107 protein-coding genes, 1 tRNA gene, 1 other RNA gene and 6 pseudogenes (1 of these 115 cut by a window edge) are annotated in these 112,558 nt (G+C 60.5%); 56 read left to right on the top strand and 59 right to left on the bottom strand.

Translation table 11 applies throughout. The features are described 5' to 3' along the window. Positions 1–3: 3 nt before the first annotated feature. A pseudogene (gene tnpC / locus KHP60_RS04420) lies at positions 4–1,614 on the top strand (IS66 family transposase); the annotation flags it as partial. Positions 1,615–1,773: 159 nt separating this feature from the next. Here tnpC and KHP60_RS25015 read toward each other — a convergent pair. Further along, entirely contained in the window at positions 1,774–2,004 is a 231-nt protein-coding gene (locus KHP60_RS25015) for a DUF6429 family protein (RefSeq protein WP_249688509.1), read from the bottom strand. 555 nt (positions 2,005–2,559) lie between these two features. Between KHP60_RS25015 and KHP60_RS04425 the strand changes: the two genes are divergently transcribed. Both KHP60_RS04425 and KHP60_RS04430 read left to right on the top strand, forming a co-directional pair. Further along, positions 2,560–2,799 carry a hypothetical protein gene (locus KHP60_RS04425; RefSeq protein ID WP_213562371.1) on the top strand — a complete coding sequence of 80 codons (240 nt, stop codon included), beginning with the start codon at positions 2,560–2,562 and terminating at the stop codon, positions 2,797–2,799. Between the two features lie 171 nt (positions 2,800–2,970). Then, positions 2,971–3,363, top strand: coding sequence for a DUF2513 domain-containing protein (locus KHP60_RS04430; protein WP_213562372.1), 393 nt, complete (start codon positions 2,971–2,973; stop codon positions 3,361–3,363). Positions 3,364–3,819: 456 nt separating this feature from the next. Here the strand turns inward: KHP60_RS04430 and KHP60_RS04435 are convergent, their stop codons facing one another. The 9 genes from KHP60_RS04435 to KHP60_RS25025 all read right to left on the bottom strand — a co-directional run bounded on the left by KHP60_RS04435 (position 3,820) and on the right by KHP60_RS25025 (position 10,015). Further along, complete coding sequence (locus KHP60_RS04435; protein ID WP_213562373.1) at positions 3,820–5,244, bottom strand: phage/plasmid primase, P4 family; 1,425 nt, start codon at positions 5,242–5,244, stop codon at positions 3,820–3,822. Next, complete coding sequence (locus KHP60_RS04440) at positions 5,231–5,473, bottom strand: hypothetical protein (RefSeq protein ID WP_213562374.1); 243 nt, start codon at positions 5,471–5,473, stop codon at positions 5,231–5,233. Before KHP60_RS04440 ends, KHP60_RS04435 begins: the two co-directional genes overlap by 14 nt. Then, complete coding sequence (locus tag KHP60_RS04445) at positions 5,470–5,733, bottom strand: PC4/YdbC family ssDNA-binding protein (protein WP_213562375.1); 264 nt, start codon at positions 5,731–5,733, stop codon at positions 5,470–5,472. The genes KHP60_RS04440 and KHP60_RS04445 overlap by 4 nt, the downstream gene beginning before the upstream one ends. Further along, positions 5,723–6,070, bottom strand: a complete 348-nt coding sequence (locus tag KHP60_RS04450; RefSeq protein WP_249688510.1) for a hypothetical protein — start codon at positions 6,068–6,070, stop codon at positions 5,723–5,725. The genes KHP60_RS04445 and KHP60_RS04450 overlap by 11 nt, the downstream gene beginning before the upstream one ends. Positions 6,071–6,131: 61 nt before the next feature. Then, on the bottom strand, positions 6,132–6,341 hold the full coding sequence (locus tag KHP60_RS04455; RefSeq protein ID WP_213562376.1) for an AlpA family transcriptional regulator: 210 nt from the start codon (positions 6,339–6,341) through the stop codon (positions 6,132–6,134). Between the two features lie 97 nt (positions 6,342–6,438). Continuing rightward, the gene (locus KHP60_RS04460; RefSeq protein ID WP_213562377.1) at positions 6,439–7,053 is read right to left on the bottom strand and encodes a hypothetical protein; all 615 of its coding nucleotides are present in this window, start codon (positions 7,051–7,053) and stop codon (positions 6,439–6,441) included. Beyond that, a complete protein-coding gene (locus KHP60_RS04465; protein WP_213562378.1) occupies positions 7,053–8,258 on the bottom strand; it encodes a site-specific integrase in 1,206 nt (401 codons plus the stop codon). Before KHP60_RS04465 ends, KHP60_RS04460 begins: the two co-directional genes overlap by 1 nt. Before the next feature lie 193 nt (positions 8,259–8,451). Continuing rightward, positions 8,452–9,621, bottom strand: a complete 1,170-nt coding sequence (locus tag KHP60_RS04470; RefSeq protein WP_213562379.1) for a site-specific integrase — start codon at positions 9,619–9,621, stop codon at positions 8,452–8,454. 271 nt (positions 9,622–9,892) lie between these two features. Further along, positions 9,893–10,015, bottom strand: coding sequence for a ribbon-helix-helix protein, CopG family (locus KHP60_RS25025; protein ID WP_249688512.1), 123 nt, complete (start codon positions 10,013–10,015; stop codon positions 9,893–9,895). Between the two features lie 158 nt (positions 10,016–10,173). Here KHP60_RS25025 and KHP60_RS04475 point away from each other — a divergent pair, with 158 nt between their 5' ends. Further along, positions 10,174–10,515, top strand: coding sequence for a hypothetical protein (locus KHP60_RS04475; protein WP_213562380.1), 342 nt, complete (start codon positions 10,174–10,176; stop codon positions 10,513–10,515). A gap of 50 nt (positions 10,516–10,565) precedes the next feature. On the opposite strand, the gene KHP60_RS04480 is transcribed toward KHP60_RS04475, so the two are convergent. Continuing rightward, the gene (locus KHP60_RS04480) at positions 10,566–10,973 is read right to left on the bottom strand and encodes a hypothetical protein (protein WP_213562381.1); all 408 of its coding nucleotides are present in this window, start codon (positions 10,971–10,973) and stop codon (positions 10,566–10,568) included. Between the two features lie 143 nt (positions 10,974–11,116). On the opposite strand from KHP60_RS04480, the gene KHP60_RS04485 reads away from it, so the two are divergent. The 7 genes from KHP60_RS04485 (at position 11,117) to KHP60_RS04515 (ending at position 14,494) form a co-directional block, all read left to right on the top strand. Continuing rightward, positions 11,117–11,350, top strand: coding sequence for a helix-turn-helix transcriptional regulator (locus KHP60_RS04485; protein ID WP_213562596.1), 234 nt, complete (start codon positions 11,117–11,119; stop codon positions 11,348–11,350). Beyond that, positions 11,347–11,619 (top strand): hypothetical protein, encoded by a 273-nt coding sequence (locus KHP60_RS04490; protein ID WP_213562382.1) that lies wholly within the window; start codon positions 11,347–11,349, stop codon positions 11,617–11,619. Before KHP60_RS04485 ends, KHP60_RS04490 begins: the two co-directional genes overlap by 4 nt. Positions 11,620–11,623: 4 nt before the next feature. Beyond that, a complete protein-coding gene (locus tag KHP60_RS04495; protein WP_213562383.1) occupies positions 11,624–12,028 on the top strand; it encodes a hypothetical protein in 405 nt (134 codons plus the stop codon). A 64-nt stretch (positions 12,029–12,092) separates the two neighbouring features. Continuing rightward, positions 12,093–12,545, top strand: a complete 453-nt coding sequence (locus KHP60_RS04500) for a hypothetical protein (protein WP_213562384.1) — start codon at positions 12,093–12,095, stop codon at positions 12,543–12,545. Between the two features lie 113 nt (positions 12,546–12,658). Further along, positions 12,659–12,982 carry a hypothetical protein gene (locus KHP60_RS04505; protein ID WP_213562385.1) on the top strand — a complete coding sequence of 108 codons (324 nt, stop codon included), beginning with the start codon at positions 12,659–12,661 and terminating at the stop codon, positions 12,980–12,982. Positions 12,983–13,826: 844 nt separating this feature from the next. Then, positions 13,827–14,030 (top strand): hypothetical protein, encoded by a 204-nt coding sequence (locus KHP60_RS04510; RefSeq protein WP_213562386.1) that lies wholly within the window; start codon positions 13,827–13,829, stop codon positions 14,028–14,030. Positions 14,031–14,245: 215 nt separating this feature from the next. After that, complete coding sequence (locus tag KHP60_RS04515; protein ID WP_213562387.1) at positions 14,246–14,494, top strand: hypothetical protein; 249 nt, start codon at positions 14,246–14,248, stop codon at positions 14,492–14,494. A gap of 95 nt (positions 14,495–14,589) precedes the next feature. Here the strand turns inward: KHP60_RS04515 and KHP60_RS25800 are convergent, their stop codons facing one another. The 6 genes from KHP60_RS25800 to KHP60_RS04540 form a co-directional block, all read right to left on the bottom strand. Next, positions 14,590–14,889 carry an HGGxSTG domain-containing protein gene (locus KHP60_RS25800; protein WP_409366253.1) on the bottom strand — a complete coding sequence of 100 codons (300 nt, stop codon included), beginning with the start codon at positions 14,887–14,889 and terminating at the stop codon, positions 14,590–14,592. Positions 14,890–15,307: 418 nt separating this feature from the next. Then, the gene (locus KHP60_RS04520) at positions 15,308–16,426 is read right to left on the bottom strand and encodes a phage major capsid protein (protein WP_213562388.1); all 1,119 of its coding nucleotides are present in this window, start codon (positions 16,424–16,426) and stop codon (positions 15,308–15,310) included. Positions 16,427–16,428: 2 nt separating this feature from the next. Then, positions 16,429–17,103 carry an HK97 family phage prohead protease gene (locus KHP60_RS04525; protein WP_249688513.1) on the bottom strand — a complete coding sequence of 225 codons (675 nt, stop codon included), beginning with the start codon at positions 17,101–17,103 and terminating at the stop codon, positions 16,429–16,431. 187 nt (positions 17,104–17,290) lie between these two features. Beyond that, positions 17,291–17,719 (bottom strand): hypothetical protein, encoded by a 429-nt coding sequence (locus KHP60_RS04530; protein WP_213562390.1) that lies wholly within the window; start codon positions 17,717–17,719, stop codon positions 17,291–17,293. Positions 17,720–17,853: 134 nt separating this feature from the next. After that, on the bottom strand, positions 17,854–18,873 hold the full coding sequence (locus KHP60_RS04535; protein WP_213562391.1) for an AAA family ATPase: 1,020 nt from the start codon (positions 18,871–18,873) through the stop codon (positions 17,854–17,856). Beyond that, positions 18,863–19,093, bottom strand: coding sequence for a hypothetical protein (locus KHP60_RS04540; RefSeq protein WP_213562392.1), 231 nt, complete (start codon positions 19,091–19,093; stop codon positions 18,863–18,865). Before KHP60_RS04540 ends, KHP60_RS04535 begins: the two co-directional genes overlap by 11 nt. Before the next feature lie 720 nt (positions 19,094–19,813). Here KHP60_RS04540 and KHP60_RS04545 point away from each other — a divergent pair. Continuing rightward, a complete protein-coding gene (locus KHP60_RS04545; RefSeq protein WP_213562393.1) occupies positions 19,814–20,008 on the top strand; it encodes a hypothetical protein in 195 nt (64 codons plus the stop codon). A 201-nt stretch (positions 20,009–20,209) separates the two neighbouring features. On the opposite strand, the gene KHP60_RS04550 is transcribed toward KHP60_RS04545, so the two are convergent. From KHP60_RS04550 to KHP60_RS04585, 8 genes are all read right to left on the bottom strand, one after another. Continuing rightward, on the bottom strand, positions 20,210–20,905 hold the full coding sequence (locus tag KHP60_RS04550; RefSeq protein ID WP_213562394.1) for a DUF1236 domain-containing protein: 696 nt from the start codon (positions 20,903–20,905) through the stop codon (positions 20,210–20,212). A gap of 222 nt (positions 20,906–21,127) precedes the next feature. After that, positions 21,128–21,676 carry an RNA pyrophosphohydrolase gene (locus KHP60_RS04555; protein WP_213562597.1) on the bottom strand — a complete coding sequence of 183 codons (549 nt, stop codon included), beginning with the start codon at positions 21,674–21,676 and terminating at the stop codon, positions 21,128–21,130. A gap of 222 nt (positions 21,677–21,898) precedes the next feature. Next, a complete protein-coding gene (locus KHP60_RS04560) occupies positions 21,899–23,215 on the bottom strand; it encodes a S41 family peptidase (protein ID WP_213562395.1) in 1,317 nt (438 codons plus the stop codon). Then, entirely contained in the window at positions 23,215–24,567 is a 1,353-nt protein-coding gene (locus KHP60_RS04565; protein WP_213562396.1) for a murein hydrolase activator EnvC, read from the bottom strand. The genes KHP60_RS04560 and KHP60_RS04565 overlap by 1 nt, the downstream gene beginning before the upstream one ends. A 3-nt stretch (positions 24,568–24,570) precedes the next feature. Next, entirely contained in the window at positions 24,571–25,065 is a 495-nt protein-coding gene (gene rlmH / locus KHP60_RS04570; protein WP_213562397.1) for a 23S rRNA (pseudouridine(1915)-N(3))-methyltransferase RlmH, read from the bottom strand. A gap of 73 nt (positions 25,066–25,138) precedes the next feature. Then, positions 25,139–25,468 (bottom strand): ribosome silencing factor, encoded by a 330-nt coding sequence (gene rsfS, locus KHP60_RS04575; protein ID WP_262271441.1) that lies wholly within the window; start codon positions 25,466–25,468, stop codon positions 25,139–25,141. A gap of 149 nt (positions 25,469–25,617) precedes the next feature. Continuing rightward, complete coding sequence (locus tag KHP60_RS04580) at positions 25,618–26,274, bottom strand: nicotinate-nucleotide adenylyltransferase (protein WP_213562398.1); 657 nt, start codon at positions 26,272–26,274, stop codon at positions 25,618–25,620. Next, on the bottom strand, positions 26,271–27,512 hold the full coding sequence (locus KHP60_RS04585) for a glutamate-5-semialdehyde dehydrogenase (RefSeq protein ID WP_213562599.1): 1,242 nt from the start codon (positions 27,510–27,512) through the stop codon (positions 26,271–26,273). The genes KHP60_RS04580 and KHP60_RS04585 overlap by 4 nt, the downstream gene beginning before the upstream one ends. A gap of 195 nt (positions 27,513–27,707) precedes the next feature. On the opposite strand from KHP60_RS04585, the gene KHP60_RS04590 reads away from it, so the two are divergent. Further along, complete coding sequence (locus tag KHP60_RS04590) at positions 27,708–28,478, top strand: DUF72 domain-containing protein (protein WP_249688514.1); 771 nt, start codon at positions 27,708–27,710, stop codon at positions 28,476–28,478. Here the strand turns inward: KHP60_RS04590 and proB are convergent. The 5 genes from proB to rplU form a co-directional block, all read right to left on the bottom strand. Continuing rightward, on the bottom strand, positions 28,448–29,563 hold the full coding sequence (gene proB / locus KHP60_RS04595; RefSeq protein WP_213562399.1) for a glutamate 5-kinase: 1,116 nt from the start codon (positions 29,561–29,563) through the stop codon (positions 28,448–28,450). The genes KHP60_RS04590 and proB overlap by 31 nt on opposite strands. Then, a complete protein-coding gene (gene obgE / locus KHP60_RS04600; RefSeq protein ID WP_213562400.1) occupies positions 29,560–30,594 on the bottom strand; it encodes a GTPase ObgE in 1,035 nt (344 codons plus the stop codon). Before obgE ends, proB begins: the two co-directional genes overlap by 4 nt. Before the next feature lie 147 nt (positions 30,595–30,741). Beyond that, a complete protein-coding gene (locus tag KHP60_RS04605) occupies positions 30,742–31,392 on the bottom strand; it encodes a GNAT family N-acetyltransferase (RefSeq protein ID WP_213562401.1) in 651 nt (216 codons plus the stop codon). A 178-nt stretch (positions 31,393–31,570) separates the two neighbouring features. Further along, complete coding sequence (rpmA, locus tag KHP60_RS04610) at positions 31,571–31,837, bottom strand: 50S ribosomal protein L27 (protein WP_152710638.1); 267 nt, start codon at positions 31,835–31,837, stop codon at positions 31,571–31,573. Between the two features lie 34 nt (positions 31,838–31,871). Further along, complete coding sequence (rplU, locus tag KHP60_RS04615) at positions 31,872–32,264, bottom strand: 50S ribosomal protein L21 (RefSeq protein WP_213562402.1); 393 nt, start codon at positions 32,262–32,264, stop codon at positions 31,872–31,874. Between the two features lie 262 nt (positions 32,265–32,526). Here rplU and KHP60_RS04620 point away from each other — a divergent pair. The 6 genes from KHP60_RS04620 to KHP60_RS04645 all read left to right on the top strand — a co-directional run bounded on the left by KHP60_RS04620 (position 32,527) and on the right by KHP60_RS04645 (position 36,925). Continuing rightward, positions 32,527–32,616 (top strand) — tRNA-Ser (locus KHP60_RS04620). Positions 32,617–33,080: 464 nt separating this feature from the next. Next, a complete protein-coding gene (locus KHP60_RS25625; RefSeq protein WP_213562403.1) occupies positions 33,081–33,935 on the top strand; it encodes a hypothetical protein in 855 nt (284 codons plus the stop codon). Between the two features lie 291 nt (positions 33,936–34,226). After that, positions 34,227–34,793, top strand: a complete 567-nt coding sequence (locus KHP60_RS04630) for a hypothetical protein (protein WP_213562404.1) — start codon at positions 34,227–34,229, stop codon at positions 34,791–34,793. A gap of 117 nt (positions 34,794–34,910) precedes the next feature. After that, positions 34,911–35,348 (top strand): hypothetical protein, encoded by a 438-nt coding sequence (locus tag KHP60_RS04635; protein ID WP_213562405.1) that lies wholly within the window; start codon positions 34,911–34,913, stop codon positions 35,346–35,348. Positions 35,349–35,359: 11 nt separating this feature from the next. Then, positions 35,360–36,184, top strand: coding sequence for a hypothetical protein (locus KHP60_RS04640; RefSeq protein ID WP_213562406.1), 825 nt, complete (start codon positions 35,360–35,362; stop codon positions 36,182–36,184). Positions 36,185–36,487: 303 nt separating this feature from the next. After that, positions 36,488–36,925 carry a very short patch repair endonuclease gene (locus tag KHP60_RS04645; protein WP_311924652.1) on the top strand — a complete coding sequence of 146 codons (438 nt, stop codon included), beginning with the start codon at positions 36,488–36,490 and terminating at the stop codon, positions 36,923–36,925. Between the two features lie 34 nt (positions 36,926–36,959). Here the strand turns inward: KHP60_RS04645 and KHP60_RS04650 are convergent, their stop codons facing one another. After that, positions 36,960–38,852, bottom strand: coding sequence for a DNA cytosine methyltransferase (locus KHP60_RS04650; RefSeq protein ID WP_213562407.1), 1,893 nt, complete (start codon positions 38,850–38,852; stop codon positions 36,960–36,962). A 470-nt stretch (positions 38,853–39,322) separates the two neighbouring features. Between KHP60_RS04650 and KHP60_RS04655 the strand changes: the two genes are divergently transcribed. Both KHP60_RS04655 and KHP60_RS04660 read left to right on the top strand, forming a co-directional pair. Continuing rightward, positions 39,323–40,618: a DNA double-strand break repair nuclease NurA gene (locus KHP60_RS04655; protein WP_213562408.1), complete on the top strand. Its 1,296-nt coding sequence runs from the start codon at positions 39,323–39,325 to the stop codon at positions 40,616–40,618. A 22-nt stretch (positions 40,619–40,640) separates the two neighbouring features. Continuing rightward, on the top strand, positions 40,641–42,524 hold the full coding sequence (locus KHP60_RS04660) for an ATP-binding protein (protein WP_213562409.1): 1,884 nt from the start codon (positions 40,641–40,643) through the stop codon (positions 42,522–42,524). 387 nt (positions 42,525–42,911) lie between these two features. Here the strand turns inward: KHP60_RS04660 and KHP60_RS04665 are convergent, their stop codons facing one another. The 8 genes from KHP60_RS04665 to KHP60_RS04700 form a co-directional block, all read right to left on the bottom strand. Then, positions 42,912–44,966, bottom strand: a complete 2,055-nt coding sequence (locus KHP60_RS04665; RefSeq protein ID WP_213562410.1) for an AIPR family protein — start codon at positions 44,964–44,966, stop codon at positions 42,912–42,914. A 399-nt stretch (positions 44,967–45,365) separates the two neighbouring features. After that, complete coding sequence (locus KHP60_RS04670; RefSeq protein ID WP_213562411.1) at positions 45,366–46,175, bottom strand: hypothetical protein; 810 nt, start codon at positions 46,173–46,175, stop codon at positions 45,366–45,368. 157 nt (positions 46,176–46,332) lie between these two features. Next, the gene (locus tag KHP60_RS04675) at positions 46,333–46,671 is read right to left on the bottom strand and encodes a hypothetical protein (protein WP_213562412.1); all 339 of its coding nucleotides are present in this window, start codon (positions 46,669–46,671) and stop codon (positions 46,333–46,335) included. A gap of 751 nt (positions 46,672–47,422) precedes the next feature. Then, entirely contained in the window at positions 47,423–49,852 is a 2,430-nt protein-coding gene (locus KHP60_RS04680; protein ID WP_213562413.1) for a DUF3987 domain-containing protein, read from the bottom strand. After that, entirely contained in the window at positions 49,849–50,151 is a 303-nt protein-coding gene (locus KHP60_RS04685; protein WP_213562414.1) for a hypothetical protein, read from the bottom strand. The genes KHP60_RS04680 and KHP60_RS04685 overlap by 4 nt, the downstream gene beginning before the upstream one ends. 117 nt (positions 50,152–50,268) lie before the next feature. After that, on the bottom strand, positions 50,269–50,556 hold the full coding sequence (locus tag KHP60_RS04690) for an AlpA family transcriptional regulator (protein ID WP_213562415.1): 288 nt from the start codon (positions 50,554–50,556) through the stop codon (positions 50,269–50,271). A gap of 91 nt (positions 50,557–50,647) precedes the next feature. Further along, a complete protein-coding gene (locus KHP60_RS04695; RefSeq protein ID WP_213562416.1) occupies positions 50,648–51,445 on the bottom strand; it encodes a hypothetical protein in 798 nt (265 codons plus the stop codon). After that, positions 51,442–52,647, bottom strand: a complete 1,206-nt coding sequence (locus KHP60_RS04700) for a site-specific integrase (protein WP_213562417.1) — start codon at positions 52,645–52,647, stop codon at positions 51,442–51,444. The genes KHP60_RS04695 and KHP60_RS04700 overlap by 4 nt, the downstream gene beginning before the upstream one ends. A 259-nt stretch (positions 52,648–52,906) precedes the next feature. Between KHP60_RS04700 and KHP60_RS25805 the strand changes: the two are divergent. Both KHP60_RS25805 and KHP60_RS04705 read left to right on the top strand, forming a co-directional pair. Next, a pseudogene (locus KHP60_RS25805) lies at positions 52,907–52,993 on the top strand (hypothetical protein); the annotation flags it as partial. 19 nt (positions 52,994–53,012) lie between these two features. Next, positions 53,013–54,080, top strand: coding sequence for a hypothetical protein (locus KHP60_RS04705; protein WP_213562418.1), 1,068 nt, complete (start codon positions 53,013–53,015; stop codon positions 54,078–54,080). A gap of 7 nt (positions 54,081–54,087) precedes the next feature. On the opposite strand, the gene KHP60_RS04710 is transcribed toward KHP60_RS04705, so the two are convergent. After that, positions 54,088–55,020: a ring-cleaving dioxygenase gene (locus KHP60_RS04710; RefSeq protein ID WP_213562602.1), complete on the bottom strand. Its 933-nt coding sequence runs from the start codon at positions 55,018–55,020 to the stop codon at positions 54,088–54,090. A 189-nt stretch (positions 55,021–55,209) separates the two neighbouring features. Between KHP60_RS04710 and KHP60_RS04715 the strand changes: the two genes are divergently transcribed. The 11 genes from KHP60_RS04715 (at position 55,210) to KHP60_RS04765 (ending at position 67,604) form a co-directional block, all read left to right on the top strand. Then, a complete protein-coding gene (locus tag KHP60_RS04715; RefSeq protein WP_213562419.1) occupies positions 55,210–55,647 on the top strand; it encodes a DoxX family protein in 438 nt (145 codons plus the stop codon). 68 nt (positions 55,648–55,715) lie between these two features. After that, complete coding sequence (locus tag KHP60_RS04720) at positions 55,716–56,624, top strand: LysR family transcriptional regulator (protein WP_213562603.1); 909 nt, start codon at positions 55,716–55,718, stop codon at positions 56,622–56,624. A gap of 286 nt (positions 56,625–56,910) precedes the next feature. Then, entirely contained in the window at positions 56,911–59,718 is a 2,808-nt protein-coding gene (locus KHP60_RS04725) for a winged helix-turn-helix domain-containing protein (RefSeq protein ID WP_213562420.1), read from the top strand. A 352-nt stretch (positions 59,719–60,070) separates the two neighbouring features. After that, on the top strand, positions 60,071–60,895 hold the full coding sequence (locus tag KHP60_RS04730) for an alpha/beta fold hydrolase (RefSeq protein ID WP_213562421.1): 825 nt from the start codon (positions 60,071–60,073) through the stop codon (positions 60,893–60,895). A gap of 84 nt (positions 60,896–60,979) precedes the next feature. Next, a complete protein-coding gene (locus KHP60_RS04735) occupies positions 60,980–61,663 on the top strand; it encodes a hydrolase (protein ID WP_213562422.1) in 684 nt (227 codons plus the stop codon). A gap of 94 nt (positions 61,664–61,757) precedes the next feature. Continuing rightward, positions 61,758–62,036, top strand: coding sequence for a XapX domain-containing protein (locus KHP60_RS04740; protein ID WP_213562423.1), 279 nt, complete (start codon positions 61,758–61,760; stop codon positions 62,034–62,036). After that, the gene (locus KHP60_RS04745; protein WP_213562424.1) at positions 62,033–64,012 is read left to right on the top strand and encodes an amidohydrolase; all 1,980 of its coding nucleotides are present in this window, start codon (positions 62,033–62,035) and stop codon (positions 64,010–64,012) included. The genes KHP60_RS04740 and KHP60_RS04745 overlap by 4 nt, the downstream gene beginning before the upstream one ends. Positions 64,013–64,023: 11 nt before the next feature. After that, complete coding sequence (locus tag KHP60_RS04750) at positions 64,024–64,449, top strand: DoxX family protein (RefSeq protein ID WP_213562425.1); 426 nt, start codon at positions 64,024–64,026, stop codon at positions 64,447–64,449. Continuing rightward, positions 64,446–66,080, top strand: a complete 1,635-nt coding sequence (locus tag KHP60_RS04755) for an MFS transporter (RefSeq protein WP_213562426.1) — start codon at positions 64,446–64,448, stop codon at positions 66,078–66,080. The genes KHP60_RS04750 and KHP60_RS04755 overlap by 4 nt, the downstream gene beginning before the upstream one ends. 122 nt (positions 66,081–66,202) lie before the next feature. Then, entirely contained in the window at positions 66,203–67,024 is an 822-nt protein-coding gene (locus KHP60_RS04760; protein ID WP_213562427.1) for an alpha/beta fold hydrolase, read from the top strand. Positions 67,025–67,148: 124 nt separating this feature from the next. Further along, entirely contained in the window at positions 67,149–67,604 is a 456-nt protein-coding gene (locus tag KHP60_RS04765; RefSeq protein WP_213562428.1) for a Rid family hydrolase, read from the top strand. Between the two features lie 944 nt (positions 67,605–68,548). Here KHP60_RS04765 and KHP60_RS25630 read toward each other — a convergent pair. Then, positions 68,549–68,650 (bottom strand): annotated as a pseudogene (locus KHP60_RS25630) (IS110 family transposase); the annotation flags it as partial. 291 nt (positions 68,651–68,941) lie between these two features. Between KHP60_RS25630 and KHP60_RS04770 the strand changes: the two are divergent. The 3 genes and pseudogenes from KHP60_RS04770 to KHP60_RS25810 all read left to right on the top strand — a co-directional run. Continuing rightward, positions 68,942–71,431, top strand: coding sequence for a class I SAM-dependent methyltransferase (locus KHP60_RS04770; RefSeq protein ID WP_213562429.1), 2,490 nt, complete (start codon positions 68,942–68,944; stop codon positions 71,429–71,431). A 268-nt stretch (positions 71,432–71,699) separates the two neighbouring features. Further along, positions 71,700–71,924 (top strand): annotated as a pseudogene (locus tag KHP60_RS04775) (transposase); the annotation flags it as partial. A gap of 45 nt (positions 71,925–71,969) precedes the next feature. Next, positions 71,970–72,146 (top strand): annotated as a pseudogene (locus KHP60_RS25810) (transposase); the annotation flags it as partial. Positions 72,147–72,466: 320 nt separating this feature from the next. Here the strand turns inward: KHP60_RS25810 and KHP60_RS04785 are convergent. From KHP60_RS04785 to KHP60_RS04815, 7 genes are all read right to left on the bottom strand, one after another. After that, positions 72,467–73,297: an NAD(P)-dependent oxidoreductase gene (locus tag KHP60_RS04785; protein ID WP_213562431.1), complete on the bottom strand. Its 831-nt coding sequence runs from the start codon at positions 73,295–73,297 to the stop codon at positions 72,467–72,469. Positions 73,298–73,481: 184 nt separating this feature from the next. Then, positions 73,482–75,035 (bottom strand): alpha-N-arabinofuranosidase, encoded by a 1,554-nt coding sequence (locus KHP60_RS04790; RefSeq protein WP_213562432.1) that lies wholly within the window; start codon positions 75,033–75,035, stop codon positions 73,482–73,484. 65 nt (positions 75,036–75,100) lie between these two features. After that, the gene (locus KHP60_RS04795) at positions 75,101–75,949 is read right to left on the bottom strand and encodes an ABC transporter ATP-binding protein (RefSeq protein ID WP_213562433.1); all 849 of its coding nucleotides are present in this window, start codon (positions 75,947–75,949) and stop codon (positions 75,101–75,103) included. 12 nt (positions 75,950–75,961) lie between these two features. Then, complete coding sequence (locus KHP60_RS04800) at positions 75,962–77,023, bottom strand: ABC transporter ATP-binding protein (RefSeq protein WP_213562434.1); 1,062 nt, start codon at positions 77,021–77,023, stop codon at positions 75,962–75,964. Next, complete coding sequence (locus KHP60_RS04805; protein WP_213562435.1) at positions 77,020–77,889, bottom strand: ABC transporter permease; 870 nt, start codon at positions 77,887–77,889, stop codon at positions 77,020–77,022. Before KHP60_RS04805 ends, KHP60_RS04800 begins: the two co-directional genes overlap by 4 nt. After that, the gene (locus KHP60_RS04810) at positions 77,889–78,893 is read right to left on the bottom strand and encodes an ABC transporter permease (RefSeq protein ID WP_213562436.1); all 1,005 of its coding nucleotides are present in this window, start codon (positions 78,891–78,893) and stop codon (positions 77,889–77,891) included. The genes KHP60_RS04805 and KHP60_RS04810 overlap by 1 nt, the downstream gene beginning before the upstream one ends. A 42-nt stretch (positions 78,894–78,935) precedes the next feature. Beyond that, a complete protein-coding gene (locus KHP60_RS04815; protein ID WP_213562437.1) occupies positions 78,936–80,825 on the bottom strand; it encodes an ABC transporter substrate-binding protein in 1,890 nt (629 codons plus the stop codon). A gap of 156 nt (positions 80,826–80,981) precedes the next feature. Here KHP60_RS04815 and KHP60_RS04820 point away from each other — a divergent pair, with 156 nt between their 5' ends. The 4 genes from KHP60_RS04820 to KHP60_RS04835 all read left to right on the top strand — a co-directional run bounded on the left by KHP60_RS04820 (position 80,982) and on the right by KHP60_RS04835 (position 85,439). Next, entirely contained in the window at positions 80,982–81,938 is a 957-nt protein-coding gene (locus KHP60_RS04820; RefSeq protein WP_213562438.1) for a transcriptional regulator, read from the top strand. A gap of 612 nt (positions 81,939–82,550) precedes the next feature. Further along, positions 82,551–83,543, top strand: a complete 993-nt coding sequence (locus tag KHP60_RS04825) for a sialic acid TRAP transporter substrate-binding protein SiaP (RefSeq protein WP_213562439.1) — start codon at positions 82,551–82,553, stop codon at positions 83,541–83,543. A 115-nt stretch (positions 83,544–83,658) separates the two neighbouring features. Continuing rightward, complete coding sequence (locus KHP60_RS04830; RefSeq protein ID WP_213562440.1) at positions 83,659–84,156, top strand: TRAP transporter small permease; 498 nt, start codon at positions 83,659–83,661, stop codon at positions 84,154–84,156. Further along, complete coding sequence (locus KHP60_RS04835; RefSeq protein ID WP_213562441.1) at positions 84,153–85,439, top strand: TRAP transporter large permease; 1,287 nt, start codon at positions 84,153–84,155, stop codon at positions 85,437–85,439. Before KHP60_RS04830 ends, KHP60_RS04835 begins: the two co-directional genes overlap by 4 nt. 57 nt (positions 85,440–85,496) lie before the next feature. On the opposite strand, the gene KHP60_RS04840 is transcribed toward KHP60_RS04835, so the two are convergent. Continuing rightward, positions 85,497–86,291 (bottom strand): Gfo/Idh/MocA family oxidoreductase, encoded by a 795-nt coding sequence (locus KHP60_RS04840; protein ID WP_311924660.1) that lies wholly within the window; start codon positions 86,289–86,291, stop codon positions 85,497–85,499. Positions 86,292–86,559: 268 nt separating this feature from the next. On the opposite strand from KHP60_RS04840, the gene hydA reads away from it, so the two are divergent. From hydA to KHP60_RS04860, 4 genes are all read left to right on the top strand, one after another. Next, positions 86,560–88,020, top strand: a complete 1,461-nt coding sequence (gene hydA / locus KHP60_RS04845; RefSeq protein WP_213562606.1) for a dihydropyrimidinase — start codon at positions 86,560–86,562, stop codon at positions 88,018–88,020. A gap of 71 nt (positions 88,021–88,091) precedes the next feature. Further along, positions 88,092–89,534: an amidohydrolase family protein gene (locus KHP60_RS04850; protein WP_213562442.1), complete on the top strand. Its 1,443-nt coding sequence runs from the start codon at positions 88,092–88,094 to the stop codon at positions 89,532–89,534. Positions 89,535–89,547: 13 nt separating this feature from the next. Then, complete coding sequence (locus KHP60_RS04855; protein WP_213562443.1) at positions 89,548–90,219, top strand: aspartate/glutamate racemase family protein; 672 nt, start codon at positions 89,548–89,550, stop codon at positions 90,217–90,219. Positions 90,220–90,262: 43 nt separating this feature from the next. Further along, complete coding sequence (locus KHP60_RS04860) at positions 90,263–91,714, top strand: amidohydrolase family protein (protein WP_213562444.1); 1,452 nt, start codon at positions 90,263–90,265, stop codon at positions 91,712–91,714. 94 nt (positions 91,715–91,808) lie between these two features. On the opposite strand, the gene KHP60_RS04865 is transcribed toward KHP60_RS04860, so the two are convergent. Then, positions 91,809–93,446 carry an amidohydrolase gene (locus KHP60_RS04865; protein WP_213562445.1) on the bottom strand — a complete coding sequence of 546 codons (1,638 nt, stop codon included), beginning with the start codon at positions 93,444–93,446 and terminating at the stop codon, positions 91,809–91,811. A gap of 192 nt (positions 93,447–93,638) precedes the next feature. Here KHP60_RS04865 and KHP60_RS04870 point away from each other — a divergent pair, with 192 nt between their 5' ends. The 3 genes from KHP60_RS04870 (at position 93,639) to KHP60_RS04880 (ending at position 97,031) form a co-directional block, all read left to right on the top strand. After that, positions 93,639–94,676, top strand: coding sequence for an amino acid ABC transporter substrate-binding protein (locus tag KHP60_RS04870; RefSeq protein ID WP_409366255.1), 1,038 nt, complete (start codon positions 93,639–93,641; stop codon positions 94,674–94,676). 66 nt (positions 94,677–94,742) lie between these two features. Beyond that, on the top strand, positions 94,743–95,915 hold the full coding sequence (locus tag KHP60_RS04875; protein WP_213562447.1) for an amino acid ABC transporter permease: 1,173 nt from the start codon (positions 94,743–94,745) through the stop codon (positions 95,913–95,915). Positions 95,916–95,918: 3 nt separating this feature from the next. Beyond that, positions 95,919–97,031 carry an amino acid ABC transporter permease gene (locus tag KHP60_RS04880; RefSeq protein WP_213562448.1) on the top strand — a complete coding sequence of 371 codons (1,113 nt, stop codon included), beginning with the start codon at positions 95,919–95,921 and terminating at the stop codon, positions 97,029–97,031. Between the two features lie 20 nt (positions 97,032–97,051). Here KHP60_RS04880 and KHP60_RS04885 read toward each other — a convergent pair whose 3' ends face one another. The 4 genes from KHP60_RS04885 to KHP60_RS04900 all read right to left on the bottom strand — a co-directional run bounded on the left by KHP60_RS04885 (position 97,052) and on the right by KHP60_RS04900 (position 101,800). Next, positions 97,052–98,347 carry an FAD-binding oxidoreductase gene (locus KHP60_RS04885; RefSeq protein WP_213562449.1) on the bottom strand — a complete coding sequence of 432 codons (1,296 nt, stop codon included), beginning with the start codon at positions 98,345–98,347 and terminating at the stop codon, positions 97,052–97,054. 525 nt (positions 98,348–98,872) lie between these two features. After that, positions 98,873–99,961, bottom strand: coding sequence for a sensor histidine kinase (locus KHP60_RS04890; protein ID WP_213562450.1), 1,089 nt, complete (start codon positions 99,959–99,961; stop codon positions 98,873–98,875). 2 nt (positions 99,962–99,963) lie between these two features. Continuing rightward, positions 99,964–101,460 carry an ATPase domain-containing protein gene (locus KHP60_RS04895; protein WP_213562451.1) on the bottom strand — a complete coding sequence of 499 codons (1,497 nt, stop codon included), beginning with the start codon at positions 101,458–101,460 and terminating at the stop codon, positions 99,964–99,966. Continuing rightward, positions 101,450–101,800, bottom strand: coding sequence for a HigA family addiction module antitoxin (locus tag KHP60_RS04900; protein WP_213562452.1), 351 nt, complete (start codon positions 101,798–101,800; stop codon positions 101,450–101,452). Before KHP60_RS04900 ends, KHP60_RS04895 begins: the two co-directional genes overlap by 11 nt. Positions 101,801–102,723: 923 nt before the next feature. Here KHP60_RS04900 and KHP60_RS04905 point away from each other — a divergent pair. The 6 genes from KHP60_RS04905 (at position 102,724) to KHP60_RS04925 (ending at position 105,159) form a co-directional block, all read left to right on the top strand. After that, positions 102,724–102,933, top strand: a complete 210-nt coding sequence (locus KHP60_RS04905) for a cold-shock protein (RefSeq protein WP_152711391.1) — start codon at positions 102,724–102,726, stop codon at positions 102,931–102,933. Positions 102,934–103,041: 108 nt separating this feature from the next. Next, positions 103,042–103,239, top strand: a complete 198-nt coding sequence (locus tag KHP60_RS04910; RefSeq protein ID WP_213562453.1) for a hypothetical protein — start codon at positions 103,042–103,044, stop codon at positions 103,237–103,239. A gap of 46 nt (positions 103,240–103,285) precedes the next feature. Next, positions 103,286–103,633, top strand: coding sequence for a DUF6481 family protein (locus KHP60_RS04915; protein ID WP_213562454.1), 348 nt, complete (start codon positions 103,286–103,288; stop codon positions 103,631–103,633). 35 nt (positions 103,634–103,668) lie between these two features. Beyond that, complete coding sequence (locus KHP60_RS25035; protein WP_249688515.1) at positions 103,669–103,863, top strand: hypothetical protein; 195 nt, start codon at positions 103,669–103,671, stop codon at positions 103,861–103,863. A gap of 82 nt (positions 103,864–103,945) precedes the next feature. Continuing rightward, the gene (gene rpsU, locus KHP60_RS04920) at positions 103,946–104,248 is read left to right on the top strand and encodes a 30S ribosomal protein S21 (protein WP_213562455.1); all 303 of its coding nucleotides are present in this window, start codon (positions 103,946–103,948) and stop codon (positions 104,246–104,248) included. A gap of 191 nt (positions 104,249–104,439) precedes the next feature. After that, a complete protein-coding gene (locus KHP60_RS04925; RefSeq protein WP_213562456.1) occupies positions 104,440–105,159 on the top strand; it encodes a 1-acyl-sn-glycerol-3-phosphate acyltransferase in 720 nt (239 codons plus the stop codon). A gap of 95 nt (positions 105,160–105,254) precedes the next feature. Here the strand turns inward: KHP60_RS04925 and KHP60_RS04930 are convergent, their stop codons facing one another. The 3 genes and pseudogenes from KHP60_RS04930 to KHP60_RS25040 all read right to left on the bottom strand — a co-directional run. Further along, positions 105,255–105,980 carry a hypothetical protein gene (locus KHP60_RS04930; protein ID WP_213562457.1) on the bottom strand — a complete coding sequence of 242 codons (726 nt, stop codon included), beginning with the start codon at positions 105,978–105,980 and terminating at the stop codon, positions 105,255–105,257. A 96-nt stretch (positions 105,981–106,076) separates the two neighbouring features. Next, positions 106,077–106,453, bottom strand: a transfer-messenger RNA (tmRNA) gene (gene ssrA / locus KHP60_RS04935). Positions 106,454–107,233: 780 nt separating this feature from the next. Then, positions 107,234–107,354: pseudogene (locus tag KHP60_RS25040) on the bottom strand (manganese catalase family protein); the annotation flags it as partial. Positions 107,355–107,678: 324 nt separating this feature from the next. On the opposite strand from KHP60_RS25040, the gene rocF reads away from it, so the two are divergent. Continuing rightward, positions 107,679–108,629, top strand: a complete 951-nt coding sequence (gene rocF / locus KHP60_RS04945) for an arginase (RefSeq protein ID WP_213562458.1) — start codon at positions 107,679–107,681, stop codon at positions 108,627–108,629. A 240-nt stretch (positions 108,630–108,869) separates the two neighbouring features. Then, positions 108,870–110,231: an NAD(P)/FAD-dependent oxidoreductase gene (locus KHP60_RS04950; RefSeq protein WP_213562459.1), complete on the top strand. Its 1,362-nt coding sequence runs from the start codon at positions 108,870–108,872 to the stop codon at positions 110,229–110,231. Positions 110,232–110,304: 73 nt separating this feature from the next. Here the strand turns inward: KHP60_RS04950 and KHP60_RS04955 are convergent, their stop codons facing one another. Both KHP60_RS04955 and KHP60_RS04960 read right to left on the bottom strand, forming a co-directional pair. Then, complete coding sequence (locus tag KHP60_RS04955; protein WP_213562460.1) at positions 110,305–111,417, bottom strand: NADH:flavin oxidoreductase/NADH oxidase; 1,113 nt, start codon at positions 111,415–111,417, stop codon at positions 110,305–110,307. Positions 111,418–111,838: 421 nt separating this feature from the next. Then, positions 111,839–112,558, bottom strand: partial view of an HlyD family type I secretion periplasmic adaptor subunit gene (locus tag KHP60_RS04960; protein WP_213562461.1) — the 3' portion only. Its footprint extends 630 nt past the window's final position; the window shows 720 of its 1,350 coding nt (coding positions 631–1,350); the start codon falls outside the window, past its right edge; its stop codon occupies positions 111,839–111,841.

Below are 112,558 nucleotides of genomic sequence, written 5' to 3' on the forward strand. Positions count from 1 at the left end.
GCGATGATCCGCGCCGAGCGCGCCGCCCGTCTGGCGGCCGAAGCCCGCGCGGGGGATCTGGAGATCGCTCGCGCTGCGTTGGAAGTCGCCCGGCTTGAAGTCACGCAAGCTCACGCCGCCCGTTATGCCCTGGAGTTGGAGATCGAACGGCTTAAGCTGCAGATCGCCAAGTTGCGCCGCCAGCACTTCGGCACCTCGTCGGAACGCAGTGCCCGTCTCGAACAACTGGTGCTCGCCCTGGAGGATCTGGAGGAGAGCGCCGCCCACATGGACGCCGAGGCCGAGGCGAAGGATGCCGCCGCGGCGCCGGAGGCGCCCCAGTGGACGGTCGAAGAGTTGAAGCGGGCCAAGCCCGCCCGCAGGCCCTTGCCCGGACACCTGCCGCGTCGGCGCGTCGTCCTTCCTGCCCCGACGGCGTGCGCCTGCTGTGGCGGCGGCTTGCGCAAGCTCGGTGAGGTGGTGACTGAGACCCTCGAGCGCATCCCGGCGCGTTGGGTCGTGCTGCAGACGGTGCGCGAGAAGTTCAGCTGCGCGGCGTGCGAGACGATCACCGAGACACCCGCCCCGTTCCATGCCATTCCGCGGGGCCGCGCCGGTCCCCACCTGCTGGCCGAGATCACGGTCGGCAAGTTCGGCCTACATCTGCCGCTGACCCGCCAGAGCACGGTGTTTGCCCAGGAAGATGTCGATCTGGACGTCTCGACCCTGTGCGACTGGATCGGTGCGGTCGCGGTAGCGACCCAGCCGGTGAGCGCGCTGATCACCGAGCATGCCCTCAAAGCCGAGCGGCTGCACGCTGACGACACGCCGATGCCGGTGCTGGCCAAGGGCAAGACCAAGACCGGCCGGCTCTAGACCGTGGTGCGGGATGATCGGCCCTTCGCCGGGGCTGATCCGCCGGCTGCGGTCTACTTCTACTCGGCCGATCGCAAGGGTGAGCACCCGCAGTCTTTCCTGAAGAGCTACAGCGGGATCCTGCAGGCGGATGCCTATTCCGGCTTCGGACAACTGTATGAACCGGGTCGTGCGACCGGCCCGGCGACTGAGGCAGCGTGTTGGGCGCATGCGCGGCGCCAATTCTTTGAACTGGCTGAGTTGAAGAAGGGGCCGATCGCGATCGAGGCGGTCAAGCGCATCGATGCGCTGTTTGCGATCGAGCGCGCGATCAACGGCCGGCCGCCTGACGAGCGACGCTCTGTCGGTGTGGCTCAATCCAAGCCTCTGGTGGATGATCTGGAGAGCTGGTTGCGGGCGCAACGGGGACGGTTGTCGCCCAAGAGTGAGACCGCCAAAGCCATCAATTACATGCTGCGGCGTTGGTCTTCGTTCGCGCTCTTCCTCGACGACGGGCGGGTCTGCCTGTCGAACAATGCCGCCGAGCGGGCGATCCGCGGCATTGCCGTCGGGCGCCGGAACTGGACCTTCGCCGGCTCGGATGTGGGTGGCCATCGGGCGGCAGCCCTGTACACGTTGGTCGAGACCTGCAAGCTCAACGAGGTCGACCCGCGCGCTTGGCTGGCTGACGTGCTGGCGCGGCTGCCGGAGCATCCAGCCAAGCGCCTTGAGGAACTCCTACCTTGGAATTGGAAAGTCCTGCGGGATGAGCAGGCGGCCGCTTGGGGCTCAGGGCTTTCGCGTAAACAGCACCTTGAACAGCTCTTCGGCTNGGCTGACGTGCTGGCGCGGCTGCCGGAGCATCCAGCCAAGCGCCTTGAGGAACTCCTACCTTGGAATTGGAAAGTCCTGCGGGATGAGCAGGCGGCCGCTTGGGGCTCAGGGCTTTCGCGTAAACAGCACCTTGAACAGCTCTTCGGCTTTCTGCAGTCCCTCATCGGTGAGGACGACGGATTTGGCCTTGTTGGCCGGATCGCAGATGAAACCCTTCTGGTAGAGCCGGTCTGTTGCGCCCCAGTCAAAACTCTTCCAGGCCCGGCACCCATCGTGCAGCGTCAGCCACATTAGGGCGAGGACAGCCTCGTCAATCTTATCGTGGTCGATCTCCATGCGGCCACTTTACCACGCCGCGGNGGTAGAGCCGGTCTGTTGCGCCCCAGTCAAAACTCTTCCAGGCCCGGCACCCATCGTGCAGCGTCAGCCACATTAGGGCGAGGACAGCCTCGTCAATCTTATCGTGGTCGATCTCCATGCGGCCACTTTACCACGCCGCGGCCGAAATTCCGCGGTCCTCGGCGGATGCGTACAGACGGCCTCACGGCAGTGGAGTACGAGGCTGTATGCCTGATCGCCTATGAGGGCCGGGCAGCCTACGCTCGCGCCCGGCAGCAAGCCTTTTATTGCCGCTCTCAGGGAAGCGAACAGGGCTTTCAGTTCTGGTCAGCCGTTGCCGTCGAGATTGATCGGCGGGCAGGTGCCAGCGCCAAGAGAGCCGACGAACGGTCGAGATAGGATGAGACCACCGACACGATGGTCGCGTTCGGCTGCTTCCGTTCCCGGAAATAACCCCTCCAAGACAGCCCAGGCACTGACCTATGACCGTCATCAACACAGGCTCATTGACGGCATTAAAGCTCCCTGACCGGTCGACCCATGAGACTGTTAATGATTACAGGACGCGCATGGCGTGATTTGCCCATAATCATCATCCTGGGCCTGGTGATCGGGCTCGTGTTCGGCCAGATCGTGAAGCTGACGTCGCCTGAACCCTCGAACATTGCCAGCCAAGCGAAAGCGATAAGCTTCTGGGAGGCCCGCCCTCCCGCAGGCTCACGGATCGCGACTATTCGCAGAGAGACGGTCGAGGCGCTCGATCTGCGCCCTGGCGCACCGCGCCAGATTTAAGACCCGCGCTCCGCTCTCCCGGACAGGGAGAGGATAGATGGGGGTATTCCGGCAACTGCTGCCAGGAGTGCGATGCGGTCATTTGAATGGCTGAACAGGCCCTTCCAATGGCTCCGCTTTCCGGGCCATAAGTGTCCCAGAGAAGGACGTAAGCATGAGCGAGACCGGCCTATGAAGCGCGATATGGATCTTATTAGGAACCTACTGCTCGAAATCGAGGAATCCGAGAAGCCGGTCGTCTATATTGCCGATCTTATGGCCGCTGAGCGTCTCCAGGGCATCGAGCAGTTGGACATTGATTTTCATCTGAAGTTACTTATCGAAGCCGGCCTCATCGACGCGAACAAGAAACAAGGAATCAGCACGGTCGGAGGTTGGTACATTCGACAACTAACTTGGAATGGCCACGAGTTCATCGACAGCATTCGCGATCCCGAGATCTGGAGGAAAACAAAGGAAGGTGCCTCCACTGCCGGCAGTTGGTCAATCGGTCTGCTGAAGGATCTTGGCACAGCCTATTTGAAGCTGAAAGCAAAAGAGGTGCTCGGTTTCGATCCAGGCTAGGCCTCAACCCTCTCTTCTTCCCTTCATGCCATAACCCTCGGCATGACGCCGCCCGTCGGGCTGCTAAGGGTAGCGTTTAAACGCAAGCCGCAGGAAGCCTCCCAGGCGCGATTTCCAAGCTCCCGGCTACACGTACCGGCGGAGGGCACTTTGGCCGTCCTGGGCGCGATGCCCGCCATTTCCTGAGCCCATCGGCTGCAGAGGGATGGTCGATAGTCGGCGAACGGGATGCAACCTTCGTGAGGCTCCTCCACGGTGAGCCTTGCCACTTGCCCGACGCTTGCCCGCATCGCGACGATGGCCGAGCCCTCATGGCGCATGCTCAGCAGCCTGGACGGATCGCAGCAAAGGAATACAAACCATGACGCATGACGCTTTATGACGCTTGTTTCGGCATAAGTGCCTATACGTGTGTGCGCCCGTAGGGCGATTAACGGAAAAATGCTGCATCAAGCGTCATGCGTCATGGTCGGTCCTCTGGGCAGGCTTCAGCCGAATGCCTTTGAAGCCTCGTCCAGCGTACGATCTGTAATGCTCAAACCCTCGGCGCTTCAGGTTGTCGGCGAACGCTCTCTGGCTGCCCGCCTCTTCGCCTGCCCGCTCAGCATAGCCTCGCCAGGACTGGAACAGGATGGTGCTGCTCTCGGCCTTGTAAGAGTTGTCGGGCTCGACCTCGCATGCGTCTTGCAGCCATTGCCCGAAGAGGTCCTGCTCGCCGAAGTAGTCATCGGTTGCAGCAACCACGCTCGCCGGGCGCGTCAGCCCCTTTCTCTGCCAGTCTAGGCAGCCCTCAATCATCCAACGCAGAATGGCCGGGTATTCGGCTCTCAGCTTCTCCTCCAACTGAGGATCGGGCTGCTCGGGCTTGCGGGTGAAGGGCACGATATTGAAGCGTCGGCGCGCTGCATCGTCGACGTTCTGGAGGACCGGCCTGTGGTTACCCACGATGGTCAGCTTGAACTGCGGGGTGAAGGTGAAAAAGTCCTGCCGCATGAACCGAGCGGTGATCCTGTCTCCGCCCGTCATCTGTTTGATCCTGGCCTCCGCCCAAGCCCGGCCTTCTTCCGTCTCGGAGGCGGTCACGAGCCGCGCTCCACAAAGCATTGCAAGGTCTGTCGGGTGCTTGTCGCTTTTCGACGTGGTGAAGGTGTCCATGGCGGCCGTCGCCGCATAGGCAGCCAGGATTTCGGTTAGGACATTGAGAAAGACGGACTTGCCGTTCCCGCCGGGGCCATAGATGAACACGAGAGCCTGTGCTCGTGTTGCGCCCGTCAGGGCATAGCCGCTCCATTGCTGGAGAAACCGGATCAGGTCAGCGTCTCCGCCTGTGGCTTCATCAAGGAACAGAAGCCAGAGAGGGCAATCGGCACGCTCTGCCGGAGCAACGGCCGTCGAGCGCGTGAGGCCCTCTCTGGCTTCGCTCGGCCTGAGCCTGCCGGTGCGCAGGTCCACCGTTCCGCCAGGGCTGCCAAGTAGGTAGGGGTCTCCATCCCACGCTTCCATGGTGACGGCGAAGGTGGGATCGGATCGAGCGAACTTCTCTACGCCGCTCGCGAAGCTCGTCTTGCTGGTGACGTAGCGAACCCTGTCGGGCTCGCTCAGGCTCAGCCGACGGGCCAGTTCTCGCGCCCATTGGAACGCCAAGTCGGTGCGGTTCAGACGCCAGACCGAGCCGGTCCAATCGTACCACGCACCGGTATCATGGCAGTAGCGCAGCCGGTCGCGGTAGATGTCCGCGAACGCGCAAGCCGCCGAGTCTTCCGTGATGATGTCGGTTCGGGGCTTTGGTGCCTTGCGACGTTGGCGCGGCTGGGCAGGTTCGACTTCCACCGGGCCAAGAGCGGCCATTTCCGCCGCGAAGGGATCGTTATCGAGGGCCATGTTTGTGGCCTCCCTTGTGCGCTTTCATAGCCTTGAGGTCAGCCATCGTGGCGAGGGCACTGCGCGTATACGCAACCCAATGGCGGATGGCGTATTCGAGGCCGGTGTCGTCGCCGAGTTCGGCGTATGTCATCGCCAGCTTGACCTGGAGGGAGACCATCCCGGCCATCTCGTGAATGGCCTCGCGAAAGACATCGGGCGTGCCGTGCGATATCTGGTCCGAGTTCATGACCTCCCCTTCCGGTCCATCAGGAGACCCGTGCTGCGGGCGTGGACGAGTGCGTTGGCGAGCGCATCGGGGAGGTCAGGCAGATGCCGCACCGCAAGCGTCAGGCCGCTCTTGCCGGGCCGCAGCTCGCCATTCGCATCAGACCACCACGAGCGGCAGTCGATGATGGTCTGGCCGTTGAAGCTGTCGAGCCGTACGCGCAGCGTCTCACGGCTGTTGCGGGGCCACTCGGCCAGGGTGACGGGAAGCTCATTCCGCATGGTGTGCCTCCCCGGCCCGAAGCAGCTTCAGGACCGTGATGGACGGGCGCAAGACGTATCGCCCGTGACTGCCAGCAAACGGGCCTGAGTGACGCTCGTCTGCAGTCTCGATGTCGAGACCCTTGCGCCGCAGCTTCATCACGTAATGCGACATGCGGGCACCGGGGACCTCAATTGTCGTGACGCCTTTGTCGCCGCGCGTCTTGAGGAGATCCAGCATCCAGGCCTCGCGCCCGATGATCTGGATCTCCTGTCCCTCGTGGAGAAACATCATCGCAACAACCGGCTGGTTGTGCGCGGGTTTGCGCTGCGCGGTGGAGGTGATATGAATGGTCATTGTAAACATCTTCCTGGCCCGGTCCGAGTTGGTACCTCGGTGGGGCTTTCTCGTGAGGGGATCAGGCGGCGGTCGCGGTGCTGTCGGAAGTCGAGCAGCGCACGCGCTCGTTCATCCACGCCCTTACAGTCGGGATGTGGTAGCGGACCGATTTGCCAATCTTGGTGAAGGGTGGCGTGTCGCCGGTCAGGCGGCGTTTATTCCAGGTGCTGGCGCTGATGTCGGTAATCTCGGCCAGCTTGCGCGTATCGACGTATTCGTGATGGTCCATAACCGTCTTCCTTGATGAGGAAATGCCCGGAAACCCTGGGGACGGTTATGCAAATGAACCAATAATCACCGCTTTGATAATACAGATTAGTACGTGTCTAATCTGTACTTTCACTCTCGTCCGTGGCCGGGCGTTTAGCTCCATAGGAGAAGGCAAGAAATTCAAGCTCCTCTGCCGGGGTGAGAGCCTTGGCGACGATGCGCTCCACCATGTTTTGCGCTTCGTGGTAACGCGTTTTGATGCAGTCCGGGTGCTGATTAGCGGAAACGCCACTGGGAAGCAGGTTGTTGTCGGCGATGTACTTTGCGGCGGCGTTGATCTTCATCCCTTTATCTCGTAGCGTCTCCACCGTATCCAAAAGCTCCAGCCGCGCGCCTACCGTCCAGCAGGTCTCTTTCACGCCCGGCTTCCTGCCCTTGACGGTACGGCGGAAACCCGCCGGGAAAAGGTCCCGGCCCATCATCAGGATGAGCATGTCCTTGGCGTCGGGGTCGGAGGGCGATAGGCTGTAGTATTCGAACAGGGCGCGGTAGCGTGCCCTGCCCTGCTCCAAGATTTGCTGGCGGGCCTCCATCGCAACTTCGTCGACGAAGTTGCGACCTTTGTCATCTGCCTCAGTGACTGCGGCAATGAGCTGCATCACGGTGTACTCGATGGGCGACCGCAGCACTTCCGGCAGTTTCGGATCGTATTTCTTCTTGCCCCGCGCCATCACTCACCTCGTTTCAGCAGCACATCCTGTTCGTCAGGCTTGATGAGCGGAGCCCCCGCCAATGACAGGATGGAGCCCGCAATACGCTCCGATAGTTCGCGCACGGGATTGGTCTGCCGCGAGACGTAGCGTCCGGTCATGGCCAGCGTCTTGTGCCCGAGCGCATCGCGCAGAATGAGCGCGTTCGCCCCGAGCGATGCCCCTCGGGTGGCAAAGGCATGACGCAGATCATGAAGATGTAAATCGCCGACCTTCGCGGCCCTGCACACGGCGGCCCAGGCGTCGCGGATGTTGGACGCGGTGAGCGGGCCATTACCCTCGTCATTGGCGATGACCCACCCGCCCGGCCTGGAGGCTGAGCGCAGAAGCGCCACGACAGGCCCAGGCAGGGGCACCGTGCGAGCGCCCGCCTTGGCATTCTCTGCGCGCAGGCGGAGCACGGCGGCGTCCAGATCGACATCGGACCATTTGGCCGTCAGCCACTCGCCCCGGCGGCACCCGGTCAGCGGGAGAAGTTTGAACAGGAGGCGGGCATTGGGCCGGATCGGCGCTTCGTCGATGGCTCTCCACACGGCTCTCAGCTCGTCGTCAGTGGGCACCCGATCACGGGATTTCTTGGGATGCGGCGTGATCCCCCGCGCTGGGTTGTCGGCGATCAGCTCATCCGCGACCGCGAGCTGAAGCGCCTTGCGCAGGATGGCGAGGTCGAGATTGGCCTGCCGTGGCCGATGCGTCTGCTTGGCATGCCAGCCTCGGATCTGCGCCCTCGTGAGGTCGGACAGGCGCGTTGCTCCGAACTCGGGGATGAGCGTCCGATTGATCATCTCCTCGAATGCCTTGGCCGTGCTGGCCTTGCGCTTGGGCTTCCAATGCTGCTCCAGCGCCGTGAGCAGAATGTCTTTGACCGTGGGCTCCTTCTTGCGAGCTGTCCGGGCAGCCGCCGGATCTTCACCATGGGCGACACGGGCCAGGATTTTCTTCGCCTCGCCTCTGGCCTGATCGGGCGTCAGAGAGCCATGGCGGCCTATCGAGATCCGGCGGGTCGGAAAGCCCCTCCCCCGCCCGGCCCGGTATTCCACGAGGTAGGTTTTCGAACTGTCCGCATTCAGCCGGACAGCGAAGCCGGTCAGCTCATCGTCGCGGACGATCCGTCCGGCATCCTCTGGCTTGAGCCCATCGACAAGGCGCTTCGTAATCCTCGGCATCGCACCCTCCAGGGGGCCGTTTCCCGCCTCCGTGTCGGCACCATGTCGGCACCGAAAGGCAAACGCAGGACAACATGAGGAAACGTCGTGCTAAGGAAGAATAAAGCGCATCAGAGGCAACGAGACGCACCAAACTCAAAATCGAGTTCCGCAAGGAGTGCTGGTTCGATCCCGGCCAGGGGCACCATAGCCTTTAGATCGCATTGTTTTTCCTCGCTTTTTTCGGGGTCTTTGTCCCACCATTATCCACCGAGCCCGAAAGTGGGACAGTCTCGTTCTCGGTTTGATGCGGCACGATCAGATGCATGGCATCCTTAGTGAGCCGCTTCGGATTTGCCTTTTTGGTGTAGTGCGCGGCCATTTTCGGATCTGACCACCCGTAGATCGCCATGAGCTGGCGCTCGGTCGCTCCGTTCTCGGCAGCTATCGTCGCGCCCGCCTTGCGCAAACCATGCGGGGAGCAATGCGGCAGACCTGCTTCATTGCACCAATCCCGGAACCGGTTGCCGAAGCTGTCACCGCTCGACCAATGCCGGCCATGGTCTGAGATCAGAAACGTCAGATCGCCCTTTTCCGGAGTGGCGTCGATGATCTGCTGCAGTTCAGGGAGCACAGGGATCTCGACCTCGGTATGCTTCCGGAGGTGGTTTTTGTAGACGCGGAATTTAAGCCAGCCATCGCGCACATGCTGTCGCCCAAGCTGAACGACATCAGAGCGCCGCGCGCCGGTGTAGAGCAGCAGCGCCATGGCAAGGCGGCCCTTGGTCCCGATCGGGTGCCGCTGCTCATACTGGCGCACCTCATCGACAGACCAAGTATGCCAGCCCTCAGGATTTCGGCTCTGCAGTTTCGCCACATCAGTAGTGGGATCCACGGTGACGTATTCACGGTCGAGAGCAAATGCAAAGAGTCCGCGCAGAGCTTTTAGAAAAGTGTTTGCGGCCTCAGGCTTGTCTTTCCGCCGATCCATCGCCTTGAGCACAACCCTTTTAGTGATGCTCGTTATCGGTTCATCGCCAGCCTTCTCGTACAATGCCTCCAACTCACGGCGTCGAACCTGACGGGTTCGAGGAGATGGGCACCGATCAAAGAAAAATGCAGAGCCGAAATATTCTTCGGCTACCCCTCGGAAGCTACCTTGCTTCGCCTTTGACCTCTTGGCTGCTGCGTTAGCCTCGGTCTTTCCTTCTAGGGCGAGCCTGTACGCCTCCATAAAAGATTCGGACCAAGGAATGCCCTTCAGACGGATCTTCTTCTGTCCGGGGCGCCGGAAATAGATCCGGAGGTTTCCGTGACGGTCCTCGTCTTCAGTGCAATATCGGGGATATTTGCGGGGCATGTCAGAGCTCGATCTCGCGGCCATTGGCGGCCTCCTGCGGATCAGAGAGAAGATCGAAGGCAGCGTCTAGCTTTCGAATATCCCACATGACACATCCATCGATCGGGAACGGTGCTGGCATCCGACCGTCAGCAACAAGCGTGTCAAACTTGCTAGCGCTAACTCCGACATAGTGGGCAGCATCATCGCGCCTCAAGCCGCGGCGGGGCCTAGCATCGAACCGAGCATATGAGACGGGGGTAGGATGGCCCTCGTACAACGGCTTGGCAGTGTGTGGCGACCGTCTGGGCATGGGCTAGCTCGCGAGGGAGACGGCTTCGATACCCTTCTGGATCAGCCTGCGGATCACCTCCGCTCTGCTGGTCGCCCGAGTGGCGAAGCGCACCTCGTCGATCTTCTTCACGTCGCTTGGCGACATCAAAACCGGGACCCTTTCGGTTTTTCTCTCTGATCTGCTCTCGCTCATAGGCTCCGACTCCATGTGCAATATGCGCATATTTGCAAGGATGGGTCAGAGGCTCTTGTCCGTCAACGAAAAACATGCGCATATTGTGCATATCTGGGGATGAGGCGGTTATGGCTGACGAGAAAGAGAAAAAAACTGAGCGGGTTCACCTGCTCATGAGCCCCAAGGAAGTCGAGGCGATCGACGACTTCGGCTTCAAGAGCCGTATTCGAACACGTGGCGCCACAATCCGTGTTCTAGTTTCCATGGGCCTATCATCGTTTGAAACGATCCATGCGCTTGCCGAGGCGTCCAAGGCACTCAACGAGTATGTGGATACCGGCAAAATTCAGCAGGAAACGCTGGAAAAGTTCGCAACCGCAATAGCAGGAACAGCTGACGTACTCGAGAAATCTAGCAACAGACTCACTAAGCTACACAGTGAGCTAGAGGCGTCTAAAAAGCTGGGATAGACCTATCCCAGCTCTGACTTGAGAGCCTAGACCAAGCCAACCTAGCCGTCTCACGCTTGCGCAGACCCAATCCGCGCCAGCCTGCGGATTGTCTCACAAAGATCAGCGAAGGCCGGCTCTGAGGCACCCGAGCCGGACAGCTGGGCCTCAATCTCTTCCTGACCCGCATCCAGCTTCACGAGGAGTCCGGCCCAGGAGCGGGCTTCGGTTTGCACGATGTCATCCTCAACCGCCCAAAGCTGGCGGGTGAGGCTGTCGAGATGCTCATCGGTGAAATCAGCCGGAAGGGCTGCCAGGGACTTCTTGAGAGCCAGGCGCTGCTGGCCGAGATCGATTAGGCGGCTGTCTGCTCCCGGCGATGCTGCGGCACTTGCCGCAGCGAAGCCAGTGGGGATTGCAGCGGCGAGGCCTGCAAGGATCGAGCGGCGTGTGGTATGGCTATGCGTAGCTTGAGACATGATCTACCTCGTGTCGATAGTTAGGCTGCGCTAGGCGTGACAGCACCTAGCGTGGCCGTTTTTCCTTGTTCTGAAATCAGAACGTGGTTACGATGATGGCGTCTGATGATCCTGTCAATAAAAATCGTAACGTGGTTCTGAAAATGCTTCCAGTCCAGTGCAAGATGGCGAGAGTTGCTCTCGGGCTTGGCGTCCGAGAATTGGCCGAAGCCGCCAAGGTTTCACCCGACACTATCGCTCGGCTCGAGCGCGGCGAGGATCTCAAGCCGCGGACGATCGATGCAATTCAAGCGACCCTTGAGGCAGCTGGTGTCGAGTTCATTCCTGAGAATGGAGGGGGAGCAGGCGTAAGGCTTAAGAAGGATCCTAAATCGTGAGTGAATTCGACAACCTGTACCCACACTCTCGCACGAGAGAGGACAGGCCTGGCTGGCCTAAAGGGGTGAAAGGCATATCGATGGAAGGCGTCGACCAACTCGGAGTCGATGACGAAGGAAACCTCTATTGGGCGGGCAAGCGCCTTGAGGTCGCCCGTACGATTACCCTCAATACCTTCCAGCAAGCCATCGCCGTTATTGGGGTCCTAACCGCAGTTGCCGTGGCCCTTGTGGAGTGGCTTCGCTTCTTCGGCTACGGCGTTCGTTAGGGCCATGAACGTTTCGAATCCTCCGCTTACTCTCTCGAAAGCCGATGCAGCCCGCCGGCAGGCTGAGGCTGCCATAATTGCGTTCGAGCAAGGTCACTTTGACATTGCGATAACATTAGCTGGCGCAGCCGAAGGAATGCTCTCGCATCAAAAAGGTGAAGATCTATACTCGGTGATGATCGACCACCCAAAAGCTAAAGAACATTTCAATAAGAAAGATTGGAATTCTATCCTTAATCTTGAGCGGGATTGGTTGAAGCATCCAACATTAGAACTTCCCGACACTTGGGAGTTTGGCGCTCGTGACGCTTCTTTCATGATTGCAAGAGCGCTGTCTAAGCTAGACAGCTGGTCGCCTAAGATGGATGAATTCAAGGAATGGTATCTAAGAAATCTTGGGCTCCGATGAGCGCGCCTGTCCGCACATGAAAAGGCCGGGCAGCCTTGCGAGCTGATCTCATGAGGAAGTCTCAATGCGCTACCAATCCCCTGTTCCATCCGACCCAGAGTACATTCAGGCGCTAGGTCAGGCGGTTTACAGTTACTGCTACTTGGAATGGCAGGTCATCTGGCTCGTGGAGAGATTAACTGGCACGTTCTTTGAGGTCGATGTTCACAGAATGACGGGTGGGAAGATCGGACGTGCATTCAAAGAAGCCGTTGATGCTGCCGAAGGCAATGTGCCAGACGAGGTTCTTCAGCGCCTAAAAAGGGGCAGTAACCTGTTCTGGAATGCCGTGGAACTAAGGCAAGATCTTCTGCACGCTCATCCCTTCACGGCCGACGGGGGGGAGCAGATGCTTAGCCGTAAGAAAGAAGGGCGGTTTGATCCTTGGACTATCGAGAAGATCGACAGCGCAACTCGGTGCTTTGACGAACTGGATCATGAACTCAACGATCTCTTCCAAAACGCACTGCGGCGCTAGAAGATACTAATAGAGGGGCTGCCCGACCTCGTCTTAATAAAAGGCCGGGCAGCCTTGTGAGTCGATCCCGGCCGCTTCACGATAGGGAAACCAGTCACCTATCGGAGCAGTTTATGGCGGATCAGGAAGAACCAGGCATCCCGGTATCAGCTCAGGTCGTCGAGCTCACCGCGACGCACATGGCGTACGTTCTCGCCAGTGTGATCAGCAAGGTTCTCGCCGGTATCCCTAACGAGCACCGGCAGAACGTGTTCTATGCTCTGAGCGGCGCTGCTCTGCAGAGCGCCAATAACGTTGACCGGGACCTACCCGACCATCTCATCAGAGAGGTTCAGCAGGTTGCCCGAATTTACGTTGAGGGCAGCCTAGATAGCGTCGCCAGTCACCTTGGATTGAAGGCCCCCGAAAACGACCGTGGCGGCCCTACAGCACATTGACGGGCTTGCGAGCTGATCTCGGCCTTATTTCGATGACTTCCGATAGTAGTCAATTGCGCTTGGCAGCCCCGCCAACGGGCCACCGTTGTCACTGATTAGTTGTATGCAGACACTTTCTGCATCGTTGATCCTTTGGAAGATCTGTCTTGCATTCGGTGGCCCCTGCAAGCCCAGTGCCGTCAGTTCAACATACCGCTTACGCGACGATATATACTTGTTGTGATCCAAAAACATTATTGCCACAGCTTCACTTAACTGCATCTCGGCTGCGACAGCTCTCTTAAAGGTGCTACGAGATACTATCCAAAGCGCCGCGAAAAGTGCAGCTAGAGCCCAAGGTAGATAATCCCACATTCTGCACCTCATCCAGGTGAGTTCGGTGATGGTAGTTCGTAGATTCCTCCTCTTAAGATCTGGTTCCCATAAGTTCGTTCAGCGGCCCCATGCCGGTTAGGCTGTCGGCGCCAGGATCTCTGCCGCCCGCTCCGCTCCATATGCCTGCTTGGCTGCTGCCACGAGATTGGGCCAGAACTCATCATCCGATGACAGGTATTCTGCCGCGTCGAAGATCGCCTGCAGCCGCGGCGGAAGGGTCCGTGAGCCTCGCGCGACGCCGATAGAGGCTGCGCTTCCCCGAAAATCTGGGCCACGCCTAAACCAAAGGAGCACTTTTAGGCGCATGCCCGGACCGTTACTCTAGACCTGCGGCTACTCGTGGCTTAGTCCGGTGGACTGCCCTCATTATAAGGCCCCGACTCCGGTCGATCTAATAGTCTGCCTAGCCGCGCCAGCGTTCCCCGTTCGGCTTTAGGGTAACATCATGGGTGGTTGGAGGCCGTGGGCCATGCAGCAGCATCCCCATCATGACCAAGCGGCGGAGTACCGCCGCCAGGCGCAGGAGATCCGGACCATGGTCCAGAAGCTCTCGATCGACGAGGCACGCGAGCAACTCCTCGAGACAGCCGAGCGCCTTGAGAGGTTAGCGGAGGAAGAGGAGCGTACGGCTCACGCCAACAACTCCAAGCCAAAGCGTCAACCAGAGGCATAGTTTCAGGAGCCGGTCCGTGAAAGCCGCTGCCTCAACCGCGAGAAAAGAGCAGCGGGCTGCCAGTTTCCGACAACCCCTGATGGAATTATGATGGTTGTATGTTCGGCAACGGCGTATAATTGGGGCGTATAATTGGCTATCGCCGGTGTGAATGATCCGGGCACCGACGGCTGGGAGATGCGCGTGCTTCCGCCGGCAAGGCTTAGGAGCTTCCAATGCCCCATTTTTATGACACCTGCGCAGGACCCATTGAGGGTCTCTATCTGCCCCCCATCGCCTGGGAGGTGCTGCGGAGAGAGAACATCCAAACCCTTGACCAGCTCAGGGCGAATGCGGACCAGCTTGAGCAGTTCGATGGCATTTCGGACAGGATGGCGGAGCTGATCAGACTAGCGCTCGCCTATGTCGCCCCATTTGAAGAGCAGACAGCGAGCACAATGCGTTACGACTCGTGGAGCGCGTAGTTCCGATCTGTATTCTCGTTCACTGTTGCGACCATAGGGTCTGTAGCTCCTCNGTTACGACTCGTGGAGCGCGTAGTTCCGATCTGTATTCTCGTTCACTGTTGCGACCATAGGGTCTGTAGCTCCTCGCTGATATCGGGAATGTCTACCAGGGCGGCGTTCTGCGCCCTCTTGGCGGCCCAGTAGTCCTTCCAGGCCTGATGTCTCTGCGCGGGCGCGATCGATCGGCTGTATCGCCCACCCTTCCAGTTGCCGTTGCGCTCGCCTTTAGGGGCTCCGCTGCCAGGTGCACCGCCATGGAGGCGGCACCTGACCTTGCCTGGAGCAGGAGAACGCTTGCACGGCTCTCCTAAGCGGGTTTTCGCGCCACATTGGCGAGTTTTGGGGTCATCCATGGGGTTGATCCGAAATTAATTCTGAAATTTGCGGCGGCGCGTGTTTTTGGATGGGCGCCGGTCCGGCTTTCGTAGTATTCTGACTTTTGAGGCCGCCCCCCTCGGGTGAGGGAATGCATCATGCGAGAGCCCACGATGCAGGTGCTAAAGCGCCCTAAGCACTGTCCTGCCAATGACAATTGGCCGGCAGGGAGAGCAGGGCCTATCGCTCGAGCGCCAACCACCCAGAGATTGAATGGAGAGCGGTTCGTCGTTCTCGCCTCTGGTCTGGTCGGCGTAACCATTGGATCCTGTTTGCTCGGCATTGGCGCGGTAGAGTTCGTCCTACGATGGATGTGAGCGCTGGTCCTGCGTATCGCCTCCACAGGACCAGCGCCGAGGCTCACGGCGAGGGACATTCGTTCGCGAGCCAAGCTCATTACGCCACGTTGCCGAAGTCGCCGTGCACCAGAGCCGTTGTGTCTTTGGCGGCGAGCGCAATCCGCTCTTCAGCAAGCACGGTGACGAGGTTCCGGATGAAGTCGTCGTTCACCGTTCCCACCTCGACGCGAGCCGTCCAGCGGTCGTAGAGGGTTGCGGCAGCTCGCCAATCGCCGAGGAGGAAGGTGTCTTGCGCGATGGCCTGTGTCACAACTACCGGCAGACCAAAGACGCGCTGGTCGATGGAGGTGCCAGGCGCACCCATGATGTAGTTACCATCGGCATCTTTCATGAGCGTGATGCGGGTCCAATCGCTGGGGTGCATCACAATGCCGGTTGCCGGGTGCTCAGCCAGCGCGCCTTGCAGGATGGCGAGGCCCAGCGTGTCCAGCATGGTCGGGTCAGTGACGGGGAACGGCGCCGCGAAGTCAGTTGCCTGCGGGATAAGCCCCTCTAGGTTCTGACCAGTGCCGTCACCGTTGAGGATCTGCACCTCTTCCTTGAGCGCCAAGCCGTCAAGCAACTCGGTGTCGATGATGCCCATTAGTTGCGGCACGTCATCCAGCACCTGGCGCGAGGCCTTCGTCCAGTGAGCGATGACGCGGGCCGGCACGGTGTCCAGCCCGAACTGCATGTCGCTCTCTGGCTTCAGGGCGGTCTCTGCAACGGGAGCCGCGTTATTGGTGCGTCCCGTCTGTTTCAGCACCTCAACGGCGTTGCCGCTCATCTGCAGAACGGTTAGCAGGTCGCGAATGATTGGCCGGCGCTGCACCAGCGGAACGATATTCGGATCCCGATAAGCCTGGATCCCGGCGCCAACAGAGCCAGCCGCATTAGAGGTGGACGAGGTGAGGGTCGCCTTGGTCTCGAACTGGAAGCGGTCGTTGCGGGCGTTTCGCTGGGCAAAGTCCTTCAGACCATCCTGCTCGATGAACTTGGCGCCCAGGCTCTTCGGGGTGCTGTCGTAGCCGTCGCCACCACGGGGCCGAGCCATCTTCTGCTCGATCTCCATAAGGCGGGCATCGGTCGCCTCAAGCTTCTGCGTCGCCTTCTCGAGGATCGTACGCACTTGGTCTGTGTGCTCCTGGAAGAGCTGGGAAATAGCCTTGGTATCCATGTTCAAAGTCCTTTCAGCGCCAGCGTTGCGCGCTTGATGCGCTTGGCTAGCTCTTCGATGTCGGGGTTTGGTTCTTCGCCCTCGTCGTCGCTCAATGCCGACCAGCCGCCAGACAGGAGCTTTTTGACCGCCCGTCCGGGCAGGCCAGTTCCACGAAGGATGCTTTCAAGCTCGGCACGCGAGCCGAACGATTTGACGCTAGTGATCCCGGCCCTGCGCTGCGCAGGGATGGTTACAAGCGAGATCTCACGGAGATCGATCGCCTTGAGTGTCCGGGTGCCGTCGTCGTTGTAGGTGTAGCCGTCTGGGTAGATCCCGTAGCCGATGGAGAGGCCGCGCACATCCCCAGCCTTCACATGCGAGTGAGCGCGCTTGCCGGCGTCGGTTTCTAGGTTGAGTTTGCCGCGGACGAAGAGTCCCCGGGCGTCTTCCTTCGCCTCTGTCCATCGCCCGATAGGCTCGCGCATATCGTGGCCCCAGAGCATGACGGGGAGCGAGCCCTCCTGTGCATGCTGCGCTAGGGTTTTTGAATAGGCGCCTTGAGCGATTATGTCGCCGTAGCTGTCGGGCTCGCCACCGAAGTAGGAGGCATAACCCTCAATCGTTCCTTCTGCAGCCTTGTCGCCTGCAAGCTTCAATTCGAGCGCAGGAGAAGCGTGGAGATAGTTCTCATTCAAGTCGTGTTTGGTGAAAAGCCTAGTCATCGAGCACCTTCGGCAAGCATCAAAGCAAAGGACCGCGAGGATCCGTTTTGGCTCTGAGCAGCGCGCCAGGCGCATGCCGTAGAGGTGTCATTGGTGAGAGGCAGCGCGAAGCATACCGGCTCGATGACATCTCTATAACTAGCGTGGCGCGCTGCCGGTTTCAATGTTTGGGCTGGCTATCCACAGCGTCGGCACGCGCGCCGAGGTTTATGGCAAGCATGTACAGCTCGCGCCCGGTCTCCCGATCGCCTTGCACGTCAACGAGGCTGCCGACGCCGACAGACACGAAGCTGGTTGCAAGTTCTTTCGGATCGTGGCCGCGTGCCTCAAGGTTCATGCGGGTTTGCGTGAGCATGACCAGGAGATCGTCTCCGAGGCCAGCGCCCTTCCTGTCGAGCCGATCAGCGATATTGCGGAACTCGGCAGCCACCTTCTCAGGCCCTGCGAGATGGATCAGCGCTTGCAAGCCGGCCTCGATCATGGCCTCGGCAATGAGGTCGGGTCGCTCGCCGTTCACCTCCAAGAGGCTACCGGTGTTCTTGAACTCGCCAATGAGGCGGCGGAATGTCTGCTTGTTTTCGTTGTCCATGATTGTCCTCTGAAGTGTTTTTTCTACAGGTTTAGCGAAAGGGATTGGGGGGCACTGGTCCGGGATGTGAGGGTGGGCAAGATGTTCTGCCCCCCGGTAACAGCGGTAACGGTGGTAACTGTGAGCGGGACGGATCAGTCATCATCGTCCCCGTCATCGCGATATGACCGGTAACTGTTACCGGTGTGACCAGTGTTACTGGGGTATATGTACCGGCCGTACCCAGCCCGTTCGATCTCGCGGTCTGCCACCATCTTGAGGAGGAGCCGGCGAACGTTCCCATCCTTCATGCCGGCAGCTGCGGCCAGGTCTGTCGGGCCCATTGCGCAGCCGGCATCCTGCAGAACCTTCAGGATCGCATTGCGCTCTCCGGATCTCCGCACATCCTCAGCACCGCCAAGAACTGTCCACTGTCCGGTTGACCGATCGAACGAGACAGCGGTCTCTATCTCCTCGATGTCGCGCCCGCGGCCGTAGAGCGTCGTGCCTTGGCTATCCCGTGCAAGGACAAAGGTGGCATCTGCCGTGCCGCTCAGGCCTGTCGAGCCGCTCAGGCAGTCAAAGGGGTCTTCAGCTTCTGCTTTGCGGGTGTGGTGAACCACGATGATGGCAATGCCGTACTCCGCTGCGAGCGATTGCAGGCTTTCCAGCGACCGCACGTCATAATCGTAGATGCCCTCATTGTTCTTCTGTGCGGGGCGCACCTTGTTGAGCACGTCCACGATGATGAGGCGCGGGCTCGGCACACTCCGGATCCAGGCGCGGAGATCATCGATCAGCCCCTGGTCAAGTCGCTGGCAGGTCAGATCGATGAAGAGGCGCTCCGGCTTGTCGCCAGTCGGCAGGAGCTGATTGAGACGACGCTGCAGGCGCCGCTCATTGTCTTCGAGGGCGAGGTAGAGGACATCGCCCTCCTCGACCTCGACAGTACCGAGGGCATACCCACCGGTGGACACCGCGATGCTGCAGCCGAGCAGGAACCAAGACTTGCCGAGCTTAGGCTTGCCCCCGAAGAGCGTGAGCCCCTCGGCTATGTAGCCCGGAATGATATAGTGAACGTCGGGAAGCTCTTTCTCCATCAGGTCCGCTGCGGACATCTGGCCGAGCCGGCGACGGGGCGCGCGTTCGGTCGAGTGGGCTCGTTCAAGCTGCATGGCTTTGAGCCCCCTGGTTCATATCGCGAAGGTCCTTGCCAGTAGCTGCCGCAGCCTTGGTGCAGGCGACCAGACAGCGCAGGGCATAGAGGGATCCTGCGACGTTCCCAGCCTCCGCATACCGCGCAGCCATCTCTGCATGGAAAGCAGCGCCGGCCGCGGCAGCGGAGATCTCAAGCAGGAGCATTTCAGGGGTGCCGTGAGAGATGTGATCGCTCATCGCGCCACCTCCCAGCCGAAGATGCCGCCTGCATCATTGTAGCAAGGCAGCAACCGCACACTTGTCAGACAGTGGGCTTTGGCCCTAAGGTGAACGGAAGAAGTCTTTGCGGGCTTCCTGACCAGATTACCGCCGCTGCCTTGGGCTCCTACCCCCTCGGCGGCGGTTTTCTTTTGTACGGTCGCAGGCGGCTTGGACTGTGGGACAATCGCAATAAAAAGCATTGGAATTGCGTGGGAGTTTTTGTGTGTCCCACTCTTCGTAAGTCGTTGATTTCCTTGATCTGACTTGCCCCGGCCAGGGGCACCATTCCGGTTTTCACCCGCGTCGTCCGCACATGATGAGCAGCATCCCTTTATGTTGCTGCTCCCCTTTGCAGCTTTGTGTCATCCGGCATTCTCGCCACAGAACGCCCTCCTGGCAGGGTGGAATGCCGCAACGACATGCGCTTCGTATCACCCGTTGCTTCTCCCTCGCGATGCACTCGCCGAGGAAGGGAGGATCCGATGGAGCGCAGGTGCGGACCCCACCTTTAGATCCGACGCACTACCGCTTTAGGATTACCTCATCTTTAAACTTGCGAATGACATTCCCTTTCGAACAAATGGCCACGGCCGAAGAAAGATGCGGATTTTTAATCGGGGCGGCGCAGAACTGCGCCATGGGGGATTTTCGGCGCATATGATCGATTGCCTTCAAAGCCGTGAGGAGGGGCTTGTGATGGAAGCCGAAATCGAATTCGTTGCGCGTGCTCTCTATAATGCCGAGGATGATGCGCACGATTGGGACCGTGAACCTGAGATCATCAAGGACGAGTTCCGTCTTTATGCCCGCACGGCCCTGGAATTGCTTGCGGAGAAATGCAAATCCAAGACGTTCGACGCCCAGATCTTTGTATTTCCCTATGCCGCGTGACGAGAGCACTTCTCGGCGAAGTGGATCCGGCTCGCCGTCAAAGAATGCGTCAGAATGGAGAGGCGGTCACCCCGCATGTTGCTCTAACCCTCTGTGAAGCGCAGCCAAGATGTCATGTGAGAACGATTGAACGGCGAAGGCCCGCGGCCGATCGGCCGCGGGCCTCGCTTCTTCAATGCGCGTCCGTGAAGTGTGAATTCCTCAGCCTCGGCGCTCGATCACCGTGACGATCCGACGCGAGCTCGGTTCCACGATCACAATCTGATCGCGCACGACCACGTACTTGCATTCCGGCAGGCCGGACAGGATGCGCTCCACGTTGTCAGGGCAGTCGTACAAGGTCGTCACGGTCGTCGGAATGGTCGAGCCGACACTGACGCTGAAGGTCACATTTGTGAGCGGCTGAACATTCACGCTGCGGAACGACTCGGTGATCTGGGTCCGCTGCTCCGACGTCACATTGACGTTCGTAGAACTGGACGACGTGGTGCTGCCGGTCGTGTTGGCGGCTCCGCCCGGCTGGCTGGCGGTATTGCCGGTTGTGCTCGTCGTACCCCCGGTTCCGCCAGAGGCCGTACCGGATGCGTTACCGCGTGTCCCGCCGGACGTGCCGGATGAGGCGCTGTCGCTCGCACTGCCGGCGCCGCCCGAGGGAGCGCTCGTGCCGCTGGAAGCGGAGCCCGAGGTCGTTCCGCTCGACGTCCCGGAGGCAGCACCGCCTGCGCCACCACCGGAGCCGGAGGAGCCACCAGGAGTCGTGATCGTCGAGCCGCCCGACGCTCCGCCAGCAGCACCGCCGGAGCTGCTGCCACTTGAGCCGCCGCTCGTCTGGGCCATGGCCGCGACGCTCAAGGAAAGAGCCGCTGCCGCAACGGTTGCTGTCAAAATTGTCCGCATTGTAAGATCTCCCGTGAATAGAGCGCCCGCAAGAGCCCCCCTGCAATGCGTATCAACGAGATGTTTTCGGCAGAGTTCCACCCCTCTCTTTGGGTTATGAAGCGTACAGCTCCCGTTCATCTTCATGAACGTTTGTACGGCAACCTCATTTACTTTATGGCCCGAACAGACATCGGCTGACGAAGCTTAAGCTACGATGCCGATGAGGCAGCCTCGACTTGATCAGGGGCGATTGGAGGGTTGTAGGTTCTGCAATGAAAGCGGGGCAAAAGCCGCGACGACCTTCTCATAAACCGGTCGCTTGAATGGGATGATCAGTTCGGGAAGCTTATGCATCTCCTCCCAGCGCCATTCATCGAATTCAGGCCTGTGGCCGCCACCGCCGGGTTGATGAATGTTGATCTCGCTCTCGTCCCCTTCGAAGCGAAAGGCAAACCACTTCTGGTTCTGTCCGCGATAGCGTCCGCGCCAGGCACGACCTGCAACCATGGATGGGAGGTCGTAGGCATACCATTCCGGCGCTTCGGCTAGGAGGCTCACCGAACGGACACTCGTCTCCTCATGGAGTTCGCGCAGGGCAGCCTGGTAAGGCTCTTCGCCGGGATCGATTCCACCCTGCGGCATCTGCCAGGAATATCCGTCGGCGGCGGTATCGGTCTCAGAGCGACGCCGGCCGATAAAGACCAGACCGTCTTTATTGATCAGCATGACACCGACACAGGAGCGATAGGGCAGATCTTTTCTGGCCTGTGATCCTCTTGCGCTCCTCATCCGATTTTCACTCCCTCGATGACGCACCATGGTGCAATCGGTTCTTGATGATTGCCGACGCTGACGCATGGCTCCAAAGCTGGCAGAGAGAGTGCCGTTTCACTGCTCCTTGCACAAGCGTTTCCGCGTGGTTGTGGGAAGCGGAATGGAAAACGGGCCTGACGGTGTATTCCGCCAGGCCCGTTTGCACCATTGTTTCTCAAACGAAAGGACGAACCGCAATCAGTTGGGCGTCGTGGTCGTGTTGGCCGCCCCCTTGCGAACGCCATGCAGCAGGTCGTAAGCGGCAAGAAGCTGCTTGTCCTTGGCCGGATCCGGCGGAACGTAAGCGGAGGAACCGCCGCGCTCTTCCTTCTCGCCGCCATTCTGCAGGTGGCCACGCAGACCGGCCTCGCCCTTGGTCTCGTCCTTGCCCTTCAACTCGTCAGGAACCTCCTGCAACACCTCGATGTCGGGATCGATGCCTTTGGCCTGGATCGAGCGGCCGGACGGGGTGTAGTAGCGCGCCGTCGTCAGGCGCACCGCGCCATTGCCGCCGAGCGGGATGATAGTCTGCACGGAGCCCTTGCCGAAAGAGCGGGTTCCGAGAACCGTCGCACGCTTGTGGTCCTGCAAGGCGCCGGCCACGATCTCGGAAGCCGAGGCCGAACCGCCGTTGACGAGCACCACCAGTGGCTTGCCCTTGGCCAGGTCACCGACCTTGGCGCTGAAGCGTTGCGTATCCTCGGCATTCCGGCTGCGGGTCGAGACGATCTCGCCCCGGTCGAGGAAGGCATCCGAGACCATGATCGCTTGGTCAAGCAGGCCACCCGGGTTGTTGCGCAGGTCGATGACGAAGCCAGCCACCTTGTCGGCCCCGATATCGGTCGTGAGCTTCTCGATGCCGGAGCGAAGGCCCTCGAAGGTCTGCTCGTTGAACTGGGTCACACGCAGAACGCCGATGTCACCCTCGACGCGGGCGCGCACCGGACGGACCTTGATGGTCTCGCGCGTCAGCTTCACCACCACGGGATCCTTGGCTTCCTTGCGCTGGATCTTGAGGGTGACCGAGGAATTGACCGGGCCGCGCATCTTGTCGACGGCCTGGTTCAGGTTGAGGCCCTGAACGGGCTCGTCGTTGATGTGGGTGATGACGTCGTTGGCCAGGACGCCGGCCCTGGAGGCAGGCGTCTCGTCGATCGGCGTCACGACCTTGACGAGGCCTTCCTCCATGGTGACCTCGATGCCGAGACCGCCGAACTCGCCGCGGGTCTGCACCTGCATGTCGCGGAAGCTCTTGGCGTCCATATAGCTCGAATGCGGATCGAGGGAGGTCAGCATGCCGTTGATGGCCGATTCGACGAGCTTCGACTCTTCAGGCTTCTCGACGTAATCCGTTCGGACCTTCTCGAAGACATCTCCGAAAAGGCTCAGCTGACGATACGTGTCAGCCGAGGCGGCAACCGCGCTCATGCCCGACAGAAGGCTGGTCTGCGACACCATGGTCGCACTGCCCGCGCCAATGGCCGCACCGAGAATCAAGAGGGATAGTTTGCGCATTATCCGCGAACCTTTTCGCTTAGCGATTTTGCCCACCAGGGACCTGGGTCAATTGAACCGCCGTCTTTCCTGAACTCAACATAGAGGACGGGATTGTTCTTTTCTATGGCGGCGCCGATCAAACTCATGAGAGGAGCCTCCCCCATGGTCGCAACGGGTTCGCCTGCGAGCACGAACTGCCCGACATCGACATTGATGTGGTCCATACCGGCCAGGAGAATATAGTATCCCCCACCGGCATTGATGATCAAGAGTCGACCGTAAGATCGGAAGGGCCCGGCAAAGGACACCCATCCGTCGGTGGGTGATACCACACTCGCTTTGGGCCGTGTCGTGATCGAAATGCCACGCGTCGTTCCGCCATAGCCGTCCGGAGCCCCGAAATCCAAGGTCGTCTCGCCGCTGACCGGCCGCGGCAGGAGGCCCCGGGCTTCGGAAAACGGGATCTTCGGGGCCAACCGAGCCGGATCCCGGAAGGCGAGCTGGGCGAATTTCTCCCGGGTTTCGCGTTGCTGCGCTTCGGCAGCCTTGCGGGCCTCCTCGGCTGCGCGCTGCGCCCCTGCGATTTCCGCTTCCATGCGGTCGACCAGTTCCTTCAGCGTGCCCGCCTGACGAGCGAGTTCCTCGGCCTTCTGCCGCTCGGCGCCGGCATTGCGCTCAACCTCGGCGATGCGGCTCTGCCGGGCCGCCATGAGAGCCGCTAGGCGCTCCTGCTCCCGGTTGAGGGACGTCAGCTCACCATTCAGGGTCGCGCGGTCGGTGGTGATGGCCTCCTTGAGGCGTACGAGCTCGGCAAGGTCCGTTGTCAGAACCTCGGCCTCACCCCGCAGCTCCGGCAGAACGGCGCCCAGCATGATCGAAGCGCGGACCGCCTCAAGCATGTCCTCGGGCCTCACCAGAACGGCCGGAGGCGGGCGGCGGCCCATACGCTGCAGGGCAGCGAAGACCTCGATGATGACGCCACGGCGGCTTTGAAGGGAGCGGCGAATGGCCGCTTCGCTTGAGCTGAGGGTTTGAAGCCTCTGTTCCAGCCCCCGGATCCGGTCTTCGATGCCGCGCACCCGGCCGGCGGTGTCGATCAGGGCTGCATTGAGCTTGGCCCGGTCGGCCTTGACGTCCTCGATTTCGGCCTCGAGGCGCTTGCGTGCATCGGCATTGGCCGCAATGGCCTCTTCCAGGACCTTCAGGTCCTGCTGCCGTCTTGCCTTTTCCTCGGCCGTTTGTTCCGGGGCTGTCTGTGACGCGGACGCAGCAGGTCGCGGCTGAGCCCCGACAGGGCTCAGGCTGGCAGCAACCATCAATGCGGCAAAGCCAAAAGCCTTGCGTGAAAATAAGAACTTGAAGCGCGTCATCCGTCAGGAATCATCGTGGCCGGCGCGATGATACGGGTGTCCGGCTATGATTGTCAGGGCCCTATAGAGTTGCTCGGCCACGAGCGCCCGTACGATCTGGTGCGGCATAGTGAGCGCCCCGAAAGAGACGACGAGGTCGGCGCGCTGGCGGATCTTGGGATCGAGACCGTCGGGACCGCCGATCACACAGGCCACCCCGGAGCAGCCCTCATCGCGCCATTGCCTGATTCGCCCGGCGAAAGCCTCGCTGGACGGGCTCTTGCCGCGCTCGTCGAAGACGACCAGCACGGACGAGCCGGCCTTTTCGAGAAGGGCCGCAGCTTCTTCCGCGCGCCGGTCGTCCTCACGGCGTGCCCGGCTCTCGGTCAATTCGACGATGTCGAGCCCCGCCAAGCCCAAGGCACGGCCCATGCCCTCGACCCGCTGCTTGTAACGCTCGACAAGCTCACGCTCGGGGCCGCTCTTGAGACGGCCCACGGCCAGCAAGCTCAGTCGCACGTGTCTCGCCTTGTCATTTCAGTGCCGCATGATCCTGTTCGGGCAACCGGTTCTCGCTTGCCCGGATCATGCTTCAGCTGACGCGGTCCTGCGGACGGTCGGCGCCCCACATCTTCTCGAGGTTGTAGAAGCCACGGACCTCGGGACGGAAAACGTGGATCAGGACGTCGCCGGCATCAATCAGCACCCAATCGCAGGCAGGCAGGCCTTCGACGCGTGCATTTCCGAACCCCTTGTCCTTGAGGTCCTTGATCACGCGGTCGGCGATCGCGCCGACATGGCGGTCGGAGCGGCCCGATGTCACGATCATGGTGTCGGCAAGCGAGGTTTTTCCGGCCAGGTCGATCTCGACCGTGTTCTCGGCCTTCATATCCTCGAGGGAAGCCAGGGCAACGGCCCGGATGTCCTCATCGTGCGGAGCGTCCGCTCCGGAGAGAGGAGGAAGCGGGTTCTTGTCCGCTTCGACGGAAGATAGTCGGTTCAGGTTCAGACCCTTTCTCAGCAGCACTCGATGGTGCCGACCCTTAAGATAATGCGGGAGGACCCCATTTTTCAACGCCTTCCAGAGGGAGAAGTTCGTCTCATTTGGCGCAGCTTGGTAGATGATAAGTGGGATCGAGGCCCGTGCAGGAAGATCCAGGCGGGCGGTTCACGTCCCGGTAGGGCAAGAGCCTCGTTCTCGCCAATCCGATTGGCGGACAGAGCCGCGGCGGTTTTGGACCCGACTGCCTTCAGGGTCCAGCCGGGGCGGTCGATCACGGCCATCGGCATCATGCGGGCGATGCGCCGCCAGCCGCGCCAGCGGTGGAAGCTGGCCAGATTGTCCGCCCCCATGATCCACACGAAATGAACGCCCGGATAGCGCCGCTTGAGGTAGGCCAAGGTGTCCACCGTGTAGCGGGCCCCGATTTCCTCCTCGAAGGCCGTCACATCGATGCGGGGATCATCTGAAACCTGCCTGGCCTCTTCCACACGCATCGCGGTCGTCGCCAGTTCGCCAGTATCCTTCAAAGGATTCCCGGGGGTGACTATCCACCAAACCCGGTCGAGGCCGAGTCGCTTCAGGGCCATGAGGCTCACATGGCGGTGTCCGGCATGGGCCGGATTGAAGGACCCGCCGTAGAGTCCGATCCGCATGCCCGCGGCAGCCCGCGGCAGCCGGGTCAGGCCCGAGGGCCTGGTACGAAAACGGGAAGAGGCTGGCTTCACGGGCGCGTCTGGCCCGAGCCGCGGATGCGGTACTTGAACGACGTCAGCTGCTCCACCCCGACCGGTCCGCGGGCATGCATGCGTCCCGTAGCGATACCGATCTCGGCGCCGAACCCGAACTCGCCACCATCGGCAAACTGGGTCGAGGCGTTATGGAGAACGATGGCAGAGTCGACTTCGGCCAGGAAGCGCTCGGCGACCGCTTCATCACTCGTAACGATGGAATCGGTGTGATGAGAGCCGTAGGTCTCGATATGCGCAAGGGCGGCATCGAGGCCGTCGACGATACGGGCGGAGATGATGGCGTCGAGATATTCGGTGCGCCAATCCTCTTCCATGGCTGGCGTGACGCGAGAATCGGCCGCCTGCATGGCCTCGTCGCCGCGCACGGCGCAGCCCGCGTCGAGCAGCATGGAGACCAGGGGCTCGAGATGCGTCTCGACACAGGCCCGGTCCACCAGCAGTGTCTCGGCCGAACCGCAGACGCCGGTGCGGCGCATCTTGGCGTTCAGCACGATGGCCTTCGCCATCTCCAGATCGGCCCCGGCATGCACATAGACATGGTTGAGCCCTTCGAGATGCGCGAAGACCGGAACCCGTGCCTCCTCCTGGACCCGCGCCACGAGGCTCTTGCCTCCGCGGGGCACGATCACGTCGAGATTGCCGTCGAGTCCTGACAACATGGCCCCCACCGCAGCCCGGTCACGGGTCGGCACAAGGCGGATCGCATCGGCAGGCAGGCCCACCTGTTCCAGCCCGTCCCCCATTGCCTGCGCGATGGCAAGCGAGGAGCGGAAGCTTTCCGAACCGGCCCGCAAGATCGCGGCATTGCCCGCCTTAAGGCAGAGCGCTCCCGCATCGGCCGTTACGTTGGGACGGCTCTCGAAGATCACGCCGATCACGCCGAGCGGCGTTGCCACACGCTCGATCTGCAGGCCGTTGGGACGCTCGAACCGGGCGAGCACGCGTCCAACCGGATCAGGCAGCGCCGCGATGCTCTCGACGGCATCGGAGATCGCTTCGAGCCGCTCGGGGTTGAGGATGAGGCGGTCGACGAAGGCGCCGCTCTGCCCCTTGGCTCTCGCATCGGCCAGATCCTCGGCATTGGCGGCAAGGATCGCATCCGCCTGGGTCCTGATGCAGGCAGCCATGGCATGCAGCGCCGCATTCTTGTCCTCGGCACTCGCCAGCGCCACCCGCCGTGCTGCCACCCGAGCACGACGCCCGAGATCGGCCATGAGAGCCGGGACATCCGGATCTCCAACCGAAGCCGCACCTGAAGCGTTGAGGTGTTGAGGGAGCGATTGTGCGCCCAGGGCTTGAGTATCGTCCATGTCCAAGTTCCAGCCCCTGATCGCTTCGGGGGAAATACGCCGTTCAGAACCCATAGCACGCCCGGCAGCTCACGAGCCAAGCGCCCGATCTCGTCTGCCATGATGAAGACAGAGATCCGGATCGGAACCTCGGGCTGGCACTACAGATCCTGGCACGGACCTTTCTACCCGCCGCGCTTAAAGATCAAGGACTTCCTGTCCTATTACATCCAGCGCTTCGACACGGCAGAGATCAACAATTCCTTCTACAGGCTCCCGACCGAGCAGGCCGTAAGAGCGTGGCACGATTCCACGCCTAAAGGCTTTCTGTTCGCCTGGAAGGCTTCGCGCTTCATCACCCACATGAAGCGACTGAAGGGAATTGAGGAGAGCATCGACCTCGTCTTCGGCCGGATGAACGGCTTAAACGACAAATTCGGCCCAGTCCTGTTCCAGTTACCGCCCACCTTCAAGGCCGATGCCGACACCCGGGAGCGGGTGGCGCGTTGCCTGTCGCTGATCCCCGTGGGCAGGCGCTGCGCCTTCGAGTTCCGGCACCCCAGTTGGTACGAGGAATCCGCCTTCCGCATTCTGCGGGACCACAATGCGGCGCTCTGCGTTTCCGATCACGCGGACGCGCCTGCGCCCTGGCAAGCCACGGCGGATTTCGTCTATGTGCGTGCGCATGGCACCAACGGACGCTATGCGGGCAGCTACTCCGCCGAGACACTGCAGAATTGGGCGCGCCACATCGCCGATTGGCGGAAGAGCGGGCGCGGCGTCTACGTCTATTTCGATAACGACATCAAAAGCGCAGCTCCCGGCGACGCTCAAATACTGCTGCAACTCATGAACGACGATCAGTCGCTCAAAGCCATATCGTCCCGGTGAACCATCTCGGTTCTGCCAGGATAGCCGAGGATTCCCTCGATCTCGCGGCTCGGGCGGCCGATGATGCGCGCGGCATCCTCCGCGTCATAGGCCACGAGGCCCCGGCCGAGCACGCGGCTCTCGCTGCGGATCGTCACCGCATCGCCGCGATGGAAGGTGCCCTCGATCCGGCGGACGCCCACCGGCAGCAGGCTCGCGCCGCCCTGGAGAGCGAGCGCGGCGCCCTCGTCCACATAGAGCGTGCCGCGAGGCTCGAGCGCGCCCGCGATCCAGGTCTTGCGCGCGGTGGCGGGATTGGACGGCGTGAGGAACCAGGTGCAGCGCCCGCCCTCGGCAATGCGCTTCAGGGGATTCTTCGTCCGGCCATCGGCAATGATCATATGCGTCCCGCCTGAGGTGGCGATCTTGCCAGCCTCGACCTTGGTGCGCATGCCGCCCCGCGACAGCTCGGAGGCGGCCCCGCCGGCCATGGCCTCGATGGCCGGCGTGATGCGTTCGACCACCGGAATGTGCTCGGCATTCGGATCGGCCATGGGCGGTGCCGTATACAGACCGTCGATATCGGAGAAAAGGACCAGAAGATCGGCGCCAATCATGGTGGCGACGCGCGCGGCCAGGCGGTCGTTGTCGCCGTAGCGGATCTCCGAGGTCGCGACCGTGTCGTTCTCGTTGATCACGGGCACGGCCCGCATCTCGAGGAGCTTCAGGGTCGTCGCCCTGGCATTGAGATAACGCCGCCGCTGCTCCGTGTCGGCGAGCGTCACCAGGATCTGCCCCGCCGTGATGCCGTGATGAGCCAGCACTTCCGACCAGGTGCGGGCCAGTGCGATCTGGCCCACGGCTGCAGCCGCCTGACTTTCCTCGAGCCGCAACGGGCCAGAGGGGAGCCCCAGCACGGTGCGTCCCATGGCAATGGCGCCGGAGGAAACCACGAGAACGTCCGCGCCGTTGGCATGAAGATCCGCAATATCCTCGGCGAGTGCCGCGAGCCAAGCATGATTCAGCCGGCCGCGGACCCGATCAACCAGCAGCGCGGAGCCGACTTTCAGAACCACACGGCGGAATCGACTCAGTTCATGGCTCACGGATGCCACTCTTCCTGGGATCGTGCAGGCTCTTCCTCAGCCCTGGCCCGATCAATCACGGTGAGCAGTGCCTGCAGCACCTCCTGGACGCCCTGGCCCGAGGCGGAGGAAATCACATAGGGCGTCTGCTTGCAGGCTTTTTTCAGCTTCTTCAGCTGCTCCTTGAGCATCTCCCCGTCCAGGGCATCCGCCTTGGACAGAGCGACGATCTCGGGCTTGTCGGCGAGCCCATGGCCATAGGCCTCGATCTCGTGGCGGACGGTTTTGTACGCGTCTCCAGCATCCTCGCTCGTGCCATCGACCAGGTGCAGCAGCACACGGCAGCGTTCCACATGGCTCAAGAAGCGGTCCCCAAGGCCCACGCCCTCGGAGGCACCCTCGATCAGGCCTGGGATGTCGGCCAGCACGAACTCCCGGGAATAGGCGCGGACGACACCGAGGCCGGGATGGAGCGTGGTAAAGGGATAATCGGCGATCTTCGGCTTCGCCGCAGTCACTGCCGCCAGGAATGTGGATTTGCCCGCATTGGGAAGTCCGACGAGGCCGGCATCCGCGATCAGCTTGAGACGGAGGATGAGCGTGCGCTCCTCGCCCTCCTGGCCTGGATTGGCCCGGCGCGGGGCGCGGTTGGTCGAGGTGGTGAAATAGGCATTGCCGAAGCCGCCGTTGCCGCCCCTGGCCAGCAGCACCTTCTGGCCCACATGGGTCATGTCGGCGATGACGGTCTCGCCGTCCTCGTCCAGGATCTCGGTGCCAGCCGGAACTTTGAGAACGGCATCGGCCCCTTTGGCGCCGTGCCGGTTCTTGCCCATGCCGTGGCCGCCGGTCTTGGCCTTGAAATGCTGCTGATAGCGGTAGTCGATGAGGGTGTTCAACCCTTCGACGCATTCCGCCCATACGTCGCCACCGCGACCGCCATCGCCGCCGTCCGGCCCGCCGAACTCGATGAACTTTTCACGGCGGAAGGAGATGGCGCCGCCGCCGCCATTGCCGGAGCGAATATAGATCTTGGCTTGGTCGAGAAATTTCATAACCCGCATCCTTTACGGGACTGGAGCACTTTTCGCAAAACCGGATCAGGCTGTGCGGTTAAAAAATGCGACCGTCCATTCCAATTGTGCGGGAGCAACGCCGGCAAGAAAGAAGCGCTCCCGAAAGTATCCGGGAGCGCTCGGATCTCAGCAGGCGAGGGAGACCTCCCGGTCCACCTCGACCTCCACGGAGAGTGGCTCGCGCACGAAGCCGGTATGGCCCCATGCCTTCAGGCTCTCCCAGGTGCGCCTGTCGAGCCGGAAGTGATCCACCGGATAGAGGCCGCACCGGGCCGGCAGCTCGGAGAGCCCCGCGCCCTGATAGGCAAAGCCGCACTTCTCCAGCACGCGCCGGGATCCCGGGTTGATCACCCGGGCGCAGGCCGTGACCTCGTTCTCCTCGCCATAGGCGAAGAAGGCATCGATCAGCGCGCGCGCCGCCTCGGTGGCATAGCCCTTGCCCCAGTACGGGGTGCCGAGCCAATAGCCCAGGTCGGGCTTGCCCGTCTCCGGGCTCGGACCGATGCCGACCATGCCGATGAGGTTGTTTGGCTTGCCCTTCGGCGTGATGGCAAGCTGCAGGCCCTGGCCGTCCGCATTGGACCGCCGGGACTGGAAGATAAATCGCTCGGCATCGTCCGGGTGATACGGATGCGGAATTCGAGCCGTCATCTCCGCGACCGATTTCTCACCGGCAAGGCGTACGATGGCTTGGGCATCCGCAAGACGGGCCCAGCGCAGCCACAGGCCGCGGGTCTCGAGGCGGAAAACATCGTCACGGGTGAGGTCGGGAAACATCGTCTTGCTCCGATCCGTTGGGCCCTCCCTGGGCCCCAGAAATGACGAAGGGGAGGTGGACATCCCACCTCCCCTGTCGATTTCGGATCTGAGCTTGGCCTTTTGGGCCTGATTGGAGCTTTAGATCCGCCGGGTCGGTGTGATGCCGGCGGGAGCTCCTTCGTTTCGCTCTCGCCGTTTACTCTGCGGCCTCTTGGGCCGGTACGACCGATACAAAGGCTCGGCCTTGACGCGTAAGGAATCGGACTCGGCCATCGGCCGTGGCAAAGAGGGTGTGGTCTTTGCCCATGCCGACATTGGCGCCGGCATGCCATTTCGTGCCGCGCTGACGAATAATGATGTTGCCGGCGACAACCTGCTGGTCGCCGAATCTCTTGACGCCCAGACGACGGCCTGCCGAATCACGACCGTTGCGAGACGAACCGCCTGCTTTTTTGTGAGCCATGGGTTACTCCCGTGTTCCTGTGTAATGCCTACGCTTATTCAGCGGTGGCCGGCGCAGCTTCGTCAGCCGCAGCCTTGGTGGTCTTCTTGGTCGCAGCCTTCTTGGGCTTTTCGCCCCCGGCGAGTATCTCGGTGATCCGCACCACGGTGTAGTCCTGGCGATGCCCGCGCTTGCGACGCGAATTCTGGCGGCGGCGCTTCTTGAAGGAAATGACCTTCTCGCCGCGGGTGTGTTCCACCACCTCGCCTGCCACGGTCACGCCCTCGACGAGGGGGGCGCCTACCTGGGTCGAGCCATCGTTCGTGACCATGAGAACCTGGTCGAACGTAACGGCGGTGCCCGGCTCTCCTGCGAGCGTGGCGACGGTGATGACGTCGTTGGCGGCAACGCGATATTGCTTGCCGCCGGTCTTGATCACTGCGAACATCTTGATCCTCGTGTTCAAACCCAATTCTCAGCGGGGAAAGCCCCACCGGATTGGCTTTTTGGCAGTTTCCGGCTTCGTTTCACGGCAACACGAGGCTACCGCATGGATATGGGCAGGCACTCTTACCCGCTCATAGAGGAGGCCTACCTACGGACTGACCTCACGTTTGTCAATCAAAAACCTGATTATTGGCGCTTGAAGACCCGCCAAGCCCGTGATATCCACCCCGCCTCAACCAGCGGGCCGACGGCCTTCGCACCCCGGAGAGGTGGCAGAGTGGTTGAATGCACCGCACTCGAAATGCGGCATACGGGCAACCGTATCGGGAGTTCGAATCTCCCCCTCTCCGCCATTATCATGCGCTAAGTATCTGATATCTGTATAGAAATTACCTAGACCGCAGGGCTGACCCTAACATTAGCCCCAACATGGCGCGCGGCTTAATCTCTCAAACATCCAAACGAATCTCATCAGACGAACAGTCCGCTTACGGCCTTTGCGAAAAACCAGTCTACTTACGCCTCGTGCCATAACCAGACCTTCGGCACAGGAAGGCGCTTGGTGAGTGCCACGATTAGGGTTACAGGTCTCCGAAAGCAGCACAATCAGGACGCTCCGCCAACACACCTTGATTCAGGTGCCGCTGATATGTGATTTGGTGTGAACCAATGGCATATTGGAGGCCCATCAACGGCGCCTGGATGGACGCTGAATAGGTATAGTAGAATGGGCAATTTTTCCAAAGCCACCGAGTATTTCCGGGCTTTTCGTGAAAGTCACTTGCAAGACTATTTTGATGTGATGAGACACTACAATGTGAGCCACACTTCGGGATACCATCCGTTCCCAGGCTCCGACCTTGTTGTGCAGACAATTCGTGACATCTATTACAATCTGGAGGAGACCTATGCTGACCTCTCTGTTCCCAGTGGTTTTGTCACGCCTGACGCCTTAGTGCAAAGCTGGAACGGTTTCAGGGGATTGCTTGAACGCAAAAACGGGGAACTCGCGCAGATTCGCCAGAAACTTATAGAGACCGAGAAGAAAAAGCAGTCCCAAAGAGGCTACGGGATCGCCGAGTGGAATGATTTGGATTATCTACCCGAGCCCCTCATACAGGCTAAAAAGGTCTGTCAGGAAACTTTAGCCGCGGTAACCTACACAATTGAATTGTATAATGGTATGCAGACCCGGACAGAATCTGAAAAATCCATAGCCGAAGAGAATATTATCAAGATACTTCAGAGATTTCATAGGTTTTATCTTCAGATTAAGAAACGTCATGCAGGTCGACAGTCCATCCAAATTGATGACGAATACGACGTTCAAGACATACTACATGCGATACTGCGCCTTGAATTCGATGATATCAGAGAGGAAGAATATACCCCCTCATACGCAGGGGGGTCCTCCCGAGTAGATTTTTTAATCAAAGCCTCACTTATTGCTATTGAAGTCAAGAAGACAAGATCTTCGCTAAAAAGCAAACAAGTGGGAGAAGAATTGATTATAGACATCGCCCGATACAAGTCGCATCCGAGCGTTAAAACTCTGATATGCTTTGTGTATGATCCCGAACACTACATAAATAACCCGCATGGAATCGAAAATGACCTAAGCAAGAGTCATGACGATCTTTCTGTTAGGGTGATTATCAGTCCAAAGCCGTAATGCCTAGCTTGTACCTTGGCGGCACAATTGCTTCTGATCCGGCAGGAGATGCACCAAGAGCAGCCTAACACGCCTAGAATCATACCTTCTGCCACAGCTTGGCTCGCTGTCTAAAGGAGATTATTCTCGTTGTAACTGTCTTCGGCTGTCGCAGATATGGCTTGCCATGTTATAGGCGCGTCTCTGTAACGATGATACGGAGCGAGGCGGTTGAAGGCGCAGATACAAGCTAACTATGAGAAGCGGCTCCGGAGTTATGCCTCGCTTATCCACGGGAACGAACCGCCAGGCATGGTCGCAAAGCTGGCAACCTACTCGTCCCTAGTGAAGCAGCATGCCCTGCATGGAGACAGGCTCTGGCAGATCGAGCCCCTACTCTATCCGCTCATTCGAGCGGTCGAGGTCGATCTCCATCTCGCGACGGCAAAGCTACTCGAGAAGCCGCAGCGCAGCGAGCGTAGCTTATTCTCATTTCTCAGCTTCTGCCTGACGAACCGGACGAACATCTCCTGGAGAACGGGCTCGCCGCCGGAGGATCTAATCCAACGGCAGCTCGATGACTTAGAAGCCCACCGTGCAACGATTACAACGATCATGGCGCGGAGGGACAAGTTCTTTGCCCATCTCGATAAGCGGTACTTCGCTGATCCAAGTTCGGTCTATTCGGACTTCCCGTTGGACGAGACGGCGGTAATCGCACTGGTGAACTGCGTCATTAAGATCGTCTCGGAACATCAAGTCAGCCTGAACGGCGCCGTCAACTTCCATCTCGGCGAATTCTATCACATCGCGGTCGACAACATGGTGCGTAATCTTGAGACCGGACGTAAGGTGAATTGTCTAGGCCAACTCAATTAACATATGGGGGCATTCTCGACATCGTCCGATAGCCTCGACAATGAATTTGAATGCATAGTAGGAGCGATCACTCCCAAGCCAACAGTTGCGTTATGGGAGGGAGCGGGGCTTTAGCGTATGGCTGTAACTGAAGAAATCTACGAACTTGTGCGGCTCCTGGATGAAGAGGGCTTTGGCCAACTAGCTGGTGAACTCTTGTCTGATCTTAATGTCGGCCGCCTCGAAACGGAGCACGAAGATGGTCGCTCGGATCCCGAGATTGATTCCGACGAAGATGACGATAGGCCGAGCCCCTCAGTTCCCTTCGAACCAGACGAGCAACTGCCCGAGGCAGTAAGGTTTCTCCACCTGCGTTTGGTTGAACCAGCACGCCGTCTCGTCGAGGCTGAACGCATTGCGGCAGAATTGAGTGGGTACGCCGAAGTCAGAATTCGCTTCGGTGACGAAGATCAAGTCAGCGGAGATCAAGAAGGTCTGCGAGCTCCACCAGGTGATGACTCATTGGTGAACGCACTCGAAAAGGCCGTTAATCGATTGATAAACCCAGCACACTGAGAACTTACCTAATGGCTCTTGATCCGACGCTGGTCACAGAACTTCGTACGATTTTGAGGAACTTCCGTGCCGCGCATGGACCTGCGGCCGTCCCTACAGGCGCAGGAAAGGCACTTGAGGCTTGGTTGTTGATGAAACTTGCACGAGAGGCGCAGGCATCAGGCAAGTGGGATGTTGAACTCTGCGATGGCGCTGGGAACCCGATTGCGGCGGGCAATGCATTCGTCATTCGCAGCAACCCGGGAGGAATAGCAGCGAGTGCGCCGAGTGCCCCCGGCTTCGTACGTCTGAAGGCATCCCACACAAACTGGAAGCTTTGGCTTCGAGGCCATCATTGTCATCTTGAACTTCATGGTAGCCTACAGTGGATCGGCCGCAGTAATGCCAAGCATGAGTGCGACATCTCCGTGCTACCAGCAGTAATCGGAGATGCCATCCGGGGAACAGGTGGTGGACGACCAAGCGGGCTGCCGGTGGTTGCTATCGAGTGCAAGGACAAAGTTAGCCATGGCACGCCCGACGAGATGCGACAGACTTTAGCGCGGCTGTTTGATCTTGCCCATGTGAGCCAGACAATGCTCGGCGGGTATCATCGCATCTTCCACGCTGCTTCTATGACGAGCTGGGGCCGACGTAGTTCGGCCTACCGTTCCTACTTCGCCAGTGGCCATTTCGGTATTGTTCGGGTCGGAGCATTCCAACGCAGCGCTACTCGCATGGCGCAACATTACTACATTGGGCGGTATTTCGACATCTACGACCCAGCCAAGGTTACGGTAACGCAAGTAGCGTCGCGCTTCCTTGACGTAATAGGATCAGTGGCGAAAATGGCTTGAGCATCAACCCAGCTACTGACTGGATGTGCGAACAATTATAAGAGGTGCCACCCGTCGCTTTAGGTGATGTGCGGGAACGGCGCCTACGATCCTACAGAAGTCCTCATCTTACATAAAGTTGCATGCGGAGCGCCGCATCCTGGAGATTGTGAGTGCGCTTCGGCGCAGAGAAGCTCGGTATCTTGAGGGAAGGAACCTGACGAGCCGGCGTGCTTTCTGTGAAAGTGAACTAAAGCAGGAGTTTGGACATGGACTATATTTTCCAAATTCAACTCCCAAATATGAAGCCTATGTGAGAGCGCGGTGGACAGGCTTTCACCCGAAGCCCGCAGCCGAAACATGGCAAAGATATGCGGGAAAAACACTAAACCCGAGCTGTGGGTCCGTAGGATGCTGCACCGGTTGGGATACCGGTATCGCATTCATGCGCGGGGACTTCCTGGGCGACCTGACATTGTGTTCCCGGCTCGGCAAAAGGTCATCTTTGTTCACGGATGCTTTTGGCACCGGCATATGAACTGCCGGTATTCCTATCATCCTAAATCACGCATAGAGTTCTGGACTGAAAAATTTGCCAAGAACATCCAGCGTGATCGCGAAGCGGCGGCGAAGCTCAAGGACGCAGGCTGGGAGGTACTGGTGGTCTGGGAATGCGATATCAGAGAGCGGCCCGCAGCAGTCGAAAGGCAGCTGACCGCTTTCCTCGGATCTCCGCGCCGGGCTACGGAGTCTAAAGGTTAGCTGTCCAGCAGCCCCTGATGCTCGCCTCCGAGGGCTATGCCGCACGGGTCCTTCTTCCGTCGGCAGCCCGGCGGCGCGTCCCGTGGCGCTGGTCTCGCAACACCTGCTTGAGCACACCGGCTACCACATTCGCCAGCTGAACGGCCAGATAAGGCGGGACGGCGTTCCCGACCTGCTCGTACTGCTGGGTGCGTGTGCCCTCGAAGAAGTAGTTATCTGGAAACGTCTGGAGGCGTGCCGCCTCACGGACCGTCAGGCTGCGGCATTGCGCCGGATCGTAGTGGATATAGTAATGCCCATCCTTCCGGATGTGCGACATGATCGTTGTAGCCGGTCTTGTCTCCACTTGGACACGGAACCGGTCATGAAAGTCCCTGGAACCGGTAGGTTCGCCACTGGCCGTCCGTACGTTCTCATGATGAGGCAGAAGCGACGGCGGAAAGTGGCGGATCTTCGGAGACACTCCCGTGACCTGGCTGCAGGCAGCCGCGAAAAGATAGCGTCCGAAATCCGAATCCATGTGATGTCGGGTTTCGTGCTGAATGACGCCCTTGAGACGGTCATCACGGAGCCATCGCTGCAGCTCGCTTTTCGGCGGGCGGGAAGAGACTTTGCGAGGAAGGAAAGAGCCGCCCCGATCCAGCTTTGGACAAAGACTGTTCCGTATGGTCCTGACGAGCTTCCGCACTGCTGGGAGCTCGATCTCTGCAATGGTCTCCTTGGGCAAGGAGTCCCTGACAGCTTGGATCCACTGTTCGGCCGTATCGAATCGCTCATGACGCTGACGGCTCTTGCCGCGTCCACTCCGGCCGCTCCTAAGTGCCGGCAGATCGCCGATAACCTGACCGACGCTGACACGTTCACTCCGCACCGAGAGCGGCTCCGGCAGCAGGTCAAGGTCATTGCGGATGCCGAGAAGAATGACGCGATGACGTTCCTGAGGCACGCCATGCCGTTCGGCATGAATGAGATAGTCTTCCCGGGAGCACTCACCTGTTGGCCCATCAGGCCGTGTCGTGAATGAGTATAGCTGATATCCTTCCCTTCGGCCATCAGCGATGGCCTCCCAGCCTGCCGGAAGATGGTCGTGCTGGAGTGCTTCCCAGGGATTACGCATGTCCCTGAGGATGCTGTCGAAGATGAAAGCAGAACCCTCGCTGCCATCGGCTTCACAGACGGGAACCTTGGATGTCAGAATGCCCTTGACGTTCTCCATCACGAACACCGAGGGCTGGTGGAGAGCCACGATCTCCAGATATTCCCTGTAGAGAGTATGCTTCTCATCCCGGAAGAATTGTTCACTCCGCTCGCGGCGGCGGCGTTCCAGCTCCTGCGCAGGCAGTTCCATGCGACGGTCACGGCCGTTGCCAAGACGGCGTGACCTGCCGACGACAGAATAGGCCTGACATGGCGGCCCGCCCAGCAGGACCCAATGAGGGGCATCACCGATACGATGCTTGATCCGGCGATGCAGCTCGAAGAACCTCTCGTCACCCTCATTGCCCAGCGCTGTCTGCCAAACTTCCGCCTGCGCCTGATGCCACTCGGGAAAAGCTTGCAGTCTTTCCCACCAGCGGCGCCGGTCGTCTGGGTCGATGCTGCGGATATAGTTGTAGTACTCCTCCGGAACTGGTCTCCCGTAGAAGTGACGGAAGAATGCCCGCAGTCGAAGCGTCCGCACCGCAGCCTCATCCTTCTCGATAGACAGGCGGACATCGTAGTGCAGTGGATCGCCGTAGAATGCGGAATGCCGGCTGAAGCCTTCGCTCAGACCTCCTGGGCCGGCGAAAAGGTCGATAACAGGGACTATGGTCGGGACGAAGCTCATGATGAGGAATCTATAAATGCTAATGGATGGGCACACCAGGCCTGCTGCATGATCCACGACGAAATTTATCTTCGAGATCTTTCTAGCAGCCAGAAGCATGCCCTTGATCTTCCGGAGACGCTCCACGCAATTCCTATGTAGGCCAGCATGACGCCTTCTTGAGGCAATGCCTGCACCACCGACACACTCACTCGGGCCCTGCCGCTGAGTGCACGTATTTGGGGGATGGAGCAACGAGGCAACCTATTTCCGACCTATGGCATGTCCCAAGGGAATGAGTTTTCAGTACGGCGGCACAAAATGGAGCCGAAGCTTGTGCTGATCGCCCTTCCTTCCTAGAGCACCTCGTCGAAGATGCAGAAACTCCTGCAAGCAATTTGAGATTCAGCACAGGATTGCAACATTGTCTTACGATATATCGCTGCTCAAGCCTTAGGCTTTCACCTGCTCGCCGTGTATCACGCGTGCCAATCGTTTGTAGATGCAGTGGAGGCAACGAGCTTATTCTCTTGCACTCCATAGGTTGCTTGCTACGCTCCCAGAAAGACAGCGGGGGCATTCGGAAAGACGTGGCTAAGTCAGGGGACATTCGCGAACGCATCGAAGCACGCATCAGCCAAGGCGAATTCCTGGCTAGCATGTTATTTGTTGCAGGGAAGCAGTCGGAGGAGGTTCAGGATAGTTTTGTCGCAAATCTATCCAAGATTGCCACCTCTGTCCGGGAACTCCTGGAGAACAACAACCTTCTTGAAAAGCTCCCGTATCGACCGGCCAGCTACTGGCCCAGCGTCAAAGGAAAAACATTCGCATTTATCGATGGTGGCGTGGCAAACATCGATCTTCCATCTGCAGCACCGATCGGAATACGGGTTGGCTCGTACATCGTGCGTCCTGGAGATGAGAGTGAGCGACGGGAGCGTTTCAACATCGAGCTCCAGCTCGTTGATGACCTCTACAGTGCCTCTGGATTCCTCTACGATGACGATTTCTTAGACATCGCCAAGCTTAGAGACGCTGCTCGCATGGTCAGCGAGGTGGCGGCTGCATACCGCTTAGCAGCGTTGTCTGGGGATGAACAACTAGATGCTGTCGTACTCCATGGCCCACTTATCAATCCTGTCGCACCGTATGGCCTAGAAGATTTTCCCGCGTTTAGCGTTAGCGCATGCCGCAAGCTGCTTAATGACGAGACTTGGAACGGCGAGGAACGCGAGCGACAGTTTGTATCTATTTACCTAGAGGTGCTTGAACGACTTCGTTCTACGGGTACACCTGTAGTTGGTGCTGTTGAGCGCTCCATCGGCCGCGACCCGGTGTTTACCCGGCGCATTTTAGATCGGCTCCAGAAGAGCAAGGTGCTGAAGGAGAAGGATGCCAAGAAGCTCGAGGACGCGATCATTGCATATGGCCTAAACGATGCCTCCCTACTCGACGTGGTGCTGGCTGAAGACGAATATGTCACTCCTATACCCGTAATGAGGCAAGGACCGGAGAACAAATGGCCCGAGGAGTGGAAACGTAAAATCCGCGAGTATCCTGATGCCCTGACTACGTACATTAAGCCCTCAGCTCTCGTGATGCCATTCCGGGTTGAGGCCTTCGAAGGCATCTCCGATTTTGCTTCTGTTCTTGAATTGATACTTCACACGAGCCGTCTTCTTCCTTCCTATGGCTTTCCGGTCGGTTTAGATATTGTCGACAAATTCGCCAAGGTGCCTTCGTGGATGAGCCGCAGTGTAAAGGGCCAACATCAGGTGGTTCTACTTAAGAAGGCCTTAGAAAGCGGTGACCCGCGCACTGTGGCCTTTGCAAAACGAGTACTAGCTGCGAGAGGACGGGACTGGCTTTTCCGTCCGTCCGTTTAAAGAATAATTTCGGGGGCGAAAAATGGATGTACGGGCACCTAAGTTAAAGTCTGCGGCGAAGAAGAAATCAGAGAAGACCACTGGAAGGCCTGCAGAGGATCAATCCCATGAATGGCCTCGAATTGGCACCGTTGTCGGAGAGACCTCTACCGGAAGATACACATTCATTCTAAAAAACCTTCAAGGGAAGCTCGGTGACATCGTAGCAACGCGCGTAGAAGTTCCCATTGCGACTGGTGGCAAGAAAGAGGTCGCGACGGTTTGGGGACGGATCACATCGATTGATCGTTTTAATCCATTTTTCCCAGCGGAGGCAGCTCAGGAGCTCGCAAACGAGAACATCAAACTCCTTGATACGGTTCTGTCAGGCAGCCGTGATCATCTCGAGGCCGAAGTGCTGATCCTGGGAACTACGTTTGGCGACGATCCAGGTGCCGCCCAGTTATCACCGCTAACCTATCCGGTTAAGCCGTCAGCCGAGGTTCTCTATCCTCCGGCCGATGATGTCCGACGTCTGCTTACTGGCGAAGATGACAAAAAGACGCCACCACCACCGAAACTCTCTATTGGCAGCCTGATCGCGCGTAGCGATGTGCCAGTGTCTCTTTCAGCGCGTGATATTGTGTCTCGCCACTTGGCGATTCTCGCAATGACAGGCGGCGGCAAGACGGTTGCTGCTAGGCGGATCATTAGGGAACTCATCGAACTCGCCTATCCATTAGTGATTTTTGATCCTCATGGGGATTATCTGGGCTTCTTCGAGAAGCGGGCGTTGTTCCCGAAATCACGAGTGCGCGTGCTGTTCCCAAGCATTCGCGTACGCCAAGACAATCTCGGCGTTATTAGCGATCTCATCGACAAGATGGGCAAGAAGCTTACCGACGCACAGCAGCAATTCTACTACTATCTTCTTAGCAACACCTCCGCGACCGATGGGCAGAAGGCTGTCGAGTACATTCAGCGGCTCATCGATCATGCCGACAACATTGCTGCCAAGAAGCGTAAGAAGGACGACCACATAGCCGACGAGCTCGCAGATACACGCAGTGGCACCATGAACGCAGTGAAGCGTTCGCTGGAGTTCGTGCGTGACAACCTAAGACAGATGGAGTCGAATAACGCTCGTCTGCGAAGCCAAAGCCGGTTTAAGGAATACACTTTTGAGGAGATGCCAGATCCCTCTGACGCGCCGGATGAAATTGTGGCTCCCGGGACAGTGTCGATCTTCTATTTGGCTGGCTACGACCACCTAAACCAGTCTGCAATCGTCAGCATTGTGCTCGAGGCCCTATTCGCTCACAGATCAACACTCTCGGGCGTTATCCCGCCGTTTCAAGCTGTCATTGAAGAGGCCCATAACTTCATTCCGAGCAGGCAAGAGGGAACTGATGAAACGCCTTCACTGCCAACAATTCGTAAGGTGATTACTGAAGGCCGTAAATTCGGTACTGGCTTGGTTCTCATCTCGCAACGGCCTTCGCGCCTAGACGAGACTACGCTGGCTCAATGCAACAGCTTCCTCGTGCTCAGATTAGTGAACCCACGAGATAAAAGCTTTGTCCGATCGGTGATGGAAAACCTCTCTGAATCCGACGCCAATATCCTGCAGGCGTTTGGCCGGGGCCAAGGTATTGTCTCGGGACAAGCTGTACGCTTTCCACTGCTGGTCCAAGTCAAATTCGACGCCGACCTCGTGAGTGAGGCAATCGGCGACGAGGATTTCATTACTGAAGCACGCGCATGGAAGCCTGATCCGCAGCGCAAAGCAAATGCCGAGATATTCAAACGCAATATGAACAAGGATACGCAAAAAGCCCGATCAGATGAGAACGAGCGCACGACTAACGATCGGCGCAATGCGAGGAAGCGCCCTAGCCGTCGCGGCGGCATCAAACCAGACTTCTGATAGAACTATTCTATAAGTCTAAGTTAGGTACATTATCGAACGATCGAAAGCCAGACACTGATGGTTCGCCTAGTACTCGTAGATGGGCGGCATTCGGCTAGCAGTAGGTCAGTGTCTGGACGACTTTATCGCAAAATTGATCTGCTCGTTCAGGGTCTCTCAGCTGTGGCGCGTTGGCAACCTATGCTGAGGGAGAGGCCATCCTCGAGGCATTGGCTGTCGGTGAGACGGAGCACGCGCTACGACGTTCACGACGCTTTCTGAATGGATCAAAGCAATCGCGATCTTCGTCACGAGTAACGTCGAGAGCCCAAGCAAAGTTTGTGCGCCAAGAGACAGGGCCGTCTGATTTGTCAGGCACCCTGTACCCTTGTACGACGTACTAAGCTAGGCAGCTTCGGCTGTGTCAATTCCTGCTTCTCGAGCAGCCTTAATAACTCTTACCCCTCGCAGAGCCTGCTTTATGGATGGCTCTCGTCGCCAGCCACCGATAGCGTATCCGCTTAGGGTGTGAGCTACCTGACGATCGTAAACCTCAACGGCATCGGTGCTAGCGGCCCAAGCCACTATCTTTGCCCAAGCCGCACCGTCCAATGACATGCAAAGGGTGATAAGCTCATTCTCATCAGTCCCAGCGTTGGCCGATATCGCCTCGTGATCGTCGGTGGCAGTACTGAACTCGGGCGGCAATGGAGATGGAAGCGGCAGGTCTAGCGCTTGGATTGCCTCCCAGCAGCCATCTTTCTTACACCACTCGGTGACGTTACGCTTGCCGGCGCTACTTACAATCGTTGCATGTATCTTGGGCGTCCACGTAGCAATGAGATTCGTCAGCTCGGGCGAGATTTCCTGCATGTCCCAAAGATAGTCAAAATCAATAGCATTCCCATAATTCGCAGCCAATTTTGCGACCAAATAGGTGACGACGTTGGCACCATAAGACTGAAGCTTTGCTCTTCGGACAACGACCTGCGTGGCCTTGAACAACAGAGCTTTGGCAATGGTGTCTCTAAAGAACTGCTTATCCGGGGCCCAATCATCCCCCATACGTTCACGCAAACCGAACATAAATGTCGCGTAATTCTTTTGAGCCCCTTTACTAACCGTGTGCGGCTCACCCATCCAAGTCATGAGATACTTCGCGAGATCCGTTTTCCCAAAATGTTGGCTCTTGGGATATGTGCGGTCGAATTCACGCCGCTTCGCGGGTGTACTGCCAAATCGATTGCGAGCCACTTGGTACGAGCCGCGGGCCCGCTCATAAAACCATCGTGTTTCTTCACCTGGACACCAAACGGCCTCCGACAGGCTTTCAAACTGCTGATGGAAGCGGTCGCTCGCCGAGAGATCCGCGACTTGGATCGGGTTCTGAGTATTTGCGAACCGCGCAATAAGCGGCACAAACTCGTCGAGCTTTTCTGGCGGTACCAGTGTAAGTTTCATTGAGACGGCGACGTCGTCGACGGACAGTTTATCAATACGGTGAGCCCTGTGGATTGATGCAGTGGTCTGAGCACCATTTACAATCTGTAGCCCCTTTATTCGCTTGATGACGGTCTCTCCGTGCCAAGTCCCGACCTCGATTTCATCGGCAGTTGCAGTTAACCCATTATTATAGGCTAAGAAGCGCCCAGGCTGCTCCCGGACCGTTTTCTGGATCCCTTTGTTGACCGCTCCTTTTGCTTGCAAGAACGACCTGACATTGAATTCGAACAACCGCGGACCATACTGATCATACAGTTTGAATACCAGATTACCTGGTAGGATCAGCAAGTACGTCTCGTATTCGCTCGGGCGAGGCTTCATCTCTAGGCAAGAGATCGGCCGGCCCATAATCTTTGGAAAGTCTATCTCGATGCGATCACGGGTGACATCCTGTCCAGCTACACGATAAAGCCGTTCAAGATCCCAAACTTCGGTCGCTACATTCCGTCCTAGAATGGCAATGTCATCTACAACGCGATCGCGCACGAAGGCATCGGTAAGGACATGCACTATCACGTCTTCAATTCGACCAAGCTCGCCTGAAATCAGGGAGGCTGCCTCCGCTGCTGCCGGATTAAGCGAGAACCTAGAGGTGTCCCCTTTAGCGGCATATTCGAAGAAGCGCGCTGCCCAACCAGATAAGCGCGCCACCTCTTTCCTAGGTAGGGTCTGCAAGCCTGCTGCTGTAGTGCTTAATGCGGTGAACAGCTCGAGCCGAGTCGAGTCTTCGGGAAGGGAATATCCAATTAATCTGCAAGGGCGGTGACCAGCTGTATCCTCGTGAGGACAAAGGTCATGACCTACGACTGAGCCGGCCTCCTCCAGGTAGCCTAGAATTGCCTCCGCCAATGACGTGTCCTCTGACAGAGGAGCATCAGGAGATAACTCAGTTAGCTTTTCCTTAGCTTCGGCCCGGAGCGTGTCGCCAAATTCTGAAATTAGTTGTTCTTCAAGCACTTACGTTTCGACCCCGTACCTTTAATCATGCCAAGAGGGCCTAGAGCGCCTGTGCTGCGTTCGAATTAGGACACACCTTAGCCAAGTTTTCGGGAGGAAGGATAGCACGAGGTAAGGCTCCAAGATCAAGTTCCCAAAACTGCTGTATTTTGAACCGTGATCGTTAGGCAGCTCGAACCGATGTTGAATCTATATCACACTTGGATCATCCACTTTGAGCGGACAAATTCCCGGGGCAGAATAAATTGTGTATCATCAACCCTAATCTTAATCTTGGTTTAGCTTAGGATGTAGAAAATCCAGACTTTCCTGTAGACAGGCATAGAAAAATCCAACAAATCTCTTGATTTTTACATTGCATCTAAGACGGTTGTAGGGCTTCGCCAGCGAAAACATCGCTTAGACTGTGCGAGCCATCTTACCATTTGATGACTTCATCTGCACTTTGCCTCGTACTTGCTTCTCAAACCAGCTCGCCAAGCGCTTGGGCCAGCGGTCACTAAGTTCCTCCGGCGTCAGGTCGAAGGCGCTCAGCCCTAGCTCCTTAAGGGCGAGCTCCTCTTCGACCCACCGGTTGACCCAGCGTTCAGGCAACTTGGGATTGTTCACGTCAATTGGGCCGTCATACGCTGCTTTCAGCAGATTGTTGACCCGGACCTGCCTCGGCTCGCGGCGCGGCTTGCTGGGGTTCTTCCTTGGGGCGCGCTCGGCTGTGAGCATGCGGAACTGCACGCACTCGCCTATGAAGCGCGCATAGGCGCTCGTGTTCGTCGTCCGAAGCCTTTCAACCACCTGTGACCCGTGCTGCGCAAAATCAGCAGCGACGATCTCGAGGAGGTGCTCGGCTAGCCGCTCGCGCGTGGTCGCCTCCCCGACCGCCGGAACGGGCTTGTCGGGGCTAGCCTGTGATCGGAGAAGTGGCTTGAAGGCGACAAGGTCGCTCAGTAGCCGGGTATAGGCGACTGGATCGCGATCCCGCAGGGTTGGAATGACCTGTGGGCCGTGGGCCGCCAGATCGTCGGCTACAATCTCGATCACCGTCCGCCCGGCCCGGTTGCGGGCGTTGAGCAGGCGACTAGTCGGATCTACTGTCGTGACTTCTGACGGCTTTTGGTCCTCAGAACGCCTCTTGGGTCGACCGAAGCCAAAATCGGCGTCAGTGATGCTTGGAAACGGATTGCCGAAGCTCTCGAACAGACTGCCCTTCATCTCTTGTCACTCTTCTCAGGTCGACAGGGGCGAAACGATGGGGCAGCCGTTCTGATCCCTTGCTGCGACTGGAGAAGCCAGCTACCTACCGGGGTCGGTACGACGACTAGAGAGGAGTGAGCTCACTCTATTCCAGTCCAGCAAGCTTCCATAGAACTTATTTTTGCAGATCTTTAGCCCAGTCGTCGCCCCAAACCTCCGCCATTTCCTCTTCGGTCAGACCAATTTGTTCTTTATCAAAACTCTTCAGGGTCACGCGGCCATCAATCGTTATTTCGGGGCTGAGATCCCATCCTCTGAGAACCTCTTCATCTAGCTCCGAAATGTCGGCGAATGCTCCAACATCAACTTTCGCGCCAAATCCAATATGGTCAGCTATCACTTTTGGTAAACCTTCGAAACCTTCGTAGATGCTGCCAAATAGATCTTCATTCCTTGGGTGCTCTGTAGCGACTTCAATAGTAATCGGCAAAAAGTATTTGGCTGTATGGGCCACGAACCTAACTCCCTAGCTCCGTCAACAAGGATTGTGCTGTGACGGCATGTAGTATGCGCATACGCGAGTATGCGACTAGTTCCTTCGCACAGAGTCTGCCTCTTTAATGCGTAGCTCTTTTGGGATGGTGTTGGAAAAATCGGCCACGAGCGTTAAACAAGTGCCTTTCCGGCAACGGGACCTCGCTTTATCGGTCATCGCAGAAATCCATTCTCGCGGCCACTGAGCCCGGTTGAGATTCGGATTAACACTTCCCCCGTTAAAGCCGCTGATGCCCCTCCATGAGTCTCGTAGCCCACCTGACTAACGATTGCCGCGAGCTCCCTCCCAGCTGAGCCGGACCTGATCGAGAGGCATAGCGTCTGGGCGCTTCTCCCGCGCGTGCGCGCGCAGAGCGCGCGAGAAAGGGTTCTGATTTTCTATTTTCCGCGGCTTTTCTTGGGGCAATCCACTTGCAGCAGAATCACCTTTGTCGGCGTTGTCGACATCTCCCCCGCCGACAATGTCGACAGGATGCAAATTCTTATCGTTGCAACGGGTTAGCTCGATCGCGACAGATACATTGGGCTCACTGTGATGAGCCGGCACGCTGTTTCGGAGGCACCGGAAACCGTTGCTGGGCAAGTCTTCTGGGTATTTGTCGACGTTGTCGCCTCGCGTAGGCGTAAGACTAGATTTTGAAGCACTCTATTTCTCTCTTTTCTGACAGTGTCCGCATGTGCCTTAATGCGCGAGACGACAACGTCGACGGTTAACCATGGCTTGCCCCGATAATCCGTGACCGGATTTCGGCTTGGAGACGCACCTCCGCCTCGTGCTCTGCCGCGAACCGCTCCTTCAAGTTAGGAGTGATGTGCCAGGCTGTGTTGTAGGGGCCGCGCTCGACCGGCGTGAGCCAGCCGCCCGCCTCGAACGAGAAGAGCTGCTTGAGAGCATCCTCGCGTGTCATCCCCTTCAGTGCCCGTGTGGCACGCATTAGATCCCGCAGCTGGATTATTGGCCCCTTGTGCTTGATAATAGCGGTAGCAATCTGCCGAGCACGGCTGTGTGCTTGGCCCCCAGTTTGGAGATCGTAGAACGCGGCCCCATGCGGGATTAGGAACTCTCGCACGATCCTCTCTGCAGCGGCTAATGCTTGGTCCGAGACATCATCAGTCACGCCACAACGTCCCTCGGCGATGTCTACAAGGTGCAAGATGAGAGCAATTGCCCCTAGCGTACGGGGCAGCTTGGCCAAAAAACTTCCGAAAGCCGGCGACGGATCGGTAATCCGTCCCGCTTTTGTCATATCGTCCGTAAAACGCGCAAAATGGGTCCGGCCCTCGTCGCTGAGGAGAAACGTCCCGGGGCGCACCAAGTCGAGCCTGTCAATAAGGGCTGTGAGAGCGCGCTCCACCCCGATATCCCGCTCGTCGTCTCGGTACGGTTGCGCGTCGCCCATCATCACTGGCAGGAAGCGCTGGAGAAGCCCGTCCGTGTCGAGCCTGCCCATCTCTGCGAGGCGCTCGGGTTGGATTGAGCCAATGACCGCAACGGAGAGGTTGCGGACCCGACGATCTCCCGCTGTGAGCCGATGCTGGGTATACGGCCCCCCGTCGAAGGCCCTGACCCAAATCGAGCGATCCTGCGCCGCGCCGCGGCCGCCGCCGCCGTACTTATCCATTGCACCGATCCAGCCCGCCAGCTCGTCGCGGATCAGGATCGCGCCGGAGTCCTGGTGCGAGAGGAGATCGCACAGTCGCTCGCTCGTAGCATCCGTCAGGATGCGGTGACGAGGCGGGGGGACCTTCTCAGGCTTGCGCTCCTCTGCCTTCGCCCGCTCCTCCTCTTCGGCAACAGCGACCTGGTAAGCCCCAATGTCCCGCTCGTCCAGCCGGTCGATGGCGCGGTGGGCATCGCGCATGATGGCCGTCTTGCGCGCGCTCGGTGGTGCGACGATGAGGGTCCACAGCACAGGCGAGATGAGCAGATCGTCGTGGTACCGCTTGGGCTTTAAGACCACGCGGTGGTCAACGACACCCGCGAGCATAGTAAGTACCGCCATAGCATATGCGTTGATGTCTGCGCCTGAGGCGACTGCCCGTTCCTCCGCAAAAGCTCTGAGCGTTAGCGGCAGTGCGTCGAGTGGGAAGGACGGGACTGCCGGGCGTGCAAACGCATTCCAGGCGTCGGTGGTTGACGGCAGCATGGGCTCAGCATCATTAACCCGGTCTGGCTTATCGGTGGCGGTGAGCCGGGGTGCCTTGCCCTTCATCACGGTCAGCTGTGGGATGCGCTCCACCCGGCGGGCAGCAACGTCCTCCATTAGGTACGGGCTTTCCTTGCCGGCCGCCATGGCGCTGTTGATTGTCCTCTGCACGCTGGCGATCCCCTTGTCTCTCACGATGCCATTCTTCCGACATGCCTCTACTGCCGCTGCTTCGATTTCGCTCTCGCTCAGAAGACCGTGCGGCACGACTTGGGCGCAGTTGAACACGGCGCGATTCAGTCGGATGTTGCGTCCGCCCTTCTGGGTTTCTGCTAGCTCATGCATTTCGTTCTGGAGCCGCGCTTGGGCCCAGCGACGGTCGAGAGAGCCGCCGTGACCGTCGAGAGGGGGCTTTATAAGGCTCGATACATCAACGACATCATCTACCTCGTGACCCTTGGCGGCCAGGATCTCCCCAAGAAGCCAGTCCGGTGCACGCTCGAACCGAAACAAGTCGAGCGGCTCGGCGAGCTCGTACTTGCGGCCGTCCCGGCGCACACTGGGTGGCATGATGATATAGCCGCCTTCGCCCCTGACGTGGATGCCAGGTGGCAAGCGACCCGACGAAGTGCCGATCTTTACCTCCTCCGGCAATGCGAACAGGAGGTGTCGCCCTCCGCCAGGCGTGAGGTGAGTATGGGTGGGTGGCAGGCTGCCGTACCGCTTCTCCAACTCCCGGAGCGCAGCCTCGCCATCCGGTTCGCCAGGACTCTCCGGTCGATCGGGATCAAGCGCGAATGCGCCGATAGTGCGCCCGGTTGGCATGCCGATCATGGCGTGCGGCCAACGCTTCCACCAGCGCCGGATCTGTGCCTCGTCGCAGGTTGCATCCTTGAACCCATGAGCCGTATAGGGGCGTTTGGTGGCCGGATCACATGGGAACACCGGCAACCCACGCCGCGAGTAGTCCAAGACGGCTTCCAGGATGTTCACGGGAGGTCCCCGTCATCGAAATCGCTGAAGTCCAAGGGGTACCGGTCAGCGAGCTGGCGCAGGATGCGATCGGACCAGCGCCGCCACACATCACGATCGGTAAAGCGCAGGCCTGCCCGTGGCATGACCCAAAGCGCGTTGGACTTGGTGTGCCGGTGTACAACGCAGGCGTCGAACAGAAGAGACAGACCCGGAACTTCCAGGTCCACCCAGCCGAAGCGCGTGCCCTGCACGTCTTTCTGGAAGCGTAGGACGGCAATGGGGAGCTGGTCCCACCAATTGCGAGGTAAACTGTTCATGGGCTTCTCCGAACCGAGAAGCCACGTCGACGGCAGGCCGGAATGGTGCTAAGGTGCTGATGTTTCCGACATTGCACCCTTTATGCGCCACGGGCCTCACCGGGTCCGTGGCATTTCCTATTTCGTGTGCGCGAGACGTGCGAGCCGACGCTCTTGGATGGCCTTCCGCTCCAGCTCATCGACGAGGGCGTTGATGTCGCTCACGCGCCAGACGGCTTTGCCGGCGATCTTGAGGGGCTTGGGGAACTCACCCCGCTTAACGCCGATGTACCAGCGGCTTTCGCTGATTGGGATCGGCCCACCATTCTTGCCCAAGATTTGCTTGATCGTGACGAAGCCGGTGGCGGGCCATAGCGCTCGCTCGACCAGCCTCGTCCTCGTACCATTTTCCTCAACTGCCAACATCAGCGTACTCCGCTATCACTGGCGAAGCAGCATGGTGGGGCGTTGACGTCGGAAAAAACGTCGGAAAATACCGGATTTCTCGACGTGCTGATCAGTCTCTATAGAACAGTCTCAAGACGTCCTTGATCGTGTTCTCCGCCGGAACCTCTGCGCTGGGATACTTGCGCGCGAACCACGTACGCAGCTCTCGCGCCTCGTCGGTGATCCTCTCGCTTATTTTGCCTTCTGCCAGCCGGCGCTTGAACTCGGGCATGATAAGGCTCTTCGCCACGGAAGGCCGCCCCTTCTTGCCCGTCCGCACATGCGGATTGGCGAGCAAGTCGACCTCACGGTTGAGCCACTTCTTGAAGGCCTCCTCCTCGACGAAAACGGGGCTGCCGCCGACGTTGGGGCCACGATTGTCAACAGGGTCGACGAAGGTATCCAAGCCCGGGATGGCGAAGTTAGGCTCTCGCCAAGCCTCCCGGTCAGGGATCTCGCCCCATTCGTTGCCACTTGGATGATACGCGTAGACGCGCAGCTCGCCTGTGCTCAGAGCGTCGCGGATGCGGCGCTCCACGCGCCCCATCGCCGCCTCCTCGCTCACGACCATGTCCGAGTCGAGACTATGCAGGGTGAATCGGCCTTGCTCGATTCGGAGGCGGCGCGTCGCGGCGCTCATCGCCGCTTCCTGCTCCTTCGGGAGTGGATAACGCCTCTCGACGATCCCCCTCTCGACCGCCTCGCTTTCGAGCATGGCACTGGGCAGATCGAGCCGGGTCACCTTCGGTGCACTCTCCAAGTCGTGCGTAAATCGCTCGGGCCTTTCGAGCTTCGCGTACGCGGCCTCGAAGGCGTCCCTGAGCCCGATGTATCCCAGCGGGATCGGCAGGTCGGTTCGCTTCCTCATGCCGTGATCCTCTCCAGGCGCACGATCTTTTCGGGTGTGGGTGCGAGAAAGGCTGCCCAAGCGCCCATCAACTCCCGCCGCCTCTCCAGCAGGTCGCCACGCCGATAGGCTGCCTCCACCTTGTTTGCGACGGTGTGCGCAAGAGCCATCTCACAGACCTCGTGCGAGAAACCGGTGCGCTCCGATGCCCAATCCCGGAAAGTCGATCGAAAGCCGTGGACGGTAATATCATTTCGCTTCATGCGTCGCAGAACCATCTCCATAGACATGACCGAGAGCGGCCGGCCAGCCCTCCTGCCCGGAAACACAAACGGATTATCCTCCGTGCGCACCGGCTCCAGCTTGTCAAGAATTGCGAGCACGGCCTCCGGGAGCGGCACGCGGTGCTCGCGGCCGGCCTTCATGCGCTCGCGTGGAACAGTCCAGATCCTCCTCTCGCGATCGATCTCCTCCCACCGAGCGCCCAGCACCTCACCGGACCTCGCGGCGGTCAGGATGCAGAATTCCAGCGCCCAGGCTGCGACAGCATCGCGCTGCCGCAGCTTGGTCATGAAGTCCTGCATGGAATCGATCGGCAGGGCTGCATGATGGCCACGCGTGAGGCGCTGGCGTTTGGGTAGCAGGTGGTCGAGATGACCGCGCCACCGGGCCGGATTCTCGCCCGAGCGCAGGCCCTTGGCCTTCGCAGCGTCGAGAACCTTCTCGATCCGACCGCGCAGGCGCGAGGCCGTCTCCGACTTCGTGTCCCAGAGCGGCTTCAGCACATTCAGGACCGCGTCCGTGTCGACCTCATTGATGAGCAGCTCCCGGAGCGGTGCCGCGTACCGCGTCAGGGTCATCTGCCACTGCGCCCGGTGCTTATCGTTGCGCCAGCTGGGCGAATGCGCGGCGATCACCTCGTCAGCCATCTCGCCGAACGTCGGTACGGCCTGCGCCACCTCTCGCGCCTGCAGCGGGTCACGGCCGGCAGCGAGTTGACTGCGGGCCTCGGCCGCAAGCTCACGGGCACGGGCAAGCGGCACGTCCCGAGCAGAGCCGAGACCCATCTCGCGCAGTCGGCCATTCCAACGAAAAAGGAATACCCACCGCCGCGCGAGGCTCTTGTCGACTACAAGATACAGGTTACCGCCGTCCGCGTGACGCCCTGCCTCTTTGATGGTTTCAACCTTCCGCGCTGAGAGCCTGTTGATCTGCCTCGCCATCCACACCACCCTAACTTTCACCCCAACAATGAGCGTGGATTCTAGTGCAGCTCTATGCAGAGCGGTAGAGGGCTCGCAGCCTTACCTACTGATAAATAGACGTTTTTCTGGAGATCTATGGAGTCTTATAGAGAGCAGTATGGCGGACCCCCTCTCCGCCATAACTTCCCAAACCCCTTGATTCCGCGATAGAATTCTCGCCGTGCAACGGCTTCGTGGCGCCCCATGCTACACAAGGGTGCTCCACATGGTGCTCGGCATGGCCCGTCCCCAGAGGCATCGCAGGACCGGGGTCTACCTCTTCCGCCGGCGAGTGCCGCAGCGGCTCCAGGCCGTCGTCGGCAAGACCGAGGAGGTGCGCAGCCTTGGCACCAAAGATCCCACTGTCGCCCGCGCGTTTCGCCGCCATCGCGGCCGAGGTCGACGAGCGCTGGAAGAACCTAGCGCGCGGCCCGGCCGCCCTCACCCACGAGCAGGTCCTGGCGCTGGCCGGCGAGCTCTACAGAGACGAGGTCGCGGCCCACCAGGCCGACCCGGGTGACATGCGGGTCGGGGCGGCGGGCGGCCAGCCGGACGGGCACCGGCTCGCGACCGCCTGGTCGCTGCCGGAGACCCTGGCCCGCGACTACCACGGCGCGCGCGTCGACGCCCTGCTCGCGCGGCGCGGGCTGCTGGTGAGCGAGGGCGACCGCAAGCGCCTCGTCCTCGCCACGGTCGACGCGATGAAGGACGCCCACGCCCAGCTGCGGCGCAACGCCGAGGGCGACTACCGGCCCGACCCGCAGGCCACGCGCTTCCCGCCGCCGCGGCGGCTCGGCCCGCCCCTCACCGTCGCGGCGCTGTGGGCCGACTACAAGGAGCAGAAGCAGCCCAGCCTGGGCACCATCAAGCGCTGGGAGCCGATCCTGACCAAGATGGCGGCCTTCGTCGGGGTCGCGGACGTGCGCGACCTCACCGAGGACGACCTGATCCGCTGGCGCGACCATCTCCTGCAGGCCGGGGGGCTCGGCCCCAAGACGGTCCGGGACGTCTACATCGCCGCCGTGAGCGCGGTGTTCCGCTGGGGCAAGGGTCAGCGCAAGCTGAAGGCGAACCCGGCTGCCGATATCGAGGTCACGGTGCTGGCCAAGCCGCAGCTGCGCGACAAGGGCTTCACGGAAGTGGAGGCGCGGACGATCCTGTCAGCCTCGCTGGCGCCGCCGGGCCACCTGATTACGCCCGAGCACGCGGCCGCGCGGCGCTGGGTGCCGTGGCTGTGCCCCTACACCGGCGCGCGGGTCAACGAGATCACCCAGCTACGCGGCCGGGACGTCATCGAGGGCGCGATGGTCCGGATCAAGGATGGGCATGCGGTCGAGGAGCCGTTCCACTTCTTCAGGATCACGCCGAAAGGGTCCCTGCCGCCTGAGCGGGTCAGCGGCAGGGTGGATTGATGTCGGCTCAGGCGACCTTCGGCAGCACGGCCTCGATCTTCTCGCGCTTCGGCTCCAGGAAGCGGGGCAGCTTCAGGGCCCGGCCGAGGGATTCGGCCGGCTCGTCGGCCGCAAAGCCCGGCGCGTCGGTGGCGATCTCGAACAGCAGGCCGCCCGGCTCGCGGAAGTAGACGGCGCGGAAGTAGTCGCGGTCCTTCTGCTCCGTCGTGCGGATGCCGTGGTTCTCTGCGAGCTTCTTGACCATCCCGGCCTGCACCGCGTCGCTGGCGGCCCGGAAGGCGATGTGGTGGACAGTGCCGGCGCCTGGACGTCCCGGCGGGAAACCACCCGCCTCGCGCAGGTCGACGATGCCGCCCAGCGCCGTGTCCCCGGCCTTGTACCGAACCAGCGAACCCTCGCGGGCCACTTCGGTGAAGCCGAACACATCCGTCAGGATGGCTCCGGTCGGAGCCGCCTTGTCCAGCAGCAGGCTGGCGCCGTGGAAGCCGCGGATCGCATGCTCGACCGGAATCTCGCCGATGCTCCAGGCGGGCTCGGCCTCGATGCCGGGCACGGCTACCAGAGCCAGCCGCATGCCATCGGGATCCTTGAACGCCAGGACCGTCTCGCCGAAGCGCTTCTGCGGCGCCTCATGCGGCACGCCCTTGTCGACGAGGCGGTGCGTCCAGTAGCCGATGGCGCCTTCCGGCACCCGGAAGACGGTCTCCTGCGTCTCGCCGATCCCGAGCCGGCCCGGGGCGGCATGCTCCCACGGGAAGATGGTCAGGATCGTGCCCGGCTGGCCGGCCTCGTCACCGTAGTAGAAGTGGTAGGTGCCGGGATCGTCGAAGTTGACGGTCTTCTTGACCAAGTGGAGGCCGAGCGTGCGGGTGTAGAAGTCGAGGTTGCGCTGGGCCGGGCCCGCGATGGCGGTGATGTGGTGGATGCCGTTCTGACGCATTGTCATGTCCTCCAAGGGGCGACCACCGCCCCGTTTGCTGCATCAGAGATACGCCGGTCCGGCCCGAATGCCATGCGCGTTCGATTGCGTCCGTGCAATTTCAACGCTGCAGCGAAGCCTGTTGAATTGCATCAACGAAATGATCAACCTTGTCGCCATCGGACCAGACCCAGTCCCGGAGACAGACCCGTGATCGACAACCGCCTTACTCCCTATGGCGCCTTCACCATCCGTGCCGCTCTCGGCATCATGTTCATCGCCCATGCCTATCTGAAGATCGCCGTTTTCACGGTGCCGGGCTTCGCCGGCTTCCTCGGCCAAGTCGGCTTCCCGCCCTTCCTCGCCTGGCCCATCATCCTGGCTGAACTGATCGGCGGCATCGCCATGCTGGCCGGCTTCTACGCCCGGGTCGTCTCGGTGGCGCTGCTGCCGGTCCTGCTCGGCGCCCTGCTAATCCATGTCCCGAACGGCTGGGTGTTCAACGCCCCGAACGGCGGTTGGGAGCACCCGGCCTTCCTGGCAGCCGCGGCCGTCGCCCACGTCCTGATCGGTGACGGCGCCTGCGCCATCAAGCCCTTGACCCTGCCGGCCAACTCCACTCCCACGCTCCGGCCCCGAATCGGGTAACAAGCCTGGCCATGGAAGCTGCCGGTGCGGATCCGCGCCGGCAGCCGCACGTCTTTCGGGAGATCGTCATGGGCGAACTGTTCAAGAACCTGGCCTGGGACGATTTCCGCCTGATCAAGGCCATCGCTGATGTCCGCAGCCTTCCCGCCGCCGCGGCCCTCCTTGGCATCAATCACTCGACAGTGTTCCGCCGCCTCGGTCAGATCGAGGAGGCGCTCGGGGCCAAGCTCTTCGAGCGCCACCGCAGCGGCTACACCCTCACCACGCCCGGCGAGGAGATGGTGGCCTTGGCCCAGCGGATGGACGACGACATCACGGCCTTCACGCGCAAGATGGCAGGACGGGAGATCACGCCCGCGGGCGAGGTGCGCGTGACCACCAACGACTCGCTCCTGATCCACCTGCTGACCCCCCTGTTCGTGAAGTTCCGCAAGACCTACCCCGACCTGCGCCTCGACGTGGTCCTGGCCAACCAGGAGCTGAACCTGTCGAAGCGGGATGCCGACGTGGCGATCCGCGCCACCGACAGTCCGCCCGAGAACCTCGTCGGCCGGCGGGCCGCCACCATCGCCTGGGCGCTCTATGGCCGCGCGGACGATTTCCCCGATCCCCAAACCCTGGATCCGGAGAGCCTCTATGACCGCGACTGGGTGTCCCTCGGCGACAATCTCGCGATGCTAAAGGCCGTGAGGTTCGTGCGCGAGCATGTGCCGCCGGAGCGGATCGGCTACAAGGTCAACACGGTGCTCGGATTGGCCGAGGCCGTCGAGCAAGGGCTCGGCATTGGCCACCTTCCGTGCTTCATCGGAGATGCCCGGCCGGGGCTCGTCCGGATTGGTCCGCTCAATCCCGACTTTTCGGCAGGTCTTTGGCTCCTCACCCACTCCGACCTGCGTCAGTCCCCGCGCGTGCGTGTGCTCCTCGACTTCCTGGCGGCGGAGATCGCGCCGCAACGTCATCTCATCGAAGGCTTGTGAACGGACAAGCCGACCGTGGGAGATTGAATTGACCCGGAAGATATGCGCAGACTCGGTTCCAGATGGCGGCAAGAGGATTCACGCTCCAGTCGTTCAGTCTTCGCTTCTGCCGGATCCCGCGCAGCAAGAGCATCAATAGATCAAGGCAGGGGGCGAACCAGTGAGCTTGCCGTTGCATGAGAAAGGTCACTCTGAGCTGCAGGATCAGGGGCCCGTTTCGGAAATTATTCTTAGAAACACTTCCGAGATCGCTTTCGGTCCGTTCCGGCTCGTCCCAGCCCAGCGTTTGCTGCTGCAGAATGGCGAACCGGTTGCGCTGGGCGGCCGTGCCTATGACATTCTCCTCGTCCTGACGAGCAAGGCAGGCGAGATCGTCAGCAAGGATGAGATCTCAAGTATCGTCTGGCCGGGGTTGTTCGTCGACGAGAGCAATCTCCGGGTGCAGGTTTCTTCCTTGCGCCGGGCCCTTGGCGAGAGTTCCTCCGGCAATCCCTACATCGTCACCATCCCGGGCCGGGGCTACTCGCTTTCGGTCGATGTGACAGCGACGGCGGCACCGGCCAAACAGCCCGCTCCCAAGCCGGGTCCGGCGCCGACCGCAACGAGCGTCCCCCTTTTCCTGAAGCAGCTCGTGGGCCGGGAGGAACTCGTCGCCTTGGTCGACTCGAAACTGTCGCAAAGGCTGGTGACGCTGGTCGGCCCCGGCGGCGTGGGCAAAACCTCATTGGCTCTCGCCGTCGCCCAGAACGCCCACAGGTTTGCGGATGGGGTCCGGCTCGTCGAGCTCGCCACATTGGAGGATCCGCGGCTCGTTCCCACGGCGCTCGCCTCGGCCCTCGGCCACCCGGTGCGGTCAGAAAACCCGCTTCCCGGCTTGCTGGCCACCTTGCGCGACAAGCAGATGCTCTTGTTGCTCGACAACTGCGAGCATCTCATTGAGGCTGCCGCCAGCCTCTCCGAACAGATCATGGTCGAGGCTCCGGCCATCAGCGTCATTGCGACGAGCCGCGAGCCTCTGCGCGCCGAGGGGGAGAACGTCGTCCATGTGACCCCCCTCGCGTTCCCTGCGGAAGGCGGTAGCTTCTCCCGCGAGGCGGCCTTAGCGTTCCCGGCCTTGCAGCTGTTCCTCCTGCGGGCGAAGGCCAGCGATGATGGTTTCGCGCTCTTGGAAACGGAGGTCCCGCTACTGGTCGAGATCTGCCGTCGTTTGGATGGCATTCCTTTGGCGATTGAGCTGGCGGCGGCGCGGGTGCACGCCTTCGGGATCGCGGGCCTGGCATCCTTGATGGATGACCGTTTCCGCGTCCTGACGAGCGGGCGCAGGACCACGCTGCAGCGTCATCAGACGCTTCGCGCCGCCATCGACTGGAGCTACGAGCTCCTCTCGCCCATGGAACGCACCGTGCTCAGGCGGCTCTCGGTCTTCCAGGGAGCGGTCTCGCTGGCGGCAGCGACCGCCGTGGCGGGCGCAGACTTCCTTCCAGCGGAATTTGCCGACATCGTGGCCGACCTTGTGCTGAAATCGCTCGTGGTCGCGGAGGGGGCGCCGGCGATCCGTTATCGGCTGCTGGACTCCGTGCGGGCCTACGCGCGGGAGAAGCTCTCAGAAAGTGGCGAGGACCTCGAATTCGCTCGCCGCCAAGCCGAATATTTCGCGGCGGCTCTCTCTCGTCCCGCGGGCGGCCCCGGGGCTGCGCCGGAACCGTCCCTCACGCGGAGCGACTCGGAGATCAGCAATGTGCGCGCTGCCTTGGACTGGTGCTTCTCCGCGCAGGGTGACCGCAATCTCGGGGCCACGCTCACGGCCGCTGCCGTTCCGCTTTGGCTGAGCCTGTCGCTGCTGGAGGAGTGTCGCTCGTGCGTGGAGCGCGCCCTGACTGCGCTTGGACCGGCCGCCGCCCAGGGTGGGCGTCGTGAGATGCAGCTCTATGCCGCCTTGGCGGGCGCCACGATCAACATCAGGGGAGCCAGCCCGGAAACGGAAGCCGCCTGGTCGGCCGCCCTCGCCATCGCCAGGCGCTTGGGCGATGTTGATTACCAGTTGCGGACGCTGTGGGGCCTGTGGCTCCACCACTATACGAGTGGTCCCCACAGCGAAGGCCTCTCCACCGCGCATCGGTTCCAGGAGATCGCCAAGAGCGCGGGCCGCGACGATGACGTCCTGATTGGCTTCCGGATGGCCGGCGCGGCGCATTGGGCTCTTGGCGAATTAGCCGACGCCCATCTCGTGGTCGAGCAGATGCTGGCCCGGTATGTCGCGCCGGCCGACCGGTCGCATCTTGCCCGCTACCACTTCGACCAGCGCGCCGCAGCAACGGCTGTTCTTGCGCACACACTCTGGCTGCAAGGTTTCCCGGACAGAGCCATGCGCATCGCGTTGGACATCGTTGATGAGACGAGTGCGCTCCAGCACGACTCATCGGAGTTCGCCGCTGTCGCTCTTTGCGGCTGCCGGCTGGCGCTCTTGACCGGGCATCGGTCCGCGGCCGAGTGCCTCGTGAACCGCCTCCAGGAGCTCACGAAACGTCAGGTCAATTACGGCACCTGGGTACGGGCCTACAGCGCGCAAATGCTGATCGACCGGGGAGAGGCGGAAGCGGGGTCGCAACTCTTGAAAACCGCTCTGGCGGAGCTGCCGCCGACGGCATTCCATGTGCAGCATTCGCCCTTTCAAGCAGCCCTGGCGGAAGGGCTCGCGGCGGCGGGCCGGGTCGCGGAAGCGAGGGCGGTGATTGGGGAGGCGTTGACCGGAAGCGAAGCCAAGGAAGAACATTGGTGCAAAGCCGAACTCCTGCGTGTCAAAGGCGAGATCCTGCTTCGCGACCCGACAGAGCAATCGGAGGCGGCGGAGCAGGTCTTTGCGAGCTCACTGGCCTTGGCGCGCGCGCAGGGAGCGCTCTCCTGGGAACTGCGGACCGCAACCAGTTTGGCAAGGCTGTACAGGGCGTTGGGGCGTCCTAAGGACGCTCTCGACCTGCTCGCCCCGGTCCTTGCCAAATTCGAGGAGGGTTCCCGGACGGCCGATGTCGCCGCAGCCGCGGCTTTCGCAAAGGCCCTCGCGGCCCGAAGAAGCACCCGATCCTCCCTGTCCTGACCGGATCCTGCCCGGATCGCTCCGACAGGAGCTTCCTTAGCGATCCCAAGCCTCGCCCGACGCGGCTCAGGGCCACCGGAAGCGACCCCGCTCGCGCGGACGGCGCGCATTTGCGCCGTTTCACGGAAATTCACAGCGATTAACTCCCTGTCCGGACCGGATCCGGGCACTGTGGCTGCGGACATCGGTGGCCTCACGGAACGGCGATGATCCACGCCGACCTTCCGGTACGCACTTCACGCCGGGAGCAGCAGGTCAGCAGCTCCTTGGAACAGGAGAATGCGAACCACCTGGTCGAGCCATCGTCCGCATGGCCCGGGCTGATCAACCTATCACGTGAGGACCCGGTCCGATGACGATGCTCACCACCAGGGATGGAACGCAGATCTACTTCAAGGCCTGGGGGAGCGGCCCTCCGGTTGTTTTCAGTCATGGCTGGCCTTTGAACGCCGACAGCTGGGAAGCGCAGATGCTGCACCTGGCCGCGAACGGCTACCGCTGCATCGCGCATGATCGCCGCGGGCATGGTCGTTCCAGCCAGCCTTGGCATGGCAACGACATGGACACATACGCGGACGACCTTGGCGAGTTGATGGAATGGCTTGATCTGCAGGACGCTGTGTTGTTCGGCTTCTCCACCGGTGGCGGCGAAGTCGCGCGTTATGTCGGACGCCATGGCACGAAACGCGTCGCGAAAATCGGCCTGATCGCGGCGGTTCCACCGCTCATGGTGCGGACCGAAGCCAATCCCGACGGAACGCCCATCGAGGTGTTCGACGCGATCCGCGCCGCCTCGTTGAACAACCGCGCCGACTTGTACCGGGACCTCGCCGCGGGACCGTTCTTCGGTTTCAACCGGCCCGGCGCCAAGCCTTCCCAAGGCCTCATCGAATCTTTCAGAACCCAGGGCATGATGGCTGGCCACAAGAGTGCTTATGACTGCATCGAAGCCTTCTCGGAGACCGACTTCACACAAGACCTGAAGACCTTCGACAGACCGACGCTGATCCTGCACGGGGATGACGACCAGATCGTCCCAATCGATGCAGCGGGACGCGCGTCCGCGAGGCTCGTGAGGGACGTCACGTTCAAGGTCTATCCGGGGGGGCCGCACGGCATCACCGAAACCCACAAGAATCAACTCAACGAGGACCTCCTGGCCTTCGTGAGAGCCTGAGCTTGCCTGACCGGTCATCGGTGCGCTGGTCGGTGCCCCACACGGAAGACAGCATCGAATGAAACCCAAACGCGAGGACAACCCATGCCAAAAGCCACCCCCACCCCCGGCTCGACGCTCGTCAGCCCCACCGATCACGCCCTGATCCTGATCGACTTCCAGTCGCAGATGTCGTTTGCGACCAAGTCCATCGATGCGGTGAACCTACGCAACAATGCGGCCCTGATCTCCGAGGCGGCCGCCGGCTTCAAGGTGCCGACGATCCTCACCACGGTTGCGGAGAAGAGCTTCTCTGGCCCGATGTTCTCCGAGATCACCGATGCCTTCCCGGGCCAGAAGCTCTTGGACCGCACCTCCATGAACACCTGGGAGGATGCCGCCGTCATTGAGGAGGTGAACCGGATCGGCAAGAACCGCCTGGTCTTCGCCGGCCTCTGGACCTCCGTCTGCATCGTCGGCCCGACGCTCTCGGCCCTCGATCAGGGCTTCGAGGTCTACATCATCACCGATGCCTGCGGCGACGTCTCGACCGAAGCCCACGAGCGTGCGGTGGAGCGCATGGTCCAGGCCGGCGTCCGGCCGATGACCTCGCTGCAATACCTGCTGGAGCTGCAGCGCGATTGGGCCCGCACCGAGACCTACGACATGACCACGGGCATCGCGAAGAAGTTCGGCGGTTCCTACGGCCTCGGCATCATCTACGCCAAGACCATGTTCGGCGCCAGCGAAGGCGCTCACGGATCCGCCCCGGCCGTCGCGGCCGAATAAGTCATCGAAGGCAGGTGTCCCGCCCCCTGCCGAAGGGGCGCCGCGTCGGCATCGATGCGTCGCCCTCCTCATGCATTCCACCAGGGAGGCGTTGTTGAAAGTCTACCTTCTGTCGCTCGGGGCCGGCCTACTGGTCGGCATCATCTACAGCCTGATCAACGTGCGCTCGCCGGCACCGCCGGTGGTCGCTCTGGTGGGTCTGCTCGGCATCCTCGTCGGTGAGCAGATCCCGCCTCTTGTCAGAAGCTTCTGGCAGAAGGAGCCGCCGACGCAGTCCTGGTTGTACCAGGTGCGTCCACACGTCTTTGGCCACCTGCCGGAAGGGGTCAGATCATCGCAGCAGGCGCGCGACGCCCAAAGGAGGGCTTCATGACCACGCGCCGCACGTTTCTCGGCGCCGCAGCGGGCTTTGTCCTTCACGGATCACACGCGTCCGCCGACGCTTCAGACCCAACCCAGCCCCCGATGGGAGCCACATCCATGCAAGCCGACCTGATCCTGTTCAACGGGAGGATCACGACCCTCGACCGCCAGCAGCCGGAAGCCTCGGCGCTGCTCATCCGGGACGGACGCTTCGCGGCCGTCGGCAACGAGCAGGAGGTGATGCCGCTCGCCGGACCGACCACGCAGCGGATCGATCTCAAGGGGCGGCGGGTCATCCCAGGCCTGATCGACAGCCACATGCACATCATCCGCGGTGGGCTGAACTACAACATGGAGCTGCGCTGGGACGGCGTGCGTTCCCTGGCCGACGCCATGCGGATGCTGAAGGAACAGGTCGACCGCACACCGGCGCCGCAATGGGTGCGCGTGGTGGGTGGCTTCACCGAGCATCAATTCGTCGAGAAGAGGGTCCCGACCCTTGACGAGATCAACGCAGTCTCGCCCGACACCCCCGTCTTCATCCTGCACCTGTATGACCAGGCCCTGCTCAACGGCGCTGCCCTGCGGGCCGTCGGCTACACCAAGGATACGCCGAACCCGCCCGGCGGCGAGATCCAGCGCGATGCGAACGGCAACCCCACGGGCCTGCTGATCGCCAGGCCCAATGCCACGATCCTCTATGCCACCCTGGCGAAGGGCCCGAAGCTCCCGCCCGAGTACCAGAAGAACTCGTCGCGCCACTTCATGCGCGAGGTGAACCGGCTCGGGGTGACCGGCGTGATCGACGCCGGCGGCGGCTTCCAGAATTATCCAGACGACTACCGGATCATCGAAGAGCTGCACCGGGAAGGCCAGCTCACGGTGCGCTTGGCCTACAACCTGTTCACCCAGAAGCCGAAGGAAGAGCTCAAGGACTTCGACAGCTGGTCCAAGCAGGTGAAGCCGGGCCAGGGCGACGATCTCTATCGCCACAACGGCGCGGGCGAGATGCTGGTGTACTCCGCGGCCGACTTCGAGGACTTCAAGGTCGAGCGGCCCGAGATGCCGCCCAACATGGAGGGCGACCTGGAGCCGGTCGTCCGCCTGCTGGTCGAGAACCGCTGGCCCTGGCGGCTGCACGCCACCTACAACGAGACCATCACCCGGGCGCTTGACGTGTTCGAGAAGGTGAACCGCGAGATACCCTTCGACGGCCTGCACTGGTTCTTCGATCATGCGGAGACCATCGACGACCGCAACATCGACCGCATCGCGGCGCTTGGCGGCGGCATCGCCGTCCAGCACCGCATGGCGTTCCAGGGCGAGGACTTCGTCGAGCGCTACGGCAGCAAGGCAGCCGAGCGCACGCCGCCGATCAAGCGCATGCTGGACGCCGGCGTGCCGGTGGGCGCCGGCACGGATGCCACCCGCGTCGCCTCTTACAATCCCTGGATCTCCCTGTCCTGGCTCGTGACCGGCAGGACCCTGGGAGGGCTGACGCTCTATCCAGCCGCCAATCGCCTGGATCGGGAGAGTGCCCTGCGGCTGTGGACCGAGGCCAACACCTGGTTCTCCAACGAGCCGGGCAAGAAGGGTCAGATCGTGGAAGGGCAACTGGCCGATCTGGCGGTGCTGTCCGACGACTACTTCTCGGTGCCGGAGGACGCGATCCAGGACATCACGTCGGTCCTCACAATTCTCGGCGGCAAGCCCGTGCATGGCGACGCCGAGTTCAAGCATCTCGCGCCTTCGCTGCCCCCACCCATGCCCGACTGGTCGCCGGTCCGGAGCTATGGCGGCTACCAGCAGCGCGCCGGCAATGACGAGGCACGCAAATACGCCTTCGCGGCGGCGGCAGCCTGCGCCTGCGCCAGTTCCTGCGGCGTGCATGGCCACGCGCATGCCAGCGCCTGGGGCGCCAACACGCCCGCCTCCGATGCGCGCTCGTTTTGGGGCGTGCTCGGCTGCTCCTGCTGGGCATTCTGAGGGAAGGCGCCATGACTGACATCGCAGTTCCCCGCCCGATTGACCGCATGCTGGCCCTGCCCGGGCTCGACATCGTGGCCCGCCTGGCGCTCGCATCGCCCTTCCTGATCAGCGGCGTCGTGAAGCTCGTCGATTTCGGCGGAGCCACCGCCGAGGTCACAGGCCTTGGCCTTGAGCCCGCAGGATTGATCGCCGCCGCAGTCATCCTGACGCAACTTGGCGGGTCTGCGCTCTTCCTGACCCGCCGCACCTGCTGGCTCGGTGCCGGCATCCTGGCCGTGTTCACCGTCATGGCCACATTACTCGCGCATCCGTTCTGGATGTTCGAGGGTCCGGATCGGGGCCGCCAGACCGCGACCTTCTTCGAGCATGCCGCCATTGTAGGCGGGCTCGCCGTTGCGGCCGTGTTCGTCAATTCCCGGAGAGGACAGCTATGACCGGAGCTCAAGGAACGATCACCGAAGGGGCAGCGCCTCCCCCTCCACCGGGCACCTTCGCGCCGCTGCGGCACAGTCTCTTCGCGGTGATCTGGACCGCGACGGTGCTGGGCAACGTCGGCACCTTCATGCGCGATGTGTCCTCCTCCTGGCTCGTGACGGAAATCTCCGCCTCGCCGGCCGCGGTCGCCATGATCCAGGCGGCAGGCACTCTCCCGGTCTTCCTCCTGGCCATTCCCGCAGGCGTCCTGTCCGACATCCTCGACCGGCGCCGCTTCCTGATCGCCATCCAGATCATGCTCGGCATCGTGAGTTCGACGCTCGCGTTCCTGTCCTGGACGGGATCGGTCACGGTCGAGAGCCTTGTCCTTCTCACCTTCCTAGGCGGCGTCGGCGCGGCGCTCGCAACGCCGGCCTGGCAGGCGATCACGCCTGAGCTCGTGCCGCGATCCGACCTCAAGGGCGCCGTGGCCCTGAATTCCTTGGGCATCAACATCGCCCGCTCCATCGGTCCGGCCTTAGGTGGTTTCCTGCTGGCAGGCCTCGGAGCCGCGGCGGTCTATGGTCTCGACGTGATGACCTATGTCCTCGTTAGCGGAGCCCTGCTCTGGTGGCGGCGTGAGGCTGACGCGGACGACGGACTGCGCGAGCACTTTGGCGGGGCACTGCGGGCAGGTCTGCGCTATGCCCGGGCTAGTCATGACCTGCATCGCATCCTGTGGCGCGCGGTGCTGTTCTTCGCCTTCGCCAGTGCGGTCTGGGCGCTTCTGCCCATCGTGGCCCGCCAGGAGATCGGCGGTGGCCCGGGCTTCTATGGCTTGATGCTCGGCAGCGTTGGGGCTGGTGCCATCCTGGGAGCGGTCCTGCTGCCGCGGGTTCGCGCCCGGCTGGGACAGGACCGGCTCGTGCTCGCCATGTCGCTCGTGACCGCAGTCGCGACCGTCCTCCTGGCCCTGACGAACTCCGAGGTCGTGGCGATCATCGCGACCTTCGTGCTCGGCATCGCCTGGATCGCTATGCTGACTACGCTCAACAGCACCATGCAGGCCATCCTGCCGAACTGGATCCGGGGCCGTGGCCTGGCGATCTATCTCACGGCGTTCAACGGCGCCATGGCGGCGGGCTCCCTGGGCTGGGGCTTCCTCGCCCAGGAGATCACAACCGACACGACCCTGATCGTGGCGGGCATCGGCCTCACCATCGCGGCGCTGCTGGCGCACAGAGCTCCCCTGCCGAGCGGAGAAGGCGATCTCACCCCCTCGCTGCACTGGCCCGAGCCTGCGATGGCCGAGCCCGTCGCGCACGACCGGGGCCCCGTGATGATCATGGTCACCTACCGTGTCCAGCAGGCGGATCGCCCCGCCTTCCTGATAGCCCTTAAGCGTCTCTCCGAAGGTCGCCGCCGCGACGGCGCCTACGCCTGGGGCGTGTCGGAGGATGCGGCCGATCCCGAGCACATCATCGAGTGGTTCTTCGTTGAGTCCTGGGCCGAGCATCTGCGGCAGCACAAGCGGGTCTCCAAAGCCGACGCCGATGGCCAAGCCGAGACACGCCGCTTCCATCAAGGGACCGAACCGCCTCTCGTGCAACACTTCCTTGCGGTCGGCAGATCCGGCCGGGACCCGCACTGAGATTGCGGCGAGGAGCGATTGCGCTGCGCGATCAGCCGCACATCGCCCTTCCCGTCACCCGCTGCGACGCCTTCCTGAGCGCCGCGGCGGCAACACCCACCCAAGCACAAGAAAGACGTTCAATGGGCACGATCACGACGAAGGACGGAACCAAGATTTTCTACAAGGACTGGGGCTCGGGGCAGCCGATCCTGTTCTCGCACGGATGGCCGCTGTCGGCCGATGCCTGGGACGGCCAGATGCTGTTCTTCGGCCAGCAGGGCTACCGCGTTATCGCGCATGACCGCCGCAGCCACGGCCGCTCCGACCAGACCTGGGACGGCAACCACATGGATCAGTACGCGGACGACCTGGCCGAACTGATCGAGACGCTCGATCTGCGCGACATCGTGATGATCGGCCATTCGACCGGCGGTGGCGAGGTGGTTCACTACATCGGCCGCCACGGCTCCGCGCGTGTCGCGAAGGTGGTGCTCGTCGGTGCGGTGCCGCCGCTCATGCTGAAGACCGAGTCCAATCCGGAGGGCACGCCCATGGAGGTCTTCGACGGCATCCGCCAGAACACGGCGGGCGACCGCTCGCAGTTCTTCAAGGATCTCACCATCCCGTTCTACGGCTTCGACCGCGATGGCGCGAAGGTCAACGACGGCCTGCGTGAGTCCTTCTGGCTCCAGGGCATGATGGGCGGCATCAAGGGCGAGTACGATTGCGTCCGGGAGTTCTCGGAGGTTGACTATACCGAGGACCTGGAGAAGATCGACAAGCCGACACTCATCATCCACGGTGACGACGATCAGATCGTGCCGATCAAAGCCTCGGCGGAAAAGGCCGCGAAGATTGTCGAGGGCGCCCAGCTCAAGGTCTACCCGGGCGGATCGCATGGCTTGGCGCAGATCGAGGCGGACAAGTTCAACGCCGACGTCCTGGCCTTCATCAAGGCTTAAGGCAGGGCTGACCCAACTTGGGGAACATCCCGCCAGCACGCGGAACAGGTCGGAATTGCAGCGGCCGAGGGGCATACTACGCCTATCGTACAGTCGACCGACAGCAAGCTAGGGAGCGCAATGGATGAGTGATAGCAAAACTACGGCACCGGTTAATGCGGCAAATCACGGAGTGGCTTGGGAGAAAGCCTACGGATATGCGCAGGCGATCAAGGTCAAGGATACGATCTACGTCTCTGGGCAATTGAGCCACGACGCTGCGGGCAACCTTGTGGCTCCGGCCGATCTCGATGAAGCCGGAAAGCCGCAATCATTCGACAACATGGAAGCGCAGATCCGCCAGACTTACGAAAATGCGCGGATCCTGCTGGCGCAGTTCGGAGCCTCATTCGATGACGTCGTCGAGGAGACACTGTACGTGCTGGACGTCGACGCTGCGTTCAGTGCGGCTTCCAAGGTTCGCAAGCAGGTTTATGGTGCAGAGATACCCCAGCTCGCGAGCAACCTTATTGGTGTGTCACGGCTCGCCTTCCCGCAACAGCTCGTTGAGATCACGTTCCGCGCTGTAGTGGATCGATAGAGCGCTTTGGCGGAAACGTTGGGAAGGCCGCTCGGCCCACGCCGGGCAGCTTTCTCTGTGGCGATGGTCCTTTGTTCCTTGAGACCTCTGGGCTCTTCCGCCGCGTTGGGTCAAGAACCGAGCTTCTCTGCGCATTGAAAACGTCCAGTTTGTTGAGGATTGCTGTGTTCCGTTCGCGAGGATCATCGGCCTCAACACCCTCGTCTCGATGCTGATCTTCGGCCTGTTCTACCTCTACTGGCACAGCGACTTCACCCTCGATGACCTTTCGCTCCTGCCATGAGGACGCACATCCAAACCATTGCGTCCCCTGTTGCGGTAGGATGCGAACGACCGGAACGGGTCAAGGAGCGAGGTACAGCGAGGATTCCTGGGGGTCCGCTGACCACCCCATCCAGGGCATGAGGGCATTCGACCTGGTTGGCGTAATGCGGCTCACCGCTGGGGCTGCCAGTGCCCGGGGCGGGGGATGAGACCTTCGGCCTACCACCGAAAGGATTGGATCCGATACCTGATCGCGGTTGTGCTGGGCCCCACCGCGGTGGCACACTGGCGGGGCATCGGCAGCCACAAAGTCATTGAAATTCAACGGGTTTGGGCGGCGGGACCGGAGTCTCCCCCTCTCCGCCATTTAACTCAATCATCGAAGATCGAGGCGATCAAGCAAGCTCTTCAGCGCGTGGGGCGCGTCATCATTGCCACCGACCGAACTGGGAGGGCTCGATGATTGCTTGGGCGATGCTTGAGCACCTTGGCTATCGAGGTCAGGTAGATCGCCTCAAACCGAGTGCTCTTGATGAAGTCTCGATTCGACGTGCCTTCGCGGCGATGACCAGGGAGGTAGAATCCGGCGAGCGGGACTATGCAGGCTACCTCGAGCCCCTGTGCCGCCAATATGAGGATTACCACCTGGGGCTCAACGGCACACGCGCCATCTCTTTAAGGCTCCGCACCTGCCCTCGTCGGATCTGACGCCGGATGAGCACCTCGCCGGTAGGACTGATGCCATGCACCTGGAAGACGGACTTAGCGTTGTCCAGACCAATGGTGGTGACCGTGCTGAGGGGCTGCTACTGTGCCGCTGGGTGGGAGCCGTCCACAGCATCAGAAGGCGACATTCCACCTGGCTCTCTGTCGGCGCGGTCCAGCCCCTTGGCTTCGATCCTCGAGCTGCATGAGCAACCGAAGCGAGACTGCTTCGATGCCAAGCTGACATCGCTCGCGATTTGTGGGACAGTTCGTCCGCGTCGGATCTCTTGCCGATGAGCCTGCCGGGACCGTTCGGCTGACTGATCAGCAAGAGCCGCGATCGATCCGCCATGACACGGGGACGACGAGTGCAGAAGATTGCGCAACGGCTGCCGTTCTATACAGGCCTTGGCTTGGTCACTGCAGCAACCCTGATGCTGCAGATCGTCGAAACCCGGATCATCTCCGTCACATCCTGGTATCACCTCGCGTTTTTCGTCATCAGCATCGCGATGTTCGGCCTCACTGCCGGAGCAGTCTGGGTTTATCTCCACCCCGAGCGGTACCGCCCGGAGCAGCTGTCCTACCACCTGAGCACCGCCTCACTCAGCTTCGCCCTCGCGACGATCCTGGCGCTCCTGGTGCAGTTGACCATCGTCACGAGTCTGCCCGCATCGGTCATGTCACTCGTCGTCTGGGCTGAGTTCGCCGTTGCCTTGTCTCTCCCGTTCTTCTTCTCCGGCATCGTTGTCAGCCTGGCTCTGACCCGCAGCCCCTTCCCCGTCGGCGTAGTCTATGGGATCGACCTGCTCGGCGCAGCTCTCGGCTGCCTCGGCGCCCTCGTTCTGCTCAATCTGGTCAGCGGTCCCTCGGCGGTGCTCTGGATCGCGGTCCTGATGGCCGCCGGCGGCCTGTTCTTCGCGCGGGCGGACCTCGGGGATGTGCCGTCCGACCGGTCTGTGGCCGGTTGGCTTTTCCGGTATCGCGGCGCCGTGCTTGCGGGTCTTGCGATCCTCGCCCTCGCCAACAGCTTGATCGAGAGCATCCGGCCGACGGTGGTGAAGGACCAGATCGAGCATCCCGCGACGATCGCTTACGAGAAATGGAACTCGTTCTCGCGCATCACGGTCGGCCAGTCTGAGAGGACGCGGCCGGCACTCTGGGGGCCGTCCCCACACTATGTCGCAGATCCGATTGAGCAGCGCTGGATGAACATCGACGGCGGGGCCGGGACGGCGGTCTATCGCTTCTCCGGCGATCTGAATGAACTGGCCTTCCTCCGCTACGACGTCACCAACCTCGCCTACGCGGTTCCCGGCCTCCAGACCGGGGCGGTGATCGGCGTCGGCGGCGGCCGGGATCTCCTGTCCGCGCGCTTGTTCGGTGTCTCAGACGTGGTCGGCGTCGAAATCAACCCGATCTTCATCGACCTGCTGACCCGGCGGTTCGCGAACGACACCGCCATCGGTCGACAGTCCGGCCTTTCCTTCGAAGTCGATGAGGCGAGAAGCTGGTTTGCCCGCGCCGAGCGCTCCTTCGACGTCATCCAGATGAGCCTGATCGACACGTGGGCGGCCACGGGTGCCGGCGCCTTCACCCTGTCGGAGAATGGCCTTTACACGGTCGAGGCCTGGCGGATCTTCCTCGAGCGCCTGACGCCGTCGGGGGTCTTCACTGTGAGCCGCTGGTACGCCCCTGGCGAGGTCAACGAGACCGGTCGCATGGTGAGCCTCGCTGTCGCGACGCTCCAATCCCTTGGGGTGACCGACCCCAAGAGACACCTCTTCATGGCGGCGTCGGACCATGTGGCGACCCTGGTCATGTCGCGCCTGCCCTTGTCGGAGCAAGCCTTGGCGGCGCTCCGGCAGGCTGCGGATACCTACGCGTTCCCCGTCCTGCTGAGCCCGCAGGCACAGGCCGCTTCGCCGCTGCTCGAGAGCATCGTGTCGGCGCCCGATCGTAGCGCTCTCGCGCGCGCCACCGAGGCCTCCTACCTCGACCTGAGCCCGCCGACCGACGCACGCCCGTTCTTCTTCAATCAGTTGCGACTCGGTCGCCTGCTTGATCAGGACGTCTTCACTCTGGCCTCGCGGGTGGGCGTCTATGGGGGCAATCTGAGCGCGACCCTGACGCTCGCTATGCTGATCCTCATCTCGGCCATTCTCGTCGCGGTGACGATCATCGTTCCGCTGCGGTCTTCCACAAAAACGGGACCATCCGGGCTGATCGGCGCCGGAACGTTCTATTTCGGCCTGATCGGCATAGGCTTCATGATGGTCGAGATTGGCCTGCTTCAGCGCATCAGCGTGTTTCTGGGCCACCCGGTCTATGCCCTCAGTGTCGTCCTCTTCAGCCTGATCCTGTCGACTGGCATCGGCAGCCTGGTGTCCGAGCGTGTTCCACTCGACAGCAGCGCGAGGCTGGTCGGCTGGTCCGTCCTGACCAGCCTGTACCTTCTTCTCCTGCCGTTCTGGCTGCCCGACATCCTGCTCCGGCTTGAGAGCGCCGGCCTCCTGCTCCGAGCCGGGCTCGCGGTCCTGGTTCTCTCACCAGCCGGCCTCCTCATGGGCTTTGGTTTTCCGACCGGAATGCGGCTGGTGTCAGCGATCAGCAAGCTACCAACCCCTTGGTTCTGGGGCATCAACGGAGCAGCCGGTGTGCTCGCGGCCAGCGTCGCCGTGCTGACGAGCATCGAATTCGGCATCGACACAACGCTTCGCATTGGGGCGATCTGCTACCTTCTGCTGCTCGGACCTGCTTTGCTTCTCGTCCGACGTGCAAGGGGGCTGCGCGAGAGCGGCAGTTCAATGAGAGAGGAAGGTCAACCTTCGGAGCTCGACCTGACATCCGTCTCATGACCGAGATCCCACGAGGAGTGCATTTCTGATGCTGGATCCTGATGCGCTGCGGCGGAAGCCGACCGGCCGGACTGAAAGACGGTTATGCAGAAATTAGAAGCTACAGGCCCCGCTGCTCGATTGTAGGTGAAGTCAGCGGAGGATGGCGAGGGGCCGCTGCGGGTCAACTTTTCACGTTCCGGCTGCTCAACGAATGTCTGCTCGTGCGACGAGGCTGTGTGGAAACGCGGTGATTTGGCAGACTGTCTCCCAGCTTTGGGAGGTCACGATGACCCGCTTCATCGGAGGCAAGAACCGCTGGCAGATGCTGCTCCTGCCTGAATGCCTGGACGACCATGTCACGCAAGACAATCCGGTGCGGGTGATCGACGCCTTCATCGATGAACGCGATCTCCAGGCTCTGGGCCTCACCCGCGCCCAGCCTGCCGCTACGGGACGGCCCGGCGACCATCCGGCGATCCTGCTCAAGATCTATCTCTACGGCTACCTGCATTGATTGCCCTCGCGGCTCCGGGCGCGTCCTGATGCCATGTAGGCGCGCAAAAGCACGGTTGAGCATGTCTTCGGCACGCTCAAAGGCTTGATGGGAGCCACGCACTTCCTCACGAAGGGGCTGAAGACCACCGCGGCTGAGATGGCCCTGTATGTGCTGGCCTACAACATGAAGCAGGAGATCAGTATTCCCGGCGCGCAGCCGCTCCTGGCCGGGATCAGAGTGTTAGGGACCACACCGCTGCCTGCCCAGGCATACTCGCAATGGGTCATCAGACCTTGCCGATCTGCGCGTTTCCACACAGCCTTGAGTGCTGAGGAAGTCCAAACGCTTACGTCTCAGGAGAGCCAGAAGGAGACCTTCCGGATACATAGAGGGAGTTCCGGAGCCGGAATTCTACAAGTGATCTCTGCTTGAGCCCTGCACTAGGCTGACTGCCCAGGCAATGATCTGACTCGGTCTTGCGATGGTCGCTCCGCTTGCCCTTGCTGGCCGGCAATGACCGGAAGGTTTACCTACCAAAGCATTCTGTTCTCTCGTGTTCAATGGCTCATCAACCGAGCGATATCGGCAGCGAAACGCATTTCAGAGTCGTCCTGTGGCTGGTAGTCTATCACCCGACGGGCATTGGTGATGCTCCAGAAAGTACGGGCATTGTTAGAAACCCCATAAAAGATATGGAACGGAACACCGTACTCATCATCGATCTGAGGTGTCTCAATGGATTTGCAGAAGAGCTGCTGCAAATCCCGTTCACTGATGTAACCTGCGAGCTCCCGCACGTAGCGGTAGCGGGGCAGATCGGCAAACTTGCTGGCATCGATCTCTCGAGGAACGACAATCCGCAGTTGGATCACCTCCAGCTTCCGTCCTAGGCTGCCACATGCATACAAAAACCCGAGCGACTCGTAAGCCGCCTTGGCCCAACCATAGAAATTGTCTGGTCGCGGGTAATCCTCCGGACCAACGCGATCACGCAGACCAGCAAAGTAGGGTTGCTCGTACCACTTCGCTGCCTGATTGGTGCTGGCCGCCACTACCCGTCGTACACCGTGGTCCAGAGCCATCTGGTAGACCCGCTGCATCATATCGACGTTATGGCGTTCGCCGTCGTATTGGCTTTGCGGATCAGACCCGTCCAACCGCTGGTAAGCCAAGTGGACCACCACCTCCATTCCGGTGAAAATAGCCTTCAGATCCGTTGAACTCGCCTTAAGTAAATCGAGCACCTCGACATCATCAATAGGCTGACCTGCTCCGTTCTCCTGCCGAGTGTCGATAAGCCGCAAGTCATAACGTTCCCGAAGGGCTGGGAGCAACTGACCCGCGATGTAGCCGGTCGCACCTGTTAGCAGCACCCGTAGCTTTGACATAGCTCATCTCCCTCACATCCCTTGCTGAGTTTTGACCATCATGCGCCAACAACAGACCTTCCCCCTCGCACAATTCACGCGCTCGAAGATGGCAAATCGCTAGGAGGGGTGAGCCCCTCCTGGCCGATCCATTGCAAGCTTAAGTTGTCAGGCCGCCCTCTATGCGGGAGCCTACTTCAGGCGCTTACTGCTTCTGAACTTCCAACCGGATGACGTTCCACGAGGCAGGTGCGAGCTTGGCCCGTACCCGCTCTCCCCATATCTCAACACCCTCCAGAGGAGCGGGCTTGATCGTATCCGGCGCATCCTTTGTGTTGACGGCCATGAGATCGTCGTTGCGCAGTTGGTGCGCCTCCTTCACTGACAGACCCTCGAAGCCGCGCACGAGGGCTTCGATCGACAGGCTCTCATCTAGGCTGCGGTTGAGCGCAAAGATGGTGACGCAGTCCTCTCCGTGGTTATGAACCACGGAGAGCTTGAGATAGGGTACGGCCGGAAGCGGGAACCGCAGCTCTGATGTACCACGTGGATCATAGTAGGTCGTCTCGTAGGTAGGTGAATCCACCCTCGTTTGCAGCACCGTACCTCGGCCGAGATTGCTCATATCCTTGAAGGGATAGAAAATCGACTGGCGCCAGGCAGGCCCGCCAGTCTCGGTCATAATCGGGGCAATCGCGTTCACCAGCTGTGCCAGGCAGGCCGACTTAATCCGATCGGCGTGATTGAGCAGGGAGATGCAGGCGCCCCCGAAAGCAAGCGCGTCCTGCATGTTGTAGATCTCCTCAAGGATCGATGGCGCGACAGGCCAACCGAGCTTGACCCGACCCTCGTTCTTGCGGCGGGTCCGGTACCAAACGTTCCACTCGTCGAAACTCAGCATGATGCGCTTGGGCGAGCGACGACGGGCGGAGACCGCATCAGCAATGGCGACAACCTCTTCGATGAAGCTGTCCATCAGGTCCGGACTTGCGAGGAATGCCGGAGTGTCATCCGCATAGTTATTCAGGTAGGTATGTAAGGAGATGTATTCGACATGGTCGAACGAGTGCTCGAGCACAGTGTCCTCCCAGCTGCCAAAGGTCGGCATGTTGCGCGAGGACGAGCCGCAGGCGGCGAGTTCGATAGTCGGATCGATCCATTTCATAAGCTTGGCGGCTTCAGCCGCGATCCGTCCATATTCCCACGCTGTCTTGGTCTCCATTTGCCATGGGCCGTCCATCTCGTTGCCCAAGCACCAGAACCGCACGTTGTGCGGCTTTTCCCATCCATGAGATCGGCGCAGTTCGGACAGCTCCGTACCACTTGGAAAATTGCAGTATTCCAGGAGGCGACGAGCATCATCAGGGCCTCGTGTGCCGAGATTGACAGCCATCATGGGCTCTACGCCGGCCACTTGGCACCAATCCATGAACTCGTTGGTGCCGAACGTGTTCGGCTCGGTCGACATCCAAGCGAGATCAAGCCGGCGCGGACGGTTCTCCACGGGGCCGACGCCATCCTCCCAGTTGTATCCGGAGACGAAGTTTCCACCCGGATAGCGGATAATGGTAGGAGCCAGCTCTCGGACGAGCTCAAGTACGTCACGTCGGAACCCCCGCTCGTCGGCCGTCGAATGGCCCGGCTCGTAGATGCCGCCGTAAACGCAGCGTCCCAAGTGTTCGACAAAGGCGCCGAACAGACGTGGATCCGTTTCCGCGATTGAGAAATCGCGGTCAATGGTGACTTTGGCTTCTTTCATGGGAAGGCTCCGATCAGTTAAGCAGGCAAACTCTTTTTGAGCTGGTGACGGGAATGAGGGGTGGACTAGGTCACTACTGCGGGGATGGTGTCCGCGAAGGGCTCGTCGCGCCAAGCGTTGTCGACGGACAGCACCGCCTGGCGGAGCTTGATGGAATAAGGATGTTGCGGGGCCGCGAGCACTGTCCGGGCGTCGCCACCTTCGACTATCTTGCCCTTCTGCATGATGATCAGACGGTCGCTGATGTAGTAGGCGGTCGCGAGATCGTGCGTGATGTAGATGATCGAGACTCCGATTTCATCTCGGAGCTTTTTGAACAAGTTGATCACAGTCATACGCAGCGATGCGTCGATCATCGAGACTGGCTCGTCAGCGACGATCAGGGACGGATTGGACACGAGCGCGCGCGCGATCGCCACACGCTGGAGCTGCCCTCCCGACATCTCGTGCGGATAGCGCCCCCGGATTTCGATAAGCGACAGGCCGACTTTGCGCAGGGCCTCGTCAGCCCGCTCTGCCGCCTCCTCGGTCGTGCGGGATTCCGTAAAGCGCTGAGCCGCACTGAACAGGTAGCGGTCGACGCGCTTCAGCGGATTGAATGCGTCGAAGGGATTCTGGAAAATCGCCTGCACATGGCTCATGAACGCGAGCCTGTCACGGCGGCTGCGGACGTCGCGCAGGTCTCTTCCCTGGAACAGGATTCGCCCGCTCGTTGGAGCGAGGCTGTTCAGGATCATACCCGCCAGAGTGGTTTTTCCGCTGCCGGACTCACCGATAATGGTAAACACCTCAGGCTTATCCGCCGCGAGAGAGAAGCTGACATCATTCACGGCATGGTTAACCGTCCGCGAAATGAGACCGCCCATCGTGAAGATTTTATTGACATTTTCCACGTCAAGAAGGTTCGGACTCATGCGCTTGCCTCCTTATGCAACCGCTTCGACTCGGGTGGGATCGGCCTGAGCAACGTGGCAGGCTGCCCGGTGCCCGGGCAGGATTTCCACCATTTGTGGAGCCTCGCGGTGGCAGATATCGATAGCGAGAGGACAGCGGGGGTGGAACCGGCACCCTGACGGAGGGTCTGCAAGACTCGGTGGTGAGCCTTCAAGGCCCTTCTTCGGCGCTTCGTCCCCAATGCGCGGCAGGCTGGAAATCAGATGCGCGGTGTAAGGATGGAGCGGCTTCTTGAACACGTCCCGTGTTCTGCCCTCCTCCACCAGCCGGCCGGCATACATGATGCCGAGACGGTCGGTGAGGTTGGCGTGCACCGCCATATCGTGGGTCACGAACAAGACCGAGGACCCGAGCTCCTGCTGAATCTCCCGCACCATGGAGAGCACGCCCTTCTGGACGATCACGTCCAGCGCGGTCGTCGGCTCGTCGGCGATAATAAATTCCGGGCTGCAGACGGTTGCTAGAGCGATGGTCACCCTCTGCCGCATGCCTCCGGATAGCTCGTGCGGGTAGGCCTGGAGGACTGCGGGATCGAGGTGGACCCGTTTCAGGTGCCGCTCCACGAGGCGGGTAAAGTCGGCCCCCTTCACGCTCACGTGCGGCAATGCGAAGTCCGCGAAGGCGTGCTTGATCCGCCGAACCGGGTTCAGCACGCTCATGGAGCCTTGCATGATGTAGGACAGATGGCTCCAGCGAATCGCCGACAGCTCCTGCGGCGAAAGCTTGTAGATATCCCGCTCTCCATCCTTGAAATTGAACCGCACGGAACCTTCGACAACCCGGAACGGAGGACGGATGGCGCCCGCAATGGTCTTGATAAGGGAGCTCTTTCCGGAACTCGACTCGCCGGCGAGGCCATAGATTTCGTTGCGGTTGATCTTGAGGCTTACGTCGTCGACTGCCCTCACCTCGCGGTCGACGCCGAACAGCTGCGTCTTATAGTAAGCCTTTAACCGGTCCACTGTGAGCAGCGGCGCAGTCTGCGGAGCCTTTAGTTCGACGGAGGGAGGAATGGGTCGGAGCTCGGTGATCATGCCTGCCCTCCAAGACGGCTGAGACGGCTACGCGGGTCGATGTATTCATTCATCGAAATGGCGAGCAGGAACAGCCCGATAAACAGCATGATGACCAGCACGACCGGGAACGTGATCCACCACCAGATGCCTGAAACCAGTGCGGTGTGCTGGTTTGCCCAGTAGATCATGCCACCGATGGTGGGAGTGTTGATGTCGGTGAAACCCAGGACCGACAGCGTTACCTCGATGCCGATCGACCAGTTGATGTTGTTCATAGTCGTCGAGAACACGATCGGCAGAACGAAGGGCAAGTGTTCCTGGAGAACGATCTTGCCGGTCCCCATGCCTGAGAACACGGCCTGGCGGGTGAATTCGCGGGTCCTCAGGCTCATGGCAATGGACCGGATCAGCCGCGCATCATAGGCCCATCCCAAAAGCGCGGTGATAACCGCGAGCATCACCCAGGACATCTGGTCCCGCATGATGAAGTAGAACAGCACCAAGATGGGAAAGAGCGGGATAACGACGAAAGTATCGTTAATCGACATCAAGACACGGTCCACCCAGCCGCCCTTGTAGCCTGAGATCAGCCCGACCGCGAGAGATATGATACGGCTGAGAACCGCCACCACTATGCCAAACAGAAGAGTGTTTCGGATCGCAAAGGTGAGCTGCCAGAATACATCCTGCCCGCGTGAGGTCGTGCCCAGCGGATACTCCCAAGAGGGTGGCACATCGGGCGGTACGACGTAGACGTCCATCGGCGGATAGGGCGAGAAGAAGGAACAAACGGCAACTGCCAGCACGACAAGTACCAGCACAAGGCCGATGGCGAACTCACCGTTGTAGCGGAAGAGGTCACGAAGAATCTTGAGAGTGCTCATCAGCGTGCCTCCACGCGCGGGTCGATCAAGGGATAGAGGAGATCGATCAGCAGGACAGTGGCGGAGACGGCCACGATCGAGACAGTGGTGATGCCAAGAACTAGGCTGTAGTCGCCGGCATGGACCGCGCTGATCAGGAGAGACCCAACGCCTGGGTAGCCAAAGACCTGCTCGGTGATTATCGCGCCGTTGAAGATGGCACCCAGCTGCAAGGCGAGGCCAGTCACCTGGGGACCGAGGGCATTCCGCATCACGTAGGATTGCAGGATCTTGCTGCGCTTGACGCCCGCGAGTTCCGCGTAGACCACGTAGTCCTCGGTCACGATGTTGGACACGAGCGACCGCATTCCCATAAACCACCCGCCGATACCGACGGCCATAAGGGACAGAACCGGCAGGATCGAGTGGACCGCCACGTCGAGCATGAAGGCAGGCGTGTTGGAGCGGTCCGACGCCATTGTGGCGCCGCCGCTGATCGGCAGAACCGGCCAAAGGAAACCGAAGATGATCAGAAGGACGAAGGCGACGACGTAGTACGGGATGGGGTGGAGCCCCATGCTGAGAACGCCGAACGCCTTGAGGATCCGGCTGTTGCGGTAATAGCCCGCGAGGCCGCCAAGCAAATTGCCCAGAAACCAGGTCAGGAGCGTCGAAACCAGCAGAAGGCCGACGGTCCAGGGAAGGGCCCGCAGGATGAGCTGCGAGACCGGTGTTGGAAAGGCTGACAAGGAGGGTCCAAAGTCGCCGACCAGAACCCGTTTCCAGAACGAGACGTACTGTTCCCAGGGCGATCCCTCGAGACCATAGAGCTGGCGCAGCGACTGCCGCATCATCTCGATGGCTTCCGGACTCGTCGCCCCGTACGCAGTCGCAGCCGAGATCGACTGCTCGACCGGATTGATCGGGGTCATATGCGTCACCAGATAGGTGATGTTGATCCCGACGAAGACGACAACCGCGAACTGCACCAGCCGCTTGGACAGGTAGGTGAGGTAAGCCCTCATGGACCGCTCCTTGTCTGAAGAAAGTAAGGAGATGTCTGCGCGCTACTGCTGCTTGGGCTTCAACTTCACCATCATTGAGCGGGAATTGCCCCAGTTTGGTACTGGATTGGCATAGGGATTGTCCGCAGTCGGGTATCCCGTCCAATATGTCTCATCCATGGCCGTGAAGACATTGTATGCCATCAGTGGGATGATCGGCATTTCGCGAACAATAAGCTTGGCGTATTCACGACCAAGTTCGACAGTTCGCTTATCGTCGAAGGAGATCCGGCGCACCTCCTCAATGATCTTGTCGAGTTCCGGATGGCTCCAGCGCTGCCAGTTGCGCGGCGATTGTGTCTTGCCTGGGGCTGCGACAAACTGAGAGTGCCAGCTGTCGAGGAAGTACGACAGGTCCGGATGGCCGCCATAGGTCTCAACGCTCCAAGAAATCAGCGTCTCGAAATCGCCAGCGTTGCGGCGGTCGAGCATCGTGCCTTGGGCGACTTCCGTCTTGGCATCAATGCCGAACTGGCGCCACTGCTGAACGATCATCGTTCCGGCGCGAGTCAGGATCGGACGGGAATCACCCTCAACCATTAGCTTGATTGAGAATGGCTTCCCGTCCGGCGTGTGCCAGACATTGCCGCGTTTGGTATAGCCGGCCTTTTCGAGCAGCTCCGCAGCGGCCTGCGGGTTAGGCTTCCACCACCCGTAGCCGAACGCCTTCCTGATCTCCGCCGGGTCTGTCGGAATCTGCTCCTTCAATGTGGGACGCAGCATATCAGCAATCTGATTGCCGATATTCGGATCGTACGGCTTAAACTTGCTCTTGCCAGTATCAATCTCATAGGAAGCAAGCCAATCCTGAAGCGGGATATGGTAATCGTCCGGATGAGTTCCTGTCGGCGGAATTCCAATTGGTGACAAGGTCGCAGCACCGCGATAGGACGCCATAGAAACGGCCTTGGCATCGATCAGTAGAGCCAGCGCCCACCGCACATCACGGTTCTGGAAGGCTGGGTTCTGCATGTTGAAGATCACTGACGGCAAGGTCGGATCGGGATGCGCAAACGGGAAGTTCTTGAACCAAGTCTTTAAGCTTGGCGACTGCTTGGACAGGGTGAACATGCCCTCGGGCGCAATGTCATGCACCACATCCAAGTTGTGGTTGAGCTGCGCAATCACGCGTTTATCTGGCGGACCCGGGTCGATATAGGCCGCAAATTTTGGACCCGGCTCACCATAGCGCCCGAGCGTCGTGCGCTGCCAGTCATCGCGTTTCTGCCAGATGTACCACTTCCCGTCAGGATCAAAGCTGTGAATCTTATAGGCGCCGAGAGACACTGGTGGATTGAAGTCGAACTTCTGAGGATCGGCCGCCTTCTCGAAGACATGCTTCGGCATCATCCAGATAGCGTTGAACCGCACTGTAAAGAGCGAGTGGAATCGTGAGTTTGGCTTTTTGAGCTTGAATCGGACCATCCATGGCTCTGGCGATGACACGCTCTCGACATTCAGCCCCAGCAGCGCACTCCAGCGCATCCCCGGGTTCTTGATCTGGGTCTCGACCGTGTAGATGAGATCATCGGCTGTGAACTCAACGCCGTCACTCCAGTAGATTCCAGGGCGCAGCTTTACCGTCATCTCGGTGAAGTCCGCGTTATAGATCGGCTTCTCTGCCGCTAGCGAATTTTCCCAAACTCCATCGAGGCCGCGCTCTGGATCGATGTACCAGAGCGTATCAAGGGCAAGCTGGTGCAGACCGGTGTACTGGCCGCCGGCATTGATGGTCCAGATGTTGAACCATCCAGGATTCTTAATCGTGCCTTCTGGGTTTTCGAGAATGAGCGTCTCGTTCCGGGGCACTCCCGGGACGGTCGTTTGAGCAAGTGCGGTGGTCGCGGCTAAAGCCAGACCTGTCGCAACTGTAAGCAAGCGTAGAATTCGCATCGGCGCTCCTCCTGGGTTAAACTTTATTTTTTCTTAATTAGCCCTTAGTTTTTGGGATTGGTCAACGGGATCATTGATATATATCGGAACTCCCGATACATATCCTTTTCAGTTGAAGGGCCTCTGAGTAGCCCGAGATCCTAGTCGAGCGGCTAAATGTCGACATTTAAAAGAAAATTTCTGACGCTTGTTGCAGAGGAAAGCTCTGAAACAATCCGAGGGATCGCTTCACCGGGCCGGATCCGGATCCTTAAGCTCCTGCGGGCGCGAGGTCCGCTGAACGTGAATGAGATCAGCGATGCACTGGACTTGCCTCAGTCCACGATCGCAACCCATATCCAGGTATTAGAACGCTCGGGACTGATTGAGACAGAGACGCTCAAAGCCTCTAAGGGCCAGCAGAAGGTCTGCTCAATTCGCTACGACGAAATCATCATCCGATTCGACGATCAGGATGCACTCAAGAGCAAGGACCACGTCGAAGTGTCCATGCCTATCGGCCTCTATACAAGCTGTGATGTGAGCGCCCCCTGCGGACTCTGCTCGACAGAGAATGTTCTAGGTGTTCTTGACGTGCCGGATTTCTTTCTCGATCCCCACCGCATGAATGCATCGTTGATCTGGTTCAGGCGGGGGTTCGTCGAATACAAATTCCCTAACAACGGCAAGGTTCTCGGGGCTAAGATCGATAGACTCGAATTTGTTATGGAACTTTCGTCCGAGGTTCCGGGCACGAGCCTTGACTGGCCATCCGAGATCAGCCTCTGGGTTAACAATGTGAAAATCGGGACCTGGATCTCCCCGAGTGACTTCGGCGACAAGCGCGGTCTTTACACGCCACAGTGGTGGAAGCTGGAAGGGTCACAGTATGGCAAGCTCGTTACTTGGCAGATCTCCCGGAGTGGAGCTTCAGTAAACGACGTCCAGATATCGGACGTAACACTCGACAAGCTTGATCTTGATAAGCATCACGGGATCCGGTTGAGGATCGGGATTGACGAGACGGCCCAACACCCTGGTGGAATCAACATCTTTGGTCGCGGTTTCGGAAATTATGATCAGGATATCGTCATGCGTATCCATCTGAAAGAGCAGCCAGGCGCCTTGGTGTAAATGGCAAAGTCCAAAGGCCGTAAGGTCTGGAGCGGGTCAGAGAATAACCAGCAGCGAATGAAATAAAGGTCTGCTTACCGCCTCATGAACTGACCAAAGCTCCTCTTCCGCTCAATGTTATCATGGGACATTCCAACTCACACTGTTGCTCGGCCCGAACCAAATCACGGCGATACTGGGCTCTCGGCGGCATCAATGCCGCCGTTCCCTCGCAGGCCACGAGGCTCGTTGACGTCCAACCTCTCGCGACATGCCAGTCGCCGGGGAAAAGGCCGCTCTGTCGTGTCTGAGCTGGGTTGATGCCGGTCACAGGCTTACACCAAGACTTCCGGTCGTCGGATGCAATAGGGCCCGAGCCTGAAGGCGCCGCCTAGCTTGCCGCCTCTTCGACATCAAGCTAACATGTCAGTGATCAGCTAAGGAAGACCCGCCATTTCTCCCTAACCGCCTCGGCCATTCTGCCGCCTTACAATGCCGGTGTGGGAGGACGATGCTGTCGAAGGGACGAAGAGTACGCATATCGGCTGCGCTCGCTGACGGGCAATGACACTGGCGCTGTGTCGATTGGACATGAAGGAGCCGAAGAATCGGCCACATTGGGAGGAAGCGAAGATGAGCATATTGACGAAACGTGCCTTCGTTCTGGGAACGGTCGCAGCGGGCGCCACTGTCTCGATGCCCAGCATCCTGCGCGCGCAGGCGACCGTCATGCGTTGGGGCGAGATGCTGCCGACCACGCATCCACAGGTGCAGATGGTCGAACGCATTGCCAAGCAGGTGAAGGAGAAGACCTCCGGCCGCGTCGACATCCAGTCCTTCCCTGCTGGTCAGCTCGGTTCAGGCAAGGACATGATGGAGTCGGTTGCCTCCGGCGCACTGACAATGACGACAGACGGCGCTGCGGCGCTCAGTTCCTTCCTGCCGCAGCTCTCGGTGGTTGAGGCGCCCTATCTGTGGCGGGACGCCGCCCATATGGCGAAAGTCGCCAAGGCGCCGGTCTTCGCGCAGATGAACGCCGAGCTTGAGAAGAAGCGTGGCATGCGTATGGCCGCCGTTACCTATTACGGCAAACGCCACCTTACTACCGGCACCAAGCCCGTGAAGAGCGCCGCCGACGTCGTGGGCCTCAAACTGCGTGTGCCTCCGGTCGACACGTTCCGCGCCATGGTCGAAGCTTGGGGGGCCAAGGCGACGCCAGTAAACTTCAATGAGCTTTACCTGGCGCTGAGCCAAGGTGCCGTCGACGGGCAGGAGAATCCGCTCCCGACCATTCACAGTGCCAAGCTGCAAGAGGTGCAAAAGCACCTGATCCTGACGGGCCACATCATCACGCCCCGACTGATCATCGTGAACACCGACTTCTGGAAAAGCCTCAGCGATGCTGATCGCACCATCATCGAAGCGGCGATCGCTGACAACGTCGCCTGGCAAGATCAGGAGCTGGCGAACCAGGAGGCGGGCTTGGTCGCGACGCTGAAGAGCGCCGGTATGAGCGTCACCGAGCCGGACATGGAGTCCTTCCGCAAGCCCGTGCTCGACAGTGTGCCGAAGCAGTTCGAGAGCAAGTGGGGCAAGGGTACCTGGGACGCGCTGGCGTCGCTTTAAGGTGAACTATCCTTACCGCAATGGCCGACGTTCAGGCCAAGCCGCGTGAGCGCCTTGGCTTCGCCTCGGCTGGAATGATGAGCAAGCACCGCCATCTCCAAAGGGTCCGTGGAAGATGAAGTCCTTCCTCTCCATCGCCGATAGACTCCTGCGCTGGAGCGCTGTCGTGCTGCTGCTGACACTGCTCGCAAGCGTGCTCGTCGGCGTGATCTCGCGCCAACTCAACGCGCCTGTCACCTGGAGTGACGAGCTCGCGCAATACCTTCTCGTCTGGACGGCGTTCGTCGGCTGGATCATCGCTAGTCGGCGGCGCTCGCATATCCGCATCACCGTCCTTGCCGACAAGCTACCTGCCCCGCTCGGCCTTGCGCTCGAGCTGCTGACGCAGGGCTTGGTTGTGCTCTTCGCACTCGTCCTGTTGCGCTACTCCTTCGGCCTCATCGACCGGACATGGGACGTGGAATCGATCGCTTTGCCGATTACGGCAGCTGCGCTCTATGCCTTCATGCCGCTGGCGGCGCTCGCGCTGATCCTGCAGGCGATTGGCGATGCCGCGCTGGCTCTGGCCGGGAGGCGCATCGCCGCTCCGGAACCGGGAGCTCAGCCGCTATGAGCACGCTGATGCTGCAGATCCTGCCGGTCTGGTTTGCCGCGCTGCTGCTCGGTGTGCCGCTCTTCGTCTCGATGGGGCTGGCAGCCATCGCCTTCGCCTATTTCGGCGCTTTTCCTCTCGGCATCGTTCCGCAGAAGATTGCGCAGTCGGCATATTCCTTCCCGCTGCTCGCGGCGCCACTGTTCATCCTGATGGGCAACATCATGAACTCGGCCGGCATCACTGACCGCATCTTCGCCTTCGCCACCGCCTGCGTCGGCTTCCTACGCGGCGGGTTATGCCATGCCAACATCCTCGCCAGCGTGATCTTCGCCGGCATGTCCGGCTCCGCGGTGGCGGACGCAGGCGGCGTCGGCACGCTCGAGATCAAGGCGATGCGAGACGAGGGTTACAGCCCAGAGACGGCTGCCGCCATTACCGCCGCCTCGGCGACGATCGGCCCGATCATCCCGCCTTCCCTGCCGATGGTGATCTACGGCGTCTCGGCCGACGTCTCGATCGGTGGGCTCTTCCTCGCCGGCGTGATTCCCGGGCTGCTGATGGCCGGCGCACTCATGGCGATGGTGGTCTATGTCTCAAAGAAAAGCGACCTGCCGCGCCACCCCTTCCCTGGCTTCGCGCAGCTGTGGGTGGCCTACAAGGAAGCGCACTGGGCGCTCATGACTCCAATCATCCTGTTCGGGGGTATGATGGCCGGGATCTTCACACCGACCGAGGCGGCCGCCGTCGCGACCGCCTATGCGCTGGTTCTGGGCCTGTTCGTCTACCGCAGCTTCTCGCTCAACGACCTGCCCGAGCTTGTCGTGCAGACGGTAGAAACGACCGGCGTGGTTCTGGCGCTGGTGATGACGGCCGCCGCGCTGGGCTGGTGCCTTTCAATCTCACGCATCCCGCAGCTCGTCGGCCCCTGGCTCGTCGACCTCGCCGGCTCGCCACTAATCTACCTCTTGATCGTCAATCTGCTGCTGCTCTTCGTCGGCTGCTTCATGGAGGCGCTCGCAGCGATGCTGATCCTGATCCCGATCCTGACGCCGGCTGCGGCACAGTTCGGGATCGATCCGATCCAGTTCGGTCTGATCTTCGTGCTCAACCTGATGATTGGCACGATCACGCCGCCGGTGGGGGTCGTGCTCTTCGTCACTTCGAAAATCGCAAACATCAGCTTCGAAGCAATGTCGCGCGCCATCATCCCATGGTTGCTGCCGCTGATTGCAGTGCTGGTCGCGATCACGTTCTGGCCGCCGCTGACCACCTGGCTGCCGAATCTCGTGCTCGGCCGCTAGCATCGTTCGGAAAAGTAGACCCGGTTTTCGCTGACGCGGCCCTCTGGGTCCGATGCCCTAGCGGACTTCCGCGGCCGTCCCGCCAATGGCCTGCTCGAGCAGTTGCATGGCTCGGGCTCCATCGGCAATCGTGGGAATTTCAACTGGCTCACGGGTGGCACGGACGAACTCGCCCAGCAGAGCATGATATCCCTTGTGATCCTCGTTCGCCGCGGCGGTCATATTAGGCTCCCAGACCAAGGTGTCGACGCCATCCGCCAGCGTTGCGCTGCGGTCGGAGACCTTGAAGGGCGGAGCGCGGTAATAGCGGACCTCATGGACATTCCTGACCTCGACCCGGCGATGGTCGCCCATGACCTCCCACCATTCCATGGGTGTGCCGCGGGATTGATGCGTGCCCACCACGAGGGTTCCGATGGCACCACCGACGAAGCGAAAGTCAACATGGAGGAGGAGTTTGCCCGGTGCGAGCTCATGCCGCCGGGAGCTCACCGTTTCGACTTCGCCCATCAGGTAAGGAACGAGATCGAAGTAATGCACGCAGTGGTGCAGATAAAAGCCGGTACAGTCCGGGTCCTTAGCGAAGTAGGTAGGTGCCGTCATGTACTGCCCGAGGAAGCTGGTCCGTTCGCCGAACTCGGGTGCCAGGAGGATGTTGGACGCAATCCGGTTTGCCGTCGAATAGCGCTTCATGAAGCCTATCACTACCGGCGCGCCCTGGCGCTTCGATGCCTCGGCAAGCTGACGAGCCTGAAGCGCCGTCGGAGCCGGCGGCTTTTCCATGAAGACGGGGAGGCGCCGCTCGATGGCGGCCATTCCGATTTCGAAATGTCCCTGCGGGCCTATCGCCACAGGTCATTCTCATCGATTGCGGCACACTCGGTTGCCGACCCTGCCCTGCAAGGCAGGCATGCAGGGCAGCCACGACCTGGGCGCCCGCCCCGACCGCGGCTGACACCCGCTTGACCGAACCAGCGCGCACGTCGCCAATGGCAAATCCCGGATAGCGGATTAGCCTGTCATCACTCCCAACTTCCCCTTGCTGAGGCACAACTCATCCGCATACATTGTGATTTGCACAAGAGAAGAAAATCGCCATCCTATAGCTCTGGGGGATTCATTGGCCGAGTACAATCTGGTCATCAAAGGCGGGCGCGTCGCGAGCACCGAAGGTGTCGCGACGATGGATGTCGCAATCGAAGGCGGCGTGATCGCCGCACTCGGAAGAGATCTGCAGGCGCACCGCACCATCGATGGCGCAGGCAAGCTCGTCCTCCCTGGCGGTGTGGATGCTCATTGCCATATCGAGCAGCTCTCCGGTGGCGGATTGATGAATGCCGACACGTTCGAGACGGCGACCCGCTCCGCAGCATTCGGTGGCACGACGACGGTCATCTCCTTCGCAGCACAGCATCGGGGGGATAGGCTGCGCGATGTCGTGGAGAACTACTCGCGCTTGGCGGCCGCTGGCGCAGTAACTGATTACGCCTTCCATCTCTGGATCTCCGATCCGACCCCAGAAACCCTGGAGCAGGACCTGCCCCGGCTGATCGAAGCGGGACATAGATCGATCAAGATCTTCATGACCTATGATCGTGTCCGCTTGCTCGATGAGCAGGTCCTCGACGTGATGATGGTGGCCCGCAAATACGGAGCCCTGGTCTGTGCGCATGCCGAGAACCATGGCATGATCAAGTGGATGGCCGACAGGCTTGTCTCGCGCGGCTACGTCGAACCGAAGTTCCATGGCATCAGTCATCCGCGAGTCTGCGAGATCGAGGCGTTTGAGCGTCTCATTCGTTTCTCTCAGCTCCTGGATCAGCCTGTCATGCTGTTTCATGTCTCCACAGCGGAGGGAGCTGCTGTCATCCGGCGAGCCCGCGGCGAGGGCATCAAGGTGTTTGCCGAAACCTGTCCGCAGTATCTGTTCCTGACGGCCCAGGATCTGGATCAGCGAGGTCTTGAGGGGGCCAAATGGATGTGCAGCCCTCCTCCTCGCACGACATTCGATCAGGACGCGTTATGGCGCGGCCTCGACCTTGGAGACCTTCAGCTCGTCTCTTCTGACCACGCACCTTACAGGTTTGATGCCAGCGGCAAGCTTGCCGCTGGCTCAAGCCCGGACTTCAAGCAGATTGCGAATGGGCTGCCCGGGCTCGAAACCCGCCTGCCGCTGCTCTTCGACGCCATGGTGAGCCAAGGAATGTCGAGCCTTGAAAAGTTCGTTGAGCTGACGGCGACGGCTCCGGCGAAGATTTACGGACTTCACCCTCGAAAGGGTGCCATAGCCGTCGGTGCCGATGCAGACATCGCGATATGGAACCCGGATCGAGAGGTGACGCTCACGGATGACGGATTGCATGACAATGTCGGCTACAATCCCTTTACGGGCCGCAGACTGAAAGGCTGGCCAGAGATTGTTCTGCGCCGCGGCGACATGATCATTGTCGACGGTAGGCTGCAGGCAGAACCGGGATCCGGACAACTGCAACTGCGCAGCTGTTCGGCCGTCATGCGCCCAACCGGACGGCTAAGCCCGGAATTCAACCCCGCCACCAATTTCGGCGCACAGCTCCTGTGATCAACATCCTTGAACCCTATCGGCAAGTTGACTCACCAGCATTCAACGCAATTGCATCGGCTTGATAATTCATGACTGACACAACAACAGTTGTTCGAAATGCTGCTTGGGTGATCGCGTGGGACGACGACACCTCGCAGCACGTCTACATGCAGGACGCCGATGTGGCTTTCTCCAAAGCCGAAATCCTGTATGTGGGGCCGAGCTACCAGGGCGATGCCGATAACGAGATTGCCGGCTCAAGCATTATGGTGATGCCCGGCCTCGTCAACATCCATTGCCATTCCGGCGACGAGCCGATTGCGAAGGGTTTGTTCGAGGACATTGGGACCACTGCCCTTTGGGGTAACGCCCTTTACGAGTATTCGGCGCTGATCGACGCTGATGAGGATGCCAAGGCCGCCTGCCAGACGGTAATGCTGAGCGACTTGATGCGCAGCGGCGTAACTACCCATCTCGACATCGCATCGCCTGCCCCTAAATGGCTTTCTCTCGCGGCCGACAGTGGATTGCGTTCATACCTCGCACCCGGCTTCCGCGAGGCGCAATGGCGCCTCGCCGGGAGCCACCGCCTGGACTTCGAGTGGAACAAAGCTCGGGGGCGGGAGCGCTATGCCGAAGCCCTGGCATTCGTAGCCGACGCCCGCGCGCATCCTAGTGGCCGCATCGACGGTGTCATCGCGCCATCGCAAATCGAGACATGTTCCGAAGAGCTGATTCAGGATGCTGTCGCGGAGGCCCGTAGCCGCAGGATGCGCATCACCATTCATGCTGCTCAAACTATGGCGGAGCACGAGGAATTGCTCCGGCGGACCGGAGAGACTGCGCCCGTAATGCTGGAGCGAATGGGGATCCTTGGGCCGGACCTGATCCTCGGCCACTGCATCTTTCTCGATCATCATTCCTGGACTCGGCAGCGCAGCCGGGACGATCTCACGCGGCTCGCCAGGAGCGGCACGTCGATCGCGCATTGCCCCGTTACCTTCGCGCGCAGCGGCATGACCCTGGAAAGCCTCGGTGCCTATCGCCGAGCAGGCGTCAATGTCGGTATCGGAACCGACAGCTATCCCTTCAATATGCTTGAGGAGTTGCGAGAGGCGCTGATCTGTTCACGCGTTTCCGGCCGCAGCGTCTTTGATCTCGATACGGGCGGCCTGTTTTCCGCCGCGACCATCGGTGGGGCAAAAGCTCTCGGTCGCGACGACATCGGTCGATTGATATCCGGCGCCAAGGCGGACTTGGTCCTGGTGGATTTGAGCCATCCGGCCATGCAGCCGATCCACGATCCGCTGCGCAATCTCATTCATTGCGCCGCCGAGCGCGCCATTCGCGACGTCTATGTGGATGGCCAAGTGGTCGTGAAGGACCGTCGCGTCGTCAAACTGGACTACGACGGTGCGGTTCGGGAATTGCAGGATGCGCAGAAGCGTGCCTGCCGGCGGGCCGAGCAGGACGATCCGCAAGGCCGTTCTCTGTCAAGTCTCGCCCCCTTCTCTCTGCCTCTTGCTCGCTGAGGATATGAGAATCATGGGCTCGCCGGTCTATGTGATCAATCCGAACTCTTCTCAAACGATCACGGCGGCGATCGATAAGGCCGTGGCTCCCCTTCGCAGCGTCGACGGGCCTGACATCGTATGCCTCTCCCTGGCCGAAGGGCCGCCCGGCATCCAATCTCAACGGGATGTCGACAGTGTCGTGATCCCTATGCTGCGTAAAGCATCTGAGTTGGAGCACAGCGCGGGCGCCTTTGTCATTGCCTGTTTCTCGGACCCAGGCCTTCATGCACTGCGTGAGCAGAGCCATCGTCGCGTCTTTGGGATCGCCGAATGCGGGGTGCTGACGGCCCTCACTCTTGGGCAGCGCTTTGGCGTCATCGCCATCCTGCCGACGTCCATTCCGAGACATCTTCGCTATTTCGGCGCGATGGGCGTCATGGACCGCTTTGCCGCCGACCTGCCGATCGGTTTAGGCGTTGCGGAACTCGCTGACGAAGATCGAGCTCTGAACCGCATGGTCGAGGTTGGCCTCACCTTGAAAGACAGCCACGGGGCCGATGCCCTTGTGATGGGCTGCGCTGGCATGGCCAGATACCGAGCGGCTCTGGAGGAGGCTCTTGGAATCCCAGTGGTCGAGCCGACTCAGGCAGCCGTTGTCATGGCGGTCGGCCATGTCCGCCTCTCGCAGACCTCCCCTTCATGAATACCTTCTGACCGGCCCCTTCTCTGCTCATATGGAGTTTGAAATGACCAGTGTTGTCGCCAAGACGACCCTCTTCCGGAACTGCGACTGGATCGTCGCCTGGGATGAGGCTGCTCAATCCCATGTCTATCTCCGCAATGCGGATTTCGTAATTCGCGGTACGGATATCGTCCATGTCGGTGAAGGTTATTCCAGCTCCGTCGATGCAGAGGTCGACGCCAGCCGCATGATGATTATCCCCGGCTTCGTGAACATTCACAGCCATCCCGGTCACGAACCGGGCTGGAAGGGTATGCTGGAGGAGCTCGGCAGCCCGCGTCTCGGACAGAGTTCTCTCTACGAGTTCATGCCGGTCTTCCAGATCGGTCCTGAATACACACGCCCGGCGCTGCGGGTTGCAGCTTCGGAGCTGCTGAGGAGCGGCGTGACGACCATTTGCGATCTCGGCAGGCCCCGCGAGACCTGGGCCGACGAATACGCGGAAACCGGAATCCGAGCTGTGCTGTGGGGAATGTTCAGATCAGGGCCATGGAGAACCACGAACGGTCACTCGGTTGAGTATGATCTCGATCCGGCCACGGGCGACCGATTGCTGCGCGAGGCTATCGAGATTGCCGATGCTGCCTCGAAGCATTCAAGCGGACGCATCACAGGTTTCATCGGCCCAGCGCAGATCGATACCTGTACCGAAGGCCAGATCCGCGACGCGCTCGATGCAGCTCGGGAGCGAGGCCAGCCGATCCAGATCCATGCCGCCCAGAGCATCGTGGAATTTCAGGAGATCATGCGCCGTTATGGTTCCACGCCCATCGAATGGTTGGACAGGATCGGAGCGCTTGGACCGGATACGATCATCGGCCACTGCATCTTTCTGAATGACCATCCCTGGCTCCACTGGCCTCATGCCAACGATTTCGAACGCCTGCGCAACAGCGGTGCTCAGGTGGCCCACTGCCCCGTGGTCTTCGCGCGACGCGGAATCGCCCTCAATACCCTGAGCCGCTACGTGAAGGCGGGCATCCGCTGCGGCATCGGCACAGACAGCTTCCCCCACAACATGCTCGATGAACTCCGCATGGCCTGCTATGCTGGCCGCATCGTTGCGGGCAGCTTCACGGCCTCAACAACGCGCGATGCGTTCATGGCCGCGACAGCGGTCGGCGCCGACATGATCCGCCGCCCCGATCTGGGACGCCTCGCACCAGGGTGCAAAGCGGATTTCTCGATCGTCGATATGAGCAATCCCTATATGCAGCCCGATTACGAACCCATTCGCAGCCTCGTCTATTCGGCGAACGACAGAGCCATAAAGGATGTCTATGTCGACGGTCGTCAGGTCGTCCGAAATGGGGAAATCTTGGACTTCGACATCGGCGAGGATCTTGAGATGCTTCGCAGAGGGCAGGCAGACGCTATTGCAGCAGCGCCGCAGCGCGACTGGGCCGGGCGTGGGCTCGAAGAATTGAGCCCACGCGTCTTTCCGATACGCAGCTGACTTGCTTTGAGCAGGTTGCGCGGAATACAAAAGGCCCCGAGGAAGTTCGGGGCCTTTTTACTAGTTTCAATAGCTTTGCGATGAACCGAACGGATCAACGCGCTACCTCTCCATGACGATCGAAGACGACCTCTCCGCCGCGGATCGTGAGATCGCATTGGGTCTCTTGCAGGATTTCCTCTGGCGAAGCCGCGAGGAGGTCGCGAGAGAAAACCGCGACATCCGCTGCAAGACCGGGGACAAGACGGCCCCATTCATGTTCGGACTTGTTCACATAGGCTCCGAATTCCGTGAATGCTGTGATCGCCTGTTCGATGGACACCACCTCCCGCTCATCCATAACGGTTCCATGGGATGTCTTGCGCGTCAGCATCGAGAAGAAGTTCGGGAAGGGATTGATGTCGCAGACCGGGGCGTCGCTGCCGGCTGCGGGCCTGAAGCCGAGATCGATCCAGGTCTTGAGGGGATAGGAGGGCTTCGCACGCTTCTCGCCCACAACGGAAACGTACAGATCACCGAAATCATAGATGAACACGGGCTGCGGCACCGGCTGAACGCCGAGGTATTTCATGCGGGCGTTCTGGTCGGCCCTTGCATAGCCCGCATGCTCGATCCTGTGGCGGCGATCCGGATCCGGCATAGCCTCGAGCGCGCGCTCGAATGCATTGAGGGTCTGCTCGATGGCAGCATCTCCAATGGCATGAACCGCAAGCTGATAGCCTTTTGCGTGATAGTCATGAACGAGATCATTCATCTCGTTGTCGTGAAGGAGCATCAGGCCGGTGGTTCTGGGCTCTCCCACATAGGGCTCCGTCATAGCGGCGGTCCGGCCGCCGGCACTGCCGTCGGTGAAGATCTTCACCGGCCCGACACGCAACATGGAATCGCCTACGCCTGTCACGACTCCATCGGCATAGGCCTGCTCCACGATGCCTCCCGGCCCGCCGAGCAAGCACTGGGTCGTCCGCACAGGCAAGCGGCCGAGGCGCTGAGCCGTGCGATAGGCGGCGACCTCGCGGTAGCCTGCCCTCATGCCGACACCGGCATCCATCACGCTGGTGATGCCGTACGACAGACATGCTCTACCAGCATCGCCGATGGCCTGAACGAGTTCCTGATCCGTCGGTTCCGGCAGCACGGCCTTGAGACGGTCACGTCCTGTCTCGGCAAGAAGGCCCGTCAATCGCCCGTCCCGCTGCTCGATGGCACCTCCCTGAGGAACAGGAGTCGTCTCATCAATGCCCGCAAGTTCAAGTGCCTTCGAGTTGCAGATCGTCACATGGCCGCAGGCTCTCACGATCGCAACGGGATGATCGGGTGCCGCGGCATCGAGCTCTTCACGAAGGGGGTGACGCCTGACATCAAGCTCGAACTGGTCATAGCCGCGGCCCTGGATCCACTGGCCCGGGGGCGTAACAGACGCGCGCTGCCTAACCCTTTCGAGCAGCGCGGCAAGGGTCGGCGCGGAGGAAGCACGCACGTCCACGTGACCCATGATCACCCCATAGGGGAGAAGGTGCATATGGGAATCGCACAATCCTGGAGTTGCAAGGCGGCCTGCAAGATCGATCACCCGCGTCCCTGGGCCGATGAGTGGCTCCATGTCGGCAGCGGATCCTGTTGCCAAGACCTGTCCTGCCCAAAGGGCGATGGCTTCGGTCACCTGTTCTGAAAGGCTACGAAAGATGCGGCCGTTTGTGAGGACGATGTCGGCTTTGGGCAGGATGGGCATTGGCCACTCACGCAGCAGGAAGCAGTCGCAGCATCTGCTGCAGTTGAGGAACGACGAGTTTGCATACCTTTTAGTCAGTCGCAAGGTCTCACGCACTTTACGCTGGGAAAATCTGCCCTTGAAACTCCAGTTGTTTCGGGTCTAGCTTTAAGCGTTAGCGACCAAATAAGGCGCATGGGTAGAGGGAATGAAATGATGCAATCCAAAACTATGGCCCGCTGGCTCGCGCTGGGCCTCATCGCGGGTATCACCGCCATTTCGGCGGCACCGGCGTCTGCTCAAGCGACGCTCGACACCGTCAAGAAACGCGGAAAGATTCTCTGCGGCGTGTCGCCGGTCGCTCCCGGCTTCTCGTATGCCGACGATAAAGGTGTTCGGCGGGGCTTCGACGTCGATATCTGCCGCGCCGTGTCGGCTGCGGTCTTCGGCGATCCTGACAAAGTCGAATATGTTCCGCTCAACACCAATGTCCGCTTCCAGGCGGTTCAGTCCGGTGAAGTGGACATCCTGTCCCGCCAGAACACTTGGAGCTTCTCGCGTGACACATCCCTCGGTCTCGATTTCGGGCCAGTCGTATTCTACGACGGCCAGGGCCTGATGGCGCCGGCCAAACTCAATGTGAAGGGCGCCAGCGAGCTCGCCGATGCCGCAATCTGTCTGCTGCCCGGCACCACGACTCTCCAGAACCTTGAAGACTTCTTCCGCCCCAAGAACATCAAATATGAGTCCGTGGTGTTCGAGAACTCCGATGAGTGGCGAAATGCTTTCTTCAATGGGCGCTGCGATGCCATCACGACGGACCGCTCGGATCTGGCATCCGTCCGCGCCATCGCCAACGATCCCTCACAATACGTAATTCTGCCCGAGACCATCTCGAAAGAACCCCTCGCTCCCACCATTCGCCAGAACGATCCGAACTGGCGCGATATTCTGAACTGGTCGGTTTATGCTCTCATTGGAGCAGAGGAGAAGGGTGTGACCCAGGCCAATGTGGATGAACATCTCAAGAGCGAAGATCCTGAAATTCAGCGCATGCTTGGGGTGAACGGAGATTTCGGCAAGATGCTCGGCCTCGACAACAAATGGGCCTACAACATCATCAAGTCGGTCGGAAACTACGCTGAAGTCTTTGATCGCAACCTTGGCCCGAAGACCCGCCTAGGTCTGACGCGCGGTCCGAACGAGCTCTGGACCAAGGGCGGGCTGCTTTACGCACCGCCGTTCCGGTAATCTGAGATCAACGGGCGGCCCTGCGGCCGCCCGTTTCGCCCTTGGCAGAATCCGGAAAGGATGATCATGCGCGCCGATGCGTCGAGCGGGACGAGCCTCCTTTATAATCTTCGCTTTCGGGCTGTTCTCTACCAGGTGCTCGCCGTCGGGAGCATCGTCCTTGTCGGTCTTTATCTGTTTTCAAACGTCTCACAGAAGCTGGCGGAGCAGAACATTGCCACAGGCTTCGGTTACCTGAGCCGTGAAGCCGGCTTCGTCATCAGTCAGTCCTTGATCGACTACAAGCCCACTGACACCTATGGCCGCGCTATCCTCGTCGGCATCGTCAACACCGTTTGGGTTTCGGTCTGGAGCGTGGCGCTCGCCACGCTCATCGGACTTTTCGTCGGCATCGCCCGTCTTTCCCGCAACCCGCTGCTCGCCTTCCTGGCCTTCCTCCATGTCGAAGCACTGCGCAATGTGCCTCTCCTGCTCTACCTCTTCCTCTGGTATGCCCTAATCGTTACTGGCCTACCGGCTGTGCGCGAAGCATGGGAAATTCTGCCCCACGTCTTCCTGAGCAACAGCGGCCTGACCGTACCTTCCCTAATATGGACGAGCGCCCATACGATCGTTCTTCTGGCGCTGATTCTGGGAGGAATTCTCGGAATTTTCGTGCGCCGCCGTGCAATCGCCGAGCGCATCAGAACGGGTCAGGCGCAGGTGACCTGGCCTCTGGTTGCACTGGCTCTTCTTCTCCCACCTGTTCTCGCGGCTCTCGTCGTTCAACCCGATCTAACGCTCAGCATTCCGGAGAAAGGACGCTTTCGGTTGACGGGCGGTTCTCAGCTCACTCCGGAATTTACCGCTCTCCTCGTCGGTCTCGCACTCTCGGCCTCAGCCGGCATCGCCGAGATCGTGAGAAGCGGGATATTATCGGTGCACAAAGGGCAGCGGGAGGCTGCGCGTGCACTGGGCCTGAGGGACGGGTTGACCATGCGCCTCGTCGTTCTGCCGCAGGCGCTTCGCGTCATCATTCCTCCTCTCACCAGCAGCTATTTGAGCCTCTTCAAGAATTCGTCGCTTGCAATCGCTATCGGCTACCCGGATCTCGTCATGGTGTCGAACACGACCATGAACCAGACCGGACAGGCAATTGAGGGAATCGCGATCTTCATGCTGGTCTATCTCGGCCTGTCGATCATGATCTCCCTGTTCATGAACTGGTACAACAGCCGCGTTGCGCTGAAGGAGCGCTAGGCCATGACGACCGCGACAGACATTGCCGAAGCACAGCTGAAGATGCCGGTTCAGCGAGAACCGAATGTGGAGCGTCGCCTGCTCCACCGCATGCTCAAGCCTCTCTTCGGGACGCCCGTCAATGCCATCGTCACACTAGCTTGCTTGTGGATCCTGTGGCTGGGGGTCAAAGGCGCCTACGGCTGGCTCGTGACCCGAGCCGTCACGGAGGGCGGAGCCCAGGCTTGCAAGGTCGGGCATGGCGCCTGCTGGCCCTTCTACGAGGCGAAGCTTCGCTTCATGATCTTCGGCGTCTATCCCTATGACGAGCATTGGCGCGTGGCGCTCGCTATGATCCTATTTCTGGGTGCTATGGGGATCACTATGATCCCGCGCTTCTGGAACAGAAATCTCCTCGTTCTCTGGGGCGTGACAATCGTCACGACGGCAATCCTGATTTCGGGCGGCGTGTTCGGCCTTTCCTATGTACCGACGACGCAATGGAGCGGTCTGCCCCTCTCCTTCCTGCTCTCGGCTGTCGGACTTGCTTTCGGCTTTCCTCTCGGTGTCGTTCTGGCTCTGGCACGATCCTCGAAGCTCCCCGCCATTCGTGTGATCGCTATCGTCTTCATCGAGGTAATCCGGGGGGTGCCGCTCATCAGCATTCTGTTCATGGCATCCGTCATGCTGCCGCTCTTCATGCCGAGCGGCATGACGGTGGACAAGCTGCTGCGGGCACAGATTGCCATCATCATCTTCGCAGCGGCCTATATCGCAGAGGCAATCCGTGGTGGATTGCAGGCGATTCCACGAGGCCAGCACGAGGCTTCCAGCGCGATGGGCCTCCATTACTGGCAGGCCATGCGCCTCGTCGTTCTGCCGCAAGCCCTGAAGATCGCCATTCCGCCACTGGTGAACATTTCTATCGGCTTCTTTCAGGACACGACGCTCGTCACGATCATCGGCCTTCTGGATTTCCTCTCCACCGTTCGTACGGCGATGACCGATCCAAACTGGGTTGGCATCGCCGCGCTGGAAGGCTACGTCTTCGCGGCCGTCGTGTTCCTGGTATTTTCCTACGGGATGGGCGCCTATAGCCGGTTCCTGGAGCGTCACATGCGCCTCGGGTACGATTAGCGCATCGGCAGGGCCATCGTTCAGGCAGCGCGAGCTGCCTGACGCTCCTTGGCAAGATCCATAGCTTGATAGGTCCAGTAGGTGAGCTGCGCTGCAGCAAGTCCGAAGGGACCTCCGTTCCACACGAGCCCGAAGGGTTCATAGAGGCGGTATCGGTCGCTTGCGCCGAGGATGCCTTCGGCGATGACGCGACCTCCAACAGCCGTTGTGTTCATGCCACGTCCGCCGAATCCAAAGACGTACCAGACACCCGGCTGGAGTTGCCCAATGAGCGGCATCAGGTGGCGCGCGTAGGCCATGAGTCCTGACCACGCTGTCTCCACACGAATGCCCTTGAGCTGCGGATAGGTGGAGACCATCGTCTTCTGCATCATGTCGGCAAGACGACGTGGCTCGGTTCTGCGCGTCGTGATACGGCCGCCCCAAAGAAGCCGCGCCCCCTCATCGACGAGGCGATAGTAATCGCCCGCACGACGGTTGTCGCTGATCGCCATCGGCGTACGCACGGCGTCGGCAATCCTTTCCGGCGCCGCCTCCGTCAGAAGCACGTACGTCGCAATTGGCAGAATGCTGCGGCGCAAGCGAGGCATGAGATCGTCCGTATAGCCACCACCTGCCAAGATCACGTCGCGTGCTCTGACTTCGCCGCGTGTCGTCCTGACGACCTTTTCCGCGCCTCCGAGATCGCAACCGAGAACCCGGGAGCCCTCAAAGATCCTACCGTTCAGGGCCTCGATTGCCCTTGCCAGGGATCGGGCATAGTTGAGGGGATGGAAGTGAAAGGAGGCAGGGTCATAGAGCGCCTGATAGTATTTCGGCGAGCGCAGGACATCTCGTACGGCATCGGTTGGTATCACTTTGAGGTCGTAATTGAACTCCCTCTTCATCATCTCGCATTGGCGGGCAAGGCCGTCGGGATCGTGATATCGGAGCACGCTCATCTTGCCGTAGACGCGCTTGTTATCGGTCATACCAAGGCTGTCGATATTCCCTTCGACGATGCTCACGCCCTCGATCGAAAGCCGATGCAACATCTGTGCCCTCTCATGTCCCACCATGCGTGTGATATTGGCGTGACTGGTTGCGTAGCCCGGACCGACGAAGCCTCCATTGCGGCCCGACGCCCCCCACCCGACGCGCTCGGCCTCCAGAATCACTACCGAACGGCCTGCCCGCGCTAGATCGAGAGCTGCTGTTAGACCTGCAAGCCCACCACCGACAATTGCGACATCGGCCTTCACCGTCTCATCGAGAGAAGAGCGTTGTGAAATATCCGTAAGGGTGCGGGCGTAGTAGGTGTCTCCATAACCGGTCATGAAAATCCCCCGATCCTCGTGATCTCCGCAAAGCCTACCGCATCCTGGGAAAAAGTGGACTGCCTTTCCGAGCAGAACACTACGAGATTGAAGAAATCGACACGCGACGTGTACGGTCGTGGCATATGGTGAGGCGGACTGGATCGGGCCTCGTTGCAGAAACTTGCATGTAACAGGTCCAGAGGGCCGATTTTGTTCAGGCGGCAAGACCGAGAAGCTTGCTCATGAGACGGATGATGTTCCACTTATGGGCTGCAAGCGCTCCTTGACGCACAGATCTTAGAGCTTCCACCCCCACTTCGATGCTTGTTAGCGTCGAAGTGAGCCATTGATGCCCCCAATATTACCCCCATGAGGCGTGCTAGGGCAGTTGTGGCGCAACGGGTAATTCCTGCTTCCAACCGCTGAAAGCTGATCGACATCCTCTCTACGAAGAATCCTGAGCATCCCTTCCCGGGAGCCTCCTGTGCCGGAGCTGATCATCGCATGGCTCACACAGTCTGAGATGCCGTGTCCGGAGATCCTCTACGCGACGGGGGCATTGACGGTACAGACGACCCCCGTTGGCGCAAATGTAATTTCCACTTGGCCATCCAGATCATGGGCGAGGCTGCGCTCGATAAGTCGCGATCCGAAGCCCCGTCGGCGGGGAGCGACCACGGGCGGCCCTCCGGCCTCAATCCAGCTCAAGGTCAGCTGGGGCGGCGCAGCCCCGTTTCTCACATTCCACGACACCTCGATCGTGCCGGTCTTGTTCGACAAGGCACCGTACTTCACCGCGTTGGTTGCTAATTCGTGCAGTGCCATCGCCAGAGCGAGCGACATGCGGGGAGTCACACGCACATGCGGCCCCTTGATGTGGAATCGGATCTCCCCCGAGATCTGGTACGGCTCGAGGGCCTTATCAACCACTTCAACCAGATCGGCCCCGTCCCAGCTCTCGCGGGTGAGCACATCGTGCGCCCGAGAGAGGGCGAGCAACCGCCTCTCCAGCGCATCTCGCGCACCCTCCTTCGTCTCTGCCGTACGCAGGGTCTGGGCCGAAATGGATTGCACCGTCGCAAGCGTGTTCTTCACCCGGTGATTCAGTTCGTCGATAAGCAGGCGTTGATGCTCGGCGGCGCGCTTTTCCTTATCAAGTGCAGACCGCAGACGCTCCTCGCTGCGATGCAGGTCCTCCAGCCGGGCCCGTGCCTCGTATTGCCGCCGCCGCCCGCGCAAGGCGGACCGGGCAACACTCACCAATGTGCTGGGGTGAAAGGGGCGCTCGAGGAATATCACGTTGCCAAGAACGTCGGAGAGGCGCGCCAGGGCTGGATTGCGTTCAATTCCTCCGCCGCGAAGGGTAAGCAACACGAAAGCGAAGTCCGACCAGGGAGGCTGACCCGAGAGCCAGCAGGAGAGGCCCTTCAGATCCGCCGTACGGAAAGACTCATCCGTGACGAGCGCGAAGCCCGCACCCTGCGCGATCTCACGCACGAGCGCCGGCATGTCAGGGCAGACCTCCGCCGCGATACCCGCGCTCCGCAGAATGTCTGCGGCGATAGTTGCATCCCGTCCATGAGGCGCCAGGATGATCGCGCGCTCCGAATGCGGGTGGAGAACGTCGTTCATGCTCAGCGGTCTTTGAGCAGCTGCGCGCGGTCGCCGTCGGTAAAGACGGGGGTTCCACGCAAAATGCCCTGAAAGTTCTCCAGCGGTTCGCCGAGGGCGATGCCCCTGTTGGTGATGCGCATCTCGCGAATGGTGTTCTCATGCGAACCGAACCGCTTCTTGATGATCGAAATCGCCCGCCGAACCTGGCCGAATGCCTCGAAGTAGCGCAGCAGGATCACCGTGTCGGCCAGATAGGTGACATCGACAGGACTCTTGATGTCGCCCACAAGCCCGTGCTGAGCGACTGTGAGGAAGGTCGAAACACCCTGCCGGTTCAGGTATTGCAGAAGCTCATGGATATGCAGGGTCAGGAATTGCTCTTCCGGCATGGCGGCCTGATAGCCGTTGAGGCCATCGATCACGACCGTCTTCACGCCAAAGCGATGGATCTTGGTGCGCACCCGGTCTGTGAATTCGCCAGGCGAGAGCTCGGCGGCGTCGACCTGCTCGATAAACAGATGGCCGGCAGCGCACAGCGCCTCCAGGTCGATGCCGATCAACTTGGCCCGGTCGATCAGGAGGCCGAGTTCCTCGTCGAAGATGAACAGGGCTGCCTTTTCACCGCGGGCGGCCGCAGAAACGGCGAATTGCACGGTCAGGAGGGACTTGCCCGTCCCTGCCGGACCCATCACCAGCGTGCTCGAGCCCTGCTCGACACCGCCGCCGAGGAGTGCGTCGAGCTCACCGATTCCGCTCGTGAGGACATTGCGGGCAAAGCCGGTCTTGTGCTCGCCGGAGACAAGGCGTGGAAATACCTGGACGCCCCCTTCCGCAATGATGAAATCATGATACCCGCCCCGGAACGACTGGCCACGATACTTGATCACCCTCAGGCGGCGGCGCTCGGCGCCGTAGCTGGGCGTAAGCCCCTCGAGGCGAATCACGCCGTGGGCGAGGCTGTGAACGGTCTTGTCATTGGTATCCGTGGTCAGATCATCCAGCAGGAGAACCGTTGCCCCCTGCCGGGCGAAGTAGTGCTTCATCGCCAGAATCTGGCGACGGTAGCGCAGAGAGCTTTGCGCCAGAAGGCGGATCTCGGACAGGCTATCGATTACGATGCGCACTGGCTGCGTCCGGTCGATCGCCTCGAACACGGCCTTGGTGGTTTCACCGAGCTCGAGATCGGACGAGTAGAGCAGGCTCTGCTGATGCTCGTCATCGAGAAGGCTCTCGGGCGGCACGAGTTCGTACACGTGAATGCTGTCGCCGAGTGTCCAGCCATGGGACGCTGCGCCATCGCGCAGCTCCTTCTCTGTCTCGGACATGGTGATGTAGAGCCCGGTTTCTCCGGACTCGGCCCCATCGAGCAGGAACTGAAGAGCGATGGTGGTCTTGCCGGTGCCGGGATTGCCCTCCAGAAGGTAGACATGTCCGGGCGACAGGCCTCCCACGAGGATGTGGTCGAGACCTGCAACCCCGGTCCGCGCTTTCGGAGTGGTGTGAGGCTTAGCGATCATGGGACAATCCGATCTCAGCCTGAAGAGCGGCCGGAAGCGTGTGGGTTGGGATCAGCCCGAGCAAACCTGAGAGCGCCTGCTCCGCGTGCCAGAGGTCGTGCTGCTGCTGCCGCTCCAGCCAGAAGCCGGGCGTTGTGCCTGAGAGACGGGCAAGGCGCGTTGCCATTTCCGGACTGATCGCTGCCTTGGCGGCAAGAACCCGATGAAGTGTCTGGCGGGCGATGCGAAGCTCACGGGCGGCCTGGCTGACCGACAGGCCGAGACCCGGCAAGACTCGGTCACGCAGGATCCAACCCGGATGGGGCGGTGCCACCAGGAGAGCCTCTCGGGCGAAGGGCATGATCCTACCTTGTTTAAGCCGACTGTAACGTTATGGGTTACAGGTCAGGAATGACAAGGGCTGTAGCTGCCTTCAGCACGAATCATCAATACGATGGGTAGGTGCAGATGAGAGCCGGTTGGTCCGGTGAACGCAATTCGCGGCCGACAATAGTCGGGCTGGCTGGCCGGAAGTCCAGAGGGTCCGGCCGACTGCGTTCACCGTGATGGTCTTAACCGATCTGTTCGAGGATGATTGCTCTAACTTCTTCCCGGGTGAGACTGGTTTGCTGCGGCTGCCACGTGGAGGTGGACTTGCATGGCTGCTTCTGCGGCGAAGGCCGGGAGAGCACCTTTACGGGCTTGGGGGAGGGAATTGTGTACATAGTGTCCTTGAGCGACTTCGGCGGCGAGCCGTGCCACTGTCGTTGATTGTTGATGAAGTCGAATGCGGGGCAAAACGACGGATCCACTGCGAAGTTCCACGCAGCGACCAAACTTCAAAGGCGCGGAAAGCAGGCTCGGCGCTCAATCATGAGCTTCAGAGAGCAGGCCGAACATATCGGTTGGATTGATCCAGTATGGACTAGTTTCTTTGGAATTACAAGACAGAACGGGAAAATAATGACAAATTCATGAGATGAGAGCTATCGAGGAGCGCTCCTGACCGGCACTTCACATCCAAAATGCTCGAATCGGGCGCTCAGTTCTGGGTTATGACCACGGCTCACCTAGAAAATTACTAGGGATCATGCCTTGTATTCGCCGCAAGTGGGCGCTAGATAACCCTCTATCGACATTTGGCCGGACAATCGGGCCGTTACGCCTTGGCCTTCCAGGCGCACGTTCAGACACTCTTCCAAACATCGACGAACCCGAGTGCGAGGTCGTGCGGCTGCACGCTCTCGGCTCACGTGCACTTCTAGCCTAACCAAGGATCTTCCCATGATTACGGGCACCGTGAAATTCTACAACGACCAAAAGGGCTTCGGCTTCATCCAGCCGGACGATGGCAGCAAGGACGTGTTCGTCCACGCCACCGCGCTCGAGCGCGCCGGCATCCGCGGCCTGCGCGAAGGCCAGAAGGTCTCCTTCGACACCGCCGAAGACCGCCGCTCCGGAAAAGTCGCCGTCAACAATATCCAGGCTGACTAAGGATGCTACGGCACTTCTCATAAGTGCAGCCTATGGAGCCGCTCCCGGGTGGGGCGGCTTTTTCTTTTGAATGGCCAACGACCCAATGGCCGGACTGGTGAGAAAACGATGTATACTTTTCGAAAAGCTCCCGCCAAATCGGTGATGTTCGTAGTGGACTATGACGATGCTCGCCGAGCCTATCTCTGGATCGACAATCCAGAAAAGGCCTCCGACACGCGCATTGTCGAAATGATGGCACGAGCCCAGCAGGAGCAGGGTACCCTTCCTGAAGGCACCATTACCAGCATCAGGCGCGTCCGATAACCGGCATAGGACGGGATTGGCAGCCTCCATAAGATCGACAGGTGACATGAAGCAAAAAGAATTCGGCGAGCGCCTCCAGGCTTCTCAGAGCGCGAAGCAGGCCATGATGGCAAAGTTCCGTGAGCGGCCTGGGTCCGACGACCCGGCTGTTTCCGAACGGCGGGCGGCCCGGGCTGCTTTGAGCGCAGCGCGCGACGTTCGCGCGGCTGAACGCGAGACCCAGCGCCTTGCGGAAGAAGCCGACCTCGCCACCCTGCGCGCAGCCCATGCCGCGGATCAGGCGGCACAAGAACAGCAAGCAGCAGCCGAAAAGGAAGCGAGCGATGCCAGGCTCGAGGCGGAGCGCAAGGCTGCCCGCGATGCTCGTTACGCCGCTCGTAAGGCACGAAAGTAACGGCGTCCGATCCAGTCGCCTGAGGAGATTTACTGATGTCCCATAAGTTCAAAGTCCGACAGATGGTCCGCTTGGCGCAGCCAGGGTTCTCTGACGCCCGTACAAGCGCCGCCAGCATTTACGAGGTCGTGCGACTTATGCCGGCTGACCAGAGCGGGGAGCTTTCCTATCGTATCAAATCCGGAGCGATCGAGAGAGCCGTGCGCGAGAGCGAAATTCGGAGCACATAGCCCCCTCTCCAGCGTATCGTTTGTCGATCCCTCGATACATCCCATGGCGGAATGACGTCATCAAATATAGAAAGGACATACCTTGCAAGTTCTCGTACGCGACAACAATGTCGATCAGGCCCTCAGAGTTCTCAAGAAAAAGATGCAGCGCGAAGGAATTTTTCGCGAGATGAAAGCGCGTAAGTCTTACGAGAAGCCCTCCGAGCGAAAGACTCGCGAGAAAGCCGAAGCTGTCCGCCGCAGCCGCAAACTGGCCCGCAAGCAGGCTATCCGAGAAGGGCTGATCGCAGCTCCGAAGCCCAAGCCCCGTTTCGCCGGGCCGCGCAAGCCCGCAGCAGCTCTCAACACGAGCCCGCGCCCCGAGACTACAGAGGCGAAGGTCTAGCAGGACCAGAGCAGCAGAGCCGTTCTCCGGCTGGCAAGCGGCGCAACATCAATCCGGCGCCGCTTCATGCTCTGTGCTCAAGCTGATTGAGTACGCTCACTCGGCAACCCGAACTACCTGCTGAAAGTACTAGGTCGGCGAGTTCTGATTCCTTATCCAAACAGCAACCCACATAAAGAAGTAGCTTTTCTGTGCAGCGCGTCCGTTCAACTCTGTTCGATATCCTGCTGACCGTCTGGACCGGGCTCTTCGCACCCGTTTTGGCAGTCTTGTGGCTGATTGGCTCTCCTGAGCGTGGTGTCCGGCTGACATCCCGGTTATGGGCTCGCGGTGTTCTCGCCGGCCTAAAATGGCTTGTCGGCCTGACCTACGCCGAACGGGGCCGACACAACATTCCCGACGAACCATGCCTGATCATCGCCAACCACCAGTCGACATGGGAGACTCTGGCGTTCCTGACGCTCTTCCCGGATGTGGCGATCATTGCAAAGCAGGAATTGCTCACGATTCCCGTCTTCTCATGGTTCCTCCGCAAGTCGCCGATGATCCTGATCGATCGGGAGAGCGGCTCGAAAGCCGTTCGGAAGATGATCGACGAAAGTCAGGCGGCGCTTGCCGAAGGCCGCTCCGTTCTGATCTTTCCGGAGGGAACCCGAAAGTCGGCTTCCATGCCTATCGAATTCAAGCGTGGGGTAGAATTGCTCTATACAAGGCTCGACCGGGTGGTTCTCCCGGTGGCTTTGAATTCAGGCCTGTTCTGGGGTCCTGATCGTGCCTACAAGCGGGCCGGCACGATTTCTGTCTCCTATCTCGATCCGATCGAGCCAGGGCTCTCGGGAAGCGAATTTACCCGCAAGGCGGAGCAGCTCCTCGAAACTGAGAGAAGACAATCGTGGTTGCAGGCAGCCTGAAGCAGATAACCATTCAGTCCGACAATCATGCGTGTTGTCGGACCTGCCAATGACCAGTGATGTCGACGGATTGTGAGACCTGTGCCGATCTGGATCTAACGATCAGTCACTAACTCGATGACAGGTTCAAGGCTCGTATAGGGTAGTGTGAACTTCTCGCCCCGGAAGAGCATCGGCACATCCTGCCCGCCTGCGAAACCGGGCGTCAGCTTACTACGAACCGTGAAGGTCTCGCCTGCCTTTACAGGCCCCCAGGGCTCATCAAGATGGTCGATCACGCCAAGTTCGCTCAGCTTGGCTTCCACTGTTTGCGTCCGCACATAGGAAGGCAGCTGTCGGAGGCCACTCTCGATATCATCGCGCACAGCAGCATAAGCTGGATTGCGAACCTTGTAGCGAAGCTCCGTATCTTCGGTGAACCGCCACACGGATCCCGTGACCATCTGCTGCTGCTTCGTGGGAGACTTCTTCTCAGGAGCATCGAGTTTCTTGCCAGTCTTCGCCCGAGCAGGAGCCTCTGCCGGCTGAAGATTGGCAATCAACGCCCATTTGGTCGACCATTCGACAGCACGGTAGTCACCTCTCGTCAAACGGTCCGCAAATTCCAGAATGTCAGGGTCGATAGGGCGTTTGCTGCCGCTGGCCTCGAAATACCGCAGCCGCATCTCGTCAGGGAGAAGCAGGTAGAAATTATCACTCTTGACGTCCACGTCGAAGATCTTGGCGACCTTCACCACCTGATCACGGGTGGACGAAGCCTCTACGCCATCGCCCGTCGGGTAAACCATCGTCCCTTTCGGAACCCGGACGTAGCCGTTCACTTGGATCTCCGACATTTTCAATTGAGTCTTTCTTTCATATGAAGTGGCGCTTCTGCAAGGAGTTGCAGGCAGCTCAAAAAATGGGAACGGCACCCGAAGGTGCCGTTTCTGTTGCTAGGCTATCCCGAGCCCCGGATGGTTACGCCGCGAGGCGCACCGCACCCATGTCAACGTTGTCGTTGGCATTTGTGAATTTGCACTGTTAAGGCCGTAGCTCAGCCTAATCGCAGCCTAGCCTTTATCGCGCCCAGTCGAACCCAGATCGCCCCCATCACAAACACACCAAGACGGCCTCAACGAGGGCCTGTCGCCCAAAACCCATCCTGCGGTACCTGGACGGCCGGTGTGTTTGTGGTGGAGGCGGCGGGAATCGAACCCGCGTCCTAAACGCCTATTCCACTCTGCCTCTACGATCATAGTCAGGCGAACCTGACACCCTTGATATAGGCACGATTTGACCTGATTTCCAGGCTTCATTGCGATTTCAGTTCTCGGAGCGTCGATAAACCGAAGCGGCCTGCAGAATCGATCATGCCATTTGCTGGCAACGATGTCGTCAGCGCAACGTGTAGAGCTAGGCTGCGACATGCCTCGCCTTGGCTCGGAAGATGCCAGTTACAGGTATGGCTGCCTTGGAATCGATGGAGAGCGGGTCTCAATCCATTGGATGAGCCTGCCTGGTGACTTGACCGCAACGCCGAGGGCGACCCATCCTGCCCTGAGCTCTCGGGGAACGCCGGGAATGGTGTGGAAGCCGGCGCAGCCATAGCCGCAAGATACTGCTCTAGGTCAGGGTCGCCCATGGTGAGGGCTGTGATGCGAGTAGGCCTCCGGATCGAGCTCATCTAATATCCCACAGAGATATCGCCTCCGTTCAGAAGAAGCAGAACGAAGATCAGATAGATGGAACGGGAACGGAAGCGGGATGGCCCGGTCTCCCGTATGCCCTGCGGGTGAGCCTGGAGGCTGAAGGGTGTGTTGTCCCCGCCTGGAGCGCAATGCGGATCCGGTACGCCAGGGGCCGATAAGGATACGTCCCGCTCTCAGGGCCAGTGTTGCTACAGCCCTAGCGCGTCGCATGAAGATGGGGTCGTGTTTACGTCGCTAAGACCAAAAGCGGGAAAGAGCGTGCCCTAGATACCCGCCATCTCTTTGTCGTCATCCGGGCTGAAGGTAGAGAGCCGCCGATGCGAGACCTCCTCCAGATATCTCTGGCATTCCGGGATGTTGCCGAGCGGGATGTTCGGCGTCGAGTCCATTGTTCACCAGTTCCACATGGCCAAGTTCCTTGGTCGTGATGGCCGCAACGAGGCTATAGAAGGGGCCCAGCTTGCTCCTGCTGCGGAAATTGAAGCTTTGGAACATGGAAGGCCCTCCTGGTAGGTAAGACCGTTGAACCTGCCATCGAACATCGATTTCATCAGCAAAGAGTTTCGGTCAAAAGCTTGGCCGCATCGCAGTGAAGTTCGATACGGGAGATGGATCCGGAACTCGGCGTTCACCGCCTGCACGACGACCTTCAGGATGGGATACCATCACCACTCATCACGAGGTGGCGTCCGATCCGTCTGCCAAACGCTGGCCGAACGGCTCATTGAACCCCGGTGAGAACCTTGCCGACATTATCCTTTTGTCAAACTTCACTGTTCAACTCACTATGGTTGCACGTCGACCGGCCGGAACCTTAGGGAGAATACAATGAATTCGAAGCCGTGCATCGTTCTGGGCGTGCCGGTTCAGGAGGGAGCTGGCCGCCTTGGCTGCGACATGGGCCCAAGCGCCTTTCGGACCGCCGGCCTGCTCACCGAGCTGCGAAATCTCGGCTATGCCGTGGAGGATCGAGGCAACATCGTACCCAGGCCGCTCCGGAACCTGCAGCATCCGAATGCTTCCATCAAGGCCCTTTCGGAAACTGTCGCCTGGACCGAGGCCATCGCCGAAGCGGCCTATCGGGCAAGCGGCGACGGCATGCCGATTTTCGCCGGCGGCGATCACAGTCTCTCGGCAGGTTCGATGACCGGGCTCGCCCGCCGGGCGGCTGAAGAAGGCCGTGAGCTCTTCGTTCTGTGGCTCGACTCGCATCCGGACTTCCATACCCTGGAAACGACCACGAGCGGCAACCTGCATGGCGTGCCGATGGCCTATGCAACAGGCCGAAATGGGTTCGAAGGTTACTTTCCCGCGCTTGCGGCTCCCATCAAGCCACAGAACGTGTGCATGATGGGGATCCGCAGCGTCGATCCCGCGGAGCGTTCCGCTCTGCAGACCGCAGGCGTGACGGTTCACGACATGAGGTCCATCGACGAGAACGGCGTCGTGTCGCTCCTTGATGCATTCCTGAAGCGCGTTGCAGCGGCACAAGGGGTTCTTCACGTGAGCTTTGACGTCGACTTCCTCGATCCCGTGATCGCGCCAGGTGTCGGCACCACGGTTCCTGGCGGCGCGACCTTCCGCGAGGCGCATCTCATCATGGAGATCCTTCACGACAGCGGTCTCGTGAGCAGCCTGGACCTGGTCGAACTCAACCCGTTTCTGGATGAGCGCGGACGTACGGCCCTCCTCATGGTTGATCTTGTGGCAAGTCTGATGGGGCGGCGGGTGCTGGACCGCCCGACGCAGAGTTACCGCTATACCCCGAGGATCGGCTGAGCCGATCGAAAAGCACTTGGCGCGGCGCCGAGGACCTGGATGATGCCTGGAAATTGCCGGTTCCCTGATCTGCCGAGCTCAGGCATTGGATCGACGGGCTTTGGCCCAGGAGGCTTCCGTACAATCCAGGGTGTGCTCCAAATTGCCCAGGTGCGAAACATGGGGACTGCCCTAATTGGGCTGCGTGGGACGTGCTGACGAAAAGCAGGCCTTCCCTACGTAACGACAGCGAGGGCCGTTATGACCGATGCAAGACCGAAGGTCGTGATCGTTGGAGCGGGATTCGGAGGGCTGACGGCGGCTCAGTCCCTGGCGCAGGTTCCTGTCGATGTGACAATCATCGACCGCCATAACTACCATTACTTCCAGCCGCTGCTCTACCAGGTCGCTACGGCGGCCCTGTCACCGGCCGATATCGCTTGGCCGATCCGGGGTATCCTCAGGCGGCAGAGGAATGCGACGGTGCTCCTGGCGAATGTCACGAGCATCGATGCGGACGCGCGTATTGTTCGGGCTGGATCGGTGACCATCCCATACGACTATCTCGTCCTCGCGACAGGTGCCACGCACTCCTATTTCGGACATCCGGAATGGGCCTCCTCGGCGCCGGGACTGAAGCAGATCGAGGATGCGACCTCCATCCGCCGAAAGGTTCTTCTCGCCTTCGAGCATGCCGAACTGACCGACGACTATGAGGAGCAGCGCCGTCTCCTCACCTTCGTGGTCGTGGGCGGCGGTCCCACCGGCGTCGAAATGGCCGGAGCGATTGCGGAAGTGGCTCATCACGCCCTGCCAGCCGAATTCCGGCGGATCGACCCGCATGCCGCGCGGGTGATCCTGGTGGAGGCAGGACCTCGCTTGTTGCTGACCTTTCCGGAGGATCTCTCACTTTATGCCCACAAAGCCTTGGAAAGGATGGGCGTCGAGGTCAGGACGCTTGCACGGGTCACGAACTGCGACGAGGCCGGAGTGGATCTGGAAGAGACACGGATTGAGGCCGGCACGATCATATGGGCCGCGGGCGTGGTAGCCTCTCCGGCGGCCGAGTGGCTTGGCGCGGAACGCGATCGCGCCGGGCGGGTCAAGGTCGAGCCCGATCTGTCGGTTCCGGGCAAGCCGGAGATCTTCGTGATCGGCGACACCGCGTCAGCAGCCGATGCTACTGGAGGGCCGGTGCCCGGAATTGCGCCGGCGGCCAAGCAGATGGGCCGCTTCGTGGCCCACGTGATTGCCTCGAAGGTCGAAAACACGACTTCGCCCGGGCCGTTCCGGTATCGCCATCAGGGCGATCTGGCCACGATCGGGCGCAAGGCAGCCGTGGTGAAGCTCCGTGCCATTCATCTCACAGGCTTCATCGGCTGGCTGTTCTGGGGCTTCGCGCACATCTACTTCCTAATCGGCTTGCGCAACCGGACTGTCGTGGCATTCAGCTGGCTCTGGAACTACCTGACCTATCAGCGGGGAGCGCGCCTCATCACCGATAGCCCTGACATGCAGAAGATTGCCCGAGATGAAAAGATGCATTCCCTCCACTCGGCGGCCGACGCGCGTCACGGACACGGTCGGGATCAGGCCCGTTCAGGCACAGCGGACTGGCAGTGATCCGCTTCCGAGCCGATCGGCTTCGCTTTGGCCAGCAGCGCCTACATCTGCCCGTCGCTTGCCACGGCCGTCGTCAATCGTCTGCGCGAACCTTGAAGAGATCCGGATATTGCCGCGGCTGCGAGCGAAGGTACTGGTTCGGCGCCTTGACGGCAGCACCGAAATGCGCGGCCGCGTGCCAGGGCCAGCGAGGATCGTAGAGGACTGCACGGGCAACGGCAATCAGATCAGCGTCGCCCGTGACGAGGATGGATTCCGCCTGCACAAAATCCGTGATGAGACCTACGGCAATGACAGGCATTCCGACCGGCTTCAGGGAGCGGGCGAGCGGCACTTGATAGCTCGGCCCTACCGGAATCTTCTGAGTTGGCGTCAGCCCGCCGCTCGAAACATGGATCGCGCTGCATCCGTGAGCCTTGAGCACTTTTGCGAATTCAACCGTCTCCTCGATTGTCCAACCGTCCGCTGCCCAGTCCGTGCCTGATACGCGCACCGTTACGGGACGCTCGGCCGGAAATGCGGCGCGAACGGCGTCGAACACCTCGAGTGGAAAGCGCATCCGGTTTTCGAGAGAGCCGCCATAGGCGTCCTCCCGCCGGTTGGACGAAGGTGAGAGAAATTGGTGGAGCAGATAGCCGTGAGCCACGTGGATCTGAATGGCGTCGAGACCGAGCCTGGCGGCGCGTCCGGCTGCATCGGCGAAGGCGCTCCGCACACGGGCAAGCCCATCCCGATCGAGCGCCGTCGGAGGAACGTCGCCGTCTTGCTGAGGGATTGCGGAAGGAGCCTCCGTCTGCCAGCCATTGACATGATCGGGCGGGATTTGCCCGCCTCCCTTCCAGGGCACCTCCGTGGAAGCCTTGCGCCCGGCATGGCTCAGCTGAATCCCGATCGGCATGTCGGACCATCGCCGAATGCCTTCCAGGACGCGCCTCATGGCAGCTTCGCACTCGTCCGAATAGAGGCCGACATCCGCATAGCTGATCCGGCCTTCCGGCAAAACTGCCGTCGCCTCGATGGTGAGAAGCGCTGCGCCCGAGAGCGCAAGCTGGCCCAGATGGATCATGTGCCAGTCGTTCATGCAGCCATCTTCGGCCGAGTACTGACACATCGGGGCAATGACGATGCGGTTGGCGAGTTCGAGATCTCCGACCCGGAAGGGTGTGAAGAGCTTCGCGTGCGACATGGATGGCCTCTTCCATTGGAGCGTTGATTGAAGGCTTGTGAGGAGTTCGGTGGCATTGAAACGCGCCAGCCACCGGAAAGGTCTGACCCGACACGACACTCTGGCCGCCAAGCTAGAGGGTTCCTTGGTCGGCTCGGGCCGTTCGGATTGTCACGACAGATTCTTCCATGAGTTGTTCATGAGCCCGAGCGTAGCCATGGCAAATCCGTTTCCGCCCTCATCAGGTTGCGTTCCAACGAACCAGGATCGTGATTTTCTGAAACAGAACGGCTGCTCCCAAGCAGGGGCGGTTGGCCACGGGAAACTGCGCCGCTAATTCCTTTCTATTCAGGGCCGGGCGTTTCTCGAGGAGACATATTGACCGTAGGACGAGATCCTGGCCGTCAGGGTATCCTGCATGCTTTCATCGCGTACGTGAGTCCTAATCCTCGCGGAAGGCACGGTTGAAGCTGTCCATCACCGGGCGCAGCATGTAGCCGGCTGCGGTGAACTTGCCGGTCTTGATCAGGACCTCCACCGGCATGCCCGCCATCACCTCTACCCCCGGCAGCGACGACAGAGCGCCCTCGTCGAGACGGATGCGCGCCGTGTAATAGGAGCGTTCAGTGGTCTTGTCGGACATGCGATCGGCCGACACATAGGTGAGCGTTCCCGCGACCGGCGCAACGCGGCGGTGCTTGTAGGGCATGAGCCGAACCTGGGCCGGCAGTCCGGGGTGGACGACATCGATGTCGTCAGGTCTTACCTGGGCGGTGACGATGAGGCGGTCGTGCTTCGGCACGAGATCGAGCAATGGTTGGCCTTCCGCCACGACGCCGCCAGGCGTCCGAATCCGAAGATCGGTGACGACACCATCCTCAGGCGCACGCACCTGAGTACGGGCAAGGACGTCCGCAGCAGCTTCGGAGCGTTCGGAGAGCTGGAAGACGAGCGCCTGGACCTCGCGGAGACTCTGCGCGATCTCGGCCTCCCGATCGCTACGCAGCTTAAGGATCTGGGCATGAGCCTCGCCCACCCCCTGCTCGGCGCGCGCCATCTCTTCCTGCGCCTGACCTTGCCGTCCGTCGATCTCGGCCTGCTCTCGCTCGAGTGCCAGCTTACGCGGCTGGGCGATGACGCCTCTGGCGACGAGCGGCGCGAT

This window comes from Microvirga sp. 3-52 (assembly GCF_018383585.1).
GTDB lineage: Bacteria > Pseudomonadota > Alphaproteobacteria > Rhizobiales > Beijerinckiaceae > Microvirga.

What these genes read in the sequence shown, in the direction of transcription:
- KHP60_RS25015 (WP_249688509.1), bottom strand. Translation starts at nt 2,004, where the DNA reads ATGGAGATCGACCACGATAAGATTGACGAGGCTGTCCTCGCCCTAATG.
- KHP60_RS04425 (WP_213562371.1), top strand. Translation starts at nt 2,560, where the DNA reads ATGATTACAGGACGCGCATGGCGTGATTTGCCCATAATCATCATCCTG.
- KHP60_RS04430 (WP_213562372.1), top strand. Translation starts at nt 2,971, where the DNA reads ATGAAGCGCGATATGGATCTTATTAGGAACCTACTGCTCGAAATCGAG.
- KHP60_RS04435 (WP_213562373.1), bottom strand. Translation starts at nt 5,244, where the DNA reads ATGGCCCTCGATAACGATCCCTTCGCGGCGGAAATGGCCGCTCTTGGC.
- KHP60_RS04440 (WP_213562374.1), bottom strand. Translation starts at nt 5,473, where the DNA reads ATGAACTCGGACCAGATATCGCACGGCACGCCCGATGTCTTTCGCGAG.
- KHP60_RS04445 (WP_213562375.1), bottom strand. Translation starts at nt 5,733, where the DNA reads ATGCGGAATGAGCTTCCCGTCACCCTGGCCGAGTGGCCCCGCAACAGC.
- KHP60_RS04450 (WP_249688510.1), bottom strand. Translation starts at nt 6,070, where the DNA reads ATGACCATTCATATCACCTCCACCGCGCAGCGCAAACCCGCGCACAAC.
- KHP60_RS04455 (WP_213562376.1), bottom strand. Translation starts at nt 6,341, where the DNA reads ATGGACCATCACGAATACGTCGATACGCGCAAGCTGGCCGAGATTACC.
- KHP60_RS04460 (WP_213562377.1), bottom strand. Translation starts at nt 7,053, where the DNA reads ATGGCGCGGGGCAAGAAGAAATACGATCCGAAACTGCCGGAAGTGCTG.
- KHP60_RS04465 (WP_213562378.1), bottom strand. Translation starts at nt 8,258, where the DNA reads ATGCCGAGGATTACGAAGCGCCTTGTCGATGGGCTCAAGCCAGAGGAT.
- KHP60_RS04470 (WP_213562379.1), bottom strand. Translation starts at nt 9,621, where the DNA reads ATGGCCGCGAGATCGAGCTCTGACATGCCCCGCAAATATCCCCGATAT.
- KHP60_RS25025 (WP_249688512.1), bottom strand. Translation starts at nt 10,015, where the DNA reads ATGTCGCCAAGCGACGTGAAGAAGATCGACGAGGTGCGCTTCGCCACT.
- KHP60_RS04475 (WP_213562380.1), top strand. Translation starts at nt 10,174, where the DNA reads ATGGCTGACGAGAAAGAGAAAAAAACTGAGCGGGTTCACCTGCTCATG.
- KHP60_RS04480 (WP_213562381.1), bottom strand. Translation starts at nt 10,973, where the DNA reads ATGTCTCAAGCTACGCATAGCCATACCACACGCCGCTCGATCCTTGCA.
- KHP60_RS04485 (WP_213562596.1), top strand. Translation starts at nt 11,117, where the DNA reads ATGCTTCCAGTCCAGTGCAAGATGGCGAGAGTTGCTCTCGGGCTTGGC.
- KHP60_RS04495 (WP_213562383.1), top strand. Translation starts at nt 11,624, where the DNA reads ATGAACGTTTCGAATCCTCCGCTTACTCTCTCGAAAGCCGATGCAGCC.
- KHP60_RS04500 (WP_213562384.1), top strand. Translation starts at nt 12,093, where the DNA reads ATGCGCTACCAATCCCCTGTTCCATCCGACCCAGAGTACATTCAGGCG.
- KHP60_RS04505 (WP_213562385.1), top strand. Translation starts at nt 12,659, where the DNA reads ATGGCGGATCAGGAAGAACCAGGCATCCCGGTATCAGCTCAGGTCGTC.
- KHP60_RS04510 (WP_213562386.1), top strand. Translation starts at nt 13,827, where the DNA reads ATGCAGCAGCATCCCCATCATGACCAAGCGGCGGAGTACCGCCGCCAG.
- KHP60_RS04515 (WP_213562387.1), top strand. Translation starts at nt 14,246, where the DNA reads ATGCCCCATTTTTATGACACCTGCGCAGGACCCATTGAGGGTCTCTAT.
- KHP60_RS25800 (WP_409366253.1), bottom strand. Translation starts at nt 14,889, where the DNA reads ATGGATGACCCCAAAACTCGCCAATGTGGCGCGAAAACCCGCTTAGGA.
- KHP60_RS04520 (WP_213562388.1), bottom strand. Translation starts at nt 16,426, where the DNA reads ATGGATACCAAGGCTATTTCCCAGCTCTTCCAGGAGCACACAGACCAA.
- KHP60_RS04530 (WP_213562390.1), bottom strand. Translation starts at nt 17,719, where the DNA reads ATGGACAACGAAAACAAGCAGACATTCCGCCGCCTCATTGGCGAGTTC.
- KHP60_RS04535 (WP_213562391.1), bottom strand. Translation starts at nt 18,873, where the DNA reads ATGCAGCTTGAACGAGCCCACTCGACCGAACGCGCGCCCCGTCGCCGG.
- KHP60_RS04540 (WP_213562392.1), bottom strand. Translation starts at nt 19,093, where the DNA reads ATGAGCGATCACATCTCTCACGGCACCCCTGAAATGCTCCTGCTTGAG.
- KHP60_RS04545 (WP_213562393.1), top strand. Translation starts at nt 19,814, where the DNA reads ATGGAAGCCGAAATCGAATTCGTTGCGCGTGCTCTCTATAATGCCGAG.
- KHP60_RS04550 (WP_213562394.1), bottom strand. Translation starts at nt 20,905, where the DNA reads ATGCGGACAATTTTGACAGCAACCGTTGCGGCAGCGGCTCTTTCCTTG.
- KHP60_RS04555 (WP_213562597.1), bottom strand. Translation starts at nt 21,676, where the DNA reads ATGAGGAGCGCAAGAGGATCACAGGCCAGAAAAGATCTGCCCTATCGC.
- KHP60_RS04560 (WP_213562395.1), bottom strand. Translation starts at nt 23,215, where the DNA reads ATGCGCAAACTATCCCTCTTGATTCTCGGTGCGGCCATTGGCGCGGGC.
- KHP60_RS04565 (WP_213562396.1), bottom strand. Translation starts at nt 24,567, where the DNA reads ATGACGCGCTTCAAGTTCTTATTTTCACGCAAGGCTTTTGGCTTTGCC.
- KHP60_RS04585 (WP_213562599.1), bottom strand. Translation starts at nt 27,512, where the DNA reads ATGGCCGATCTCGGGCGTCGTGCTCGGGTGGCAGCACGGCGGGTGGCG.
- KHP60_RS04590 (WP_249688514.1), top strand. Translation starts at nt 27,708, where the DNA reads ATGATGAAGACAGAGATCCGGATCGGAACCTCGGGCTGGCACTACAGA.
- obgE (WP_213562400.1), bottom strand. Translation starts at nt 30,594, where the DNA reads ATGAAATTTCTCGACCAAGCCAAGATCTATATTCGCTCCGGCAATGGC.
- KHP60_RS04605 (WP_213562401.1), bottom strand. Translation starts at nt 31,392, where the DNA reads ATGTTTCCCGACCTCACCCGTGACGATGTTTTCCGCCTCGAGACCCGC.
- rpmA (WP_152710638.1), bottom strand. Translation starts at nt 31,837, where the DNA reads ATGGCTCACAAAAAAGCAGGCGGTTCGTCTCGCAACGGTCGTGATTCG.
- rplU (WP_213562402.1), bottom strand. Translation starts at nt 32,264, where the DNA reads ATGTTCGCAGTGATCAAGACCGGCGGCAAGCAATATCGCGTTGCCGCC.
- KHP60_RS04630 (WP_213562404.1), top strand. Translation starts at nt 34,227, where the DNA reads ATGGTCGCAAAGCTGGCAACCTACTCGTCCCTAGTGAAGCAGCATGCC.
- KHP60_RS04635 (WP_213562405.1), top strand. Translation starts at nt 34,911, where the DNA reads ATGGCTGTAACTGAAGAAATCTACGAACTTGTGCGGCTCCTGGATGAA.
- KHP60_RS04640 (WP_213562406.1), top strand. Translation starts at nt 35,360, where the DNA reads ATGGCTCTTGATCCGACGCTGGTCACAGAACTTCGTACGATTTTGAGG.
- KHP60_RS04650 (WP_213562407.1), bottom strand. Translation starts at nt 38,852, where the DNA reads ATGCTTCTGGCTGCTAGAAAGATCTCGAAGATAAATTTCGTCGTGGAT.
- KHP60_RS04660 (WP_213562409.1), top strand. Translation starts at nt 40,641, where the DNA reads ATGGATGTACGGGCACCTAAGTTAAAGTCTGCGGCGAAGAAGAAATCA.
- KHP60_RS04670 (WP_213562411.1), bottom strand. Translation starts at nt 46,175, where the DNA reads ATGAAGGGCAGTCTGTTCGAGAGCTTCGGCAATCCGTTTCCAAGCATC.
- KHP60_RS04685 (WP_213562414.1), bottom strand. Translation starts at nt 50,151, where the DNA reads ATGAACAGTTTACCTCGCAATTGGTGGGACCAGCTCCCCATTGCCGTC.
- KHP60_RS04690 (WP_213562415.1), bottom strand. Translation starts at nt 50,556, where the DNA reads ATGTTGGCAGTTGAGGAAAATGGTACGAGGACGAGGCTGGTCGAGCGA.
- KHP60_RS04695 (WP_213562416.1), bottom strand. Translation starts at nt 51,445, where the DNA reads ATGAGGAAGCGAACCGACCTGCCGATCCCGCTGGGATACATCGGGCTC.
- KHP60_RS04700 (WP_213562417.1), bottom strand. Translation starts at nt 52,647, where the DNA reads ATGGCGAGGCAGATCAACAGGCTCTCAGCGCGGAAGGTTGAAACCATC.
- KHP60_RS04710 (WP_213562602.1), bottom strand. Translation starts at nt 55,020, where the DNA reads ATGCGTCAGAACGGCATCCACCACATCACCGCCATCGCGGGCCCGGCC.
- KHP60_RS04720 (WP_213562603.1), top strand. Translation starts at nt 55,716, where the DNA reads ATGGGCGAACTGTTCAAGAACCTGGCCTGGGACGATTTCCGCCTGATC.
- KHP60_RS04730 (WP_213562421.1), top strand. Translation starts at nt 60,071, where the DNA reads ATGACGATGCTCACCACCAGGGATGGAACGCAGATCTACTTCAAGGCC.
- KHP60_RS04735 (WP_213562422.1), top strand. Translation starts at nt 60,980, where the DNA reads ATGCCAAAAGCCACCCCCACCCCCGGCTCGACGCTCGTCAGCCCCACC.
- KHP60_RS04745 (WP_213562424.1), top strand. Translation starts at nt 62,033, where the DNA reads ATGACCACGCGCCGCACGTTTCTCGGCGCCGCAGCGGGCTTTGTCCTT.
- KHP60_RS04750 (WP_213562425.1), top strand. Translation starts at nt 64,024, where the DNA reads ATGACTGACATCGCAGTTCCCCGCCCGATTGACCGCATGCTGGCCCTG.
- KHP60_RS04755 (WP_213562426.1), top strand. Translation starts at nt 64,446, where the DNA reads ATGACCGGAGCTCAAGGAACGATCACCGAAGGGGCAGCGCCTCCCCCT.
- KHP60_RS04760 (WP_213562427.1), top strand. Translation starts at nt 66,203, where the DNA reads ATGGGCACGATCACGACGAAGGACGGAACCAAGATTTTCTACAAGGAC.
- KHP60_RS04765 (WP_213562428.1), top strand. Translation starts at nt 67,149, where the DNA reads ATGAGTGATAGCAAAACTACGGCACCGGTTAATGCGGCAAATCACGGA.
- KHP60_RS04785 (WP_213562431.1), bottom strand. Translation starts at nt 73,297, where the DNA reads ATGTCAAAGCTACGGGTGCTGCTAACAGGTGCGACCGGCTACATCGCG.
- KHP60_RS04790 (WP_213562432.1), bottom strand. Translation starts at nt 75,035, where the DNA reads ATGAAAGAAGCCAAAGTCACCATTGACCGCGATTTCTCAATCGCGGAA.
- KHP60_RS04795 (WP_213562433.1), bottom strand. Translation starts at nt 75,949, where the DNA reads ATGAGTCCGAACCTTCTTGACGTGGAAAATGTCAATAAAATCTTCACG.
- KHP60_RS04800 (WP_213562434.1), bottom strand. Translation starts at nt 77,023, where the DNA reads ATGATCACCGAGCTCCGACCCATTCCTCCCTCCGTCGAACTAAAGGCT.
- KHP60_RS04805 (WP_213562435.1), bottom strand. Translation starts at nt 77,889, where the DNA reads ATGAGCACTCTCAAGATTCTTCGTGACCTCTTCCGCTACAACGGTGAG.
- KHP60_RS04810 (WP_213562436.1), bottom strand. Translation starts at nt 78,893, where the DNA reads ATGAGGGCTTACCTCACCTACCTGTCCAAGCGGCTGGTGCAGTTCGCG.
- KHP60_RS04815 (WP_213562437.1), bottom strand. Translation starts at nt 80,825, where the DNA reads ATGCGAATTCTACGCTTGCTTACAGTTGCGACAGGTCTGGCTTTAGCC.
- KHP60_RS04820 (WP_213562438.1), top strand. Translation starts at nt 80,982, where the DNA reads ATGTCGACATTTAAAAGAAAATTTCTGACGCTTGTTGCAGAGGAAAGC.
- KHP60_RS04825 (WP_213562439.1), top strand. Translation starts at nt 82,551, where the DNA reads ATGAGCATATTGACGAAACGTGCCTTCGTTCTGGGAACGGTCGCAGCG.
- KHP60_RS04830 (WP_213562440.1), top strand. Translation starts at nt 83,659, where the DNA reads ATGAAGTCCTTCCTCTCCATCGCCGATAGACTCCTGCGCTGGAGCGCT.
- KHP60_RS04835 (WP_213562441.1), top strand. Translation starts at nt 84,153, where the DNA reads ATGAGCACGCTGATGCTGCAGATCCTGCCGGTCTGGTTTGCCGCGCTG.
- KHP60_RS04850 (WP_213562442.1), top strand. Translation starts at nt 88,092, where the DNA reads ATGACTGACACAACAACAGTTGTTCGAAATGCTGCTTGGGTGATCGCG.
- KHP60_RS04855 (WP_213562443.1), top strand. Translation starts at nt 89,548, where the DNA reads ATGGGCTCGCCGGTCTATGTGATCAATCCGAACTCTTCTCAAACGATC.
- KHP60_RS04860 (WP_213562444.1), top strand. Translation starts at nt 90,263, where the DNA reads ATGACCAGTGTTGTCGCCAAGACGACCCTCTTCCGGAACTGCGACTGG.
- KHP60_RS04865 (WP_213562445.1), bottom strand. Translation starts at nt 93,446, where the DNA reads ATGCCCATCCTGCCCAAAGCCGACATCGTCCTCACAAACGGCCGCATC.
- KHP60_RS04870 (WP_409366255.1), top strand. Translation starts at nt 93,639, where the DNA reads ATGATGCAATCCAAAACTATGGCCCGCTGGCTCGCGCTGGGCCTCATC.
- KHP60_RS04875 (WP_213562447.1), top strand. Translation starts at nt 94,743, where the DNA reads ATGCGCGCCGATGCGTCGAGCGGGACGAGCCTCCTTTATAATCTTCGC.
- KHP60_RS04880 (WP_213562448.1), top strand. Translation starts at nt 95,919, where the DNA reads ATGACGACCGCGACAGACATTGCCGAAGCACAGCTGAAGATGCCGGTT.
- KHP60_RS04885 (WP_213562449.1), bottom strand. Translation starts at nt 98,347, where the DNA reads ATGACCGGTTATGGAGACACCTACTACGCCCGCACCCTTACGGATATT.
- KHP60_RS04890 (WP_213562450.1), bottom strand. Translation starts at nt 99,961, where the DNA reads ATGAACGACGTTCTCCACCCGCATTCGGAGCGCGCGATCATCCTGGCG.
- KHP60_RS04895 (WP_213562451.1), bottom strand. Translation starts at nt 101,460, where the DNA reads ATGATCGCTAAGCCTCACACCACTCCGAAAGCGCGGACCGGGGTTGCA.
- KHP60_RS04900 (WP_213562452.1), bottom strand. Translation starts at nt 101,800, where the DNA reads ATGCCCTTCGCCCGAGAGGCTCTCCTGGTGGCACCGCCCCATCCGGGT.
- KHP60_RS04905 (WP_152711391.1), top strand. Translation starts at nt 102,724, where the DNA reads ATGATTACGGGCACCGTGAAATTCTACAACGACCAAAAGGGCTTCGGC.
- KHP60_RS04910 (WP_213562453.1), top strand. Translation starts at nt 103,042, where the DNA reads ATGTATACTTTTCGAAAAGCTCCCGCCAAATCGGTGATGTTCGTAGTG.
- KHP60_RS04915 (WP_213562454.1), top strand. Translation starts at nt 103,286, where the DNA reads ATGAAGCAAAAAGAATTCGGCGAGCGCCTCCAGGCTTCTCAGAGCGCG.
- KHP60_RS25035 (WP_249688515.1), top strand. Translation starts at nt 103,669, where the DNA reads ATGTCCCATAAGTTCAAAGTCCGACAGATGGTCCGCTTGGCGCAGCCA.
- rocF (WP_213562458.1), top strand. Translation starts at nt 107,679, where the DNA reads ATGAATTCGAAGCCGTGCATCGTTCTGGGCGTGCCGGTTCAGGAGGGA.
- KHP60_RS04950 (WP_213562459.1), top strand. Translation starts at nt 108,870, where the DNA reads ATGACCGATGCAAGACCGAAGGTCGTGATCGTTGGAGCGGGATTCGGA.
- KHP60_RS04955 (WP_213562460.1), bottom strand. Translation starts at nt 111,417, where the DNA reads ATGTCGCACGCGAAGCTCTTCACACCCTTCCGGGTCGGAGATCTCGAA.